104 protein-coding genes and 1 tRNA gene (2 of these 105 running past the window's edge) are annotated in these 109,346 nt (G+C 67.1%); 58 read left to right on the top strand and 47 right to left on the bottom strand.

Going from position 1 to position 109,346, the window contains the following annotated elements; translation table 11 throughout:
• The 11 genes from ACF8ML_RS01000 to ACF8ML_RS00950 all read left to right on the top strand — a co-directional run.
• Nucleotides 1-369 carry the end of an ABC transporter permease gene (locus ACF8ML_RS01000; RefSeq protein ID WP_392405922.1) on the top strand. 1,278 nt of this gene lie to the left of the window's left edge, so the window shows 369 of its 1,647 coding nt (coding positions 1,279-1,647); its start codon lies off the left edge, out of view; its stop codon occupies nucleotides 367-369.
• A gap of 55 nt (nucleotides 370-424) precedes the next feature.
• Nucleotides 425-1,333, top strand: a complete 909-nt coding sequence (locus ACF8ML_RS00995; protein WP_016447921.1) for a LysR family transcriptional regulator — start codon at nucleotides 425-427, stop codon at nucleotides 1,331-1,333.
• 112 nt (nucleotides 1,334-1,445) lie between these two features.
• On the top strand, nucleotides 1,446-2,831 hold the full coding sequence (locus ACF8ML_RS00990; protein ID WP_016447920.1) for an 8-oxoguanine deaminase: 1,386 nt from the start codon (nucleotides 1,446-1,448) through the stop codon (nucleotides 2,829-2,831).
• A gap of 206 nt (nucleotides 2,832-3,037) precedes the next feature.
• A complete protein-coding gene (locus tag ACF8ML_RS00985; protein WP_374006056.1) occupies nucleotides 3,038-4,354 on the top strand; it encodes a nucleobase:cation symporter-2 family protein in 1,317 nt (438 codons plus the stop codon).
• Nucleotides 4,355-4,385: 31 nt separating this feature from the next.
• On the top strand, nucleotides 4,386-4,754 hold the full coding sequence (gene arsC / locus ACF8ML_RS00980; protein WP_392405919.1) for an arsenate reductase (glutaredoxin): 369 nt from the start codon (nucleotides 4,386-4,388) through the stop codon (nucleotides 4,752-4,754).
• A gap of 95 nt (nucleotides 4,755-4,849) precedes the next feature.
• Complete coding sequence (locus ACF8ML_RS00975) at nucleotides 4,850-6,403, top strand: Do family serine endopeptidase (protein ID WP_209671592.1); 1,554 nt, start codon at nucleotides 4,850-4,852, stop codon at nucleotides 6,401-6,403.
• A gap of 310 nt (nucleotides 6,404-6,713) precedes the next feature.
• On the top strand, nucleotides 6,714-8,231 hold the full coding sequence (locus tag ACF8ML_RS00970; protein ID WP_392405917.1) for an ATP-binding cassette domain-containing protein: 1,518 nt from the start codon (nucleotides 6,714-6,716) through the stop codon (nucleotides 8,229-8,231).
• 35 nt (nucleotides 8,232-8,266) lie between these two features.
• A complete protein-coding gene (locus ACF8ML_RS00965; protein WP_012203525.1) occupies nucleotides 8,267-8,671 on the top strand; it encodes a hypothetical protein in 405 nt (134 codons plus the stop codon).
• A 197-nt stretch (nucleotides 8,672-8,868) separates the two neighbouring features.
• The gene (locus ACF8ML_RS00960; protein ID WP_017405435.1) at nucleotides 8,869-9,543 is read left to right on the top strand and encodes a response regulator transcription factor; all 675 of its coding nucleotides are present in this window, start codon (nucleotides 8,869-8,871) and stop codon (nucleotides 9,541-9,543) included.
• Entirely contained in the window at nucleotides 9,540-10,991 is a 1,452-nt protein-coding gene (locus ACF8ML_RS00955; protein ID WP_392405914.1) for an ATP-binding protein, read from the top strand. Before ACF8ML_RS00960 ends, ACF8ML_RS00955 begins: the two co-directional genes overlap by 4 nt.
• A gap of 168 nt (nucleotides 10,992-11,159) precedes the next feature.
• Nucleotides 11,160-12,191, top strand: a complete 1,032-nt coding sequence (locus ACF8ML_RS00950; RefSeq protein ID WP_392405912.1) for a diguanylate cyclase — start codon at nucleotides 11,160-11,162, stop codon at nucleotides 12,189-12,191.
• An 82-nt stretch (nucleotides 12,192-12,273) separates the two neighbouring features.
• On the opposite strand, the gene ACF8ML_RS00945 is transcribed toward ACF8ML_RS00950, so the two are convergent.
• On the bottom strand, nucleotides 12,274-13,881 hold the full coding sequence (locus ACF8ML_RS00945) for a methyl-accepting chemotaxis protein (protein WP_047326075.1): 1,608 nt from the start codon (nucleotides 13,879-13,881) through the stop codon (nucleotides 12,274-12,276).
• Between the two features lie 442 nt (nucleotides 13,882-14,323).
• Between ACF8ML_RS00945 and ACF8ML_RS00940 the strand changes: the two genes are divergently transcribed.
• A complete protein-coding gene (locus ACF8ML_RS00940) occupies nucleotides 14,324-14,857 on the top strand; it encodes a DUF2939 domain-containing protein (RefSeq protein ID WP_074922795.1) in 534 nt (177 codons plus the stop codon).
• Between the two features lie 32 nt (nucleotides 14,858-14,889).
• On the opposite strand, the gene ACF8ML_RS00935 is transcribed toward ACF8ML_RS00940, so the two are convergent.
• Both ACF8ML_RS00935 and yfcF read right to left on the bottom strand, forming a co-directional pair.
• Complete coding sequence (locus tag ACF8ML_RS00935; protein WP_016453212.1) at nucleotides 14,890-15,114, bottom strand: hypothetical protein; 225 nt, start codon at nucleotides 15,112-15,114, stop codon at nucleotides 14,890-14,892.
• A 21-nt stretch (nucleotides 15,115-15,135) separates the two neighbouring features.
• Nucleotides 15,136-15,759 carry a glutathione transferase gene (yfcF, locus tag ACF8ML_RS00930; protein ID WP_392405909.1) on the bottom strand — a complete coding sequence of 208 codons (624 nt, stop codon included), beginning with the start codon at nucleotides 15,757-15,759 and terminating at the stop codon, nucleotides 15,136-15,138.
• Nucleotides 15,760-16,466: 707 nt separating this feature from the next.
• On the opposite strand from yfcF, the gene ACF8ML_RS00925 reads away from it, so the two are divergent.
• Complete coding sequence (locus ACF8ML_RS00925; RefSeq protein ID WP_016453214.1) at nucleotides 16,467-17,105, top strand: hypothetical protein; 639 nt, start codon at nucleotides 16,467-16,469, stop codon at nucleotides 17,103-17,105.
• A 407-nt stretch (nucleotides 17,106-17,512) separates the two neighbouring features.
• On the opposite strand, the gene ACF8ML_RS00920 is transcribed toward ACF8ML_RS00925, so the two are convergent.
• Entirely contained in the window at nucleotides 17,513-18,172 is a 660-nt protein-coding gene (locus ACF8ML_RS00920; RefSeq protein ID WP_392405907.1) for a hypothetical protein, read from the bottom strand.
• A 222-nt stretch (nucleotides 18,173-18,394) separates the two neighbouring features.
• Between ACF8ML_RS00920 and ACF8ML_RS00915 the strand changes: the two genes are divergently transcribed.
• Nucleotides 18,395-18,847 carry a helix-turn-helix domain-containing protein gene (locus tag ACF8ML_RS00915; RefSeq protein WP_223275114.1) on the top strand — a complete coding sequence of 151 codons (453 nt, stop codon included), beginning with the start codon at nucleotides 18,395-18,397 and terminating at the stop codon, nucleotides 18,845-18,847.
• A 19-nt stretch (nucleotides 18,848-18,866) separates the two neighbouring features.
• On the opposite strand, the gene ACF8ML_RS00910 is transcribed toward ACF8ML_RS00915, so the two are convergent.
• From ACF8ML_RS00910 to ACF8ML_RS00870, 9 genes are all read right to left on the bottom strand, one after another.
• Nucleotides 18,867-19,625 (bottom strand): DUF2182 domain-containing protein, encoded by a 759-nt coding sequence (locus ACF8ML_RS00910; RefSeq protein WP_016453216.1) that lies wholly within the window; start codon nucleotides 19,623-19,625, stop codon nucleotides 18,867-18,869.
• Nucleotides 19,626-19,634: 9 nt separating this feature from the next.
• Nucleotides 19,635-21,116 carry a tyrosinase family protein gene (locus tag ACF8ML_RS00905; protein WP_392405904.1) on the bottom strand — a complete coding sequence of 494 codons (1,482 nt, stop codon included), beginning with the start codon at nucleotides 21,114-21,116 and terminating at the stop codon, nucleotides 19,635-19,637.
• A gap of 346 nt (nucleotides 21,117-21,462) precedes the next feature.
• On the bottom strand, nucleotides 21,463-23,532 hold the full coding sequence (locus ACF8ML_RS00900; protein WP_392405902.1) for an IPTL-CTERM sorting domain-containing protein: 2,070 nt from the start codon (nucleotides 23,530-23,532) through the stop codon (nucleotides 21,463-21,465).
• Between the two features lie 599 nt (nucleotides 23,533-24,131).
• Nucleotides 24,132-24,206 (bottom strand) — tRNA-Arg (locus ACF8ML_RS00895).
• A 77-nt stretch (nucleotides 24,207-24,283) separates the two neighbouring features.
• Nucleotides 24,284-28,603, bottom strand: a complete 4,320-nt coding sequence (locus ACF8ML_RS00890; RefSeq protein ID WP_392405900.1) for a translocation/assembly module TamB domain-containing protein — start codon at nucleotides 28,601-28,603, stop codon at nucleotides 24,284-24,286.
• A gap of 2 nt (nucleotides 28,604-28,605) precedes the next feature.
• Entirely contained in the window at nucleotides 28,606-30,456 is a 1,851-nt protein-coding gene (locus ACF8ML_RS00885; protein ID WP_046240825.1) for an autotransporter assembly complex family protein, read from the bottom strand.
• A 76-nt stretch (nucleotides 30,457-30,532) separates the two neighbouring features.
• The gene (locus tag ACF8ML_RS00880) at nucleotides 30,533-31,720 is read right to left on the bottom strand and encodes a VWA domain-containing protein (protein WP_016453729.1); all 1,188 of its coding nucleotides are present in this window, start codon (nucleotides 31,718-31,720) and stop codon (nucleotides 30,533-30,535) included.
• 31 nt (nucleotides 31,721-31,751) lie between these two features.
• Nucleotides 31,752-32,462, bottom strand: a complete 711-nt coding sequence (locus ACF8ML_RS00875) for a GNAT family N-acetyltransferase (protein ID WP_016450127.1) — start codon at nucleotides 32,460-32,462, stop codon at nucleotides 31,752-31,754.
• A gap of 11 nt (nucleotides 32,463-32,473) precedes the next feature.
• Nucleotides 32,474-33,328 (bottom strand): MoxR family ATPase, encoded by an 855-nt coding sequence (locus ACF8ML_RS00870; protein ID WP_016453731.1) that lies wholly within the window; start codon nucleotides 33,326-33,328, stop codon nucleotides 32,474-32,476.
• A gap of 116 nt (nucleotides 33,329-33,444) precedes the next feature.
• On the opposite strand from ACF8ML_RS00870, the gene ACF8ML_RS00865 reads away from it, so the two are divergent.
• A complete protein-coding gene (locus ACF8ML_RS00865) occupies nucleotides 33,445-34,119 on the top strand; it encodes a cytochrome c (RefSeq protein WP_016450129.1) in 675 nt (224 codons plus the stop codon).
• Between the two features lie 75 nt (nucleotides 34,120-34,194).
• On the opposite strand, the gene ACF8ML_RS00860 is transcribed toward ACF8ML_RS00865, so the two are convergent.
• On the bottom strand, nucleotides 34,195-34,653 hold the full coding sequence (locus ACF8ML_RS00860; RefSeq protein ID WP_016453732.1) for a DUF1841 family protein: 459 nt from the start codon (nucleotides 34,651-34,653) through the stop codon (nucleotides 34,195-34,197).
• Between the two features lie 77 nt (nucleotides 34,654-34,730).
• A complete protein-coding gene (locus ACF8ML_RS00855; protein ID WP_017405388.1) occupies nucleotides 34,731-35,330 on the bottom strand; it encodes a short chain dehydrogenase in 600 nt (199 codons plus the stop codon).
• A gap of 106 nt (nucleotides 35,331-35,436) precedes the next feature.
• Between ACF8ML_RS00855 and ACF8ML_RS00850 the strand changes: the two genes are divergently transcribed.
• Nucleotides 35,437-36,327, top strand: a complete 891-nt coding sequence (locus ACF8ML_RS00850) for a LysR family transcriptional regulator (RefSeq protein WP_133074063.1) — start codon at nucleotides 35,437-35,439, stop codon at nucleotides 36,325-36,327.
• A 10-nt stretch (nucleotides 36,328-36,337) separates the two neighbouring features.
• Here the strand turns inward: ACF8ML_RS00850 and kefC are convergent, their stop codons facing one another.
• Complete coding sequence (gene kefC / locus ACF8ML_RS00845; protein ID WP_047217502.1) at nucleotides 36,338-38,221, bottom strand: glutathione-regulated potassium-efflux system protein KefC; 1,884 nt, start codon at nucleotides 38,219-38,221, stop codon at nucleotides 36,338-36,340.
• A gap of 297 nt (nucleotides 38,222-38,518) precedes the next feature.
• On the opposite strand from kefC, the gene ACF8ML_RS00840 reads away from it, so the two are divergent.
• Both ACF8ML_RS00840 and ACF8ML_RS00835 read left to right on the top strand, forming a co-directional pair.
• On the top strand, nucleotides 38,519-39,148 hold the full coding sequence (locus ACF8ML_RS00840; protein WP_012203595.1) for a LysE family transporter: 630 nt from the start codon (nucleotides 38,519-38,521) through the stop codon (nucleotides 39,146-39,148).
• Nucleotides 39,149-39,489: 341 nt separating this feature from the next.
• Nucleotides 39,490-39,954 (top strand): MaoC family dehydratase, encoded by a 465-nt coding sequence (locus tag ACF8ML_RS00835; protein ID WP_034390662.1) that lies wholly within the window; start codon nucleotides 39,490-39,492, stop codon nucleotides 39,952-39,954.
• Nucleotides 39,955-40,108: 154 nt separating this feature from the next.
• On the opposite strand, the gene ACF8ML_RS00830 is transcribed toward ACF8ML_RS00835, so the two are convergent.
• From ACF8ML_RS00830 to ACF8ML_RS00820, 3 genes are all read right to left on the bottom strand, one after another.
• Complete coding sequence (locus tag ACF8ML_RS00830) at nucleotides 40,109-40,414, bottom strand: DUF4148 domain-containing protein (RefSeq protein WP_016453737.1); 306 nt, start codon at nucleotides 40,412-40,414, stop codon at nucleotides 40,109-40,111.
• 183 nt (nucleotides 40,415-40,597) lie between these two features.
• The gene (trmL, locus tag ACF8ML_RS00825) at nucleotides 40,598-41,095 is read right to left on the bottom strand and encodes a tRNA (uridine(34)/cytosine(34)/5-carboxymethylaminomethyluridine(34)-2'-O)-methyltransferase TrmL (protein ID WP_016450136.1); all 498 of its coding nucleotides are present in this window, start codon (nucleotides 41,093-41,095) and stop codon (nucleotides 40,598-40,600) included.
• A gap of 52 nt (nucleotides 41,096-41,147) precedes the next feature.
• Nucleotides 41,148-41,891, bottom strand: coding sequence for a ComF family protein (locus tag ACF8ML_RS00820; protein WP_252653107.1), 744 nt, complete (start codon nucleotides 41,889-41,891; stop codon nucleotides 41,148-41,150).
• A gap of 89 nt (nucleotides 41,892-41,980) precedes the next feature.
• On the opposite strand from ACF8ML_RS00820, the gene ACF8ML_RS00815 reads away from it, so the two are divergent.
• The 7 genes from ACF8ML_RS00815 (at nucleotide 41,981) to ACF8ML_RS00785 (ending at nucleotide 48,464) form a co-directional block, all read left to right on the top strand.
• The gene (locus tag ACF8ML_RS00815) at nucleotides 41,981-42,883 is read left to right on the top strand and encodes a trans-aconitate 2-methyltransferase (protein WP_017406701.1); all 903 of its coding nucleotides are present in this window, start codon (nucleotides 41,981-41,983) and stop codon (nucleotides 42,881-42,883) included.
• Nucleotides 42,884-43,553: 670 nt separating this feature from the next.
• The gene (gene coxB, locus ACF8ML_RS00810) at nucleotides 43,554-44,735 is read left to right on the top strand and encodes a cytochrome c oxidase subunit II (protein WP_016450139.1); all 1,182 of its coding nucleotides are present in this window, start codon (nucleotides 43,554-43,556) and stop codon (nucleotides 44,733-44,735) included.
• Nucleotides 44,736-44,770: 35 nt separating this feature from the next.
• Complete coding sequence (ctaD, locus tag ACF8ML_RS00805) at nucleotides 44,771-46,441, top strand: cytochrome c oxidase subunit I (protein WP_392405892.1); 1,671 nt, start codon at nucleotides 44,771-44,773, stop codon at nucleotides 46,439-46,441.
• 105 nt (nucleotides 46,442-46,546) lie between these two features.
• Complete coding sequence (locus ACF8ML_RS00800) at nucleotides 46,547-46,654, top strand: cytochrome oxidase small assembly protein (RefSeq protein ID WP_016450141.1); 108 nt, start codon at nucleotides 46,547-46,549, stop codon at nucleotides 46,652-46,654.
• A 28-nt stretch (nucleotides 46,655-46,682) separates the two neighbouring features.
• Nucleotides 46,683-47,303 carry a cytochrome c oxidase assembly protein gene (locus tag ACF8ML_RS00795; protein WP_016453742.1) on the top strand — a complete coding sequence of 207 codons (621 nt, stop codon included), beginning with the start codon at nucleotides 46,683-46,685 and terminating at the stop codon, nucleotides 47,301-47,303.
• Nucleotides 47,300-47,512 carry a DUF2970 domain-containing protein gene (locus ACF8ML_RS00790; RefSeq protein ID WP_016450143.1) on the top strand — a complete coding sequence of 71 codons (213 nt, stop codon included), beginning with the start codon at nucleotides 47,300-47,302 and terminating at the stop codon, nucleotides 47,510-47,512. Before ACF8ML_RS00795 ends, ACF8ML_RS00790 begins: the two co-directional genes overlap by 4 nt.
• Nucleotides 47,513-47,582: 70 nt before the next feature.
• The gene (locus ACF8ML_RS00785; protein WP_016450144.1) at nucleotides 47,583-48,464 is read left to right on the top strand and encodes a cytochrome c oxidase subunit 3; all 882 of its coding nucleotides are present in this window, start codon (nucleotides 47,583-47,585) and stop codon (nucleotides 48,462-48,464) included.
• 70 nt (nucleotides 48,465-48,534) lie between these two features.
• On the opposite strand, the gene ACF8ML_RS00780 is transcribed toward ACF8ML_RS00785, so the two are convergent.
• Nucleotides 48,535-48,777: a twin transmembrane helix small protein gene (locus tag ACF8ML_RS00780; protein WP_016450145.1), complete on the bottom strand. Its 243-nt coding sequence runs from the start codon at nucleotides 48,775-48,777 to the stop codon at nucleotides 48,535-48,537.
• 29 nt (nucleotides 48,778-48,806) lie between these two features.
• Here ACF8ML_RS00780 and ACF8ML_RS00775 point away from each other — a divergent pair, with 29 nt between their 5' ends.
• From ACF8ML_RS00775 to ACF8ML_RS00755, 5 genes are all read left to right on the top strand, one after another.
• The gene (locus ACF8ML_RS00775) at nucleotides 48,807-49,580 is read left to right on the top strand and encodes an SURF1 family protein (protein WP_392406031.1); all 774 of its coding nucleotides are present in this window, start codon (nucleotides 48,807-48,809) and stop codon (nucleotides 49,578-49,580) included.
• Complete coding sequence (locus ACF8ML_RS00770) at nucleotides 49,567-50,256, top strand: transmembrane protein (protein WP_047326130.1); 690 nt, start codon at nucleotides 49,567-49,569, stop codon at nucleotides 50,254-50,256. The genes ACF8ML_RS00775 and ACF8ML_RS00770 overlap by 14 nt, the downstream gene beginning before the upstream one ends.
• Nucleotides 50,257-50,464: 208 nt before the next feature.
• Entirely contained in the window at nucleotides 50,465-51,079 is a 615-nt protein-coding gene (locus tag ACF8ML_RS00765; protein WP_203399923.1) for an SCO family protein, read from the top strand.
• A gap of 160 nt (nucleotides 51,080-51,239) precedes the next feature.
• On the top strand, nucleotides 51,240-52,835 hold the full coding sequence (locus ACF8ML_RS00760; RefSeq protein ID WP_043791256.1) for a methyl-accepting chemotaxis protein: 1,596 nt from the start codon (nucleotides 51,240-51,242) through the stop codon (nucleotides 52,833-52,835).
• Nucleotides 52,832-54,703 carry a putative bifunctional diguanylate cyclase/phosphodiesterase gene (locus ACF8ML_RS00755; protein WP_392405890.1) on the top strand — a complete coding sequence of 624 codons (1,872 nt, stop codon included), beginning with the start codon at nucleotides 52,832-52,834 and terminating at the stop codon, nucleotides 54,701-54,703. Before ACF8ML_RS00760 ends, ACF8ML_RS00755 begins: the two co-directional genes overlap by 4 nt.
• A 69-nt stretch (nucleotides 54,704-54,772) precedes the next feature.
• Here ACF8ML_RS00755 and ACF8ML_RS00750 read toward each other — a convergent pair whose 3' ends face one another.
• The 9 genes from ACF8ML_RS00750 to ACF8ML_RS00710 form a co-directional block, all read right to left on the bottom strand.
• A complete protein-coding gene (locus tag ACF8ML_RS00750) occupies nucleotides 54,773-55,438 on the bottom strand; it encodes a Crp/Fnr family transcriptional regulator (protein WP_047326054.1) in 666 nt (221 codons plus the stop codon).
• Between the two features lie 227 nt (nucleotides 55,439-55,665).
• Complete coding sequence (locus ACF8ML_RS00745; protein ID WP_392405888.1) at nucleotides 55,666-56,643, bottom strand: DUF6999 family protein; 978 nt, start codon at nucleotides 56,641-56,643, stop codon at nucleotides 55,666-55,668.
• Nucleotides 56,643-58,604, bottom strand: coding sequence for an iron-containing redox enzyme family protein (locus ACF8ML_RS00740; protein ID WP_392405886.1), 1,962 nt, complete (start codon nucleotides 58,602-58,604; stop codon nucleotides 56,643-56,645). The genes ACF8ML_RS00745 and ACF8ML_RS00740 overlap by 1 nt, the downstream gene beginning before the upstream one ends.
• Nucleotides 58,605-58,619: 15 nt before the next feature.
• Nucleotides 58,620-59,555, bottom strand: a complete 936-nt coding sequence (locus tag ACF8ML_RS00735) for a fatty acid desaturase (protein WP_392405885.1) — start codon at nucleotides 59,553-59,555, stop codon at nucleotides 58,620-58,622.
• Entirely contained in the window at nucleotides 59,552-60,298 is a 747-nt protein-coding gene (locus ACF8ML_RS00730) for a sterol desaturase family protein (protein ID WP_279493206.1), read from the bottom strand. Before ACF8ML_RS00730 ends, ACF8ML_RS00735 begins: the two co-directional genes overlap by 4 nt.
• Nucleotides 60,299-60,331: 33 nt before the next feature.
• Nucleotides 60,332-61,324 carry a tripartite tricarboxylate transporter substrate binding protein gene (locus ACF8ML_RS00725; RefSeq protein ID WP_047219394.1) on the bottom strand — a complete coding sequence of 331 codons (993 nt, stop codon included), beginning with the start codon at nucleotides 61,322-61,324 and terminating at the stop codon, nucleotides 60,332-60,334.
• Nucleotides 61,325-61,420: 96 nt separating this feature from the next.
• Nucleotides 61,421-62,365 (bottom strand): RNA polymerase sigma factor RpoH, encoded by a 945-nt coding sequence (gene rpoH / locus ACF8ML_RS00720; RefSeq protein WP_016450157.1) that lies wholly within the window; start codon nucleotides 62,363-62,365, stop codon nucleotides 61,421-61,423.
• A gap of 264 nt (nucleotides 62,366-62,629) precedes the next feature.
• Nucleotides 62,630-63,697 (bottom strand): 2,3-butanediol dehydrogenase, encoded by a 1,068-nt coding sequence (locus tag ACF8ML_RS00715; protein WP_016450158.1) that lies wholly within the window; start codon nucleotides 63,695-63,697, stop codon nucleotides 62,630-62,632.
• A 69-nt stretch (nucleotides 63,698-63,766) separates the two neighbouring features.
• Nucleotides 63,767-65,569, bottom strand: a complete 1,803-nt coding sequence (locus ACF8ML_RS00710) for an NAD(P)/FAD-dependent oxidoreductase (RefSeq protein ID WP_392405882.1) — start codon at nucleotides 65,567-65,569, stop codon at nucleotides 63,767-63,769.
• Between the two features lie 320 nt (nucleotides 65,570-65,889).
• On the opposite strand from ACF8ML_RS00710, the gene ACF8ML_RS00705 reads away from it, so the two are divergent.
• Nucleotides 65,890-67,848: a sigma-54-dependent Fis family transcriptional regulator gene (locus tag ACF8ML_RS00705; RefSeq protein ID WP_392405881.1), complete on the top strand. Its 1,959-nt coding sequence runs from the start codon at nucleotides 65,890-65,892 to the stop codon at nucleotides 67,846-67,848.
• 95 nt (nucleotides 67,849-67,943) lie between these two features.
• Here ACF8ML_RS00705 and ACF8ML_RS00700 read toward each other — a convergent pair whose 3' ends face one another.
• Nucleotides 67,944-68,741: an SDR family NAD(P)-dependent oxidoreductase gene (locus ACF8ML_RS00700; protein ID WP_016453773.1), complete on the bottom strand. Its 798-nt coding sequence runs from the start codon at nucleotides 68,739-68,741 to the stop codon at nucleotides 67,944-67,946.
• Between the two features lie 118 nt (nucleotides 68,742-68,859).
• On the opposite strand from ACF8ML_RS00700, the gene ACF8ML_RS00695 reads away from it, so the two are divergent.
• A complete protein-coding gene (locus ACF8ML_RS00695) occupies nucleotides 68,860-69,759 on the top strand; it encodes a LysR family transcriptional regulator (RefSeq protein ID WP_016450162.1) in 900 nt (299 codons plus the stop codon).
• Nucleotides 69,760-69,788: 29 nt separating this feature from the next.
• Here the strand turns inward: ACF8ML_RS00695 and ACF8ML_RS00690 are convergent, their stop codons facing one another.
• The 3 genes from ACF8ML_RS00690 to ACF8ML_RS00680 all read right to left on the bottom strand — a co-directional run bounded on the left by ACF8ML_RS00690 (nucleotide 69,789) and on the right by ACF8ML_RS00680 (nucleotide 72,601).
• Entirely contained in the window at nucleotides 69,789-70,781 is a 993-nt protein-coding gene (locus ACF8ML_RS00690; RefSeq protein ID WP_126312501.1) for a tripartite tricarboxylate transporter substrate binding protein, read from the bottom strand.
• Nucleotides 70,782-70,854: 73 nt separating this feature from the next.
• Entirely contained in the window at nucleotides 70,855-71,697 is an 843-nt protein-coding gene (locus ACF8ML_RS00685) for an alpha/beta fold hydrolase (protein ID WP_392405879.1), read from the bottom strand.
• 115 nt (nucleotides 71,698-71,812) lie between these two features.
• Complete coding sequence (locus tag ACF8ML_RS00680) at nucleotides 71,813-72,601, bottom strand: IclR family transcriptional regulator (protein ID WP_016453776.1); 789 nt, start codon at nucleotides 72,599-72,601, stop codon at nucleotides 71,813-71,815.
• Nucleotides 72,602-72,875: 274 nt separating this feature from the next.
• Here ACF8ML_RS00680 and ACF8ML_RS00675 point away from each other — a divergent pair, with 274 nt between their 5' ends.
• The 4 genes from ACF8ML_RS00675 (at nucleotide 72,876) to ACF8ML_RS00660 (ending at nucleotide 78,195) form a co-directional block, all read left to right on the top strand.
• Entirely contained in the window at nucleotides 72,876-73,853 is a 978-nt protein-coding gene (locus tag ACF8ML_RS00675) for a tripartite tricarboxylate transporter substrate binding protein (RefSeq protein ID WP_016453777.1), read from the top strand.
• 33 nt (nucleotides 73,854-73,886) lie between these two features.
• Nucleotides 73,887-74,678, top strand: coding sequence for an enoyl-CoA hydratase/isomerase family protein (locus tag ACF8ML_RS00670; RefSeq protein ID WP_017406507.1), 792 nt, complete (start codon nucleotides 73,887-73,889; stop codon nucleotides 74,676-74,678).
• Nucleotides 74,679-74,682: 4 nt separating this feature from the next.
• Nucleotides 74,683-76,785, top strand: a complete 2,103-nt coding sequence (locus tag ACF8ML_RS00665; protein WP_392405876.1) for an acetate--CoA ligase family protein — start codon at nucleotides 74,683-74,685, stop codon at nucleotides 76,783-76,785.
• A gap of 72 nt (nucleotides 76,786-76,857) precedes the next feature.
• On the top strand, nucleotides 76,858-78,195 hold the full coding sequence (locus ACF8ML_RS00660; RefSeq protein WP_392405874.1) for an MmgE/PrpD family protein: 1,338 nt from the start codon (nucleotides 76,858-76,860) through the stop codon (nucleotides 78,193-78,195).
• 15 nt (nucleotides 78,196-78,210) lie between these two features.
• Here the strand turns inward: ACF8ML_RS00660 and ACF8ML_RS00655 are convergent, their stop codons facing one another.
• Entirely contained in the window at nucleotides 78,211-78,783 is a 573-nt protein-coding gene (locus tag ACF8ML_RS00655; RefSeq protein ID WP_313284142.1) for a MarR family transcriptional regulator, read from the bottom strand.
• A gap of 152 nt (nucleotides 78,784-78,935) precedes the next feature.
• Between ACF8ML_RS00655 and ACF8ML_RS00650 the strand changes: the two genes are divergently transcribed.
• From ACF8ML_RS00650 to ACF8ML_RS00635, 4 genes are all read left to right on the top strand, one after another.
• Nucleotides 78,936-79,394 (top strand): VOC family protein, encoded by a 459-nt coding sequence (locus ACF8ML_RS00650; protein ID WP_017404212.1) that lies wholly within the window; start codon nucleotides 78,936-78,938, stop codon nucleotides 79,392-79,394.
• 39 nt (nucleotides 79,395-79,433) lie between these two features.
• Complete coding sequence (locus ACF8ML_RS00645) at nucleotides 79,434-80,120, top strand: flavin reductase family protein (RefSeq protein ID WP_392405871.1); 687 nt, start codon at nucleotides 79,434-79,436, stop codon at nucleotides 80,118-80,120.
• 10 nt (nucleotides 80,121-80,130) lie between these two features.
• Nucleotides 80,131-80,934 (top strand): 2-oxo-hept-4-ene-1,7-dioate hydratase, encoded by an 804-nt coding sequence (gene hpaH / locus ACF8ML_RS00640; protein WP_026062081.1) that lies wholly within the window; start codon nucleotides 80,131-80,133, stop codon nucleotides 80,932-80,934.
• A gap of 138 nt (nucleotides 80,935-81,072) precedes the next feature.
• On the top strand, nucleotides 81,073-81,843 hold the full coding sequence (locus tag ACF8ML_RS00635; protein ID WP_013803947.1) for an SDR family oxidoreductase: 771 nt from the start codon (nucleotides 81,073-81,075) through the stop codon (nucleotides 81,841-81,843).
• Nucleotides 81,844-81,861: 18 nt separating this feature from the next.
• Here ACF8ML_RS00635 and ACF8ML_RS00630 read toward each other — a convergent pair whose 3' ends face one another.
• On the bottom strand, nucleotides 81,862-82,869 hold the full coding sequence (locus ACF8ML_RS00630) for an AraC family transcriptional regulator (RefSeq protein WP_016449087.1): 1,008 nt from the start codon (nucleotides 82,867-82,869) through the stop codon (nucleotides 81,862-81,864).
• 192 nt (nucleotides 82,870-83,061) lie between these two features.
• Here ACF8ML_RS00630 and ACF8ML_RS00625 point away from each other — a divergent pair, with 192 nt between their 5' ends.
• The 8 genes from ACF8ML_RS00625 to cutA all read left to right on the top strand — a co-directional run bounded on the left by ACF8ML_RS00625 (nucleotide 83,062) and on the right by cutA (nucleotide 90,016).
• A complete protein-coding gene (locus tag ACF8ML_RS00625) occupies nucleotides 83,062-83,853 on the top strand; it encodes an SDR family oxidoreductase (RefSeq protein ID WP_343740708.1) in 792 nt (263 codons plus the stop codon).
• Between the two features lie 36 nt (nucleotides 83,854-83,889).
• Complete coding sequence (locus tag ACF8ML_RS00620; protein ID WP_392405870.1) at nucleotides 83,890-85,185, top strand: styrene monooxygenase/indole monooxygenase family protein; 1,296 nt, start codon at nucleotides 83,890-83,892, stop codon at nucleotides 85,183-85,185.
• Between the two features lie 14 nt (nucleotides 85,186-85,199).
• Nucleotides 85,200-85,727 carry a flavin reductase family protein gene (locus ACF8ML_RS00615; protein WP_074923062.1) on the top strand — a complete coding sequence of 176 codons (528 nt, stop codon included), beginning with the start codon at nucleotides 85,200-85,202 and terminating at the stop codon, nucleotides 85,725-85,727.
• 60 nt (nucleotides 85,728-85,787) lie between these two features.
• Nucleotides 85,788-87,023 (top strand): dienelactone hydrolase family protein, encoded by a 1,236-nt coding sequence (locus ACF8ML_RS00610; protein WP_016449084.1) that lies wholly within the window; start codon nucleotides 85,788-85,790, stop codon nucleotides 87,021-87,023.
• Nucleotides 87,024-87,173: 150 nt separating this feature from the next.
• Complete coding sequence (locus tag ACF8ML_RS00605) at nucleotides 87,174-87,695, top strand: MarR family winged helix-turn-helix transcriptional regulator (RefSeq protein WP_392405868.1); 522 nt, start codon at nucleotides 87,174-87,176, stop codon at nucleotides 87,693-87,695.
• Nucleotides 87,688-88,521: a class II aldolase/adducin family protein gene (locus ACF8ML_RS00600; protein ID WP_262984789.1), complete on the top strand. Its 834-nt coding sequence runs from the start codon at nucleotides 87,688-87,690 to the stop codon at nucleotides 88,519-88,521. The genes ACF8ML_RS00605 and ACF8ML_RS00600 overlap by 8 nt, the downstream gene beginning before the upstream one ends.
• A gap of 18 nt (nucleotides 88,522-88,539) precedes the next feature.
• Nucleotides 88,540-89,565: a 2-dehydropantoate 2-reductase gene (locus ACF8ML_RS00595; protein WP_374006019.1), complete on the top strand. Its 1,026-nt coding sequence runs from the start codon at nucleotides 88,540-88,542 to the stop codon at nucleotides 89,563-89,565.
• Nucleotides 89,566-89,617: 52 nt separating this feature from the next.
• Nucleotides 89,618-90,016 carry a divalent-cation tolerance protein CutA gene (cutA, locus tag ACF8ML_RS00590; protein WP_392405865.1) on the top strand — a complete coding sequence of 133 codons (399 nt, stop codon included), beginning with the start codon at nucleotides 89,618-89,620 and terminating at the stop codon, nucleotides 90,014-90,016.
• Here cutA and ACF8ML_RS00585 read toward each other — a convergent pair.
• Nucleotides 90,003-90,992 carry a Bug family tripartite tricarboxylate transporter substrate binding protein gene (locus ACF8ML_RS00585; RefSeq protein WP_392405863.1) on the bottom strand — a complete coding sequence of 330 codons (990 nt, stop codon included), beginning with the start codon at nucleotides 90,990-90,992 and terminating at the stop codon, nucleotides 90,003-90,005. The genes cutA and ACF8ML_RS00585 overlap by 14 nt on opposite strands.
• A 238-nt stretch (nucleotides 90,993-91,230) precedes the next feature.
• Entirely contained in the window at nucleotides 91,231-92,454 is a 1,224-nt protein-coding gene (ftsY, locus tag ACF8ML_RS00580) for a signal recognition particle-docking protein FtsY (protein WP_209672151.1), read from the bottom strand.
• A 28-nt stretch (nucleotides 92,455-92,482) separates the two neighbouring features.
• Here ftsY and ACF8ML_RS00575 point away from each other — a divergent pair, with 28 nt between their 5' ends.
• The 4 genes from ACF8ML_RS00575 (at nucleotide 92,483) to coaD (ending at nucleotide 96,684) form a co-directional block, all read left to right on the top strand.
• Nucleotides 92,483-93,961 carry a pitrilysin family protein gene (locus ACF8ML_RS00575; RefSeq protein ID WP_016449075.1) on the top strand — a complete coding sequence of 493 codons (1,479 nt, stop codon included), beginning with the start codon at nucleotides 92,483-92,485 and terminating at the stop codon, nucleotides 93,959-93,961.
• A 26-nt stretch (nucleotides 93,962-93,987) separates the two neighbouring features.
• Nucleotides 93,988-95,349 (top strand): pitrilysin family protein, encoded by a 1,362-nt coding sequence (locus ACF8ML_RS00570; RefSeq protein WP_046985885.1) that lies wholly within the window; start codon nucleotides 93,988-93,990, stop codon nucleotides 95,347-95,349.
• A complete protein-coding gene (gene rsmD, locus ACF8ML_RS00565) occupies nucleotides 95,346-96,053 on the top strand; it encodes a 16S rRNA (guanine(966)-N(2))-methyltransferase RsmD (RefSeq protein WP_070080628.1) in 708 nt (235 codons plus the stop codon). Before ACF8ML_RS00570 ends, rsmD begins: the two co-directional genes overlap by 4 nt.
• Nucleotides 96,054-96,183: 130 nt before the next feature.
• Complete coding sequence (coaD, locus tag ACF8ML_RS00560; protein WP_016449072.1) at nucleotides 96,184-96,684, top strand: pantetheine-phosphate adenylyltransferase; 501 nt, start codon at nucleotides 96,184-96,186, stop codon at nucleotides 96,682-96,684.
• Between the two features lie 53 nt (nucleotides 96,685-96,737).
• Here coaD and ACF8ML_RS00555 read toward each other — a convergent pair whose 3' ends face one another.
• From ACF8ML_RS00555 to ACF8ML_RS00535, 5 genes are all read right to left on the bottom strand, one after another.
• Nucleotides 96,738-97,856 (bottom strand): putative zinc-binding metallopeptidase, encoded by a 1,119-nt coding sequence (locus ACF8ML_RS00555; protein WP_016449071.1) that lies wholly within the window; start codon nucleotides 97,854-97,856, stop codon nucleotides 96,738-96,740.
• 166 nt (nucleotides 97,857-98,022) lie between these two features.
• Complete coding sequence (locus ACF8ML_RS00550) at nucleotides 98,023-98,343, bottom strand: BON domain-containing protein (RefSeq protein WP_392405859.1); 321 nt, start codon at nucleotides 98,341-98,343, stop codon at nucleotides 98,023-98,025.
• Nucleotides 98,344-98,414: 71 nt separating this feature from the next.
• Entirely contained in the window at nucleotides 98,415-98,804 is a 390-nt protein-coding gene (locus ACF8ML_RS00545) for a hypothetical protein (RefSeq protein WP_016449070.1), read from the bottom strand.
• A 111-nt stretch (nucleotides 98,805-98,915) separates the two neighbouring features.
• Nucleotides 98,916-99,077 (bottom strand): DUF1328 domain-containing protein, encoded by a 162-nt coding sequence (locus ACF8ML_RS00540; protein WP_013803930.1) that lies wholly within the window; start codon nucleotides 99,075-99,077, stop codon nucleotides 98,916-98,918.
• 244 nt (nucleotides 99,078-99,321) lie between these two features.
• The gene (locus ACF8ML_RS00535) at nucleotides 99,322-100,671 is read right to left on the bottom strand and encodes a CHASE3 domain-containing protein (protein ID WP_016449069.1); all 1,350 of its coding nucleotides are present in this window, start codon (nucleotides 100,669-100,671) and stop codon (nucleotides 99,322-99,324) included.
• A 143-nt stretch (nucleotides 100,672-100,814) separates the two neighbouring features.
• Here ACF8ML_RS00535 and ACF8ML_RS00530 point away from each other — a divergent pair, with 143 nt between their 5' ends.
• Entirely contained in the window at nucleotides 100,815-101,447 is a 633-nt protein-coding gene (locus ACF8ML_RS00530; protein WP_012203736.1) for a response regulator transcription factor, read from the top strand.
• Nucleotides 101,448-101,536: 89 nt separating this feature from the next.
• Here ACF8ML_RS00530 and ACF8ML_RS00525 read toward each other — a convergent pair whose 3' ends face one another.
• The 4 genes from ACF8ML_RS00525 to gpmA all read right to left on the bottom strand — a co-directional run bounded on the left by ACF8ML_RS00525 (nucleotide 101,537) and on the right by gpmA (nucleotide 105,180).
• Nucleotides 101,537-101,935 carry a response regulator gene (locus ACF8ML_RS00525; RefSeq protein WP_013803928.1) on the bottom strand — a complete coding sequence of 133 codons (399 nt, stop codon included), beginning with the start codon at nucleotides 101,933-101,935 and terminating at the stop codon, nucleotides 101,537-101,539.
• A 119-nt stretch (nucleotides 101,936-102,054) separates the two neighbouring features.
• Complete coding sequence (locus ACF8ML_RS00520; protein WP_017404230.1) at nucleotides 102,055-102,807, bottom strand: HesA/MoeB/ThiF family protein; 753 nt, start codon at nucleotides 102,805-102,807, stop codon at nucleotides 102,055-102,057.
• 71 nt (nucleotides 102,808-102,878) lie between these two features.
• Nucleotides 102,879-104,315, bottom strand: a complete 1,437-nt coding sequence (locus ACF8ML_RS00515; protein ID WP_016449067.1) for a S41 family peptidase — start codon at nucleotides 104,313-104,315, stop codon at nucleotides 102,879-102,881.
• 121 nt (nucleotides 104,316-104,436) lie between these two features.
• A complete protein-coding gene (gene gpmA / locus ACF8ML_RS00510) occupies nucleotides 104,437-105,180 on the bottom strand; it encodes a 2,3-diphosphoglycerate-dependent phosphoglycerate mutase (protein WP_034366077.1) in 744 nt (247 codons plus the stop codon).
• A gap of 98 nt (nucleotides 105,181-105,278) precedes the next feature.
• On the opposite strand from gpmA, the gene ACF8ML_RS00505 reads away from it, so the two are divergent.
• From ACF8ML_RS00505 to ACF8ML_RS00490, 4 genes are all read left to right on the top strand, one after another.
• The gene (locus tag ACF8ML_RS00505; RefSeq protein WP_016449065.1) at nucleotides 105,279-105,686 is read left to right on the top strand and encodes a rhodanese-like domain-containing protein; all 408 of its coding nucleotides are present in this window, start codon (nucleotides 105,279-105,281) and stop codon (nucleotides 105,684-105,686) included.
• A gap of 88 nt (nucleotides 105,687-105,774) precedes the next feature.
• Nucleotides 105,775-106,032, top strand: a complete 258-nt coding sequence (gene grxC / locus ACF8ML_RS00500) for a glutaredoxin 3 (protein WP_016449064.1) — start codon at nucleotides 105,775-105,777, stop codon at nucleotides 106,030-106,032.
• 129 nt (nucleotides 106,033-106,161) lie between these two features.
• The gene (gene secB / locus ACF8ML_RS00495; RefSeq protein WP_013803924.1) at nucleotides 106,162-106,617 is read left to right on the top strand and encodes a protein-export chaperone SecB; all 456 of its coding nucleotides are present in this window, start codon (nucleotides 106,162-106,164) and stop codon (nucleotides 106,615-106,617) included.
• 120 nt (nucleotides 106,618-106,737) lie between these two features.
• Entirely contained in the window at nucleotides 106,738-107,748 is a 1,011-nt protein-coding gene (locus ACF8ML_RS00490; protein WP_016454153.1) for an NAD(P)H-dependent glycerol-3-phosphate dehydrogenase, read from the top strand.
• 190 nt (nucleotides 107,749-107,938) lie between these two features.
• On the opposite strand, the gene lysA is transcribed toward ACF8ML_RS00490, so the two are convergent.
• A complete protein-coding gene (gene lysA, locus ACF8ML_RS00485; RefSeq protein ID WP_046239501.1) occupies nucleotides 107,939-109,192 on the bottom strand; it encodes a diaminopimelate decarboxylase in 1,254 nt (417 codons plus the stop codon).
• A gap of 102 nt (nucleotides 109,193-109,294) precedes the next feature.
• On the opposite strand from lysA, the gene ACF8ML_RS00480 reads away from it, so the two are divergent.
• Nucleotides 109,295-109,346, top strand: partial view of a LysR family transcriptional regulator gene (locus tag ACF8ML_RS00480; RefSeq protein WP_392405853.1) — the 5' end (the start) only. It continues 878 nt past the right edge of the window; only the first 52 of its 930 coding nucleotides appear in the window; its start codon is at nucleotides 109,295-109,297; its stop codon lies off the right edge, out of view.

Raw genomic sequence — 109,346 nt, 5'->3', positions numbered from 1 at the left:
TGCGCCGTGGCCCTGCAGTCCATGCAAAGCGGCTATGCGCGCATCGCGCCCAGCCTGGACGACTCGGCCCGCATGCTGGGCACGGGCGCCTGGGGCATGCTGTCGCGCGTGCACTGGCCGCTGCTCAGGCGCTCCACGGCAGCGGCGGCGCTGCTGGTCTTCGTCGATGTGATGAAGGAGCTTCCCGCCACCATGGTGCTGCGCCCCTTCAACAGCGACACCCTGGCCGTCGTGGCCTACCAGCTCGCGCGCGACGAACGCCTGGGCGAGGCCGCCCTGCCGTCGCTGGCCCTGGTGCTGGTGGGCCTGATCCCCGTGATCATGCTCAGCCGCACGCTGCGCGCCGAGCGCCCGGGCACGGCCCGCTGAGCCTGCCGCCGGGCGCTGCAAAGCGCGGCCCGGCAAACCCCGCTACGCTCGCGCCATGCACGCCAGAGTCCTGCGCTATCTCGACGAAGTGGTCCGCCGCGGTTCCATCCGCAAGGCGGCCGAACATCTGCACGTGGCCCCCACGGCCGTCAACCGCCAGATCCTCGACCTGGAGGCCGAGCTGGGCACGCCCCTGTTCGAGCGCATCCACAAGCGCCTGCGCCTCACCCCGACGGGCGAGATGGTGCTGGCCCATGTGCGCGCCACGCTGCGCGAGCATGCGGCGCTGCGCGAGCGCATTGCCGAACTGCAGGGCGCGCGCAGCGGCGAGATCACCGTGGCCGCGACCACGGGGCTGGCCGGCTCGCTGCTGCCCTCGCTGGTGCATGAATTCCGCCAGCGCCACCCGGGCATCGTGGTGCGCATCATCGACCTGCCCCTGAGCGACATCGCGGCCGCCGTGGAAGGCGGCGACGCCGACCTGGGCCTGGCCTACGACCTGTCCGAACGCCCCGCGCTGCGCGCGCTGGCCATCAGCGAATGGCAGATCGGCGCCATCGTGCCGCCCCGGCATGCGCTGGCGCGCCAATCGTCGGTGCTGCTCAGCGAGTGCATAGGCCATCCGCTCATCCTGCCCGCGCCGCCGCTGTCCATCCGCAGCCTGCTGGACGAAGCCTTTGCGCGCAACGCCATCGAGGTCACGCCCGTGGCCGAGTCCACCTCCATGGCGCTGATCCAGCGCCTGGTCATGCTGGGCGAGGGCATTGCCCTGCTCAACCCGCTGGACGTGATGGAGGAGCGCAGCCGCAATGCCCTGGTCTTCGTGCCTTTGCGCGATGCGCATCTGCGGCGGCAGACGCTGGTGCTGACCGGCCGGGCCAGGGGGCAGTTGAGCGCGGCGGGCGAGCTGATGGCCCAGTCCATCGGCCAGGCGCTGGCAAGGCTGTTTGCCGGGGGGCGGTGAGTCTTAGGCACTTGTCCACTTTTTGTGGACACATCGGGCGGAATTCAGCGCTATCGGCAATGGCTTGTCCTTCCTAGACTGGCGGCTTTTCCATTTCGAAGAAGAGAACGCCATGACCTTGATCGCACTGAACGCCGATGTACTCGTCACCATGGATGCGCAGCGCCGCGAGATCCGCGACGGCGCCCTGGTGGCCGACGGCCCGGCCGTGCAATGGGTGGGCGCCACGGCCGATCTGCCGCCGCAGTACCGCCGCATGGTGGACGACGGCACGGCCCAGGTGCTGGACATGCGCGGCCGCGTGGTGATGCCGGGCCTGGTCAACACGCACCACCACATGTACCAGAGCCTCACGCGCGCCGTGCCTGCCGCGCAGGATGCGGAGCTGTTCTCGTGGCTCACCAACCTGTACATGCTGTGGTCGCACCTCACGCCGGAGATGATCCACGTCTCCACCCAGACCGCCATGGCCGAGCTGATGCTGTCGGGCTGCACCACCACCAGCGACCACCTGTACCTGTATCCGAATGGCGCTCGGCTGGACGACTCCATCGCCGCGGCGCAGCAGATGGGCATGCGCTTTCATGCGGCGCGCGGCTCCATGAGCCTGGGCCGCAGCAAGGGCGGCCTGCCGCCCGACGCGGTGGTGGAGGAAGAGGAAGCCATCCTGCGCGACAGCCTGCGCCTGATCCAGCAGTACCACGACAGCGCACGCCACTCCATGCTGCGCGTGGTGCTGGCGCCATGCTCGCCGTTCTCGGTGACGCGCGAGCTGATGCGCGAGTCCGCCGTGCTGGCGCGTGCGCACGGCGTGTCGCTGCACACCCACCTGGCCGAGAACGACAACGACGTCGCCTTCTCTCGCGAGAAATTCGGCCTCACTCCCGCGCAGTACGCAGAAAGCCTGGGCTGGGTCGGCCCCGATGTCTGGCATGCCCACTGCGTCAAGCTCGATGCCGAGGGCATTGCGCTGTTCGCGCGCACGGGCACGGGCGTGGCGCATTGCCCGTGCTCCAACATGCGCCTGGCCTCGGGCATCGCACCCGTGCGCACCATGCGCGATGCGGGCGTGCCCGTGGGCCTGGGCGTGGACGGCAGCGCCTCCAACGACGGCGCCCACATGCTGGGCGAGGCGCGCCAGGCCTTGCTGCTGCAGCGCGTGGGCCACGGCCCTGCCGCCATGGGCGCGCGCGAGGCGCTGGAGATCGCCACGCTGGGCGGCGCGCGCGTGCTGGGGCGCGACGACATCGGCGCGCTGGCGCCGGGCATGTCGGCCGACTTCGTGGCCTTCGACATGTCGGGCGTGGGCTACGCGGGCGCAGGCCATGACCCCGTGGCCGCGCTCGTGTTCTGCACGCCCACCGACGTGTCCACCAGCGTCATCAACGGCCGTGTCGTGGTCCGCGACGGGCTGCTGCTCACCGCCGACCTGCCGCGCGTGCTGACCCGCCACCGCGAGCTGGCCCGCACGCTGTTCGAGCGCGCAGCAGGCCACTGATTTCTCCCTGCAGCGCGGCAGGCCGGCACCCAGGCCATCGCGGGTGCCGACCTGCCGTCCTGCGCCATTTCCCCGAAGCATCTCCAGGAGGCTCGAAGACCCGGACAGCACTTTCAGGACCCCCACCCTTTTCCGGCACCACTGCCCCGACATACATACAAGCGCCTCTGAAGAGGCCGACGGCCAGGACACAAGGAGACAAGACAATGGAACAACTGCTTTACAAGGTGGAAGACCGTCCGCCAATGCTCATCACCACGGTGCTTCTGTCGCTGCAGCACCTGCTGGCGGCGCTGGGCGGCATCATCGCCGTGCCCCTGGTCTTCGGCGGGGCGCTCAAGCTGCCGGCCGACCAGATCGTGGCGCTGGTGAATGCAGCGCTGCTGGGCTCGGGCGTGGTCACCATCGTCCAGTGCAGGGGGGTGGGGCCCTTGGGCATACGGCTGCCCTGCGTCATGGGCACCAGCTTCGCCTTCGTGGGCGCGGGCATCAGCGTGGGGCTGGAGCATGGCGTGGCCGGCATCCTGGGCTCCTCGCTGGTAGGGTCGCTGGTGATGATCGTGGGCAGCTACTTCATGCCCGTGATCCGCCGCTTCTTCCCGCACACCGTGACCAGCGTGGTCGTGACCATGATCGGCCTGTCGCTGACCCCCGTCGCCGTGGACTGGGCTGCGGGCGGCATGGGCCGCAGCGACTACGGCGCGATCGGCCACCTGGCCATCGCCGGCTTCGTGCTGGTGCTGGTGATCGGCTTCGTGCAGTGGGGCAGGGGCATCGTCTCTGCCTCGGCCGTGGTGCTGGGCATCGCCTGCGGCTATGTGCTGTGCCTGGCGCTGGGCCTGATCGACTTCACCCAGGTGAGCGAGGCCGCGGTCTTCGCCATCCCGCAGCCGCTGACCTTCGGCATGACGTTCCCGGTGGCCGGCATCGTCGCCATGTCCATCGCCTTTCTGGTGACCATCGTCGAGACCACGGGCACCTTCATGGCCCTGGGCGCGGCCACGCAGACGCGCATCGACGGCAAGCGCCTGTCCAGCGGCATGCTGTGCGACGGCGTGGGCTCGGCCTTTGCCGCCGTGATGTCCAGCCCTCCGCTGTCCACCTTCGCCCAGAACGTGGGCGTGGTCTCGCTGACCGGCGTGGCCAGCCGCCACGTGGTCATGCTGACGGGCGTCATGCTGCTGCTGGCAGGCCTCTTCCCTGTGCTGGGCGCACTGGTGGTGACGATTCCGCAGCCCGTGCTCGGCGGCGCGGGGCTGATGATGTTTGCCATGATCATTTCTGCCGGCATCCGCATGCTCAGCGGCGCCGAGCACTCGCGGCGCGCCAGCCTGATCATCGCGGTCTCGCTGGGCTGCGGCCTGGCGGTCACGGTGCGCCCGGACCTGCTGGCCCGCATGCCTGCCTTCGTGCGCGAAGTCTTCGGCTCGGGCATTACCGTCGGCGCCCTGGTCGCGGTGGGGCTGAACCTGCTGCTGCCCGGCCGCGAGGTCGATGCCCATCCCGAAGAAGCCGTGGCCTGAGGCGCATTTTCATGGGCCTACACTGCGGCCCATGAACACCACCGCCCCCCGCACCGACATCACCATCTACCACAACAACCGCTGCAGCAACTCGCGCGGCGCGCTGGCCCTGCTGCGCGACAACGGCATAGAGCCGACCATCGTCGACTACATCGCCCAGCCCCTGGACGCTGAGCAACTGCAGGCCCTGGTCCGGCAGCTGGGCATGCCCGTGCGCGAGCTGCTGCGCAGCAAGGAAGCCGTCTTCGCCGAGCTGGGCCTGGGCGATGCATTGGCCAGCGATGCGCAGTTGCTCGCCGCCATGGCCGAGCACCCGGTGCTGCTCAACCGCCCCATCGTCGTCACGCCCAAGGGCGCGGCGCTGTGCCGCCCGCCGGAGAAGGTGCTGGCGCTGATCTGAGATGCACGGCGAGGCTTCTAAGCCTCGCCTAAGTCTGCCCCTTCAGACTTCTCACCAACGCAGCAAGGAACGCTGCTTTTGAGGAAAGGTCTGCCATGAACAAGATTCTGTCGACTCCCCGCCGTCTGGTGCTGGCCCTGGTGGCCGCAGGTGCCATCGGCGCCCTGGGCGCCACAGGCGCCGGTCTGGTTGGTGTGGTGCATGGCGATGCGCGTGCCGCCACGTCGCTGTTTGCGCCTGCGGCACAGCCTGCTTCTGCCGCTTCTCCTGCTTCTCCCGCCGGCGCCGTGGCGGCGCCCAACTTTGCCGACATCACGGCGCGCAATGGCGCGGCCGTGGTCAACATCAGCGTGGTCGGCAGCTCGCGTGCCATGGGCGAGGACGGCGACGAGGCCGCAGCGCGCCAGGGGCAGCAGGGCGTGCCGGGCATGGACCCCAACGATCCGTTCTTTGAATTCTTCCGCCGCTTCGGCGTGCCCGGCATGCCGGGCATGGGCCAGGGCCAGCCCCAGCGCGACGTGCCCACGCGCGGCGAAGGCTCGGGCTTCATCGTCTCCAGCGACGGCCTGATCCTGACCAACGCCCACGTGGTGCGCGGCGCCAAGGAAGTGACCGTCAAGCTGACCGACCGGCGCGAGTTCAGCGCCAAGGTGCTGGGCGCCGATCCCAAGACCGACGTGGCCGTGCTGCGCATCGAGGCGAAGAACCTGCCCACGGTGTCGCTGGGCAAGACGGCCGATCTGCGCGTGGGCGACTGGGTGCTGGCCATCGGCTCGCCCTTCGGCTTCGAGAGCAGCGTGACGGCCGGCGTGGTCAGCGCCAAGGGCCGCACCCTGCCGGACGACAGCTTCGTGCCTTTCCTGCAGACCGACGTGGCCATCAACCCCGGCAACTCGGGCGGCCCGCTGTTCAATGCGCGCGGCGAGGTGGTGGGCATCAACAGCCAGATCTACTCGCGTTCGGGCGGCTACCAGGGCGTGTCCTTCGCCATTCCCATCGAGGTGGCCACGCGCGTGCAGCAGCAGATCGTGGCCACGGGCAAGGTGCAGCATGCGCGGCTGGGCGTGGCCGTGCAGGAGGTGAACCAGGCCTTTGCCGATTCCTTCAAGCTCGACCGTCCCGAAGGCGCCCTGGTGTCCAGCGTGGACAAGAACGGCCCTGCCGCCAAGGCGGGACTGGAGCCCGGCGACGTGGTGCGCAAGATCGATGGCCAGCCCATCGTGGGCTCGGGTGATCTGCCGGCCTTTGTGGGCCAGGCGCTGCCGGGCCAGAAGGTCATGCTGGAGATATGGCGCAACGGCGAGGCCCGCACGCTCAGCGCCGTGCTGGGCGATGCCAGCGACAAGGCTGCCAAGGTGGCCAAGGACAAGCCCGACGCCGGCAAGGGCAAGCTGGGCCTGGCCCTGCGCCCGCTGCAGCCCGAGGAAAAGCAGCAGATCGGCGTGAAGGACGGCCTGGTCGTTGCCGACGCCGCAGGCCCGGCGGCCGAGGCCGGCATTACGCAGGGCGATGTGCTGCTGTCCATCAATGGCTCGCCTGCCGGTGATATCGAGGCCGTGCGCGCCGCCATGGCCAAGGCCGGCAAGACCGTGGCCGTGCTGATTTGGCGCGATGGCAACAGGATATTTGTTCCCGTACGTCTCGGGTAAGCGAAAGGAGGTAAGGGACTGAAAGCACCTGCACACTGAATTGATCGCACAGCCCCGGCACGAATGTGCCGGGGCTTATTGCATGGGGAGTTCAACCGGCCAGTGGCTGGCGATTCCTGCATTCGTGCGGCAATGTGATGGTTGTATTCTGTGAATTCGCGTCCTTTTGCGTTAGCGGTGTTTCAAATTGTGACGATTTGAGATAGAGCGAATACGCTTAGACTGCCGGCCCATCCAGGCGGGCGTGCACCGTTCTGGTTTCAGGAAGAAGCGCCCGCAAGGGCCCATGGCAAAACAGGAAGGGCATGCTTTGAAGCAGGACTACAGCTTGCAGGCGGCGGGTTTGGGCGCATCGTTCGGCGCGCGCGTCATCCTGGCTGAGGTGGACTTCACGCTGCCCACCCACGGCATCACGGCCCTGCTGGGCCCCAGCGGCTCGGGCAAGTCCACGCTGCTGCGCACGCTGGCCGATCTCAATGCCGCCAATCCGCGCTTTCGTCGCTGGGGCAGCGTGCGCTACGCGGGCCAGGAATGGACCGGCGCCATGCAGGCGCCGCGCCTGGTGCAGCAGCAGGCCCGGCTGATGATGGCCAGCACCTTCGACGCCATCGTCGAGCTGGCCCGGCCCCGCCTCAAGCTCGTGCCGCATGCGCTGCGCGACTGGTGCCGCGTGCAGGTGCAGGCCTTCGGCTTTCCCGAGCTTGCGCTGATGTTCGACCAGCCGGCGCTGCAGCTGTCCCCCGTGCAGCAGCGTGCCGTGGCCATCCTGCGCGAAGCGCTGGCCGAGCCGGCCCTGCTGATGGTGGACGAGCCCACGGCAGAGCTTGAGGGCTACGAGGCCTTCGTGCTGCTGGAGCTGCTGCGCCAGGTGGCCCAGCGCACGGCCGTGCTGATGAGCACGCACCACCAGCAGCACGCACAGGCCGTGGCGCAGGACATGCTGCTGCTGGCCGGCGGCCGCATTGCCGAGGCGCAATCCATGGAAGCCTTCCAGCGTGCGCCGCTGTCGCTGGCGGGCCAGCAGTTCCTGCGCACCGGCAGCTGTGCCGTGGCCTCTCCCGATGCGCGGGCCGAAGACCTGGAGGAGGGCGTGCCCCTGCCTCCTCCGCTGCCTGCAGCGGCCGTGGCCGCGATCTCCGAATTCCTGTCGGACGCAGTGGCCGCCGAGCCTGCATCCGAACCCATGCCTGTACCTGCATCTGCGCCCGCGCCTGCACCTGAGCCCGTACCCGTGCCTGCGCCGGTACCCGCACCCGCACCGACACCCGCTGCCGCAGCCCGGCCGCGCGCCGTCAATCCCTCCGTGCTGGTGGACTGGCAGCCGCTGGTGGCCGACCCGCAGGCCGTGCCGGCCAGCCGTGGCCCCAGCGGCTTTGCCTGGCTGGTGCCGGGCCGGCTGGCGGGCGCGCCGCAACCGGGCGTGGTGCAGTCCATGGACTTCGACCTGAAGGCCCTGCGCGGCTGCGGCGTCACCGTGCTGATCACGCTGACCGAAAACGACCTGCCGCAGGAGCCGCTGCAGCGCCATGGCCTGCGCAACCTGCACCTGCCGGTGCGGGACCACGAATCACCGTCGGTGGCCCAGATCCAGATGCTGCTGGCGCGCATGTCGGCCATGCTGCGCGCGGGCGAGGTGCTGGCCGTGCACTGCCTGGCCGGCCTGGGCCGCACGGGCACGGTGCTGGCCGCATGGCTGGTGCGCGAGGGCCTCACCGCCGACGAGGCGCTGCGCCGCGTGCGCCTCATCGATGCCCAGTACGTGCAGTCCCAGGCCCAGGAGGACCTGCTGTATGCGTACGAAGTGGCACTGCTGCTGAAGATGGGCTGACCGATCACATCCATTCACAAAAAAGGAAAGCTGCAATGAGCCTGGATAACGTTTTGAGCGAGGTGGCCGGTTCGGTGCCCGAATGTCTGGCCATCGGCTATGTGGATGCCGCCTCCGGCATGCTGCTGGCCATCCGCACGGTGGACTCGCATCCGCGCGAAGTCATCGATCTCGTGGCCGCTGCCACGGCCGACCTGTTCAACGGCCCCAACGTCTCGATGATCGAGAGCCTGTTCAAGAAGTCGCGCGGCCTCAAGGACGACGGCCACCACTACTTCCAGGAACTCATCGTCAACAGCGACAACCTCATCCACGTCTTCCTGCGCGGCAAGCTCATGCCCGACTACGTGGCCGTCTTCGTCTGCCGGCGCACGGCCAACCTGGGCATGGCGCTGACCAAGGCCCGCATGGCCATGCCGAAGATTGAAGCGGCGGTGTGACCGCCGCTCACCCCCTGAGTCGCTGCGCGCCTTCCCCCTCTCTAATCGCTTCGCGAAGGAGGGGGACGACAGCCTCGCGGCGGGGCGGCGCGGCCGGCTTAGGCCCTTGCTCGCTGTCCCTGACGTTTGAGCGCGCCAGTTTCGGGCGGCATGTGCCTCAGAACTGAGCCAGCCGTCCAGGGAGCTATTCTTCTGCCATGCGCTTACTGCTTGTCGAAGATGACGCCATGATCGGCGAGGCCGTGCAGACCCTGCTGCGCGGCGAGGGCCATGCGGTGGACTGGGTCCGTGACGGCCTGCAGGCCGATGCGGCCCTGTGCCCCGGCCCGGGTGGCGGCCATGGCTATGACATGGTGCTGCTGGATCTGGGCCTGCCGGGGCAGGACGGTTTGCAGGTGCTGCGCCGCCTGCGCGGGCGCCGCGACCGCACGCCGGTGCTGGTGGCCACGGCGCGCGATGCCGTGCGCGACCGCATTGCCGGGCTGGATGCGGGGGCCGACGACTACGTGGTCAAACCCTATGACCTGGACGAGCTGCTCGCGCGGCTGCGTGCGCTGGCGCGCCGGGCGTCGGGCGCAATGGATCCGCTGTACGAGCGCGAAGGCGTGCGGCTCAATCCCGCCACGCGCGAGGCCAGTGTCGAGGGGCGCGACGTGGTGCTCTCCGGCCGCGAATGGGCGGTGCTGGAGACGCTGCTGGCGCGCCCGGGCAGCACGCTGTCGCGCCAGCAGATCGAGGACAAGCTCTACGGCTGGGGCGACGAGGTCAGCAGCAACGCCATCGAGGTCTACATCCACGGCCTGCGCAAGAAACTGGGCGCGGGGCTGATCCTCAATGTGCGCGGCGTGGGCTACATGGTGCCCAAGCCATGACGGCGCCTGCTTCCTCTGTCATCGCCCGGCTGCGCGGCCGCCTGCCCGGCGCACTGGGCACGCGGCTGCTCATGTTCCTGGGCGCGGCCATCGTGCTCACGGCGCTGCTGCAGGGCCTGCTGGCCTACCGCAACGCGCTGCTGCAGACCGACACCCTGTTCGACTACCAGATGCAGCAGACCGCCTTTGCGCTGCGCGCCGGCCTGCCGGTGGATGCGCGCGGCAGGCCCCAGGGCACGCCGCCCGAGGATGAGAACCACGAATTCATCGTCCAGGTCTGGACCAACGAGGGCCTGCGCATTTTCGAGTCCGCGCTGGGTGCGGCATTGCCGCAGATGGCCGTGCTGGGCTTTGCCGATGTGCCCGCGCGCGGCACCGTCTACCGCGTGTTCTCGCTGCAGACGCGCTCGCAGGTGATCCAGGTGGCGCAGGACATGCGCGTGCGCCGCACGCTGGCGCGCGATGCCGCCTGGCAAAGCCTGCTGCCCATCGCCTTGCTGGCGCCCGTGCTGGCGCTGGCCGTGTGGTGGGTGGTGCGCAGTTCGCTGGCGCCCGTGCAGCGCGTGCGCCGCGAGCTGGCCGCGCGCCGCCCGCAGGACCTGGCCCCCGTGCCTGCCGAGGGCCTGCCCGACGAGGTGCGGCCCCTGGTGGCCGAGCTCAACGCGCTGCTGCAGCGCGTGGGCCAGGCCTTCGAGGCGCAGCAGCACTTCGTGGCCGACGCCGCGCACGAGCTGCGCTCTCCGCTGGCCGCGCTCAAGCTGCAACTGGTGGCCTTGCAGCGCGCGCCCGATGCGGCCGCGCATGACGAGGCCGTGCAGCGTCTTTCGGCCGGCATAGACCGGGCCACACGGCTCGTCGAACAATTGTTGACATTGGCGCGGCAGGAAACCCAAGGCACGGTACAAGGCACGGCCCCAGGCCCGCAAGGCATGCAGGGGCAGCACGGCGCTGCCACGGCCGCACCTGCCGACGTGGACCTGCGCGAGGTGGTGGAGCAGGCCCTGGCGGACCAGGCCGTGGCGGCCCAGCAGCACGGCCTGGACATGGGCCTGAGCGAGTCCCCGCATCTGCGGCAGTCCTTTGCCGTGGCGGGCGACGCACAGGCTTTGCAGATGCTGGTGCGCAACCTGCTGGACAACGCCATCAAGTACGTTCCGCAAGGCGGCCGCGTCGATGTGGGCTGGCGCAGCGATGCCCAGAGCCGCGCGCTGGTGGTCGAGGACTCGGGCCCCGGCATTGCCGAAAGCGAGCGCGAACTGGTGCTGCGGCGCTTTGTGCGCGGGCCTTCAGCGGCTTCTGCGGGCCAGCAGGCGCAGGGCAGCGGACTGGGCCTGGCCATCGTGCAGACCATTGCCCAGCGGCATGGAGCACGCCTGCTGCTCGACCGCTCGCCCACGCTGGGCGGCCTGCGCGTGCAGGTGATATGGCCGCCTGTGTCGGCCTGCTGACAGCGGCGCGTGGCGCGCAGGCTTGTCGGCCTGCAGCGCGGCCGGGATGCTTCCCGCCTGCGTCTGGCCGGGTCACAATCCCCAAATTGGTGCCGGCCCGCCTGCCTTCCCATTCCCTCATCAGGCGCGCGGGCAGCCTGCTTCCGTCGTCATTTCGAGAGGTATTTCATGGAGTCCCTTGTCCAGCGCCTGTCCCAGTCCGTGACCCAGGCGCATTCTCTGGAAGAGTTGACGCGGCCCCTGCTGCAAATGCTCGAAGAGAGTACGCATCTGGAGTCCACCTATCTCACCACCATCAACGAAGAACAGGGCCAGCAGCGCGTGCTGTACGCGCGCAACGCGAGCGAGATGCAGATTCCCGAAGGCCTGGTCGTCCCCTGGGGCGACACGCTGTGCAAGCGCGCCCTGGACGAAGGCCGCATGTACACGCCCGATGTCGGTGCCTGCTGGGGCGACTCCGAGGCCGCGCGTGAACTGGGCATTCGCACCTACGCCAGCGCCCCGGTACGCTTTTCCGACGGCCAGCTCTACGGCACGCTGTGCGCGGCCAGCAAGACCTCCCAGGCGTTGAGCACCGAGGCCCAGGGCCTGCTGCGCCTGTTCGCCAACCTCATCGCCGAGCGCGTGGAGCGCGAGCAGCTCATCACCAGCCTGAGCAAGGCCAACCAGGAGCTGGCGGCACTGGTCTTGCTGGACCCGCTGACCGGCCTGCCCAACCGGCGCTGCCTCACCGACGAGCTGGGCCGGCTGATTGCGCGCTGCGCACGCAGCCAGGAATGCGTGGTGGTGGGCTTCATCGACCTGGACCGCTTCAAGAACGTGAACGACGAGCACGGCCACGAGGCCGGCGACGCACTGCTGCGCGCCATGGGAGAGCGCCTGTCCTCCCATCTGCGCAGCGCCGACATGCTGGCGCGCTTCGGCGGTGACGAGTTCGTGTTCATCGGCGTGGGCCCGCTGTTCGGCAGCGAGGCCGACGCCGTATCGCGCGACCTGCAGCAGCGCCTGTCGGAGGCCTCGGTCATGAAGGTCGAGTTGCCCGATGGCAAGACGCTGGACTACGGCGGCGCCAGCGTGGGCGTGGTCTGCCTGCGGCCGGACTCCATTGACGCCGACGACGCGCTGCAAAAGGCCGACGCGGCCATGTACCGCGTCAAGATGGCACGCAGCCGCGGCGCCAGGGGCACCGCGCTGCATTGAGCTGGCCCGGCGGCCAGGGCCTGTTGCCGCCTTGCTTGGCCTGTCTGGCTGCTTCTCGCGCGCGCTGTTTATTCTTTCCGTCTCAGCCTGCTGCCAGCATGGGCTGCCTGCGCTGCAGCTCCACGGCGGCATGCTGATGGCCGCTTGCCGCCTCCAGCTTGAAGGCGCCCACCGTGCGCACCAGGTCGCCGGCCTGGCCGCGCAGGCTGGAGGCCGCGGCGGCCATCTCCTCCACCAGCGCCGAGTTCTGCTGGGTGGCCTGGTCCATCTGCGTGACCGCCTGGCCGATCTGGGCCACGCCCGAGCTTTGCTCGGAACTGGCGGCGCTGATCTCGCCCATCAGATCCGTCACGCGGCGTATGGCGTCCACCACCTCGGCCATGGTCGTGCCGGCCTGGTCGGCCAGCGCGCTGCCGTTGTGCACGCGGCTGGTGCTGTCGGTGATGAGCTGCTTGATCTGCTTGGCGGCCTCGGCGCTGCGGCTGGCCAGGCCGCGCACCTCGGTGGCCACCACGGCAAAGCCCCGGCCCTGTTCGCCGGCGCGTGCCGCTTCCACGGCCGCGTTCAGCGCCAGGATGTTGGTCTGGAAGGCAATGCCATCGATCACGTTGATGATGTCGGCGATCTGCCGGCTCGATTCGCTGATGCCGCGCATGGTATCGACCACCTGCCGCACGACTTCGCCGCCCTGCTCGGCCACGGTGGAGGCGCCCAGGGCCAGCTGGTTGGCCATCTGCGCGTTGTCGGCGTTCTGGCGCACGGTGGAGCTGAGCTGCTCCATGGAGGCTGCCGTCTGCTGCAGCGCGCTGGCCTGGCTTTCGGTGCGCGAGGACAGGTCCTGGTTAGCCTGCGCGATCTGCCCGCTGGCCGCCGCCACGCTGACCGATCCCTGGTGCACCTGGCGCACCACGCCGCGCAGCCCCTCCTGCATGGTCTGCAGCGCGCGCAGCAGCATGGACACCTCGTCCTTGCCGCGCACATCGATGTGCCGCGTCAAATCGCCTGCCGCCACGGCATCGGCCGTATGGATGGCCTGTCGCAGCGACCGCGCCATGTTGCGGATGATGGACCAGCCCAGCAGCACTCCCAGCAGCACGCCCCCGATGATGGAGCCCACGGCCACCGCAAAAATCACCTGGTACAGCGATTGCGCGGCCTCGTATTCCTCCTTGGCGACGCGGGTCTGCAGCGCGGTCAGCTGCACGATCACATCACGCAGCGGCGCGTACAGCGCCTCGTCCTTGTCGATCAGCAGCTGCCGGGCCAGCTCCAGGTCACCGGACAGCAGCGCCTGCTGGGCCGGCTTCAGAAAGCCCTGCAGGAACAGCGCGCGCACGGCCTCGAAGCGGTCGGCCAGCTGCGCCTCTTCCTCTGTCATCCGGGTCTGGCGGAACGAGGCCCAGGCCTTGTTCACGTCGTTGATGTTGGTCTGTATCTCCTGCTGCTTTTGCTGCGTGTATTCGGGCAGGTGCACGGCAATGGCGCTCGAGACCGCATTGCGGTTGCGCAGCAGCAGGCGCTGCACTTCCAGCAGATCGCCCAGTGCGACCAGGCGCTCTTCATAGACCACCCTGAATCGGCGGTTGGACTCGCTGATTCCATAAAGCCCGAAAGCGCCGATCACGATCATGAGCAGTGAGAGAAAACCAATCAAGGCGGTCAGGCGAGTCGATAACTTGAAATTATTCATACTGCGTCCTTTGCATGCATTGCGGATGGTTGGTGGGTACTCGCGTTGTCAGGCCGCCCCGTGATGGCTCACATCTCTCGCAAAAAGAACTCGGTCGTGAAAATGAGATTTCATTCACGGTAAATGCCCGGTCTGCACAAAGGCTCACAGGCATCCGGAAACGGCGATGCTGGCTTGCCGATGGCCTGCGTGGCCAATGGCGATCCATGTTGTATTGGTTTGTAAACTATTTGTTACAAACTATAATATGAATCGGATGGAGCAGGCAATACCAGCTTTTCAGGTATTCGCCCTGGCCTGATAGGGGTTCTCTGCCCATTGCTGCGGCAGGAAGAGGCGGCCTGTGCCCGGGGCCGTCCCTGGCCGGCGCCGCGCGCCGGACGGGCCCGCCTAGAATCCGCGTTTGCGCGTGGCCGCTGGCACGCTTTCACGAAAGAGATCCATGAAACCCAAAACACTGGCCGGTGCGCTGGCCGCCCTCTGCGTGGCTGCGGCCGGCCTGCTCTATGCATCGCCCTATATCGCCCTGCACCAGATCGGCAAGGCCGTGGAGCGTCGCGACGCCCAGGCCCTGTCCGGCTACGTGGACTTCCCTGCGCTGCGCGAAAGCATCAAGGGCCAGATGATGGCCAGGCTGCAATCCCAGATGGGCGGCTCGGGCGACAGAGCCTCCAACCCCCTGGCCGGCTTTGGCCAGCAACTGGCCCAGGGCCTGGTCAGCCAGTTCACCGAGGCGCTGGTCTCGCCCGACGGCGTCATGCTCATGCTGGAAAAAGGCAAGCCCGGCAAACCCACGGACGTGGCCGCCGCAGGCGTGGGCGTGGACACCCAGGGCGGGCCGCCGCGCAAGGACTACTCCGTGGAGTACCAGGGCTGGTCCAAGGTCTTCGTGCACCCGCGCGGCGAGCCGGGCGGCTTCATTTTCAGGCGGGAAGGCCTGATGGGATGGAAGCTGGTGGCCGTGAAGATGGATTGAGGGGCGCGGGCAGGCGCCAGCACCCTGGCGCCTCAGCCTTGATGCAGCACCTTCATCACATGGCGCTTGCCCAGTCGCAGCGCGCGGGCATCGGCCTCTGGCTGCGTGTCGCAGGGCTGGTCATCTGTGATGGCCTCCAGGGCCTTGCCGCTGGCCACCTCCAGCAAGGTGGCGCGCGGCAGCCAGGCGCCTGGCGAGGCATCGCTGGGAAGTGACGCGGGCGTGATCCGCACGCCCATGTAGAGAAGGCTGTCCATGGCCTGCCGTATCCGTTCGGATCAGCCTGCCAGGGGCGGGCGGGGCAGGGCCAGCCACTGCTGGACGGCGGGGTGCTGCCACTGCCGGCGCGCATAGGCGGCCAGCGGCGCGGGCACGGCATCGCCGTTGAGCACCAGGCGATTGAGCATCAGCGCCAGATCCACATCGGCAATCGACCATGGGCCGGCGATGTGGTCATCTTCCGCGCGGATGAAGGCACCGGCCACCGAAAACAGCTTGCGCGCCGCCGCCTGACCCGCATCCGACAGCGGCGTGGGCGTGGGGCGGTAGAACACCACCTCGGTGCTGCGCTCCGAGCGCAAGGCCATCAGATCGCTGCGTAGCCAGGCCTGGACCTGGCGCACACGGGCGCGCGCCTGCGCATCCTCGGGATAGAGCCGGGCGCCGCCAAAGCGCTCTTGCAGATACTCGGAAATCGCCGACGACTCCGACAGGCTGAAATCGCCATCCACCAGCGTAGGCACCCGTGCCGTCAGTGACGCGGCCACATAGTCCGCCCCGGTGTTCTGTCCCGCCGAAAGGTCCAGCGTGCGCAGCTCGAAGTCAATCCCCTTGACCTTCAGCGACACGAACACGGACAGGGCATAGGGAGAGGTGAATTGCGAATCGGCGTACAGCAGCATGAGGGCCTTTCAGGGGGACTGCATCGGTGATTGGGGCACTGATGGTAGCTGAGCACTCGGGGCCTATGGCCCGAGTAGGCAGTCTGCCTCACCTTGTGACTCCGATTGTCCAAGTCAGCCTCGCCGACTGGCCCACGCCATGAACTTTGCCAACCGGTGGGCACTGTACATGGATCGGCAGCATCGGTCAGAAGGTTAAGGGTCCTCTGCACAGATCAAAAACGATCTGCTACGCACCATTCATCACAACACTGTCCAGACAGCCAGTCGCCTGTAAGTCGTTGCGATTGCAACGATAGATAGTTCATGCCTGAAGTTGGCTGTCACAGAAAAAGTCGATTTTTGCAGAGGATTCCTAAGAAAATTCTTAAACTATCGATAGCCTGTTTGCACGCATTTATTGCATCTATAGAATTTCCCTATAACATTGGGCCAGCCCCTAAAAATCAGTAGCCGTACGCTGACTCCAGCTGCGCCGGTCCGCTCTTGGCGGATGGTCACGCCAGAACAATGCCGCCCACCTTTGGAGTTGGGTTTTTGGTGCTTTTGATTATCCAGTTCTCAGCTTTTCCCAAGCTGGAGTTTTAGAATTCAATTGATTGGACCATGTTCCCTCTCGAAGGCTGCTTGGCGCAAGTTGAGCAACTCGCCTGTATTAAATCAATAGGCGATATTTCTATGGCTCTTAATCTTTCTGGGGGAGAATTATGAAAAGTTTACTTGTTTTTTTCTTTGTAATATTGAGTGCGATTTTTCCTGATACCGTCCTGGCGAATGAAGAGGTCGTGCAGGTAAAAATATCCACTCATTTCAAGGGTGAGGTGGTTAAAAGGAGTGCCGTCGTGGGTTTGGGTGATTCAATAAAGCTCACATCCAGTCAAGAAGGAATGATTGTTGCTATAGAATATGTGATAAAAAATATTCAAGTGAATAATTTGAAGAAATATAGCTTATCTGCGACTTTATACTCTGGTGTAGAGGGTGGTGAAACTTGGTTGTCCAAGCGCGATATTTTTGCAGTTGTGGAAAAATCAGTTCCTGCCTTTTTCAGACTTGACGAAGCATCTGACGAGATGCAGGTGGAGGTAACCATAGCTGACATCCAGGACGAAGAGGGATACTTGAAAAATATGCCTAGAAAAACCTGCGATTTGAGCTTGGAAAGTCCTATTGTCCTGAAATCTCAGAGTGCATCAGGAACGTATGGCTGCTGCGATATTCGTTGCCAATCTCTTAATGGAACCTGTTGTGGCGCAATTATGTGCTGTCTCAGGGATCCCGATAGCTATCCAGTTTGGCAAAATGATATTGCGCATGATTGCTGCTGTTATCCACCTCAATATTAAGCAAAGATAGCATAAGGAACTCATTTACCGTCCAGCACGAGCGCCCCGAACCAACCCTCGCCGCCCGCCTGTACCAAGAGTTCCAGCGCTTGAACTTCACCGAATGGCCCACAAAGCCGGCCAGGACCAACGGACCCTGAAGCAGTCCGAGTCCGGCGACCTTGTCCCTGACGCCACGGCGTTGCAGCAACTGCACCTTGCTGGAGTCGATATTGGCTAGGTGCTGTTGTCTCTGCGCTCCGCCACGCCCGACGCCGATGTGCAGACGCGGCTTGCGCGTGGCGAGGCCTTTGTGGGTCGGTGTGGCGTGGCAGGCCTCGCAGGCGCAGGACACGCGGCTGGGCGAAGTGCGCGAGGCCGTGCTGCGGCTGGAGAACGTGGTCGTTCAGGGCTGATCCGCACCCGGTTCACCCCGGGCGGCCCATGCCGCCTTCAAAGACATCGCGCACGTCACGAAAGGTCTGTGAACCCCATTCATCACGGTGCTCGCCATGCAGGGCGGCCGCCACGTAAACGATCTCCGACAACTGCGAGATGCGTGCCGCCATGCCGTGCGCCACGATATGGCTCTCCGTGTTCTGGTAGTCGCCCATTTGCATCAGCACCTGCGCCAACTGCTGGACCTCGTAGTTGGCCTCGCGGGCCAGTTCGCGCCACTGCGATGGCGTTGCACCGGTGTCCAGCCTCGCTTGCAATTCGTACAGCGTGGTGCGCGGAAACACGATCCCGTCCACCGGCGTCTCTGATATCTGAGCCAGCGCCTGGGCCGCTACTGCCAGCAGGCGGGTGCGTGGGCCTGACTCCGCATCGCCGGGCACCAGCCGCGCCGAATTGATGCAGGCGGCCACGTCAAACGCCGTGTTCTGCAGATCGCACGTCGAGCCGGGCTGCGCCGCGTGGCGTGCCACATCGCTGGCGATGCGCAGCAGGCGGTCGGACTCCCCGCTGTGCCGGTGCTTCTCGTCGGTCATCGCGGCCTGCGTGAGTGCTTCAGCGGCCTGCAGGAACAGCGCGCGGTCCGCCTTGGCGAGTTTCTTGCGCGATGGTTTTGCGGCGGCATGCTTCATGGACCTCCTTCGAGCAACGTACAGGCGCAGCAAAGGAGCCGCCTGAGGGGTCAGGTAGTATTTGGCGCTTGTAGTGACAACGCTCCATAGGCTATCAAACGAAAATTTGATCGTCAATAGTTTATATAAAAAATGTTTGATTTCTCTGCGCGCCTGACGGAGGAAAGAAATAGGCTGGGCCTGAGCCAAGAGGCGTTTGGCGCTATCGCGGGAGTGTCAAAGATGTCCCAACTCAACTATGAGAAGGGCGTCAGAAAGCCTGATGCGGGTTACCTCATGGCTGTCGCCGAGCAGGGAGTGGACGTCGCCTACCTGCTGACAGGTCAACGTTTGTTTGACCCGAACGCCATCCAGCATGAGCGCCCCGAACCCACCCTCGCGGCCCGCCTGCAGCAGGAGCGCCAGCGCCTGAACCTCAGCGAAGCCGAACTCGCCCGCAAGGCCGGCCAAGCCAAACAGGTCCTGCAGCAATTCGAGTCCGGCGCCCTCGTTCCCGACGCCACGGCGCTGCAGCAATTGCACCTTGCCGGCGTCGATATCGGCTACGTGCTGCTGTCCCTGCGCTCCCATGCGCCCGACGCCGATGTACAGGCACTGCTGGCGCATTACGGCAAGGCGACGGACGCCGGGCGTGCGCTGGTGCGAGGGGTGGCGGAGCTGGCCGGGCGGGGGTGAGGCTCACCCTCCACAAGGTTCAGTGTCTTGTCGCCCGGCCCAGCGACGTGCGCGGCTTGCCGTGCAGAAGGCGCCGCAGGACATAGGGCAGGCGCCAGGCGGGCCGCAGCGATGGGCCTGTGCGCTCCACAAAGAGCAAAACGGCAGCAACAGCCATGGCCGGCAGGTGCCAGGCCGCGGGAAAGGCGAAGGGCGCCAGCATCCACGGCCAGCATGCCGTGGCGCATGCCACGCCGGTTCGCAGTCCGTGCTGCAGGCTGTCCCGGTTGGCCGTGGGGCCGCTGGCGGCCACGGGGTACAGCCTGTGGCAGGCATTGTGGGCGCGTGTTCCTGCGGGCGATGAACTCCACAGGACCGCCACGGCAATGCAGGCAAGAATGAGCGCGGGATGCGCTGCTGCGTGCAAGAGGGCGGCAAGCGGCACCATGACCAGCCCGGCTGCCATCCACACCAGCGCATAGCCCGCAAGCAGCAGGCCCGCCGCCGGCAGGCGCCGGCGGGCCACGCTCGATCGCATGGCGTGGCGCACCTGCCGCAGTGCCAGCAGCGGCATCATGGCCAGGACCATGGCCAGCCATGCCACACCGAGGATGCCGAGCGTGTGCCCGTCCAGCACCAGCGGCGACAGGTCGGCCAGCGTGACCGAGGACAGCGAGCCGCACAGCGACAGGCCGGGCGTGGCAGGCGGGCTGATGGCCAGGCTGATGAAGCCTGCCCCCGACACGGCCATCAGTGCTGGCGCGGGAGCGGTCCGCAGGTCTCTCAGCAGCGCGTCCATACACGAGCCTTAGCGGGTGGCGTCCTGTGCGACCACGCTCACGCGGTCCACGGTGATTTCGCGCCCGGGATCGGCTTCGGGCTGTTCGATGGCCACGTTCAACTGGTCCAGACTGCCGCCTGCGTCCAGGATGGCCTGCGTGGCATCGGTGATGTCGATGGTGGCACCCAGTCCGTTGCCTCCATGCGGTCCGTCGCTGGCCGAGGCCTTGGCCAATCCGAACAGGGCGACGGTGTCGGCATGCCGTGCCGCCGCTCCGGGCGAGCCGATGGAGACCGTCAGCACGCCGCTGGGCGCATTGCCGCGAATGCCTTCCAGGTGAAGAAAGTAGCGCTGTGGCCGCGGCAGCGCGGCGCCTGCCTGCAGCAACTCGACCTTTGCGGCACCGGGGTCCGCGATCGATACGGTGGTCAGCCGCGGCGTGCGGCCCACGATGACCCGCTCCGCATTGGAGCCCAGTACACGCGGCGCGGGCGGCGGGACCGTCGAGAATTCTGCGGGCATGTCGATCTCCTGCGGTGTGAGGCCTGCCGTGCTGGCCGTGAGCGTGGTGGCGCCCGTGCCGCTGGTCAGATTGTCATAGTCAGGGGCCAGCGCACCGCCCGGCAGGGTTTCACCCGGATCATAGGAGGCCAGCTTTCCTTCGGTGTCCGGCATGACGAAGCCGCGGCCGGCAGGGCCGTTGCTCCAGGCGGCGCTGTTGTCCTGGATGTTGCCGGGCTGGGTCAGCCAGGCTGCCCAAAGCCGGTCCACATTGCAATGGTGCACCCAGAAAATCGGGTCCAGGGCGGCATAGTCGGGGTCTGACATGAATCCATAGGGCTCCTGCAGTCCGCCGACCATGATGTGAACCAGATTGTGCGGATTGGATTCAATGGCGCCAGTGTCGCTGCCGTCATGGGAAAAGGCGGTGATGCCACCGCCGTATTCCAAGGTGCCGGGAGCGCTGGTGAAGCGGTGGTAGTCCTGGCAACCCAGCGTGATATCACGGGGAATGTCAGGCGTTGGTCCCAGGCGCTTTGACCCATTGCGCCTGGCCTTGGCCAGGAAATTGGGAGAAGCATCCGGCAATTTCTCTTCCAGGAAAGCCTGGGGTATGTTGCGTGCGGCCTGATTGCTGGAATTCAGGTAGTTCCAATAGGGAAGCGCCCAGTCGGCAGGGCCACCAAGCTCCTTGACGGTCTTCGCCACAATGGCTTCGAATGCGGCGAGATAGCCGCGATGCCAGGGAAGAAAGTACCAGGTGCCATGCTGGCATTGGTCCCACATCTCCTCGGTTTCGGAGGTGGGTGGCAAAGGGTCCTTGGCCGAAAGCACGCCGGCACTGATCCAGCCGCTCTTGTTGATGCCATGAATGGCGGCAAGATATCTCCAGCTGGTCCTGTCCGTAATGGGAAGGGAGTAAAGGTGCCCCACGGCTTTGGAATACCAGATCAGCGTTTCATTCCAGACAGTTCCACCTTGATTGACATCACGACGAATTCCAGTCATTGCGTTCTCCTCCATGAAAGTTGGAGACTGGAGTGTATGAAGGCGTATTTTATTTTGCAAGGAATTGTTTTGTTTTATTGTGTCGGGTAGGGCATTTCAATTGATATTGAGATCGCATTCACACTGCGATCATCTCAATGGGATTGAATTGAGGATTTCCAGTATTGACCCATGGTAGGCATTGAGTCAGCTGACGGTGACGATTTTTTGTGTTGGAGCCGGGTTCTGGGTTCTTGCCATGGAGCTATCAAGGAAATGCATTGAGGGACGGCAGAGAGCGGTAAGCCCGGTTGTTTGCTTCGCGGCCGGTGAAATGAAAAAAGCCACCCGAAGGTGGCTTTTGTTTTCAGCCCTGGCGGCGGCGCATTCTTGCGATGCCGAACATGGCCAGGAGGGACGACAGCGCGATGATGCCCCATTCAGACAGGGTGGGAATCGCCGCAGTGCTGGCGGGTGCTGCCAGCACTGCAAAGCCTCCCGGATCCTGGATGGATTGGTTGGCTATGCCGTCGTTGTCGCCGAGCCCGCCGTCGGTCAACGTCAACGTGGCGCTCAGCCGGTCCGATGCCAGCACAGCGCGGTTGGCAGGCAGTTGGTACCAGTGTGGTTGAGCACATGCTGCGCCTTGGCAGTTGAAACCATCAGGGCTGGGGCCGTACTTCATGTATACCGCGCCTGCAGGCACCGGTGTGCTGAAGTTCAGGGTGACGGTTGCATCGCTGCCCAGGTTGCCGCTGCTGAGATTCAGCGAGAGCAGTCCAGAGGGGAAAGTCACGCCTTGCGGAGCGGTCGCGGGTGGCGTGGTGCTGAAGCTGGCGTTGCTCACCTGCCAACCGTTGGCTGTCTGCAGTGCGACCATTGCCTTGCTGCCTCCAGCGGTGGACCAGGGGGCTTCGCAGCTGTTGGCGCTGCCGCCGTTCAAGCCCTGGCACTGCCAGGTGTATTTGCCACTGGCGCTGGAGATCGCCGTAGCCGTGCCCGCGCTGCACAGGCCCGCTGCAGGGGCCAGTGCCGTGGCTTGGCCCGCCGCCGTGCCACAAGCGCCAGCGACTGGCACCTGTACATCAACGTTGTGCACGGTTCCTGTCGCGAAGCCCCCTGCAATGGGCTTGGCTGCTGCGGTGCTCTCGATGCCGGTGCCGCTGCTGTTGAGGTCCAGGCGCAGGCTGCCCGTGCCGCTGATGGCAGTGACGGGTACAGTCCATGTGATGCCGTTGTCGGCACTGGATGGCGTGCCCATCGTGCCGGTGGCGGTGCCTGTAGTGGTCAGCGCGAAATCGGTGCCATCCACTCCGTTGACCGCTTCGCTGAAGGTCACTGCGAAATTGATGCTTGTGGCGCTGGCTGATGGTGTGCCCTGCGGGGCAATCGATGCCACCGAGGGTCCACCCGGCGTGGCACTGGCGACGACGTTGCCGAGGAAGTCACCCCAGATCCAGGAAGAAGAGGCGCCGGCTGCGGCAGATATCGTCTTGGTTTCCGTATCGGTGGCGACATCAATGACATGGACTGTGCCATTCGATGTAATGGCATACAACGCCGCATCGTTTGCCGAGATACCAAGCCCTGTAATGGTAGATGCTGGACCGTTCAGTGTGATCGAGGTTTGCGTTGAGGTGTTAGCAGTGTCAACAATGTGGAGTACATTATTTCCTCCTCCGACATACAGCTTGCTGCCATTTTTGCGTACTGCGACTTTACTAGCGGCTCCTTGAAGTCCAGTTATTGGTATCTGAGTAACCGAATTATCCGATAAGTTAAGCAGATAAACAATTGGGGCTGAATTGTTGGAAGCGTAAAGCTTTCCGCTGCCTGTGGGGTCATAAGCTAACCCATAACCATTAGTGGTGGTATTTGGGAACGTGGACAACGTGTTAGTTGCTGTGTCCAGTTTTTGGATTACCCCAGAATCGCACCGTACGTAAAGCGATGCGCCATCAGCGCTTAGTGCAGAGGCGATGGTCCGGCATCCGGTACTTAGGCTGTTCGTTATCTGTTTTGTGGTGGCGTCAATGACATGCAGCTTTTGACCGGAGTGGTCACTGACATAAGCTATTGCGCCATTTAAAGAAAAAGTTATGGCTACAGAGCCTCCAGTACCATTGATTACTGTCTTCAGTGTGTTGTTTGTCGTGTCAATGACGCCTAGTTTGTTGTTTGATAGATATTGCCCGAACCATGACTCATTGCTGGCGCCTGGTCGCAATGCAAGAGTGTAGATGTAATCATTTAACGTTGCGTCCATGCTTGCTGGACTTAATGTGGTGGAAAGTTCGCCAGTCGCGGTATTGATGACCGAAATTGTTCTGCTGTTTGAATTGGGAATATAGGCGTAATCGGCGGCGCTTACGGCACAGGCAATGAGTGAGAGCGAAGCGGCGGCGAGGACGTGCTGCAAAGAACGGCGCTGAATCATGTGTGGACACCTTTGAGGAAAACCCCTGAAAGCTTGCAATGCACGCCTTGAGGATTGGGGAGGCTGGAAAGAAGACTTGCTTAGACCGGAGGTTTGGGCCTTGGTCTCATAGTGAGACTTTTGCTACAAATTAGAACAAAAAGAAACATTCTGAATCTGAGCAAGTCTGAGCAGATCGCGTTACCAGGCGCGTCATCAGAGGGTGCTGGGGTAGGAGAGAGTCCCCCCAGTTGTTGTGTTTTTGCTGCAGGTGCAGGGTCCTGCGGCCATTGAGTCTCCATGCTGCGGCAGTCGGGCAAAGGCTCCATCCAATTCATGCCAAACCGCAAGCGACTCAGTCCGCGTGCTTGATGGGTGCGCCGAGGCTGCAGCAGCTCGTCAGCCTGTGCTATCGGTTCCGTACATAGGACTGGCTCTGGACGATCGCCCCGAACGGGAGCGGGGCGAATCGCGATCTATGACGGTGTGCGATGCAAAAAAGCCCCTCAACACCCTATCCGGTGTCGAGGGGCTCTTGTCGTTTCTGCACTGTTCATGTCCCCGGTATGTCACCAGACCATTTACAGTGCGCGCAAATGATTAATGCAAAAACCATCTGATGGTCCCTCCGACAGGAATCGAACCTGTATCTGGCGCTTAGGAGGCGCCCGTTCTATCCATTGAACTACGGAGAGGAGCAAACGGCGATTGTAAACCCATGGCAGGCCCGCCCCGCGCAGCGCCGGCAGGGCGGCTGCGCGGGGGTGAGGCGTCAGTCCTTGCGCACGGTGTAGATCAGGTCCAGCGCGCTGGTTTCCCCGGTCTGGCCGCGCAGGGTGAGGCGGCGCGAGAGGTCGTAGAAGATGTACAGCGTGCCCATGGCGCCCGAGAGGCTTTGCTCGTAGGTGACATAGAGGTCGCTGGACAGGCGCTTGCCTAGGGTGAGGGCCGCGCCGGTGGAGCCCTCGCCGCCCGGTCCCTTGAAGCCGATTTCGTCCAGGCCCAGGTTGCTGGCGATCTTGCCGCTGTTGTTGCGCCCGCCGCTGAGCAGGGACAGCGCGGCTTGCTGGAGCAGGGCGCTTTCGGCGCCGCCCGTGGCGGGGTCGCGGCCCATGACCACCCAGGAGAGCTTTTCGGCATCGGGCATTTCGGGGTCGGAGTACAGGCGCACGCGCGGGGCGTTGGCCGTGCCCTGCACCTGCACGCCTGCGCGCACGGCGATGTTCGGGCGCAGCGCCAGGATGTCCAGCGAGGGGTTGGCGTAGGGGCCGTTGAAGCGGATGAGGCCGGTTTCCACGTCCAGCGACTGGCCCCAGGCGCGGTAGCGGCCCTGCACGGTGCGGATCTCGCCGGTAATGCGCGGCGGGCCGCCCGCCACGGTGGGGCCCTGCACTTCCAGCGCGCCTTCCAGGCGTGTGGTGATGCCGTAGCCCTGCAGCGCGAAGTCGCGGCCCAGGTCAAGCTTGACGAGGATGTCGGGCAGCTTGATGGTTTCGGCGCGGGCCTGGGCCTTGCGGTCGGCCTGCTGCTGCTTGCGCGCCGCTTCCTGCTCGGCCTTGCGCGAGGCGGCCGAGTGCACGACCACGTCGGAGTCCAGCGATGGGGCGGATTCCTCGGGCAGGATGATGGTGGCGCGGTCGGTGGTGAGGTCGCCGCGCAGCGTGAACTGGCCTTGCTCCAGCCTGGCCTGCAGGCCGCCCGAGACGCTGACCTGGCGGTCCGCGCGCACCAGCACCTGCAGCCTGGTGGCCTGGGCGCGCAGGTCCATGCTCAGGCCGGAGTTGCTGCCATCGGCGTTGGGCGGGTCCCAGCGCACGAAGCCCGAGCCCGTGAGTTCGCCGCCTTCGCGCGGTGCCGTGGTGAGGTTGCCGCTGTAGCCCAGGATGCGCGCATTGCTGCCGCGCCCGCCCTGCATGCGCAGCTCGGTCAGGTCCAGGCGGTTGCCTTGCAGGCGCGCGCGCAGCACGCCGTTTTGCAGGTCGATGCCGTCCAGCGCGGACAGGATGCTCAGGCCGTCGGCCGAGAGATTGCCCTGCCACTGCGGGTTCTGGCGGTCGCCGCTGATCTCGGCCTTGGCCTGCAGCGAGCCGGTGACGCGCCAGCCGGGCGGGGCGAACAGCGCCCAGATGCCGATGTCGGGCATGCGGGCGTCTATCTGGCCGGACAGAGGGGCCTTCTCGGGCCAGCTCCAGGTGCCGTCCTGCTGGGCCAGGCGCGTGCCCAGCTGCGCGGTCAGGGTGCCGGCGCGTTCGCTGTCCCAGTCGAGCTTGGCTTGCACGTCGTCTCCCTGGGCGCGCACGCTCAGGCGGGCCTGCTTGATGTGGGCGCGCATGCCGGCGCCGCGCACGGTACGGGTGCGCACTTCGCCGGGCTTGCTGGAGCGCGGCCCCGTGGTGTGGATGACGGTGGTGCCCGAGCCGTCTTCCACGGCCAGGCGCAGGTCGCCGGCTGCACGCTCGACCAGCAGTTCGGCCTTGAGCGCGGGGCCCGTCGTGTCGATGTCCCAGCGGGCGTTGAAGCTCAGGTCGCCGCTCAGGCCCATGGCGGCCAGCGGGGGCTCCTCGGCCATGGACAGGGCATCGACCCAGGCCAGCGGCAATGCCTGGGCGCGGCCGGTGCTGCGCAGGGCCCAGCGGCCGTCGCCGCCCTGGCTGGCGCGGGTGTCATCCCAGGCCAGCAGCACGGGCTGGGGCGCTTGGGCATTGGTGCGGCGCTGGGGCAGGGTGGGCGGCGTGACCTGCAGGCTGCCGGCCGATGCCGTGAAGGCGGTGGACAGCACGGTGCGGCCCGTGGTGCGCTGGGCGATCCGTACGGGCTGGTTGCCTGCCAGTTGCAGCTGCCATGGGCCGGGCAGGTCCTGGCCCGGACTCAGCCGGGCCTGCAGCTTGTCGATGCTGGCCTGCCAGTCCAGGGGCGCGGCACCGCGCGCCGTGGCAAGGCCTGCCTGCAGGGCCGTGTCGATCTGCGCGGTCTGCGTGCCGCGCTTCGCCTGGCCGGCCAGGGTGAGGCTGGCCTGCTCGGGCGAGCCCTTGAGGGCCAGGCGCAGCTCGGGCAGCTCCAGCGCCTGCTCGGGCGGCGTGTTGGCGGGCAGGTAGCGCAGCTTGGCGGCCTGCAGGTCGGCCTGCAGCTGCAGGCCGCTGGCGGGCAGGGGGTCGCCCACGGCGGCCTTCATGCGCTTTTGCAGTGCGCCCCATCCGCCGCGCCAGCTGGCGTCCAGCTGGGCCTGGCCTTCGATCAGGGCGCCGGCCAGCGGGTCCTTCATGCCGGGCAGCTTGCGCAGCCACTGCGTGAGGGCGGTGAGTGACGACAGCTTGAGCTGGCTGCTGCCCTGGCCTGCGGCAGGGCTGATGTGGCCGTCCAGCGAGAGTTCGGCGCCGGGCAGCTGGGCCTTCAGCACGGTCTGCAGCTTTTGCTGTTCGGTGTCGAACTGCAGGCTGCGGCTGCGCACCGAGGCCTGCAGCGCATCAAGCTGCAGGTTCTCCAGCGACAGCACGGGCTGGGCCCAGCGGCCTTTGGTGGCGAGTTTTTCTATGCGCAGGGGCTGGCGCTTGGCGCCTGCGGGCGCTGCTGCGGCCTGGATGTCCACGCTGAAGTCCACCTGCTGCTCTGCCGTGGTGCTGGCGCGCAGCTCGCCCTGCAGCGGTGCGGCTTCCAGGAGGCTGTAGAGCGCGGCGGGGTCCAGGCGCTGGACCTTGGCCTGGCCTTCGAAGACCTTGGTGGCGGGCTCGAAGCGGCCCTGGGCGTCGATGCTGCCCGAGCCTATGGCGATCTGCGCCTGCTCCAGCAGCCACTGCTGGCCGTCATAGCGCACTGCGGCCTCGATCTGGTCCAGCGGCAGGCGCTGGCGGTCCCAGGGGCCGGGCATGGCGTTGTTCAGGCGTGTCGTCAGCTGCCAGGCGGTGGTGGCTATGGCCGAGCCTGGTGCCTGGTCCGGTGCCTGTTCCGTGGCGGGTGCCTGGGCTGTATCAGCTGCCTTGCCATCCGGCCCGGCCTGCAATTCGCCGCTGATGCGGGTGCGCGGTCCCTGGGGCCAGAAGGCGGCGATGTCGATCTGGCTGAGCTGGGCGCGCGCGGTCTGCAGCGGCTGGGGCTGCCAGGGCCGGATGCTGGCCTCGATGTCCGCGTGCATGGGTTCGGACACGGGGGCGGCTTCCTTGCGCTCCCTGGCCTTGCCGTTCTTGCCATCGGCCTTGGCGGATTTCTGTACGGCGGGAGGGGCAGGCGTTTCCTCGGACACCGTCCCGGGCTTGGCATCAACCTGGAGCTTGATGCCCAGTTGCGCAGCGGCGGTGGCCAGGGTGCCGTCGATCTGTGCCTTGGCCTGCACGGCCAGCGGTGCAGGTTTGGGGGCCTTGGCTGCGGAGGCCTCGTCGTCCGAAGCCAGGGCAGGCGCCTGCAGGTCGCCCTGCAGCTCGGCCTGGATGGCCATGGGCGCGCGGGCCTGCAGGCGCAGCCTGGCCTGGTAGCTGCCATCGGCCCATTGCAGGTCGCGCACGTCCAGCTGGTGCTCGCTGCCGTCGTAGGCGTAGTGGCCTTGCAGGCCCAGTACCTCGGCCTGGGGCGGGCCTTGCCAGACGATGCGCTCCACATGGAAGGGCACGTCGATCTTCACGGGCAGCACGAGCTGCTGCAGCGGCTCGACGGGTTTCTTGTCCTCGGGGTCGGGCGTGCTGGCAATGTTCAGCTCGGCGATGCGGACTTCGCCCAGGCGCACGGTGCGCGACAGCAGGGGACGCAATTGCCAGCCGATGGTGGCGTCGCGCAGCTCCACCTTCATGGTGGGGCTTTGCCATTGCAGCCAGCCGATGCGCCCGCCCTGGCGCACGGTGCCGGTGACTTCCTTGGCCTGCAGGCTCTGGCCTGCGGGCAGCCAGCCGGCCACGCGCTGCAGGGTGTAGGCCAGCGAATCGGCACGGCCGCTCCACCACCAGGCGGAACCCAGCAGGGCGGCCAGCAGCAGGACCAGGACCAGGAAGAACCAGAGCAGGTAGCGCAGCCAGCGGCGGCGGGGCGCAGGCGACGGAGGGGACGCCTGGGGGCTTTGGTCTGGCGCGGCGGAGGAGGCAGGGGTATTCAAGCGGGAATCCACCATGGTCAGAAGTTGAAGCCCAGGCGCAGGTGCAGGCGCAGCTGCTTTTCCTGGGCGCCCCAGGCGATGTCGGCCTGCACGGGGCCCACGGGGCTGCGCCAGCGCAGGCCGGTGCCCACGCCCACGCGCATGTACATGGAGTCGGGCGCATCGCCCACGGTGCCGGCGTCCAGGAAGACGGCGTGCTCCCAGTCCTGCGTGTTGCCCTTGATGACGATGGGCCGCTGCCACTCGATGCTGCCCACGGCCATGTAGCGCCCGCCGATGACCTTGCCGCTGTCGGTGCGCGCACCGATGCTCTGGTACCCGTAGCCGCGCACGGTGTTGTCGCCGCCGGTGATGAACAGCTGGGTGACGGGCAGGTCGGCATCCTTGCGGGCCAGCAAGGCACCGCCGGAGGCGCGCAGCGCCAGGCGGCTGCGGCGCTTGGTCTCGGGATCGACCTCGCCGATGGGAATCAGGCTGAGCCAGCGGCCCGAGACGCGGCCGAACGGCGTGCGCTGGGGCGTGAGCGTGGTGCCCGCGCCGACTTCCCAGGCAAAGCCGAAGCCCGAGGAGGGCGCCAGCGTGCTGTCGAAGTAGCGGCCCGTCCAGCCGTAGTTGGCCGTGACCGACGAGCTGGACGGGGGCGCGCCCTCGCCCTGGGTCTTGGCGTAGTCGTACTGCAGGTAGTAGTTGCGGTCGATGTGGTCTTCGGACTTGGTGCGGCCGGCGCGCAGCTGCAGGCTGTTGACATCGAAGTCGCCCGAGGGCGCGCGCTCGGCCTTGGCCGTGGTGAACCAGCGCCACAGGGTTTCATCGGGCAGGGCGGTCCACTGCGTGGAGATCAGCGGGTTCTTGCGGTCGAAGCGCATGCGCGTGACGGCACGCCAGCCCAGCCAGGGCAGGCGGTTGTGGATGTGGTCCACGCTCAGGCGCGGGCCGGTGTCGGTGCTCATGCCCACGCCGAAGACCCACTTCTGCATCTGGGCCTCGCGCACCTGGGCGATGACGGGCGTGGTGACCTGGGCGCCCTTGCGCTTGATGGCTTCCTCGTCCTCGGCGGCGCTGTCTCCCTGCTGGGGCACGTTGGCCAGCGTGAGGAAGACGGAGTCGTAGTAGCCGCTGCTGGCCAGGCGCAGCTGGGCGTCGACCAGTGCGGTCTGGTCGTATTCCTCGCCCTCGGGCAGGCGTGCGATGCGGGCCGTCCCCACGGGGTCGTAGCGCTGGGCGCCTTCGATGCGCAGCGGGCCGAAGGTGTAGGCCGGGCCGGGTGCATAGGCCACGCTGACGTCGGCCTCGTGCGTGTCGGCGTCGATGTCGGCCAGGCTGGAGTCGATGCGCGCCAGCGGGTAGCGGCGCGACTGCAGCGTGCGCAGGCCCTGGCTCTTGGCCTGGCTCCAGCTGGACTGGCTGAAGCGCTGGCCGGGCTGCAGCGGCCAGTCCTCTTCGATGGTGGCGCGCTGGGAGGCGCCATCGGGATCGTCGGCATTGACGCCCGCAAAACGCACCTGGCTGCGCGCAATGGTGGCGGGCTCGCCAGGGTCCACCTTGACGGTGACCTCCAGCGGGGCCTCGTCGGATTCGGGCGTTTCCTTGATCTCCACCGTGACCGTGGGGCTGAAGTAGCCCAGCGTGCCGATCAGGTCGCGCACGTTGGCGTCGGTGGCGCCCAGCAGCCGCGTCAACTCGCGCCGCTGCAGGTCGCTCTGGTAGCGGTAGCGGCGCAGTTCGAGGTGCTTTTCCAGCAGCTCGCGCACTTCCTTGGGCGCATCGACGACAAGGGAGAAGGCCGGGTCGCCGGTCGCTGCAATCAGCGACGGGTCCGTGTCCTTGTCATCATTCTTGGACGGCAGGAGGCTGCAGCCGCCGAGCATCAGGGCTGCACTCAACAGAAACAAAAACGCCGGCCCTCGGGCCGGCGCTGTCGCGGGGGGGAGCTTGGGCATCGGCCTATTTTGACAGCAGGCGCATGGCGTCTTCCAGACCTTTGAGTGTCAAAGGGTACATGCGGTTGCCCGTGAGCTGCTGGATGATGCTGATGCTCTGGCGGTACTGCCAGACGCCGGGCGGCTCGGGGTTGATCCAGGCAAAGCGCGGGAAGGCATGAGTCAGGCGCTGCAGCCATTCGGCGCCGGGCTCCTCGTTCATGTACTCCACGCTGCCGCCGGGCTGCAGGATCTCGTAGGGGCTCATGGTGGCGTCGCCCACGAAGATCAGCTTGTAGTCCTTGTTGTACTTGCGGATGATGTCCCAGGTCGGAAACTTCTCGGCGAAGCGGCGGCGGTTGTTCTTCCACATGAAGTCGTAGACGCAGTTGTGGAAGTAGTAGAACTCCAGGTGCTTGAACTCGCTCTTGACGGCGGAGAACAGCTCCTCCACGCGCTGCACGTGCTCGTCCATGGTGCCGCCCACGTCCATGAGCAGCAGCACCTTCACGTTGTTGTGGCGCTCCGGGATCATCTTGATGTCCAGGTAGCCCGCGTTGGCGGCCGTGCTGCGGATGGTGTCGGGCAGGTCCAGCTCCAGGTCGCTGCCTTCGCGTGCGAACTTGCGCAGCCGGCGCAGCGCCACCTTGATGTTGCGCGTGCCCAGCTCCTGCGTGTCGTCGTAGTCGCGGTAGGCGCGCTGCTCCCAGACCTTGACGGCGCTCTTGTTGCGGCCCGGCCCGCCGATGCGCACGCCGGCCGGGTTGTAGCCGCCGTGGCCGAAGGGGCTGGTGCCGCCCGTGCCTATCCACTTGTTGCCGCCTTCGTGGCGCTCCTTTTGCTCCTCCAGGCGCTTCTTGAGCGTGTCCATCAGCTCGTCCCAGCCCATGGCTTCGATGGCGGCCTTCTGCTCGGGCGAGAGTTCGCGCTCCAGCAGCTTCTTCAGCCAGTCCTGGGGAATCTCGCGCGTGAGGTCGGCCACCATCTCCACGCCCTTGAAGTAGGCAGCGAAGGCGCGGTCGTACTTGTCGTAGTGCTTCTCGTCCTTGACCAGCACGGTGCGGCCCAGGTGGTAGAAGTCGTCCAGGCTCCAGGCGTCCTCGCTCCTGGGGCCGACCACGCCGGCCTGCAGCGCCTCCAGCAGGGTCAGGAACTCCTTGACCGAGACGGGCAGCTTGGCCGCGCGCATGGTGTAGAAGAAGTCGATCAGCATGGCATCTCCCGGGGGCCTGGCGTACGCGCCCTCATGTGCGCGCCACGGCGGTGCTGCCGTCCGAATGGCGCTGCAACTGGTCCAGCAACTGGGCGCGCGACTCGGGCCATTCGCCGCTGCGCAGGCTGTACATCACGGTGTCGCGGATGGTGCCGTCGCGGCGCAGCGCGTGGCCGCGGATCACGCCGTCCTTCCTGGCACCCAGGCGCTCGATGGCGCGCTGGCTGGCGAAGTTGAAGCAGTCCGTGCGCCAGCCCACCACATGGCAGGCCAGCGTGTCGAAGGCATGGCCCATGAGCATGAGCTTGGCCGAGGTGTTGACATGGGTGCGCTGCACGCTGCGCGCGTACCAGGTGTAGCCGATCTCCACGCGGCGCACCTCGGGCAGGATGTCGTGGTAGCTGCTGGTGCCCAGCACGCGGCCGCTGTCGTCGTCGAGCACGGCAAACGCGAAGCGCTTGCCCTGGCTGCGCTGCTCCAGCGCGGCCTCGATATAGGCGCGCACGTCGTCGGGCTCGGGCGCGGAGGTCACGCGGATGCGCCACAGCTGGCCGTCCTGCACGGCCTCGCGCAGCCCGGCTTCATGGGCGAGGGCCAGGGGCTCCAACCGCACGCCGTTGAAGCGCATGACCACGGGTCGCACAAAGCCCTGGTGCGCCACCGCGCCGGCCACGGGAATGGTCGTCACCTGGCCGGTGAGGGCCGGCACGCCCGTGTCGTTGGTGTGTTCGGGATGGGGCATGGGCGCAGGCCTCAGCGGTTGCGCTGGTTCATGAAGACCAGCTTCTCGAACAGGCTCACATCCTGCTCGTTCTTGAGCAGGGCGCCCACCAGCGGCGGCACGGCGACCTTGCCCTCGGCGGTCTGCAGCGATTCCACGGGAATGTCCTCGGCCACCAGCAGCTTGAGCCAGTCGATCAGCTCGCTGGTGGAGGGCTTCTTCTTGAGGCCGGGCAGGTTGCGCACGTCGTAGAACACCTTCATCGCGGCGGCCAGCAGCTCGCCCTGCAGCTTGGGGAAGTGCACGGCCACAATCTGGCGCATGGTGTCGGCGTCGGGGAACTTGATGTAGTGGAAGAAGCAGCGGCGCAGGAAGGCGTCGGGCAGCTCCTTTTCGTTGTTGGAGGTGATGAACACCAGCGGCCGGTGCTTGGCGCGGATCATCTCGCGCGTCTCGTAGCAGTAGAACTCCATGCGGTCGATCTCGCGCAGCAGGTCGTTCGGGAATTCGATGTCGGCCTTGTCGATCTCGTCGATCAGCAGGGCCACGGGCCGGTCTGCCGTGAAGGCCTGCCACAGCACGCCCTTGACGATGTAGTTGTGGATGTCCTTGACGCGCTCGCCGCCGTCGATGTCGGACAGTTGCGAGTCGCGCAGGCGGCTGACGGCGTCGTATTCATACAGGCCCTGCTGGGCCTTGGTGGTGGACTTGATGTGCCACTGCAGCAGCGGCATGTCCAGCGCGGCGGCCACTTCCTCGGCCAGCATGGTCTTGCCCGTGCCGGGCTCTCCCTTGACCAGCAGCGGGCGCTGCAAGGTGGCTGCGGCATTCACCGCGAGCATCAAATCCTGGGTGGCGACGTAGTTCTCGGAACCTTGAAATTTCATGGGCGGTATCAGCGTAAGTATTGATGGGGACGCTTGACGGTGACTGCCATAATCGTTCGCGCTACCCGCTCAGCAGTAGGCATCCGTCAGAACTCTTGAAGGATTGTGCGCGCAAAATGATAAAAACTTTGACCACGGTATTGGCGCTGGCTGTCGCATCTGTGACCTCTGTAGCACAGGCCCAGCAAAGCAAAGGTGACGCAAAGGCAGGGGAGGGGAAGATCGCCATGTGCATTGGCTGCCATGGCATCCAGGGCTACCAGGCCAGCTTCCCCGAGGTGTACAAGGTCCCCAAGATTTCCGGCCAGGGCGCACCCTACATCGTGGCCGCGCTGCAGGCCTACCAGAAGGGCGAACGCAAGCATCCCACCATGCGCGGCATTGCCGATCCGCTGACCGAGCAGGACATGGCCGACGTGGCCGCCTACTACGCCGAGCATGGCGTGGCCAAGGCCGCCGACGCCAAGGTCCGCGAGCCCAGCACCCAGGTCGCCGCGCTGCTGCAAAAGGGCGCCTGCGTATCCTGCCACGGCCAGGGCTTTTCCAAACCCATCGATCCCAGCTACCCCAAGGTGGCCGGCCAGTATGCGGACTATCTGTACTCCGCCCTCAAGTCCTACAAGACCGAAGGCAACCCCCATATCGGCCGCAGCAACGGCGTGATGGCCGGCATTGCCAAGCAGTTCACCAACAGCGAACTCAAGGCGCTGGCCAACTACATCGGCAGCCTCGATGGCGAGCTGCAGACCCTGCCGCAGCCCCATTTCCGCCTGGGCCACAAATCGCAGTGAATCGCGCGCAGCCCCATACCCCATAGCAAAAGCCCGCAATCGCGGGCTTTGTCTTGAGGGTGATGCACAGAGGCGCTATGCGCCGCCCGTGGCCTTGGCACCGTCGCTGGTGGCGCGGCGCTGCACGGCGGCAATGTAGGCCTCGCCATCGGGCGGGCGGCCCGAACGCTGGCTTTCCCAGAGCATCTGCCCCAGGCATTCCATGGTGGCGTGGTGGGCGTCGTGCAGCGAGTCCAGGCGGCGGCTGAGCAGCTCCACGGCCTGGCGTATGCCGCGCGGCTGGTCGATGCTGCACTGCTCGCTGATGGACAGATGCATGGACAGATGCAAAAACGGATTGGTCACGCCGGGCGTGGCGTCGTAGTCGCGCAGCAGGGCGGCGTCCACGTCGGCGAGGTCATCGAAATACTCGGGATGCTCGGCAATCCAGAGGCTGGCCAGCGTCTCTATGGCCTCCATCGGCGCGCCGCTCAGCATCTTGGTGCGCACGCCGCAGAAAAAGCGCCGCACATCGGCTTGGGTGGGGTTGAACATGGTGGCGCGCAGCGTAGCACGCGGCCCTTTTGGGCGGGCACGCAAGGACTTTGCCGAGGGCCCGCCGCAAGAAGAGGTCAGAGCACCTCGAAGACCCTGCCGGTCTGGGCGCCTTCCACGCTGCGCTGGTAGGCCAGGGCCACGCGGGCGGCGGGCACGGTCTCGAAGCCGGGGAAGACCGAGCCATAGGCATCGGCCGATTCGGTCAGCAGGGTGGGGCTCACGGCGTTGATGCGCAGGCCGCGCTGCAGTTCGACCGCGGCGCCGGTGACGAAGCCGTGGAGGGCGGCATTCACCGTCGATGCATTGGCGCCGTGGCGGATGGGCTCGGTGGCGGCGACGCCGCTGGTCAGCGTGATGGAGCCGCCGTCGCGCAGCCAGCGCTGGCCCAGCAGGGCGAGCCGCACCTGGCCCAGCAGCTTGTCCTGCAGGCCGGAGTTGAACTGCTCGGCCGTCATCTCGGACAGCGGGCCGAAGTGCAGCTTGCCGGCCGTGCTGACGATGGCGTCCACCTGACCGGCGGCTTCGAACATTTTCTGCAGCGTTTCGGGCTGCGTGAAGTCGGCGCGCAGGTCACCGCTGTTGCGGCCCACGGTGACGATCTCATGGCGCGGGGCCAGCAGGGCGTGGACGGCGCGGCCAATGGTGCCGGTGGCACCGATGAGCAGGATCTTCATTCGGTTTTCTTTCGGAAGGAGTGAACAGGCCTCCAGTGTTTTGCAAATTGCCTATGCCATAAAGTAGCGAAATCTTTTTGTACTACTAAGCATTGGTTAGCAATCCATGGACAAGCTGCGCAATATGGAGGTCTTCATGGCCGTGGTCGAGGACGGCAGCTTTGCCCAGGCCGCGCGGCGCCTGGACATCTCGGCCGTGATGGTGGGCAAGCATGTGCAGCAACTGGAAGCCCACCTGGGCGCGCGCCTGCTGCAGCGCACCACGCGGCGCCACAGCCTGACCGAGGTGGGCCGCAGCTTTTACGAGGACAGCCGCCAGGTCTTCGAGCAGTTGAACTGGGCCGAGTCTGCCGTGGAGCGCAGCCGCAGTGCCCCGCAGGGCCTGCTGCGCATCAGCGCGCCGACCACGCTGGGCAACCATGTGATCGCGCCGCTGGTGGCCGACTACCAGCTGGCCAATCCGCTGGTGCGCGTGGACCTGCAACTGAGCGACAGCATGGCCGACCTGGTGGGCGAGAACATCGACGTGGCCGTGCGCATCGGCCCCGTGGGCGGCGAAGGCCTGGTGGCGCGGCCTCTGCAGCCCTATCGCATGGTGATTGCGGCGGCGCCCTCGTACCTGCGGCGGCGCGGGCATCCGCGTGGCGTGGACGATCTGGCGCGCCATGACTGCCTGAGCTACGCGGTCTGGCAGCGCCGCTCGGAATGGATTCTGCGCGGCGACGGCTCGGCGCCGGTGCAGTGGCCCGACGATGCCCGCCTGCGCTGCAACAGCGGCGACGGGCTGCGCCATGCGGCGCTGCGCGGCCTGGGCCTGATCCTGCAGCCCGAGGTGCTGCTGGCCGCCGACATGGCCGCGGGCCGGCTGGTGCCCGTGCTGCAGGACTGCGTGCCACTGCCGCGCCCGGTGCACCTGGTCTATCTGCCGGACCGCCGCCAACTGCCCAAGCTGGCGCAGTTCGTGGACCACATGGTGCAGGCGCTGGGCGCGTCCTGAGGCCCGGTTTTCAGGGGGCGGGCGGGGGCGGGGTTTCCTGCGGCGCCTGGTCCTTCTCCTGCTGCGCCTGGGCCTCCTGCCGCTCCTTGGCCATCTGCTCGACCAGCTGCTGGCGGCCCTGCTTGGCCACGGCAATGAGCTGGGCCTGGTCCTTGTGGTGGGGGTACATGCGCTCGATCAGCTGCAGGTTGTGCTCCCGAAAGCGCGCGGTGGTGCGCCGGGCCTCGGCAGGGCTGTGGCCAGCGAGCTCCAGCACGGTGCGCGCCGAGACGAGGCTGGACTCGAAGACTTCGCGCTCGACATGGTGCACGCCCAGGTCGCGCAACTGGTACCAGTGGGCCATGTCGCGCGCGCGGGCCACGATCTCCAGGTGCGGAAAGCGCTTGCGCACGCGGGCGGCGATCTTCAGCGATTGCTCGGAAGAGTCCACGGCAATGACCAGCACCCGCGCCTTGTCCGCGCCGGCAATGCGCAGCAGGTCCATGCGGGTGGCATCGCCGAAGAACACGCGGTAGCCGAAGGTGTGTGCCACTTCCAGCATCTCCACGCTGTGGTCGAGGATGGTGGCCGGCACGCCCTGGGTCAGCAGCACGCGCGCCACGATCTGGCCGTAGCGGCCAAAGCCCGCAATGATGATCTGCGCGTCCTGCGGCTCCGAGATTTCATGGGCCCTGGCAGCCTGGCCCGCGCCGTCGACCTGGCAATCCTTCATGTCGGCAAAGCGCTTGAGCAGCAGCTTGTCCATCAGCACCAGGACCAGCGGGCCGATCAGCATGGACAGGGCCACGGCGGCCACCAGCATGGACGAGATGCTGTGGTGGAACACCTTGTACTGCGCCGCCGTCTGGAACACCACGAAGGCGAACTCGCCGCCCTGGGCCAGCAGCAGGGTGAACACCGGGCGCTCGCGCCAGGGCAGCTTCAGCACGCGGGCCAGGGTGTAGAGCACGGCGCCCTTGAGCGCCAGAAAGCCCAGCACCATGGCCGCCATGGCCCAGGGCGCGCGCAGCAGCACGCCGAAATCGATGCTCATGCCTACGGCCATGAAGAACAGGCCCAGCAGCAGGCCCTTGAAGGGCTCGATGTTGGTCTCCAGCTCGCTGCGGTACTCGCTGTCGGCCAGCAGCACGCCGGCCAGGAAGGCTCCCAGCGCCATGGACAGGCCCACCTGCACCATCAGCATGGCAATGCCCACCACCAGCAGCAGCGAGGTGGCCGTGAAGATCTCGGGCGTGCGGCTGCGGGCGATCCAGCGCAGCAGGGGGCGCAGCAGCAGGCGGCCGCCCACCACCACGGCGGCGATGGTGCCCACGGTCTTGAGCACCTGCAGCCACAGGTGGCTGTCTGTGTGCGTGGCATTGGCGGCCTTGACCGCGCCCAGGATGGGGATCAGCGCCAGGATGGGAATGGCGGCCACGTCCTGGAACAGCAGGATGGAAAAGCCGGCCTGGCCGCTGGGCGTGCGCATGAGGTTGCGCTCGGCCATGACCTGCAGGCAGATGGCCGTGGACGACAGGGCCAGGCCCATGCCCGCGATCAGGCTCACGCGCCAGGAAAAGCCGAAGGCCCAGGCCGCCAGGAACAGCACGCCCGTGCAGGCCAGCATCTGCGCGAGCCCCCATCCCAGGATGGGCCGGCGCAGCTCCCACAGGCGGCTGGGCTGCAGCTCCAGCCCGATCACGAAGAGCATCAGCACCACGCCGAACTCGGCAAAGTGAAGAATGTCATCCACATTGCTGACAAGCGACAGTCCCCAGGGGCCCATGGCAATGCCGGCACCCAGGTAGCCAATGATGGCGCCCAGGCCCAGGGCACGCGCTATGGGCACGGCCAGCACGGCGGCGGTGAGATAGAGAAAGCCGTAGGTCAGCCAGATGGGGGCGCTGTGTTCCATGGAAGCTCGGGATCTTGGAGTTGGTGTTTACCCTGGGGTGATTGATTGTGTCACTCTCACAGCTGGGTCAGCTTTTTGACAGGGTTGAAAATGCCCCCCACGCTCCCTTTGCTGCGCTAGGTCCGCTGCCCCTGGCCGGGCGCCCCCCGAGGGGGCCGTTTTCATCTTGGGGCGGCCCGGCGATGAAAAATGCCACCGAATGCTTCACCGCCCCATCCGGCTTTGCCGCGGCAGTGCGCCAGATCGGCTGCACGGTTTTAAGATGCCGGCCTGCTCCGTATTTTTAAGGTGTTTGGCATGGATTGGCACACTTGGATCGCCTACTTTGTGGCCTGCTGGATCATTGCGGTCTCCCCGGGCTCGGGCGCCGTGCTGTCCATGAGCCATGGCCTGTCGTATGGCGTGCGCAAGAGCAGCGCCACCATCTTCGGGCTGCAGCTGGGGCTGCTGACCATCTTGCTGATCGCCGGCGCGGGCGTGGGCTCGCTGCTGCTGGCCTCCGAATGGGCGTTCAACGCCGTGAAGATCGTCGGCGCCTGCTATCTGATCTACCTGGGCATCAGCCAATGGCGCTCGGGTGCCGCACCCCTGGCCACCCAGGAATCCATGCCCGAGCTCAGCGTGCGCCGCCGCGTGCTCACGGGCTTCCTGACCAACGCCACCAACCCCAAGGGCATCATCTTCATGGTGGCCGTGCTGCCCCAGTTCATGACCACCAGCCGCCCGCTGTGGCTGCAGTTGCTGATCCTGGCCGCCACCATGCTGGCCGTGGACACCATGGTCATGCACGGCTATGCGGCCAGCGCCAGCGCGCTGCGCGGCTTCATGCGCAGCGCGCGTGCCGTGCGCAGCCAGAACCGGGTCTTCGGCGCGCTGCTGATGGCCGTGGGCACGGGGCTGTTCTTCGTGCAGCGCGCCTCGCGCTGAGCCCCTCCCTGGGCTAACCCAAGGGTCTGTTGACGTCAATTTGCGGTCGCGAAGCAGCCTGCCAGCGTGCCAATCAAGGCGCGCGACGCCGTGCGTGTGCCTACACGCACAAGGAGTGCAACGCCGAGTGGCGCGCTGGCAGGCTGCTTCCCTTCGGGTTGCGCGGTTGCGGGGCCGTCTGCCGCGTTGCTCACACTCGCAAGGCATGGGCCTTGCTGCGCATGAGCGCCTTGCATACAACCCCGCAACCGCGCAACGCGATCCACAAATTAACGTCAACAGACCCTAGCTGTCGCGCGCCCGACATGGAGCGCGCGGCACCGGCCCCTACCATTTGGGGCATGAAAACCTTCCATTCCTATTCCGAAGTGCGTGCCTGCGTGGGGCAGGAAGTCGCCGTCAGCGACTGGATCACCATCACCCAGCAGCAGGTGCAGCTGTTCGCCGATGCCACGGGCGACCAGCAATGGATCCATGTGGACCCCGAGCGCGCGTCCAAGGGCCCCTTCGGCGCGCCGATTGCGCATGGCTTTCTGACGCTGTCGCTGATTCCCCAGTTTTTCCAGAACTGCTTTCACATCGAAGGCGCGCAAATGGGCGTGAACTACGGCCTCAACCGCGTGCGCTTCACCTCGCCCGTGCCCGTGGGCAGCCGCCTGCGCGCGCGCCTGACGCTGCAGGCCGCCGAGCCCATCGAGCCCGGCGGCCTGCAGATGACCTGGCTGGTGACCGTGGAGCGCGAAGGCGCGGACAAGCCCGCCTGCGTGGCCGAGTCCGTGGCCCGCAACTACGGTGCCAAGGCCTGAATCAAAACTGACCCCCACGCTACCCTTGCTGCGCAAGGCCCGCTGCCCCCCCAAGGGGGCGCTTTTCATCTTGGGGCGGCCCGGCGATGAAAAAAGCCCGCAGGCGGCACCTGCGGGCTGGCTGCGTGGTGGCAGCGGTTGCGGGGTCTGGGGCTCAGGCGCCGAAGTTCAGCTGGCCCGAACGCTCGGCAGCGGCGGCCTCGCGGCGCACTTCCTCGCGGCTCACGCCAGCGGTGGCGGTGTTCTGGATGGGCAGGTAGCCTTCGGCGACGGAGGGCATGGTGCCATTGGCCTGGGCGGCCTTCAGGTCGGCCATGACCTGGGCACGTGTCAGCGTGCTCTGGGTCTTCACTTCGGGCGGGTAGCTGCTGTTGTCGGCGTAGTCGAAGCCGGCGGCCTGGGCGGCGAAGGCGGAAACGGTGAGGGCGGCCAGGACGGCAAAACGGCGGGTGTTCTTCATGATTCAAGTCCTTTGTTTTGTTTCTGGGACAGGGCGTTCCTTGCGGAAATCGCTTGGTAACGTAGAGCCCATGACTCAAATGTAGGACGGTGTGGAATCGGGATAAACCCTTGGAATGGCAATGCGCTTTTTCAGCGGTTGAAACAATCGGCGGGGAACTTTCCGCCGACCCGGGCCGGTCGCTCAGGCCGCGCCGGGCGCGCCCTCGGCCAGTGCGGCGCCGGCAAACTGCTGCTGGCGCCAGGCTTCAAACACCGTCACGGCCACGGCGTTGGACAGGTTCAGGCTGCGCTGCTGCGGCAGCATGGGCAGGCGCAGGCGCTGCTGCGGCGGGAACTGCTCGCGCACCTCGGCGGGCAGGCCCTTGCTTTCGGAGCCGAACACCAGCCAGTCGCCGGGCTGGAAGCCGATGGCGTGGGCGGGGCTGCTGCTGTGCGTGGTCATGGCGAACATGCGCTGGCGGTCCGGCCGGCAGTCCTGCAGGAAGGCCTGCCAGTCGGCGTGGCGGCGCACGGGCGCGTACTCGTGGTAGTCGAGGCCGGCGCGGCGCATCAGGCGGTCTTCCATGGAAAAGCCCAGCGGCTCGATCAGGTGCAGGCTGCAGCCGGTGTTGGCGGCCAGACGGATCACATTGCCGGTATTGGGCGGGATCTCCGGCGCGACGAGAACGATATGGAACATGGCCCGTATTGTCTCGCGGCGGCAGATGCCCCCGGCCCCCGGTCCCCTGCGGTCAGGGCGTGCGCGCCAGCACCAGGGCGCTGACCTCGGCCGCGCCTGCGCGGCGCAGGCAGGTGGCCAGCGCATGCAGGCTGGCGCCCGTGGTCATCACATCGTCGATCAACAGGATCTTGCGGCCGCGCACGTGGGCCAGCTGCGCAGGTGGCACGGCAAAGACCGTGCGCAGCTGGCGCAGGCGCAGGGCGCGCGGCAGGTCATGCTGGGCCTGTGCCGTGTGGGCGCGCTGCACGGCCTGGTGCCGCAGCTTGCCCCGGGTGGATGCGCTGCAGAGCGCGCGGGCCAGCACCAGGGTCTGGTGAAAGCCGCGCTCTCGCAGGCGCTGCGGCGACAGCGGCATGGGCAACAGCAGGTCGCATTGCTGCAGTTGCTCGCGCGCCTGAGGCAACTCCAGCAGCAGATCGGCCAGGCTGCGTGCCAGGCCGGTATCTCCCCGGAACTTGAAGTCGCCGATCACCGTGTGCCACGGGTAGGCATAGTCCAGCGCGGCCAGGCAGTGCGTCAGCGGCGGCGGCTTGACCAGGCAGGCGCCGCAGGTGCGGGGACCATCGGCGCCGGTGCGGGCCGGCAGTGGCATGGCGCAGCGCCCGCATCGCGCCATGGGTCCGGCCCAGCGTGCGCGGCAGTCCTGGCACAGGCGCCGCGCAGGCCAGCGGTGGCAGACGGCGCACTGGCTGGGCAGCAGGCCGGGCAGGCCGGCATGCCAGCGCGAAAGCCATGACGCAGGCAGGTTGGGCATGGAGTCAATATACTCGCGCCGCGTCCGCCACCCCTTTGCTCCGGGGCCGGGCGCCTGTCTTTTGAGGAGCACCGATTCCCCGCCCAGCCATGTCCCACGAATTGCCTCCCACCATCGATCCGGCCGCCGCATTGCGCTGGCAGCAGGGCGCGCCTGCGGCCTCGCCGTGGCTGCATGAGGAGGTGGCGCGCCGCATGCAGGAGCGGCTGGACTGGATCGTCAAGCCGCCCCAGCGCTGGTGCCACTGGCAGCCCGTGCGCGGCGGCCTGCAGGCCCATGCGCTGCTGCGCCAGCGCTATGCGCAGTCCGAATGCCTGGTCTATGAAGCCTCGCCGCTGCATGAGGCCGCCGCCCGCGAGCAGCTGGGCGCGCGCTGGTGGCAGCCCGCGCGCTGGACCGGGGGCGCCACGCGCTTCGGCGAGCCCGAGCCCGCCGGCGTGGACATGCTGTGGGCCAACATGGCCCTGCATCAGCAGGCCGACCCGCAGGCGCTGATCGCGCGCTGGCACCAGGCGCTGTCCGTGGACGGCTATGTGATGTTCTCCTGCCTGGGGCCCGATACGCTGCGCGAACTGCATGCCCTCTACGCCCAGCTCGGCTGGCCGCCCGCCGGGCAGGCCTTCACCGACATGCACGACTGGGGCGACATGCTGGTGCACGCAGGCTTCAGCGAGCCGGTGATGGACATGGAGCACATCACGCTGACCTTTGCCACGCCCGAGCGGCTGCTGCAGGAGCTGCGCGAGCTGGGCCGCAACTTCCATCCGCAACGCTTTGCCGCGCTGCGCGGCCGCCGCTGGCAGCAGCGCCTGCACGACGCCTTGCGCGAACGGCTGGCCGGCCCCGACGGGCAGCTGGCGCTGACCTTCGAGATCGTCTACGGCCATGCCTACAAGCCGCAGCCGCGCGTGCGCCTGGAGTCCAGCAGCGCCGTGTCGCTGGAGGACATGCGCAGCATGCTGCGCCAGCCGCGCAACACGGGTTTGCGATAGCCTGAATGTCGCTTTCCGGTCATTGATCGAAAACAAAAACGTCTACACTTTTCCCGAGCTGACAGAGACAACAGCTTTTCCCTGGGCTCGCTCTCCCGGGCCGGGAAAAGACCAGCGGTCCGCAGGCCGAAAGGGGAGACGATTTGGTGTTTCGCTTTGCCACGGGAACGAGAACGGGCCGGCGCATTCAAGAGTGGCCCGCCCGCAAGTTTGATCATCACCGGCTGCAGCAGTGCCTGCTCCTCTGGGAGCGGGCACTGGTCTTTCTGTCCCTGTGTTCCCTGCTGCCCGCACTGCTGGGCCGCATGCGCTGCCTTCTTCCATCCGCTCCCGGCCCGCACGGCACACACGGCACACATGCCCTGAAGGGCCGGCGCGCGCGCATCCTCCCATCCACTTTGCTGCTGTCCCCCGAGTTCATGCGCCTGCAGGCGCAGGCGGGGATGGCGGCCCGCCCCCATCCTGGTCCCACGTCCGAGCTGCCGTTGATGCCGGCTGGCACGCTATTGGTGATTGCGCGCAGGCACATCTGCGGCGCTTTCATGCATGCTCGGACAGTTGAGGCCGGGAGTTGCCCTTTGGGCAGGCGTTGAACGGTCTGGCTGCGCGGCCCCCACGCCGGCGCAGCGGAGCGAGTGGATAACCCGAGGCTTAGATGTAAGTGAAAACTATGAAAAGCATTTCCACCAGGCTGGTTCTCTGGGGCTTGATGAGTGTGGCAGGGGCAGGCTCCCTTGCACATGCGGCGACAGATCTGCCAGGCGGCCCGGCCGTCAATCAGCTCAACCTTCATCCGGCGGTCACGCGCATCGCGCATGAGCAGCATTACCTGCACTGGATGATGCTGATCATCTGCACGGTGATCTTCATCGGCGTGTTCGCCGTGATGTTCTATTCGATCTGGAAGCACCGCAAATCGCGCGGCGCCAAGGCCGCGAACTTCCACGAATCGGCCACGGTCGAGGTGGTCTGGACCGTCGTGCCCTTCATCATCGTCGTGCTCATGGCGCTGCCGGCCACCAAGGTGCTGGTGGCGCAGAAGGACACCACCAACGCCGATGTCACGATCAAGGCCACGGGCTACCAGTGGAAATGGGGCTACGACTACATCAACGGCGAAGGCGAGGGCCTGAGCTTCATCTCCACGCTGGACAGCAGCCACCGCGTGCTGTCCGACAGCGGCGATGTGTCCAAGGCACCCAACGACTACCTGCTCAAGGTGGACAACCCGCTGGTCGTGCCCGTGGACCGCAAGGTGCGCATCATCACCACGGCCAACGACGTGATCCACTCCTTCATGGTGCCGTCCTTCGGCATCAAGCAGGATGCGATTCCGGGCTTCGTGCGCGACACCTGGTTCCGCGCCGAGAAGACCGGCGACTACTACGGCCAGTGCGCCGAGCTGTGCGGCAAGGAGCATGCCTACATGCCCATCCACGTGAAGGTGCTGTCCAATGACGGCTACAAGGCGTGGGTGGACGAGCAAAAGAAGATCGCCGCCGCCAAGAAGGACGACCCCAGCAAGGTCTGGTCCCTGCAAGACCTGATCGCACGCGGCGAGAAGGTCTATGCGGCCAACTGCGCGGCCTGCCACCAGGCCAACGGCAAGGGCGCCGGACCCATCAAGGCGTTGGACGGCAGCCCCGTGGTCCTGGGTCCCACGGCCGAGATGATGCATGTGGTGCTGGAAGGCCGTGCCAACGGCGCCATGCCCGCCTGGAAGCAGCTGAGCGATACCGAGCTGGCCGCCGTGGTCACCTTTGCCAAGAACCACTGGTCCAACAAGACCGGCCAGCTGGTGCAGCCGGCCGAGTTCGTGGCCGCCCGCACCGGCAAGTTCCCTGCGCAGTGAGCACGCAAGACAGATGAGCGATTGGAGATAACAGCATGAGCGCCGTACTTCCCCCCATCCACAGCCCTGCGGGCGAGGGCCACGAACATGCGCATGAGCACGAGCATGGACACGGGCATGACGACCATCACCACCACGCCACGCCCACGGGCTGGCGGCGCTGGATGTTCGCCACCAACCACAAGGACATCGGCACGCTGTACCTGCTGTTCTCGTTCACCATGCTGATGGTGGGCGGGGTGCTGGCGCTGCTGATCCGCGCCGAGCTGTTCCAGCCCGGGCTGCAGATCGTCAACCCCGAGCTGTTCAACCAGCTGACCACCATGCACGGCCTGATCATGGTGTTCGGCGCCATCATGCCGGCCTTCGTGGGCTTTGCGAACTGGATGCTGCCGCTGCAGATCGGCGCCTCCGACATGGCCTTCGCGCGCATGAACAACTTCAGCTTCTGGCTGCTGATCCCGGCCGGCCTGATGCTGGTGGGCTCGTTCTTCATGCCCGGCGGCGCCCCCGCCGCAGGCTGGACGCTGTATGCGCCGCTGACGCTGCAGATGGGCCCGTCCATGGACAACTCCATCCTGGCCATGCACATCATGGGCGCCAGCTCCATCATGGGCGCCATCAACATCATCGTCACCGTGCTCAACATGCGCGCGCCCGGCATGACGCTGATGAAGATGCCCATGTTCGCCTGGACCTGGCTGATCACCGCCTACCTGCTGATCGCCGTCATGCCCGTGCTGGCCGGCGCCATCACCATGACGCTGACGGACCGCCATTTCGGCACCAGCTTCTTCAATCCCGCAGGCGGCGGCGATCCGGTGATGTACCAGCACATCTTCTGGTTCTTCGGCCACCCCGAGGTCTACATCATGATCCTGCCGGCCTTCGGCATCATCAGCCAGATCGTGCCGGCCTTCAGCCGCAAGAAGCTGTTCGGCTATGCGTCCATGGTGTATGCGACCTCGTCCATCGCCATCCTGTCCTTCATCGTGTGGGCGCACCACATGTTCACGACCGGCATGCCCGTCACGGGCCAGCTGTTCTTCATGTACGCCACCATGCTGATCTCGGTGCCCACGGCCGTGAAGATCTTCAACTGGGTGGCCACCATGTGGCGTGGCTCCATGACCTTCGAGACGCCCATGCTGTTCTCGGTGGGCTTCATCTTCGTGTTCACCATGGGCGGCTTCACGGGCCTGATCCTGTCGATGGCGCCCATCGACATCCAGCTGCAGGACACCTACTACGTGGTGGCCCACTTCCACTACGTGCTGGTGGCCGGATCGCTGTTCTCCATGTTCGCGGCCTACTACTACTGGGCGCCCAAGTGGACGGGCGTGATGTATTCGGAGACGCGCGGCCAGATCCACTTCTGGGGCTCGCTGATCTTCTTCAACATCACCTTCTTCCCTATGCACTTCCTGGGCCTGGCGGGCATGCCGCGCCGCTATGCCGACTACCCCATGCAGTTCGCCGACTTCAACATGGTGGCCTCGCTGGGCGCGCTGGGCTTCGGCCTGATGCAGGTGTATTTCTTCCTCTTCGTCGTCGTGCCCGCCATGCGCGGCAAGGGCGAGAAGGCGCCGCAAAAGCCCTGGGAGGCTGCCGAAGGCCTGGAGTGGGAAGTGCCCTCGCCGGCGCCGTTCCATACCTTCGAGACGCCGCCCAAGCTGGATGCGACGGCGACCCGCGTCATAGGCTGAAATGAACCACCCCCTGGGTCGCTTCGCGCCTTCCCCCTTCCTCGGTGCCCCTGGGGTGGGGCGCGACAGTCTCAGAGATTGCCAGTAGTCATGGAGATCAGAAAAATGGATGCACAGCAACGAAAAGCCAACGTGCGGCTGGCGCTGATCCTGGTATCGGTGGCGCTGGTCTTTCTGGCCGGCTTCGTGATCAAGATCACCGTGCTCCATTGAGCGCTTGAAGGCAACAGGAGGGCAATCCGTGAGCGTGCGCAGTGAAAACGCGAAGATGGTGGGCAAGCTGGCCGTGGTGGCGCTGGGCATGTTTGCCTTCGGCTACGTGCTGATCCCCATCTACAAGCACATCTGCGAGCTCACGGGCATCAACATCCTGTCGCTGTCCGAGCGGCAGGTGCCGGGCAACGGCACGGCCGGGCGCGATGTGAAGCTGCCGGCCAACTCGCAGGTGGACAAGAGCCGCACCATCACCGTGGAGTTCGACGCCAATGCGCGCGGGCCCTGGGACTTCAAGCCGGCGCAGCGCTCCATGCAGGTCCATCCGGGCGAGCTGGCCACGGTCATGTACGAATTCCAGAATGTGCAGAACCGCCGCATGGCGGCCCAGGCGATACCGAGCTATGCGCCACGCCAGGCGGCTGCGCATTTCAACAAGCTCGAGTGCTTCTGCTTTTCGCAGTACACGCTGGAGCCAGGGGAAAAGCGCGAGTGGCCGGTGGCCTTCGTGATCGATCCGCGCATCTCCAAGGACGTGACCACGATCACGCTGTCCTATACCTTCTTCGAGGTGGGCGGCAGGACGCCGGCCGCGCCCACGGGCGATGCGCCGGTGGCCGCAGGGCCGAAGCAGGAGCCGGCCTCATGAATGCGCCGCAACCCGGGGACAAGCGCCGCCCGCCCAGCGTGTGGCGCACGGTGCGCGCCGTGGCCTGGTCCCTGTTCGGCGTGCGCAGGGCAAGCGAGTACCAGCAGGACGGGGAGCGCATCACGCCGCTGCATGTGATTGCAGTGGGGCTGGCGGCCATCTTCCTGCTGGTGCTGGGATTGATCGCGCTGGTCAAGCTCGTGGTCTGAGCGGCGCGGCCATCGGGGACAGAGAGTGATCGACGGGAAACACAGAACCAAGAATGTCAGGAGCTGAGCAATGAGTGCAACCACCCACGGCAAAACGCCTTACTACTACGTGCCGGCAGAGTCCAGCCATCCCGTCATGGCGGCGGCGGGGCTGTTCTTCGTGATCCTGGGCGCGGGCAACTGGATCAACGGCCATGAATGGGGCATGTACAGCCTGGGCCTGGGCCTGGTCTGGTGGCTGGCCGTGCTCTTTTTCTGGTTCCGGGAGGCCGCGCATGAAAGCGAGTCCGGCAAGTACGGTCGCAAGATCGACCTGTCCTTCCGCTGGAGCATGAGCTGGTTCATCTTCTCCGAGGTGATGTTCTTCGGCGCCTTCTTCACCGCCCTGTGGTGGGCGCGCTCGCACTCGGTGCCCGCGCTGGGCAGCCTGGACAACGCCTTGCTGTGGCCCGACTTCAAGGCCGTCTGGCCCAGCATGGCAGCGGGTGCCACGGCCTCGCCGGCCAACAGCGTCGAGCCCTTCCAGACCGTGGGCCCGTTCTGGCTGCCCACCATCAACACGGCACTGCTGCTGACTTCGGGCGTGACGCTGACCATTGCCCACCATGCGCTGCAGGCCGGCCACCGCGCCCGCACCATCGCCTTCATGTGGATGACGGTGATCCTGGGCTTCGTCTTCCTGTGCGTGCAGGGCTACGAGTACTACCACCTGTACACGGATCTGAACCTCAAGCTGTCCTCGGGCGTGTTCGGCTCGACCTTCTTCCTGCTCACGGGATTCCACGGCTTCCACGTCTTCGTGGGCATGCTGATGCTGTTCTTCATCACCATGCGCCTGCATGCCGGGCACTTCACGGCCGAGCGGCATTTCGGCTTCGAGGGCGCGGCATGGTACTGGCACTTCGTGGACGTGGTGTGGCTGTTCCTCTACGTGCTGGTCTACTGGATGTAGTCTGTATCCGGCCCCATGCAAAAAGAAGCGCCAGGGCGCTTCTTTTTGTTTGTGGGGGCAGGGGGCTTGTCTATTGCCCGGCGGTCCAGCCGGTGGGATGGATGTAGCCCAGCTTGGCCGCCAGCAGCACGCACAGGAACAGCGCGATGGACAGGCCCACGCGCAGCGCCAGTGCACGGAACATGGCGCGGCTGCGGCGCCTGTCGTCGCCCGCTCCCTGCTGGTCTTCGGGATTGCGGCGCATCATGAAGAACAGGGCGCTGCCCAGACTGGCGACAATGGCCAGCAGGGCGAGAACGATCACGAATTTCATGGGTGGATTATCCGGTGCGTGTTTCCAGAATGCCAGAGCGCTGGCGGTTTGTACTGATCACCTTGGCCGCGCTGATCGGCGTGGCCGTCACGCTGTCCCTGGGCCGCTGGCAGCTGCAGCGCGCGGCCTACAAGCAGGAACTGTTCGACGCCGTGCAGCGCCAGCAGGGCCTGCCGCCGTGGAGCAACGCCCAGCTGGCAGCCGTGCAGCCCGATGCGGTGCCGAACCCCGAGGCCGCGCCCTGGCTGCACCGTCCCGTGCAATTGCAGGGCCACTGGATTGCGGGGCAGACGCTGTACCTGGACAACCGCCAGATGCAGGGCCAGCCGGGCTTCTTCGTGCTCACGCCGCTGCGGCTGGCTGCGCCGCATGAGGACGTGGTGATCGCCGTGCAGCGCGGCTGGGTGCCGCGCAACTTCCTGGACCGCACGGCCCTGCCCGAGGTGCAGACGCCCGAAGGGCTGGTGACCGTCCAGGGGCGCATGGAGGCCACGCCGTCCCGGCTCTACGAATTCGGCCGTGCAGGGGCAGACCCTGATGGGCAAAAGTCGCGCATCCGACAGAATGTGGACATTGCCGAATGGGCCGTGGCCTCCGGGCTGCCGCTGCGCGAATGGAGCCTGCTGCAGACCGGCGAAGCCAGCGAAGGCCTGCGGCGCGACTGGCCCGTTGTGACGGCCGGTGTCGAGAAACACCATGGCTATGCGTTCCAATGGTTTGGACTTGCGGCCCTGATCACGCTTTTGTATGTCTGGTTCCAAATCGTCCGACGCTTTGTCCGCCCGCGCCATGCCCGCTCCTGAGACTCCCCTGGAGATGACTGTCCATGGCCTGCCACCCTTGCAGCCGGGCCTTGCCGGCGCGCAACGCACGCGCAGCGGCCGCTGGAAGATGCTGGCCGTGTTCGCGGTCTGCGCCGCGCCCGTGGTGGCCTCCTATTTCACCTACTACGTGCTGCGGCCTGGTCAGCAGCGCAGCTTTGGCGAGCTGATCGCGGACCAGCCAGCCTTGCCACCGGCCACGGCCACCACGCTGGACGGCGCCCCTGTACCGCTGCAGTCGCTCAAGGGCCAATGGCTGCTGCTGAGCGTGGCGGGCGGGGCTTGCGGCAGCGCCTGCGAAAGCCATCTCTATCTGCAGCGCCAGCTGCGCGAAACCCTGGGCCGCGAAAAGGACCGGCTGGACCGGGTCTGGCTCATCTCCGACGACGCTCCCGTGCCCGCCCACCTGCGCCCCGCGCTGGCCCAGGCCACGGTGCTGCGCGTGCCCGAGGCCGTGCTGCGCGGCTGGCTGCAGCCCGCGCCCGGCCATGCGCTGCAGGACCACCTGTACGTGGTGGACCCGCAGGGTCACTGGATGATGCGCATGCCCGCCGGGCTGGGCATGGCCGACGCCGGCAAGGCCAAGCGCGACCTGGACCGGCTGCTGCGAGCATCGGCCTCGTGGGACACGGCGGGACGCCCCGGCGACGGCGACTGAGGCCTGCGCCAAGGAACCGAGCCGGCAGCCAGGCCGTCTCATGGAGGCAGGCAGGCCCCGCAGCGCCGGGGTCTTGCGGTTATGGGTTATGGTTTGCGGCTGTGCGAAAGCGCCTTCAGCAGACGCTTTCGCCTTTTCCCTTTCCAGCCCGGGCGGCGCGCAGGCTTTGCGGCCACGCAGCCTGCGGCAACTACCTTGTTGAGGAAGCATGAACAAACGGACAGCGCTGCGCTTTCTGGGCGTGACCGCCATGGCATGGGGCGCCCTGGCGCTGAGCGGATGCTCGCGCGAGGCCAAGACCAGTTTCCAGGGCGTCGATGTCACGGGCGCCGAATACGCCAAGGACATTCCCCTGCGCGATGTGGACGGCAAGCGGCGCAGCATCAAGGACTTTGCGGGCAAGGTCGTCGTGGTCTTCTTCGGCTACACGCAATGCCCCGACGTCTGCCCCACCACGCTGCAGGAGCTGGTCGAGGTCAAGCAGCAGCTGGGCGCCGATGGCGACAGGCTGCAGGGCGTCTTCGTCACCCTGGACCCCGAGCGCGACACGCCCGAGGTGCTCAAGGCCTACCTGGGCAACTTCGACCCCGGCTTCGTCGGCCTGCACGGCACGCCCGAGGAGACGGCGGCCGTGGCCAAGGATTTCAAGCTCTTCTACAAGAAGGTGCCCGGCAAGACCGAAGGCACCTACACGCTGGACCATTCGGCCGGCAGCTATGTCTACGACACGGCCGGCCGCCTGCGCGTGTACGAGCGCTACGGCGGCGGCCCGCAGGTGCTGGGCGCCGACGTCAAGGCCCTGCTGCAGGAAAAGCGTTCCTGATCCTGCGCGCGCCGCAGCCAGTGTGACCGCCGTCACATTGGCTGCGTTTAGGCGCGATGCGGCACACCATCCCTGATGTGCATCGCCGCAGGACTGCTTAGAGTGGGCCCCGCCTGGAGCGTCATGCCGACGCCCCGCCCATCTCCAAGAGACCTGATCCATGCGGCGAAACGTGTACGTCACCCAGCGTGAGTACCCTTTGAACGAAGGAGAGACGCTTCTTTCCGTCACCGACCTGAAGGGGCGCATCGTCTATGCCAACGATGCCTTCATCCGCGTCAGCGGCTTCGAGGCCGCCGAGCTCTACGGCAAGGCCCACAGCATCGTGCGCCATCCGGACATGCCGGCCGCCGCCTTTGCCGACATGTGGACCACCATCCAGCGAGGGCTGCCCTGGAGCGCGCTGGTCAAGAACCGGCGCAAGAACGGCGACCACTACTGGGTGCGCGCCAACGCCAGTCCCATACGCCATGCGGGCACCGTGGTCGGCTACCTGTCCGTGCGCACCCGGCCGCAGCCGTGCGAGGTGCAGCAGCATGCGGCGCTCTATGAACAGATCAATGCCGGCGTGCGCTCGCTGGGCCTGCACCGGGGCTTTCCGGTGGGGCGCGGCGCCGCGGGCGCGCTGCAGCGCTGGTGGCGCTTCAGGCCGCTGGCTTGGCGGGCGCAGGCCATGGTGGCGGGACTGTGGCTGCTGGGATCGGCCGGGCTGTGGTTGCCGTCGCTGCAGGCCTGGGCCTCGGCTTTGCCCCTGTCCCTGACGCTGGCCGAGATCTGGCCCGCCTGGCTGATCTGGAGCCTGGCTTGCGTGGCGGCCGGGCAGTGGCTGCGCACCAGGCTGCTCATGCCCCTGGCTGCCCTGCGCGGACAGGCCCAGGCCGTGGCCAGCGGGCAGCAGACGGGGGAACTGTTCACGCAGCGCACGGACGAGATCGGCGCCATCGGCGGCGCCGTGCGGCAGACCGGACTCAACCTGGTCTCCCTGGTGGACGACATCCAGGGCAAGAGCGACCAGGTGCGCCGCTGCGCGCTGGCCGTGCAGCAGGGCAGCACCGAACTGAGCGACCGCACCGAGGCTGCCGCCGCCAGCCTGGAGCAATCGGCCCAGGCCATGCAGGCCCTGGCCTGCGCCATAGAGCGCAGCAGCGCCCAGGCCGGCGAGGCCGCCCGCCGCGCACGGCATGGCGTGGACATGGCCGGGCAGAGCAGCCGCATGGTCGCGCAACTGGACCAGGGCATGCGCGGCGTGGCCCGGACCAGCGACCAGGTCGGGGAGATCAGCTCGCTCATCGACGGCATTGCCTTTCAGACCAATCTGCTGGCGCTCAACGCCGCCGTGGAGGCCGCGCGCGCCGGCGAGCACGGCAAGGGCTTTGCCGTGGTGGCCGACGAGGTGCGCGGCCTGTCCCAGCGCAGCGCCCACGCTGCGCGCCAGATCAAGGCATTGATCGAGGCATCGCAGCAGCAGGTGGCGCAAAGCTGCGCCATGGCGCGCGAAATGGGCGAGGCCATGCTCGCCGTGCAGGCCGACATGCGCGAGCAGCTGCTGCTGGCCGAAGGCATGCAGGCCGCCAGCCAGGCCCAGGCCGGTGGCGTGCAACAGGTACAGGCCGCCGTGCAGCAGCTCGAACAGATGACCCAGCACAACGCCACGCTGGCGCGCGACACCATCGCGCACGCGCAGCAGCTGGCCGGGCAGGCTCAGGCGCTGGAGGCTGCGGCATCGGTCTTCCACGGCAAGGGGCCGTCCGCATGATGGCGTCGGCCTGGAGCGCGCAAGCCGGCCATCTGATCGGGCCGTGCGAGGCGCTGGATGAGGAGCTCAAGCGCGTGGCCATGGAGGCCGCGCCCGACGGCATCGTGCTCGTGGATCGCAAGGGCCGCATCCTGCTGGCCAATCCCGCCATGCAGGCCATGAGCGGCTATGGCGCCTCCGAGCTGCTGGGCCGTCCGCTGCAGATGCTGCTGCCGCCCGAGGCGCAGGCGGCCCACGGGCCGCAACTGCAGTCCTACTTCGCCCAGCCCGCGCGCCGGCCCATGGGCCAGGGGCGGGACCTGTGGCTGCTGCGCAAGGACGGCAAGCGCCTGTCGGTGGACATCGCCCTGGGCCACTCGCCGCACGGCAGCGGCGTGGCCGTGGCCTTTGTGCGCGACCTGTCCCAGCTGCGCCAGATGGAAGCCTGCATGCACTACCACGCCACCCACGACACGCTGACCGGCCTGCTCAACCGCTGGCAGTTCGGGTTGCAGCTGGAGCAGGCGATCTCGCAGGCGCAGGCGCAAGTGGGTTCGGGCTCGGGTTCGGGCTCGGGCACCGGGCCCGCGTCCTTTGCGCTGCTGCTGCTCGACCTCGACAACTTCAAGGCCATCAACGACGGCTATGGCCACGACGTGGGCGACCAGGTGCTCAAGGAAGTGGCTCGCCGCCTGCAGGCCGCGCTGGGCACTTCGGCCACGCTGGCGCGCATGGGCGGTGACGAGTTCACCGCCGTGCTGCATCCCTGCAACGGGCCGGACCTGCGCCGGCGCGTCGACGCGCTGCTGGGCGAGCTGTGCCGGCCCTGCGCCATCGGCCACTACGCGCTGAACTTCGGCGCCAGCGTGGGCGTGGCCTTCTACCCGCAGGACGCGGGCGATGCGGCCACCCTCATGCGCTATGCCGACATGGCCATGTACGACGCCAAGCAGCGCGGCCGTGCCTCCTACGCCTGCTATGCCAGCGCCATGGGCGAGGCCATGGCCGAGAAAGTGCTGCTGCACGAACGCCTCAAGCGCGCCCTGGACCGGGGTCTGCTGAGCCTGCATTTCCAGCCCCAGGTGCAGGTGCTGGGCGGCCAGGTCCAGGGCGTGGAGGCCCTGCTGCGCTGGAACGACGAGCAGATGGGCTGGGTCTCGCCGGAGCGCTTCGTGCCCGTGGCCGAGTCCACGGGCCTGATCCTCGCGCTGGGCGAATGGGTGATCGATGCGGCCTGCCGCCAGGCCGGCGACTGGCTGCGCGCAGGCATGCCGCTGCGCGTGGCGGTCAACCTCTCGGCCCAGCAACTGCGCCAGGCCGACCTGCAGCAGCGCCTCATGGGCAGCCTGGCCCGGCATGGCGTGCCGCCGCACCTGCTGGAGCTGGAGGTCACCGAGTCCGCCGCCATGACCGACCCGCAGCAGGCGCGCGAACTGCTGGGCAGCCTGCTTGCCGCAGGTGTCTGCGTGGTGCTGGACGATTTCGGCACCGGCTACTCCTCGCTGGCCCATCTGCGCGATCTGCCCGTCTCGCGCGTGAAGATAGACCGCACCTTCATCGGCCCCATGCTCGACAGCCCGGCCGACGCCAAGATCGTCAAGGCCGTGATCGCGCTGGCCCGCACCCTGGGCCTGCAGGTGGTTGCCGAAGGCGTGGAAACCGCCGAGCAGCTGCGCCTGCTGCGCATCCTGGACTGCGACGCCTACCAGGGCTGGCTCTTCGCCCGCGCCATGCCGGCGGAGCAGATTCCCGCGCTGATTCACAAGCCCGTGGCGACCTTGCTGGCGCAGCAGGAGGAAGAGGCGCTTGAGCATCAAACTGCGGACTGTTGCGATGGGAAGGGAGCGATGGTGAGCAGGGACGGCGGTTCTGCCAAACCTGGCGCTTGATGTTGCAACAGGTCGGCAAGCCTACCGGTCCGCCCGATCAACCGCCACGCCTCTCGCACCCCGCCTCCTTCACCCCACCTCCTTCACCCCACCCCCACTGATCCTCGACAACACCGCAGGCTGCAGCACGCAATGCCATCGATCCGGCCGCTCCAGCGCGCCCAGTTGCACCAGGCGCACAAGGCTGCGTGCGATGGTTTCGCGCGTGGTGGCCAGCAGGGCGGCCAGTGCACCCTGGCTGGGCAGGCGCACGAGCAGGCTTGACTGCAGCGCGGCCAGTTGCATCAGGGTGGCGGCCAGCTGGCGCAGCACGCCGGGGATGCGGACGATGTGGGCCCATTCCGCCAGCAGGGCGTTGTTGCAGGTGTAGCTGGTGGCCAGCGCGCGCACGAAGGCGGCATCGACCAAGCCGCGGCGCGTGATGGTGGCGATGTCCACGCAGCAGATGCGCCCCGGACCCAGGGCCTCGAAGTGCATGGCCGAGGGCTGCTGCAGCCAGCCCGGGCTGCCCAGCGCGTGGCCGTTGCCGAACAGTGCCACGGGCCGCTGCACGCCGTCGCCGCCACGGCGGATAGCCAGGACGAAACCGAGCTTGATCACCTGGAATTCATGGGCAACGCAGCCTTGCGCCTGGAGCTTCTGGCCCTTGGCCAGGCCGCGTTCGCGGATGTGCGGCAGCCATTGCAGGAAGGCGGGTTCGGGCAGTTGCCCCAGCAGGCAGTGCGACGAACGCATGCATTCGCTGCAGCGTACGGCTGAAGGCGCAAAGGACGACGATGGCATGGCACGGACGGTTCGAAGGCGCCGCAAGCCAGGGCAGGAGGCGCCCTGGCGCTGGCAGGGACCCGGGCGTGCGGCCAGGGCGAAGCCGTGCAGGCTAGCGGGCCCTGCGGCTGAATGCAACGTGATGTAACCGTTTTCGCGCCAGATGGCGTCAATCCACCGCTGTTCCTTGACCTGGGTCAGACGGCTGCCGTGCTGCTGGCGCTGCTGGCATGGTCGGCACCGCTGGCCGTTTCGCTGCCGTGGGCGCGGGCGGCTTCGCGCATGCGTGCCAGCTCGCGTGCGGGCAGGGGGATGTCGCCGCTGGCGACCTTCATCAGCAGGCAGTGCAGCATTTCGGTGGACAGTCCGTGCAGCACCAGGCGGTGGCCGGCGCGCAGGGTGGACAGGGGCACCAGCGGGTGCTTGTTGTTGAGCATGACCAGGTGCTCGGGCGAGGCGAGGATCTTGGCCGCATAGATGGCCACGGTCTCGTCCAGCTGCAGCGAGTTGCTGGCGCGCCAGAAGTCGTTGTCGGTCAGCAGCAGCTGGTAGACGGGCGTGTAGACCTCGATGGCGCTTTGCAGGTCCAGCAGGTTCAGGCGCCCGCGCGGCATGTCCTCCAGGCGCAGGGGCGGGTTGCGCAGCATGGAGAAGTCGGGCTCGACCACGGGCTGCAGTTCCTGGCCTGCGGCGCGCAGCGCGTTGTTCAGGCGGATGACGAAGTTGAACAGGTTCAGGTCGTGCCTGAGGAACAGGTCGTCCCTGATGTCGTCGATGCTGCCTGGCTCCAGCGGTGTGGTGGACACGGGCGTGGGCGCGTTGGCCGCGACAAAGGCCAGGATCTGCGAGCCCAGGTGGAAGTGGCGCAGGATGAGCCAGTTGGCCTCGGGTGAGACGAAGCGGTTCATGCTGAAGGCCAGCAGCCGGTGCAGCAGCCTGGAGTGGGCCCAGTTGCGCGGCAGCAGCACCTTGAGGATCTGGATGAGGACGATGCTGGTGCGCGCCAGCGGCCGCAGGAAGGGCAGCAGGTACTGGCGCGAGCCGCTGCTGCAGTCGCGCAGCCAGGCGGCCTTGACGTCGTCGGGCAGCGGCGTGCTCTGGTCCAGGTACAGGGCACGCCAGGGGCTGGGGTCGCGCTCGTCGTGGGGCTGGTCGATGAAGTCTGGCGGTGGCATCAGTTCTCCTCGGTCAGGACATGCTCGAACTGCATCAGGTACAGCGCCGCCGTGTGGCGCGCGGTGCGCACGATGGCCTGCGCCGCCGTGCCCCCGCTGCCGTCTGTGTCGTCTGTGCCGTCCAGCGCCATCACCATCTGCACGGCCATGAGCCAGCGCTCCAGGTGGTGTTCGTCGTTGGCGCCGTGGTATTCCAGGAAGCGGAAGGCATCGGGCGGCAGCGGCAGGCTGGCGCGCAGCAGCGGCAGCAGGCTGGGCACGATGCGCTGGCCCGTGCCTTCGATGATGTAGATGGCGCCCAGCAGGCCCACGGGATTGGGCGTGGCGGCCAGGCCTTGCAGGTAGGCGTTGAGCGCCTCGCCGCCGGGGTTGCGGCGCAGGCGGGTGAGGTCGGTCTCGGTGCCGCCGGCCTTCAGGTAGTCCTCGTGCAGGATGCGGAAGTCGTTCTGCTCCTCGCCCGCATGCACGTCGATCAGCGCAGCCAGCGCCGCATGTTCGCCGGTCAGCGAGGCCGCGCCCTCGCGCATCCACAGGCTGCCCTCGCGCACCTGGGGAACCCAGTGGCTCATCCAGCGCACGTAGTCCGCCGTCTGCAGCCTGCCTGTGCGTATGCGCTGCAGCAGCGGCGTGCGCCACACGCGCGAGCGGTAGTCCTGCCAGAGGCTGGCCAGTTCGGTCAGCAGCGGCGCGAGCGTGGCCGGGGCCTGGTTCGGGTCGTGGGGCGGGGCGATGGTGGAGACATCGGGCAGCAGGTCCGGGGCAGCGGGAGCTTCGGCGGTGGCACTGCGCGCTGTGGCCTTGGCCGGGGTGGCGGCGGGAGCCTGGGCCGCATCCTCCACTTCCAGCAGCATGTAGCCGGCCGTGAAGCGGCCCGATTCGGGAATGAAGCACAGCACGGTGTCGCCGTGCTTCAGGCGTGCCGATTCCGTGCGCAGGAACTCGGACAGCATCACGAAGATGGAGGCCGCGCCCGTGTTGCCGCGCCAGGCCAGGTTGCTCCACCAGCGTTCGCGCGGGATGCCGAGCTGGGCCTTTCCCAGCAACTCGTCCACCACGGGGATGAAGCGCTCCGACGAGTAGTGGCACAGGAAGTGGTCTATGCCGCGCCCGGGCACCCAGCCCGTGTGCGCCAGGTGGGCGTATTCGTGGATGCAGACATCGAACAGGTGCGGCAGCAGGCGGATGTCCTGGCGCAGCGACAGCGCGCCTGCGGCCTCGGCCTCGCCCCAGGCGGCAAAGTCCAGGTGGCTGGTGGCGCGGTCGGGCGTCAGGCCCAGCTGCATGCAGACCGGGTAGTCGCCCGCAAAGCTGCGCAGGTGCGTCCAGCGCAGCTTCAGGCGCAGGCCGGGCGCGTCGGGCAGGGCCTGCGGGCCGCCCAGCAGCACGGCGCCTGCGCCATCGGACAGCATCCAGCGCAGGAAGTGGGCGTCGAAATCCGTGTTGTATCCCTGTGCCGCGAAGCGCGAGCGCTTGAACAGGCGCGAGGGCATTTCGCTGGCCACGGCCAGGGCCAGCGAGTCGGGCGCGCGGTCCACGGCCTGGGCCGCCGCCTGCAGCGCGCCCACGCTGGCGGCGCAGACGCCGTGCACGGACAGGGTCTCCATGGGCGGCGCGGCCATCTCTCCCTGGATCATGCTGGCAAAGCCGGGCATGAGCGCATCGCCGCCCGAGGAACCGCTGGCCAGGAAGCCCACATCGCCCAGCGCGCGCCCGGCCTGCGCCAGGCAGTCCTGGATGGCCTGGGCGGCCATGGCCGTGTTGCTGTGCACGGTGCGGCCTTCGGCGTCGATGGCGTAGTGGCGCTGGACAATGCCGTTCTCGGCCAGGATGCGGCGCTTGAGGCGCTCGGACAGGCGGTTGAGCGGCGCCACGTAGGCATCCATGCCTGCGTTGTCCACGGGTTCACCGGGCAGGAACATGCCTGCGGCATGCAGATAGACGTTGGAATAGGCGACGGGCATGGGTTCAGGGTCGTATCAGTCGTATGTTCCGGGAGGCATTTGCGCACGCGTGCGCGCCGGCGGCCAGATCGTGCCCAGCACGAAGACGCGGGCCATGTAGGGTAGCAGTCCGCCCTCGTTGAGCGCGGGGGCCACGCGCTGGCGGTAGTGCTCGCTGTGCAGGCGCGTGAGCTCGGACCAGTGGGCCTGGGGCCGCTCGTGGTGGGCCGTGTGCAGGCCGATGTTGAACAGCAGCGGATTGACCCAGCCCTCGAAATTGCGCGCGTAGTTCAGTGGCGTGGCGCTGTCCAGCCGCTGGCCGCGCGTCAGCGGCCGGCCATCGGCATGGGCGTGCTGCAGGTAGTTGGTGGCCAGCAGCCAGTGCAGGCCATGCAGCTGGGGAACGATCACCAGCAGCAAGGCCTTTTGCCAATCCAGCGACAGCAGCAGCGCCCAGCTGCCCAGCCACAACAGGTACTGGCCCATGCAGTAGCGAAAGGCGCCGGGCCAATGCCGCCGCAGCTGGCCCAGCCAGCGCAGGAACAGCGGGTACAGCACCCAGCCGGCCTGCAGCGGGTGGAGCAGGTAGCCCAGCAGATGGTTGTGGTCGCCGCCGAAGCGGTAGGTGCGTGCCATGTCGTGCGGGCCGTGGCGGAAGCGGTGGTGGTTGGCCACATGGGCGGGCCAGAACACAAAGGTCGGGTGGCCTTGCAGCAGGGTCAGCCAGTAGTCGGTGAAGCGGTTGGCCCAGCGCCCGCGCCACATGCGCAAATGCGTGTGGTTGTGGTGGATGACGCCCACGCCCAGCGTGAGGAACAGCTCGATCCCGTAGAGCCACAGGTTCCAGCCGTGCTGCCACTGCCACCACACGATCAACGGCAGCGCCACCAGATAGGCCAGCGACTGCAGGTCGCGCCCGTGGCGCAGCCGGGGCAGCCGTGGCTGGACGTGGCGAGCAGGCGGTCGGCTCATTCCGTCCTGGGCCGGGCCGTGGCGGGCAGGGCCACGCGCGTGCGCATCAGCCGGTCCATGAAGGCCAGCGCAAAGCCATAGTTGCCGTTGGGCCGGGCATGGTGCAGGTGGTGGCGCCGGCTGGCGGCCAGCGCATGCGTGTCGGACACCCCGGGAAAGAAGTCGTAGTTGGAGTGGCCTATGACGTTCAGCAGCAGGCTGAGCACGGGCACCGAGGCCAGCGACCAGAAACTGAAGTCGTGCACCACCATGGGCAGCAGGATGACGTTGCCCAGCATCAGCGCCTCGATGGGATGGAAGCTGTAGGTGGACCACGGCGTGGTGACGATGGAGCGGTGGTGGTCGCCATGAAAGCGCCCCAGCAGCCGCGTGTGCAGCAGGCGGTGGTTGATCCAGAAATGCACATCGTTCCAGATCAGCAGCACCACGACTTCGATGGCAATGCGCCAGGGGCCTGCATCGGGCTCCAGCCGCGCCCATCCCAATTGCAGAAGGCCCCAGGGCACGATCATGCCGATGCCGAAGATCAGCACCGAATGCAGCGACTGGCGCCATTCGCGCTGCAACTGGTCGGGCTTGAGCGGGCGCGTGTCCAGCACGCGGCCCACGCCGCGCCGCTGCAGCCAGCGCGTGAGCGCCGTCATGCCCCAGCCACCGGCCAGGTAGAGCACGCCAAAGAAGGCCAGGCCCCAGGCCATGACCTGCCAGGCGTTGAGTTCGGTAAAGGCTTGGGCTGCGGTCATGGGGGTGTCAAAGAGGGCGCGTCACTGGGCGCATCATTGTGCGCGTATGCCCTGTTCGCGGATGATGCGGCCCAGCGTCGCCACGTCCTGGCGCATGCGCAGGGCCAGGCCTTCGGGCGAGCTGCCCACGGCCTGCCAGCCCTGGGCGGCCAGGCGCGCGCGCATCTCGGGCGAGCGCACGATCTCGCTCACGGCCTCGGCCAGCTTGTGCACATGGGCGGCGGGCATGGCCTTGGGCGCGGCCACGGCGTTCCAGATCTCCAGGTCGAAATCGCCCACGCCCAGCTCCTTGAGGCTGGGCAGGCCCGGCGCCAGCGGGCTGCGCGCGGCCGAGGTCACGGCCACGCCGCGCAGCTTGCCGGCCTGGACCTGGGCCATGGCCAGCGCGGGCGGCAGCATGGACAGCTGCAGGTCGCCGCCCTGGATGGCGTTGAACACCTGCGGGTAGCCGGGATAGGGAATGTGCTCGGGCCTGAGCGCGGAGCGGCTCTTGAGCAGCTCCATGCCCAGGTGGCCCACGGTGCCCACGCCGGGCGAGCCGTAGCTCCAGCGGCTGCCGGCCTGGGCAGCGGCCTCCAGGAAGGCCCGACCCTCGGGCGCGCCGGCCGGCGCCACCAGCACCAGGGGCGCCACGCCGATCAGGCTGACGGGCTGCAGGTCCTTGACGGGGTCGTAGCGCACGGCGGGGTTGAGCAGGCGGGCAATCGTCAGGTTGCCGTTGATCATCACGCTGAAGGTATGGCCATCGCGCGCACGGGCCACCTGCTCGCCTGCAATGTTGCCGCCTGCTCCCACCTTGTTCTCGACGATGACGGGCTGGCCCAGACGCTTTTCCAGCGGCTCGGCCAGGGCGCGCGCCGTGAGGTCGGGGGAGGAGCCCGCGGGAAAGCCCACGATCAGATGCAGGGGCCTGCTGGGCCACTGGTCGCCCGCCACGGCGGCGCAAGGCAGCAGGGCCGAAGCCAGGGCGGTGGCCAAGGCATTGGCGAAGAGGCGGCGTAGTGGCGAGATGGCGCTGGCGGGCATGGGTGCGTGGGGGCCGCAAAGGCTGCGGGCAATAAAAAACCCGGAGATTATCCGGGTTTGTCTTGAAGCGGCCTGTCAGCCCAGGCCGTCAGGCCATCAGGCGAACTCTGCCAGGGCCTTCTTCATCTTCTTCATGGCAGCCACCTCGATCTGGCGAATGCGCTCGGCGCTCACGCCATACACGGCGGCCAGTTCATGCAGCGTCATGCCGCCCGAGCCGTCATCGTTGACCTTGAGCCAGCGCTCCTCGACGATGCGGCGGCTGCGGTCGTCCAGCGAATCCAGCGCCATGGCAATGCCGTCGGTGGCCAGATGGTCACGCTGGCGCGACTCGATCATGGCCGTGGGCTCATGTGCGCCGTCGGCAAGATAGGCGATGGGGCCGAAGGCCTGCTCGCCATCATCGCTGGGCGAGGGGTCCAGCAGCACGTCGCCACCGGCCAGGCGCGTTTCCATCTCCATGACTTCTTCGCGCTTGACGTTGAGCTTCTCGGCCATGGCGTCGATCTCGCCGGAGGTCAGCGTGTCGCGCAGCATGGCGCCGTCCTCGGCCATGGCGGCGTCGGACTTCAGGCCCTGCTTCATGGAGCGCAGGTTGAAGAACAGCTTGCGCTGGGCCTTGGTCGTGGCGACCTTGACCATGCGCCAGTTCTTGAGGATGTACTCGTGGATCTCGGCCTTGATCCAGTGCATGGCGTAGCTCACCAGGCGCACGTTCTGATCGGGATCGAAGCGCTTGACGGCCTTCATCAGGCCGACATTGCCTTCCTGGATCAGGTCGCCGTGGGGCAGGCCGTAACCCAGGTACTGGCGCGAGATGGACACCACCAGGCGCAGGTGGGACATCACCAGACGCCCTGCGGCGTCCAGGTCACTGTGTTCTTTGAGCTTGCGGGCGTAGTCCTGCTCTTCCTCGAGGGTGAGCATGGGCAGGCGGTTGACCGCGGAAATGTAGGCATCCAGATTGCCCAGAGGCGGCACCAGGGCCCAGGGGTTAGCGGGCGCCAAGGTGGTCGCAATGGAGCCGGAGGCGTTTGTCATTGCAGAGTTCCTTTCTTCCATTCCTTCATATTAGCACTCGTTAGGATTGAGTGCTAAAGCCGAAGTTCCGCGGGTTTTTCAGTCGGTTGCAGAAATCTTCGGCACTGCAAAAGTCGCTTCTGGCTAGTCTGAGCGATTTTTGGAAACCCTGCTTGCCGGCGGGAGGCATGTGTCGGCCCCCGCCGGGTTTTGACCCCTTTGCGCCTGGCTCCGCCGGCGACCGGCACGAAAGATGCAGGTTCGTGCAGTCGCGGTGCCCAGCGGCTATTTGAACCGTGGCTGCACGATGATCTTCACCGCCGACTCGTTGTTGTGGATCAGCGTGTCAAAGCCCTGGGCCACCAGGTCATCGAGCTGGATGCGCTGGGTGATGAAGGGCTCGAGGTTGATCTTGCCCTCCTCGACCAGCTTGATGGTTTCCTGGTGGTCGTTGCAGTAGGCGATGGTGCCGCGCACGTCCAGCTCCTTCATGACCACGCTGTGCACGTTGATGGTGGCCGGATGGCTCCAGATGGACACGATCACCACCACGCCCGTGGCCTTCGTCGCGGCCACCAGCGTGTCCAGCACCTTGTTCACGCTGGTGCATTCGAACGACACATCCACGCCCTTGCCGCCGGTGAGCTTCATCACCTCGGCCACCACGTCCACCTCGGAGGGGTCCAGGATGTGATCGGCCACGCCCGATTCACGCGCCTTTTGCTTGCGCTTGGCACTGAGCTCGGTGATGACGACGGTCAGGCCCTTGGCCTTGAGGATGGCCGACAGCAGCAGGCCGATGGGGCCGGCGCCGCCCACCAGTGCCACATCGCCGGCCTTCGCTCCGCTGCGGGTGTAGGCATGGTGGCCCACGGACAGCGGCTCGATCAGCGCGGCCTGGTCCAGTGGAATGGCATCGGAGATGGGATGCACCCAGCGGCGCTTGACGGCAATCCGCTCGGACAGCCCGCCACCGCGCCCGCCCAGGCCGATGAAGTTCATGTCCTTGGACAGGTGGTAGTTGTCGCCCGGCCCCGTGGGCACATCGTCGGCCACGATGTAGGGCTCCACCACCACATGCTGGCCGACCTGGATATCGTCCACCCCTGCGCCCACGGCGTACACCACGCCCGAGAACTCATGCCCCATGGTGATGGGTGCGGACTCGCCCGAGATGGGATGCGGGTGGCCGCAGGGCGGGATGAAGATCGGCCCTTCCATGAACTCATGCAGATCCGTGCCGCAGATGCCGCACCAGGCCACTTCGATGCCCACGGTGCCGGGCTCCACCACGGGTTCGGGGATGTCCTCGATGCGGATGTCGCCCCGGTCGTGGAAACGTGCTGCTTTCATGATTGAACTTTCTGTTTTGCAAGGCTGGGTTGGCGGGCGGCACAGCCGCCCCATGGCGATTATTCGGCCTTACCGCAGGTGATGAACTTGCTGCAGGTCATAGACACGCACCGGCAGGCCTTCCTGCCGCGCCTTGAGCTGCAGCGCCAGGTACAGCGAGTAGTGGCGCGACTGGTGCAGGTTGCCGCCGTGGAACCACAGCGCCTCTTGCTGCGTGGGCTTCCACATGTTGCGCTGCTCGCCCTCCCACGGTCCCGGGTCCTTGGTGGTGTCCGAGCCCAGGCCCCAGACCTTGCCCACCTTGTCCGCCACCTCCTGGCTGATCAGGTCGGCCACCCAGCCGTTCATGGAGCCATAGCCGGTCGCGTAGACCACCAGGTCCGCCGGCAGCTCGGTGCCATCGGCCAGCACCACCGCGTTTTCCGACAGGTGGCTGATCTGCTTGCCCGCCTGCAGCTTGATGCTGCCGTCGATCACCAGATCGCAGGCCCCCACGTCGATGTAGTAGCCCGAGGCGCGGCGCAGGTACTTCATGAAAAGGCCCGAGTCGTCATCCCCGAAGTCCAGCATGAAGCCGGTCGCCTCCAGCTGGCGGTAGAACTGAGCGTCGCGCTCGCGGATGCGGTTGTACACCGGCACCTGGAAGTCGGCCATGATGCGGTAGGGCAGCGAGGCAAAGATCAGGTCCGCCTTCCTGGTCGTCACGCCGCTGGCCACGGCGCGCTCCGAGTACAGGTCGCCCAGGCCGATGTCCATCAGCGAATCGGAGCGCACGATATGCGTGGACGAGCGCTGCACCATGGTCACATCGGCGCCGTGCTCCCACAGGGCCGCGCAGATGTCGTGGGCGGAATTGTTGGCGCCGATCACCACCACCTTCTTGCCCGCGTAGGCGTCCGGGCCATGGTGCTGGGACGAGTGCTGCTGCTCGCCCTTGAAGATGTCCTGGCCCTTGATCTTGGGCACATTCGCCTTGCCCGACATGCCGGTGGCGAACACCACATGCCTGGGGCGCAGCACCTGCGTCTCGCCATTGCGCTCCACGGTGACTTCCCATTCCTGCCGGCCCTCATCGAAGCGGGCGTTCAGGCAGTTGGTGGACGGCCAGTAGTTGACCTCCATCACCTTGGTGTACATCTCCAGCCAGTCGCCGATCTTGTCCTTGGGCGCGAACACGGGCCAGTTGTCCGGGAAAGGCATGTACGGCAGGTGGTCGTACCAGACCGGGTCGTGCAGGCACAGCGATTTATAGCGGTTGCGCCACTGGTCGCCGGGGCGCGCCTGGCGGTCGATGACGATGTGCGATACCCCCAGCTGGCGCAGCCGCGCGCCCAGCGCAATGCCGCCCTGGCCGCCGCCGATGACGAGCACGAAAGGCTGCCTGTCGCGGCCCAGCTCCTGCGCCTCCTGCTGGCGGCGCTCCAGCCAGGTCTGGCGGCCACGCCGGATGCCGTGCTCGGCCCCCATCGGGCGGCGCGTGCCCATGGGTTCCTCATGGCCCTTGAGCTCCTGGGCGGCCGTCAGCAGCGTCCAGATGCGCCCGTCCCTGATGCGGACATGGCCGCCGCCGCGCGCATGGCGCGTGTCGATCACGATCCAGGCGGACACCACGCCATCGGCCTCCTCCACCGTCTCGCGCTCGTCCAGCGAAAAGCGCACGGGCGCAGCGGCGTCCAGCTGCGCAGCCAGCATGTCGGCGATCTGGCTGCGCCCTTCTATGGTCTTGATGTTCCAGGTCAGCAGCACCAGGTCGCGCCAGTAGCATTCGTCGGCGAACAGGCGGCTGGCGGCCGCGAAGTCGCGGTCTCCCAGGGCATGGTTGAGTTGGTCAAGCATCGCCTTGGCGCGGGCGTTGGGCGTCGTATCGGTCATGGTTGTCTCCTTGATGCGGTCATGCCCGCTGGTTTTTCTTCGGGCAGGCGCTCTTACGCAATCACCATGCCAGGCAGGCCCGGCGGCAGGATGCGCCAGGCAAATCAAGGGGTTGCCTGCGCGCCTCCGGTACAAACCCTGCGCCTTGCACCCCGCTGCCCGGCGTTGCCGCCCGCGACAGGTGGGGCAGCCCTGCGACACCTGTCGCACCAGGCGTGCTGCAGCGCAGCAGGGGCAGTGGGTAAGTCTTGATTGGCGCCGCGCCGCACAGGGCACAGAATCGTCTGCGGCACGTTCAAAGCCCGCATCGACTCCACGCCATGCCCCTGCAGTCCTACGCCTCGCACATCCAGGAAATCGAAGCCTTCGGCCTGGGCTACTCCCACCGCGGGCAGGAGCGCGACCGCGCCGTGCTGCGCAGCTGGCGCCGCTGCATCGACTCCCACCGGCTCGACCCGGCGCATACCAGCGAAGCCCACATCGTCACCGAAGGCCAGCTGCGCGCGCACCGCGAGGAGTCCGAGCCGCTGATCCACATCGCCCGCCATGCGCTGGAGCGGCTGTACCAGCAGCTCAAGGGACTGGACTACGTGCTGCTGCTGGCGGACCGGCATGGCGTGGCCGTGGACTTTCTGGGGCATGAGGCCGACAAGGGCGACCTGCGCCGCGCGGGCCTGTATCTGGGCGCGCAATGGCGCGAGGACCACTCGGGCACCTCGGCCGTGGGTGCCTGCCTTGAGACGGGCGAGGCGCTGACGGTGCACCAGAGCGACCATTTCGACTTCACCCACACCGGCCTGTCCTGCACGGCCGCGCCCATCTACGACATGCGCGGCGAACTCGCGGCGGTGCTGGACCTGTCGCTGCTGCGCTCACCTGCCGAGCGGGCCAGCCAGAACCTGGCGCTCAACCTCGTCATGGCCGCGGCGCGGCGCGTGGAGCAGGCCAACCTGATGGCGCAGTCCGGCCAGGACTGGGTGGTGCGCCTGGCCCAGTCGCCCGATTTCCTCGACGTCGATCCCGACGCCTCCATCAGCGTCGATGCACGTGGCCGCATCCGCGCCATGACCCACGCGGGCGCGCGGCTGTTGGCAGCGGCCGCGCAACTGGACTGGCGCCAGCGCAAGAGCCTCATCGGCCAGCCGCTGGAGCGCTTCTTCGACGTGGACCTGCGCCACCTGTCCGAGCTGCGCCGCAATCGCCCGGCGCAGGAGCGCATCATCCGCGCCCGCGACGGCAGCATCCTCTTCGCCCATGCCATGGAGCCGCAGCGCCGGACACGCCGCCTGCAAGCGCAGGCAAGGCCGGCGCAGCCCCCGCTGCCTGCTGCGCTGCAGGCGCTGGACACGGGTGATGCCGCACTGCAGACGCTGCTGCGCAAGGCCGCGCGGCTCGCACCGCAAGAGCTGCCCGTGCTGGTGCAGGGAGAGACCGGCGCGGGCAAGGAATACCTGGCCCGCGGGCTGCATGCATCCAGCGGCCGCAGCGGCGCCTTCATTGCCATCAACTGCGCAGCCATTCCCGAGGCACTGTTGGAGAGCGAGCTGTTCGGCTACCTGCCCGGCACCTGGACCGGCGGCGCCAGCAAGGGCCGCGAAGGGCTGATTGCTGCGGCACACGAGGGCACGCTGTTCCTTGACGAGATCGGCGATATGCCCCTGGCCCTGCAGGCCAAGCTGCTGCGGGTGCTGTCCGAATCCGAAATCACTCCCTTGGGGGCGCGCGCGCCACGGGCGGTGGCGGTGCGCTTCATCTCGGCCTCGCACCAACCGCTGGCCGAGCTGGTGCGGCGTGGCAGCTTCCGGGAAGACCTGCTGTACCGCCTCAACGCGGCCGAGCTTCGCCTGCCTGCGCTGCGCCAGCGCAGCGACCTGCAGACCATTGCCGACCAGATGCTGGCCACCCTGGGCAGCCACCTGCACCTGGGCGACGCAGCCCGCGCCGTGCTGGCCGCGCACGCCTGGCCCGGCAACCTGCGCGAGCTGCACAACGCGCTGCGCTACGCCGCAGCCCTGTGCGGCCACGATGGCGACGGCACCATCGAGCCCGACCACCTGCCTGACCACCTGCACGATGTGCTGCACCGCGCACCAGCGCGCACCGCCTTGGCTGGCAATGCCGGCGAGCCCGCCGCACAGGCGCTGGAACAGCTGCTTGCGCAATGCCAGGGCAATGTCTCCGAGGCGGCGCGCCAGCTCGGCGTCAGCCGCTCCACCATCCACCGGCGAATCCAGCAGCTGCAGCTGGGCGTGCGGCATGCCCATTGGCGCGGGACATAGCACGGCCTTCGCCCCAGGGCCCATGCGATGTCCATGGCGGCTGGCCGCGGCGATCGGCCCGTCGGTCGCAGCGCCATGTCAGTCGCAGTGCAATTTCAGTCGCAGCGGGCGGTCATGCCGCCGTCCACGACAAGCTCGGTTCCCGTCACGAAGCGGGCCTCGTCGCTGGCCAGGTACAGGGCGGCACTGGCGGTATCGCGGCCATCGCCCATGAAGCCCAGCGGGATGCGCCTGACCCGCGAGGCCAGCAGCGTCTCCACATCGCCGCCTGTGCGCTGCCTGGCCAGCCGCGCTTCCACCATGGGGGTGTGCAGCTGGCCCGGCACCACCGTGTTCACGCGAATGCCGTCAGGCGCATGCTGCACGGCCACCACGCGGGACAGGTGGATCACGCCGGCCTTGCTGGCCGCATAGGCGACCTGCGCGCTGCCGGTCCAGCGCAGGCCCGAGGTGGACGCCACGTTGACGATGGCGCCGCTGCCGCGTTCGACCATGTGCGGGAGCACATGCTTGCAGGTCAGAAAGACGCTCTTGAGGTTGATGTCGATCTGGCTGTCCCAGTCCTGCTCGCTCAGCTGAATGGGGCCGCCGGCTGCGGAGCCGCCCACGTTGTTGATCAGGATGTCCGGGACGCCCCAGGCCTGCAGGCAGGCCTGGACCATGGCCTTGACGCTGGACGAGTCGGTGACATCGCAGATGCAGGTCGTGATGGACGCTGCCGCCTCGCCGGCCAGGGACAGCGTTTCGTCAAGCCGCGCCTGGTCACGGTCCACCGCCAGCACCTTCGCGCCTTCCTCCGCCAGGCGCACGGCCATGGCCCTGCCGTTGCCCCAGCCTGCTGCCACGCATCCGGCCCCCGTAACGATGGCTATCTTGGACTTGAACCTGCTCATTGGCTTTCCTCATGTGACACGGTGGAGCCGCTGTGGCAAGCGGCGATGCAGGCCAGTTTGCGATCGATGCCGGCAAAGTTAAACTGGATGGCGCCTATACCAGCTATGTTGAATACCTATGGATCTGCGCCAACTGGAGTACTTCGTCGCCGTGGTGGAGCACGGCAGCATCAGCCGCGCGGCCGTGGCGCTGAATTTGGCGCAGCCGAGCGTGAGCCGCCAGATCGCACTGCTGGAAGAGGAGCTGGGGCAGCGGCTGCTGGACAGGACAGGGCGCGGCGTGGCAGCAACCGCGGCCGGGGAGACACTGCTGTCGCATGCACGCACGATGCTCAACTCGGCCAGCCAGGCGCTGTCCGATCTCAAGGAAATGCATGCCGAGCCCGTCGGCAGCGTGGTCGTGGGCCTGCCCCACCGGGTGGCGGCAAGCCTGGCCGTGCCGCTGATACGGGAGTTCCGGCGCCGGCTGCCGCATGCACTGCTTTCGGTGGTGGAGGGGCTGAGCCTGTCCTTGCGTGAGGGAATGATTGCGGGCCGCATCGACCTGGGTCTGATGTTCGACCCTGCTCCGACGCCCCTGCTGTCCTACGAACCCCTGATGCGCGAGTCCATGCTGCTGGTGGCTCCCAAGGGCTACCGGTTGCCGTCGCGCATCGGCCTTTCGGCCCTGGCGGACTTTCCGCTGGTGCTGCCGGGCACCCATAACCCGATACGCAGCCTCGTGGACGCCGTCCTGCTGCCGCGCAAGATCCGGCTGAACGTGGTGGCCGAGGTGGGGGCCGTGCACACGGCGCTGTCCGTGGTGGAGGAGGGACTGGCTTGCTCCATTCTTCCGGACAGTGCGTTGAATCTGGCCGGTGCCCGCACTGGCATACAGTCTGCGCCCATCGGCCCGCCGGCCATACGCAACCAGCTCGTGCTGGCCATGCCCAGGGCGCGTCCCGCGAACCGGCTGATCGCGGAAACCGCCAAGTTGCTGCGCGAGCTTGACTTTCGCAAGGGCGCCCGCGCCGTGTAGGGCATGCCTCCCGGATCGGAAGCGGCAGGTCAGTCGATGCGGATGCCCGCTTCCCTGACGGCCTTGCCGATCTTGTTCAGGTCGTCAGCGATCAATTTCCGGAACTGCGCAGGACTGGACTTCGCGGGGACAAAGGACAGTTCGGCGAACCTGGATTTCAGCGACGGCGCCTCCACGGCCTTTGAAATTTCGGTGTTCAACCTGTGGGTGATGTCTGCGGGCAGGCCGGCCGGGCCCCAGATTCCGTACCAGGACAGGAGCTCGAACCCGGCAATGGTGCCCTCCGCCAGCGTCGGCACATCGGGCAGCGACGGGACGCGGGTCTTGCTGGTGACAGCAAGGGGCCGCAGACGGCCGGCCTGCACGAAGGGCATGACACCCGGCATGGGCGAGATGGCCGCGGAGACATGGCCGCCGATCACGTCCGTCAATTGGGGAACGGCACCCTTGTAGGCGACGATGTCCATCTGCAGGCCAAGGGCCCGGTTCAGCATCTCTTCGCTCAGGTGGCTGGTGGTACCCAGGCCGGAAGTTGCCCAGGTGTACTTGCCTGGATGGGCCCTGGCCAGTTGCACGAACTCTGCCACGGTCCTGACGGGCAACTCGTTGGTGACCGCCACGATCAGCGGCACGTACCCGATTTGCCCCACGGGCGTGAAGTCACGTTCGGCGTCATAGGTTTTCTTGGAACTGACCAGCGGCAGGTAGGCGTGGCTGGAGGCATTGAAGATGAGCGTGTATCCGTCAGGCTTGGCCTTCTTGACCTGCAGGGTTCCCAACAGGCCGGAAGCCCCCGGAACGTTCTCGATCACGATGGCCTGGCCCAGCTGCCTTTGCAGTTGGTCGGCCACCAGGCGGCCCACGGTGTCGATCGAGCCACCCGGCGTGTACGGAATCACCATGCGGATCGGCTTGCCCGGATAGTCTTGCGCGCACACCAGGGTGCAGGTGGCCCAGGCCGCACAGGTCATGGCGAACTTCCAGGCTTTCCTGATGGCGGCTGCGGGCGTGTGGATGGTCATCGTTGTCTCCTGAGCACTGTTTCTGTCCGGCGCATCCCCGAAGGGGCCGGGTGTCTTGCGGGCAAGGGCTGGCCTAGGCGGCGTACACGCGGCGCGTGAATGCCGCAATGGCGTCTGCCATGGCAAGGGGCTGCTCGGGCGCCAGGGCGTGGCCCGCGTCGGCAATCACCTGTTCCGTCACCCGCTCGCCCAGGCAGGACTTCATCACATGGGGGATCACGACCGCGTCATGCTCGGCCCGAAGGTCCAGTATGGGAACGGTCGTTCCTGCGCTGAAGTAGTCATCGATGGGCGTGACGCGCCGTGCATGGCCTTGCGCTTCATGGGTCTGGGCGTTCCACCCGTCCAGCCAGGCGCTGGGGTCATGTCCCGGGGCAAAGAAGGCGCGGCGCAGGCAGTCCAGGCGCTGCTCCCTGGACAGCCGTGCATCGCCGGCGCCGTCGATTGCGTCCCGCAGGCGGCCATACGGCATTTCGTCCGATCCCGGCGGCAGCTTGCCTGCCGAGGCGGCGGCCATGACGACGCCGCGCACCAGGTCCGGCCTGTCGGCCGCCAGCATGCGCGCCGGCTGGCTGCCCCAGGCATGACCCACGACCACGACAGGGCCGGTGGCTTCGTGGTCGATGACGGCCGCGACGTCGGCTGCGAAGTCATGCAGCGTCAGCCCCTGCATGGGGCCACGGCTTTGGCCTATGCCCCGAGGCTCGGGGCGCAGTACCCGCAGCCCTTGCGCCTGCAGATGGCGGGCAACGACGTCGTAGTCCCGGCCGGAACGGGCCAGCGATGGCAGCATGCAGACGACCGGCCCTGCGCCCTGGTCCGCATACTCGATTTGAATCTCGTCCTTCGCAGCCTGCGGGCGGTAGCGCACGAGCCGGCGAGTGACGCCGGTTGTCTCCAGATGGGTGTTTGTCATGCCGCCAGTCTGGGTTTCGGGCGCCATTGCGATAAGGCAATGCAGCCTATATCAGCTATGTTTTTTCCCTATGCAAAGCGGGCCGCCCGCAGGTGCGCGGAACGGCGGCCAAACCTCACCGTTTCTCCAGCAGGCTCTGAATCTGGCGGCCCAGCTGCAGCAACGCCGGGTGCAGCTCCTGCACGATGGCTGGCACAGGCTCCGTCGTGGACACGCTGCAGTTCAGGACATAGATGGCATCGGGTGTCACCAGCGGCGTGGCCAGTGCAACCACTTCCGGCTGCCACGATGCAGCGCAGAAGCCTTGGCTTTTCACGGACCTGATGGCCGCCTGGATCTGTTTTTCCAGGTCGCGCCATTGGGCGCCTCTCTTGAGCCTGAAGCTGTCGAACAGTGCCTTGCGCCTGGCAGGCGGCGCCACGGCAAGGTAGGCACGGCCCAGCGACGTCAGCTCCATGGGCACACGCTGACCCGACACCACATGCCTGAGCACAATCCGGCGGTTGTAGCGGATCGATTCCAGATAGACCATCTCGTCCCTGTCGGGACAGGCCAGGCCCACGTTGATCCTGCGTGTCTCTGCGAGGGTGCGCATCAGGGGGGCCGCCATCGACAGCACCGTCGATCCGGTACGCATGGCGTGCGCCAGGCTCAGGACAGCGGGAGCCAGGCGAAAGGCGCGGCTTTGGTGATCGGCCTGCAGCATGCCGCAGCCCACCAGGGTCTGCGTCAGCCGGCTCACGGTGGCCTTGGACAGTCCGGTGCGTTCCACCAGGTCGCCGTTGCCCAGCAGTTCCGACCCGGGCCTGAACGCACGGAGTATTTCGATGCCTCTTTCCAGGGAGCGGTTGCTCGGGGACTGACCGGGCTTGTCATGGAGTATGGGGGATCGCCTGTGGGTCATGTTGCTGCCGCCTGCGGGAGGACCGGTTCATCCTCGGTTGAAAGCCTGGTTCTTGCTGCACAGGCGCAGGCGCCTGATGGCGTGGAGTATTCCACCGAAAGGATGGCAGATGAAAACGCAAGTCCTGGCGCGCTCGCTGTGCGGTTTCACTGGTTGGAACATGGGGGATCACAACTGCGGTGCGTTTCCCTAAGCTTTCACCAATCCGTCGCCAGCGTCATCGCAACGCTTGCGCATGGAACGGACCTCTGCCCATAGAACCAGGAGACACACCATGCTTCGTTTCGCCGCCCGCCGTTGCGCCAGGGCCATTGCGCTCATTGCCGTGCTCGCGACTGCCTGCAACGCAGTCTTTGCAGCCTTCCCCGAGAAGCCCGTGCGCCTCGTCGTGCCCTTCGCGCCCGGTGGCGGAACCGACCTGATCGCACGCACGCTGGGGGCCGAGATGGCCAAGGACCTGGGCCAGCCCGTCATCGTGGACAACAAGCCCGGTGCCGGCACGATCATCGGCACCGACAACGTTGCCAAGAGCGCGCCGGACGGCTACTCCGTGGTCGTGGCTTCCTTCGCGCACGCCGTCAATCCGGCGCTGCAGGCCAAGCTGCCGTACGGGAGCAACAAGGCCTTCGCGCCGGTGATCCTGATCGGCCGCGGCCCCAACGTGCTGGTGGTGCCCGCCGCCAGCCCGTACAAGACGGTGGCGGACGTGATGGCCGCCGCCAAGGCCAGTCCCGACAAGCTGACCTATGCCTCGCAGGGCGCAGGAACGTCGGCGCATCTGGCGGGTGAGCTGTTTGCCAACCTGGCCAAGGTCAGGATCACCCATGTGCCCTACCGTGGCGCAGGCCCGGCACTCACCGATCTGATGGGTGGCCAGGTGGACATGATGTTTGCCACCGCGGCGGCGGTATCCACCTTCATCGACAACGGCAAGCTGCGCGTGCTGGGTGTGACCACGGCCGAGCCGTCTGCGGCCTTCAAGGATGCGCCGCCCATCGCCGTCACCGTCCCGGGCTACCGCGTCGAGAGCTGGTACGGCCTGTACGTGCCGGCCGCCACGCCCGCTGCCGTGATCGAGCGCCTGAACACTGCGGCCCGCAAGGCGGCCCGTTCGCCGGACTTTGTTCGCAAGCTGGAACACGAAGGCCTGGTGGTCAATGCCGGGCCGGCGGCGGAACTGGACACCTATGTGCAGGCCGAGGAAAAGCGCTGGGCCCAGATCGTCAGGCAAAACAACATCCATCCCGATTGATCGCATTGCCCGCGATCGCCTTGAGAGCACGCCATGAACTACGAACTGATCCAACTGAATGTCGCCGATGCGGTGGCGACCGTGACCCTGAACCGCCCCGACAAGCGCAACGCCATGAGCGATGACATGCGCACCGAGTTCATCGATGCCCTGGAGCGCGTGGCGGCGGACAAGGCCATCAAGGCCCTGGTGCTGACAGGCGCGGGCAAGGGCTTTTGCGCCGGCGGGGACATTGCCGGAATGCAAAGGCGCATGAACGCGCCTGCGGGCGAGGTGGGCTTCAACGGCTGGCAGCGCCAGCAGCGCGTGCACCACGTCCAGGCCCTGTTGCACACCATGCCCAAGCCCGTGATCGCCGCCGTCAACGGCGCAGCGTCGGGCCTGGGCGCGGACACGGCGCTGGCCTGTGATTTCGTCATTGCCAGCGAGTGGGCCAGCTTCGCCTGGAGCTATGTGCTGCGCGGCATCATCCCCGACGGCGGCGGCATGTACTTCCTGCCGCGCCGCGTGGGCCTGGCCAAGGCCAAGGAGCTGATCTTCACCGGCCGCCAGGTCAAGCTGCCGGAAGCCCTGGCCCTGGGCATCGTGGACCGCCAGGCCAGCGCCGAGACCTTGGTGGCAGACGCCCAGGCCTGGGCGCGCGAGCTGTCCTCGGCTTCTTCCACCGCGCTGGCATTGACCAAGACCATCCTGAACCAGAGCTTCGAGCTGTCTTCGCACGATGTCTTCGCCCAGGGCAGCCAGGCCCAGGGCATCTGCTACACCAGCAGTGAACACCGCGCATCGGTGGAGGCCTTCCTGGCCAAGACGGCCGCCAAGGAGTGATGCCATGAGCCAAGCCATTGCCAAGCTGCTGTCGCCGCGCAGTGTCGCCGTCATAGGCGCCTCTGCCGACCTGAAAAAGACCACGGGCCGCCCGGTGGCCTACCTGCAAAAGCACGGGTTTGCCGGCCGCATTCTTCCCGTCAATCCGCGCGTGGAGCGCATCGGCGATCTGGCCTGCTATCCCGATGTGGCCTCGTTGCCTGAAGTGCCCGATGTGGCCGTCGTGCTGCTGGGCGCCGAGCGTGCGCACCAGGCCGTCAGGGAACTGTCGGCGCTGGGCTGCGCGGCAGCCATCGTGCTGGCCAGCGGCTATACGGAAACGGGCGAGGACGGGGCGCACCGCCAGCGGCAGCTGATCGAGGCGGCCGGCAGCATGCGCCTGCTGGGGCCCAACACCATCGGCCTGGTCAACCTGACCGACCGGATCGTGCTGTCGCCCTCGGGCGCGCTGGAGATGGACGAGTTCCCCGTCGGAGGCATCGGCGTCGTCTCGCAAAGCGGCGGCATCCTGGGCTCGCTGCTGTCGCGCGCGGCCGCGCGTGGCATCGGGCTGTCCAAGCTCATTTCCACCAGCAATGAAGTGGATCTGGAACTGGCCGACTTCATCGATCACCTGGCCGATGACCCGGCCACCAAGGTGATCGCGCTGTATGTGGAAACGGTGCGCCATCCCGCCAGGTTCCGTGCCGCCTGCCTGAAGGCCGCGCGTGCCGGCAAGCCCGTGGTGGCCTTCAAGATCGGCCGCTCCGAGGCCGGCGCCAAGGCCGCCGTATCGCACACGGGCGCCATGGCCGGAGCCGATCGCATGTACGACGCGCTGTTCCGCCAGGTCGGCGTGATCCGTGCGCACAGCTTTGCCGACCTGCTGGACGTGCCCGCTGCGCTGGCCACGGGCCGCAGGCTGCGCGGCAGGCGTATCGCCATCCTGACTTCCACCGGCGGTGCGGGCACCCTGGTGTCGGACGATCTGGGCGTAGCCGGATTCGACACGCCTGCGCCGGACGAGGCGACGGCCGATGCACTGCGCGCGCTGCAGACCGGCAGCGAGGCCGTGCTGGACCGCAACCCCATCGACGTGACCCTGGCGGGCCTGCGTCCCGACCTGCTGCGCGGCGCCATCAATGCCCTGCTGGCAAGCCCCAGCTACGACGCGCTGGTCATCATCGTCGGCTCCTCCAGCCTGGCCATGCCCGAGCTGCTGGCCGGTGCCATCCAGGACTGCCTGCCCCACTCCGACAAGCCGGTGCTGGCCTATGTCAGCCCGCATGCGCCGGAAATCGGCGCGCTGCTCACGCAACGCGGCGTGCCGGCCTTCGCTGCGGCGGAAAGCTGCACGGCCGCGCTGGCGGGCATGCTGCGAGTCAACGGCTTCCAGGGTGCGCCTTCCGAGCTGGTCGTCGGCAAGCACACCCTGCAGGAACTGGACCTGCCCGTCGGCTGCCTCGATGAAGCGCAGGCCAAGTCCGTTTTCCGCCGCTTCGGCGTGCCGTGCGCGGCCGAGCGCGTGGTGCATACCGCCGAAGAGGCCGAAGCCGCCGCGCGCGAACTGGGCGGCCGGGTGGTGCTCAAGATCCTTTCGTCCCGGATCACGCACAAGAGCGATGTCGGCGGTGTCGCCGTCGGCCTGACGGCGCAGACCATCGGTGCGCGGCTGGCAGCGATGGTGGCCGACGTGCAGGCCAGGGCGGGTGTGCGCCCGGACCGGTTCCTGGTGCAGCAGATGGTGACCGGCGGCACCGAGCTGATCCTGGGCCTGCACAAGGATGCGCTGGGCACCGCCGTGATGCTGGGCATGGGGGGCGTTGCGGCCGAATTGTTCCAGGACACCACGCTGCGCCTGCTGCCAGACGATGGGACACAGTTGGGTGTGCTGAGCCGCTCAGAAGCGCTGGACATGGCCAGGGAGCTCAAGACCTGGCCGCTGCTGGACGGCTTTCGCGGCCGCCCCCAGGCGGATGTCGATGCCCTGGCCGATGCCATCGTCGCGTTCTCTGCGATGGCCGCCCAACTGGGCGACCGCGTGATCGAGGCGGAGATCAACCCGGTCTTCGTGCTGCTGCAGGGCCAGGGCGTGTGCGCTGCGGATGGTGTGCTGGTTCTGGCCTGAGGGGCCGGCCACTGCACATTTGTGCCAAAAAAGTGAGACTGCCCCGGCCAGTGTTCATCCAGGAGACCACGCATGCATGCGACCGAAGTGTTCGGACAATTTGCCTCTCGATACCAACGCACCGAGCTTCCCGACACCGTCATCCACCACGCCAAGCGGGCCGTGGTCGACTGGTATGCCTCCCTGTTCCCGGGCCTGGGCTGCGCGCCTCTTGCACAGTTGGAACAGGTGCTTGCCGAGGATCTGGACCGCGGGTCCTGCCGGCTTGGAAACGGCCGCATGGCCACGGCGCGGGCGGCGGCACTTTTCAACGGCTCGGCGGCCCATGCCGCCGAGGTGGACGACAGCTTCCGCGATGCCATGTACCACCCCGGTGCCGCAACCATTGCAGCGGCGTTGGCGGCAAGCCAGCAGGCAGGGGCCAGTGGCCTGGAATTCCTGCGTGCCGTGGTGCTGGGCTATGAGGTCTCCACCCGCATCGGCGTGACCCTGGGCCGGGCCCACTACCGCTTCTGGCACAACACCGGCACCGTGGGCGTCTTCGGGGCTGCGGCGGCCGCAGGGTATGCGCTGCGGCTGGATGCAGGGCCATTCGCCCATGCACTGGCCACGGCGGCCACCTTCTCTGCGGGTCTGCAGCAGGCATTCCGCATGGATTCGATGTCCAAGCCCCTGCATGCCGGGCGCGCAGCGGAGGCCGGCCTGCTGGCTGCGCAACTCGCGCACAGGGGGGTGACGGGATCGCTGGATGTGCTGGAGGGGGAGTCGGGTCTGGGCCGCGCTGTCAGCGACGGACCGGACTGGTCAGGCATCGGGGACACGCTGGGCAGGGACTTCCATATCACCCGGCTCACCTTCAAGAACCATGTCGGCTGCGGCCATACCTTTGCGGCCATCGACGCCGCGCTGGCTCTGCGCAGCCAGCATGCCCTGCGGGCGGACGACATCTGCAGCGTGGCCGTGGCCACCTATGGCCCGGCCCTGGATATCGCCTGCTACACCGATCCCGTGACCGAAAACGAAGCGCGCTTCAGTCTCCGGTTCGTTGTGGCGACGGCCTTGGTCCATGGCAGCGTGCGAATGTCCGCGTACACCCCCGAGCGCCTGGCCGATCCCGCCGTGCGCGCGATGCTCGAGCGCGTCCAGGTCTCGGTGGACCCGCAAATCGATAGGGCCTTCCCGGGAAAGAGATCGGCGCGCCTGGAAATCGTTGCCAGGGATGGACGCCGCCATGTCTGGTTGCAGCCCGATCGCAAGGGCGATCCCGAACTGCCGTTGTCGGATGGGGAGCTGGAGGACAAGTTCATGGAGCTTGCCGCTCCCGTCGCCGGCGCGGGACGTGCCCGGCAGCTGCTGTCAAACATCTGGGGCCTTGAGCGGGCGAGCTGCCTGCGGGGTCTTGCGGTCTGACAAGGCGGCAGGCGTTCAGGCGCTGTGCTGGGCCTTCATCCTCGTCCAGGCCTTGAAGAGGATGGACTGCAGGCTGGCACGCTCGCCCTCGTCCAGGTAGTCGACCAGCGACTCGCACATGCGCCAGAAGGCCGGCAGCGCGCGGGCCAGCACCTCGCGGCCCTGGTCGGTGAGCGCCAGGTCGAAGCTGCGGCGGTCTTCCTGGCTGAGGCTGCGCGCCAGCAGCGAGCGCTTTTCCAGCCAGTCCAGCAGGCCCGTCACCGACGAGCGCGTCACGCCGACGTAGCTGGCGATATAGGAGGGCGTGACCACCGTGTCGCCCAGCAGCCCGCGCTCGGCCAGGCCGAAGATCATCAGCACGTCGAGCTTGCTCTCGGACAGGCCGAACGCCTGCAGCGATGCGTTGGCGCGCTGCTCCACATCGTCGGCCAGCCACAGCAGCAGCAGGCCCAGGCCGGCGGCCGGCGTGTCGGTGCCGGGCTGCGCGGTCTCGGCCATCAGGGCCAGGTGCGGGCGCAGCGCTTCGGGGGCGTTGGCGAGGGGGGTGGAATCGGGGGCCGGTGCGGCAGCGGTCTTGCGCGGACTCATGGGAGTGGATGGAAGCGGGTGAAACCGGGTTGAAGCCGGGTTGAAGGCGGAAGAAGAAAGGGCGGTTGATTTTACGGCTTTCATATATTACGCTTTGTGTATAGTACGTTAAGCGTATTATTTGGCGGCACACAAATCTGCAAGGACATCCCATGCCCATCAAAGTTCTGGAACTCCACCATGTCGGATTCGGCGTCAACCACGCCCAGGCCGACGCCATGCTCGACTTCTACCGCGAAGTGCTGAACCTGCCCCAGGACGCCGCGCGCTGGAAGATCCCCGGCATCTACGGCTCCTGGATCAACCTGCCCAACGGCAGCCAGTTGCACATCCTCGGCAGCGAGGGGCCGTCGCGCTATGCGCAGGGCCCGGGCAAGGACCCCGTGTCCAACCACATCGCGCTGGCCGTGGACGACATCCTCGGCGCCGAGCAGGAGCTGCTGGCGCGCGGCGTCGATTACTTCACGCTGGACAACGTGGCATCGCCCAGCCTCAAGCAGCTGTTCCTGCGCGACCCGGCCGGCAACCTGGTGGAACTGCACCAGTCCAATGCGCGCGCCCCAGGCATCGCCCAGGCCGAGCAGGACGCGGCGCGCGCCGGCAACGAGTGACGCGACGCCCTCCCTTTTTCCCTTCCCCTCCGGATTCCCATGTACTTTGAAATGCAATCGCTCAACAGCGAGCAGCGCAGCAACATCCTGCATTCCCTGGTTCTGCCCCGTCCTATCGCCTGGATCAGCTCGGTGGACGGGGACGGCACGGTCAACGTCGCGCCGTTTTCCTTCTTCAACGCCATGTCGGGCGATCCGCCGCTGCTGTGCGTGTGCATCGGCTCGCGCCAGGGCGTGCTCAAGGACACGGCGCGCAACATCGCGGCCACGGGCGAGTTCGTGGTGAACCTGGTGTCCGAGCCGCTGGCGCGCCGCATGGCGGTGACGGCCATAGAGTTCGGCGCGCAGGTGGACGAGTCGGCCCAGGCCGGCCTGGTCCTGGGCGATGCACGGCGGGTGAAGGCGCAGCGCATCGTGGACAGCCCTGCGTCCTTCGAGTGCCGCGTGCGCCAGATCATCGATATCGACGGCGTGCGCAGCCTGGTGCTGGCCGACGTGCTGGCCGCCCATGTCATGGACGCGGCCGTGGTCGATGGCGAGCTCATGTACTTCGACCCCGCGCCCATGGAGCTGATCGCGCGGCTGCAGAACCCCGGCTGGTATGGCCGCGTGGGCGATGCCTTCCAGATGCCCACGCCTTCGGTGGCGCATTGGGATGCCATGCAGCGCCAGGGCGTGTCCGACGGCTACCTGGCCTGGGCCGACGATGGCGCCGCCGCGCGCTGAAGGGCCGTCCATGCTTGCGCAACACACCATAGACAGCCTGGCGGCCGAGCTGCACGCCAGCGAAAAAAGCCGCGTGCAGGTCCGGCACTTTTCCCGCCGCCATCCGGACATGACGGTGCAGGACGGCTACGCCATCTCGCGCGCCTGGATGCGGCTCAAGCGCGCCGAGGGCCGCACGGTCAGGGGCCACAAGATCGGCCTGACCTCGCGTGCCATGCAGCAGGCCGTGCAGATCACCGAGCCCGACTACGGCACCCTGCTGGACGACATGTTCTTCGAGCCCGGCGGCGACATTCCCTTTGCGCGCTTCATCGCTCCGCGCGTGGAGGTGGAGCTGGCCTTCGTGCTGGGCCGCACGCTCAAGGGGCCGGGCGTCACCCTGTGCGATGTGCTGGCCGCCACCGACTGGGTGGTGCCCGCCGTGGAAATCATCGACGCCCGCATCGAGCAAAAGGACCGCGATACCCAGGCCATGCGCACGGTGCGCGACACCATCGCCGACAACGCGGCCAATGCCGGCATCGTCATGGGCGGGCGGCCCGTGCGCCCCGACGCGGTGGACCTGCGCTGGGTGTCGGCGCTGCTGCAGCGCAACGGCGTGATCGAGGAGTCCGGCGTGGCGGCCGCCGTGCTCAACCATCCGGCCACGGGCGTGGCCTGGCTGGCCAACCGGCTCGCGCAATGGGATGAGCAGCTGGACGCAGGCCAGGTGGTGCTGGCCGGCTCGTTCACGCGGCCCGTCACGGCCCAGGCCGGTGACAGCTTCCATGTGGACTACGGGCCGCTGGGCTCCATTGCCTGGCGCTTTGCCTGAGCTTCGTCCGCAGTGCGGCGATGGTGTCGCCTGCGGCACAGTCCGCAGGCCCGGCGCGTCGCCGACAATGCAGCGGCGCCGCCCGCCACCGGTGCGCGGGCGGCGCCTGCAATACATGCACTACAGGATGGACAAGCAATGGAGATGAAGAACGCAAAGACGGCCGTGGTCACGGGCGGAGGAACCGGCGTGGGCAAGGCCGTGGCGCTGGCCCTGGCGGGCGCCGGCTACCAGGTGGTGGTGGCAGGCCGCCGCCAGGCGCCGCTGGATGAGACCTGCGCCGAGGCCCAGGCAAAGTACGGCGCGGGCGAGCGCATGCTGGGCATTGCCACCGATGTCAGCGACCCGGCTGCCGTGGAGCAGCTGTTCGCGCGCACGGTGCAGCGCTTCGGGCGCGTGGACCTGCTGTTCAACAACGCGGGCCGGGGCAATCCGCCCGGCTCCTTCCTGGACTGGACGCCCGAGCAGTGGCGCGAGGTGGTCGATGTCAACCTCAACGGCATGTTCTATTGCCTGCAGCAGGCCTTCCGCACCATGCGCGACCAGTCGCCGCGCGGCGGCCGCATCATCAACAACGGCTCCATCTCCGCGCATGCGCCGCGCCCCAATTCCAGCGCCTACACGGCCACCAAGCATGCCGTCATGGGCCTGACCAAGACCGCTGCGCTCGACGGCCGTGCCTACGACATCGCCGTGGGCCAGATCGACATCGGCAATGCCATGACCGAGCTGGCATCGCGCATGGCCAAGGGCGTGCCCCAGGCCAATGGCGAGATCGCGGTGGAGCCGCTGATCGACGCGGATGTGGTGGGCCAGTCCGTGCTCTACATGGCCAGCCTGCCGCTGGAGGCCAACGTGCTGTTCCACACGGTGATGGCGACCAAGATGCCCTTCGTGGGCCGGGGCTGAACCGGCAAAGTCAGGCCTTCAGGCCTGCACGCGGCGGCTCGCCGTCTCGGACGGGAGCTCGCCGAAGCGGCTGCGGTACTGGGCCGCGAAGTGGCCCAGGTGCAGGAAGCCGTATTTCTGCGCCACGTCGCGCACGCCGGAGCCGGCTGCGGCGCCCGGGCCCTTGGCTGCCTGGAGTTCGGCGCGCACCCGGTCCAGCCGCAGCTGGCGCAGGAAATCCATGGGCCCCATGCCCGCGTGCTGGCGGAAGGCGGCCTGCAGCGTGCGCGCGCTGCAGCCGGCCTCGCGGCAGACATCGGCCAGCGACAGGGGCTGGTCGGCATGGGCCTGCATGTACTCCTGGGCCTTGCGCACGCCGCGCGGCAGCAGGCTGCGCCGGCTGTCCCCAGCCAGTGCGCGGCTATGGCTGTGCGTGGCCGACATCAGCAGGCTGGTCAGCAGGTATTCCTCCGCATGCCGGGCCAGCGCCTGCGTGGCCTGCAGGGCGTTGCCCGCATCCAGCGTGTGCCGCAGGCAGTCGATGAAATGCACCAGCGGTGCCAGCGCCGGCTGGTCCAGCGGCACGCCCAGATCGAACACCAGCGGCCGGCCTGCGGGCGCCTGCAGCAGCGCCTCCAGCCGCGCCACCAGGGCGGGGCGGGCCATGCGCACGATCAGGTGCGGGCTGTCGTCGGCCCAGCGCATGGACAGCGGCTCGGTCGGCGAGGGCAGGGAGGCCAGGCGCGGCGTGGCATCCACCTGCTGCGCGCCGCAGCGGATCTCGGCACTGCCGCGCAGGGGAATCTGCAGCAGGAAGAAGTCCCGCAGGTAGCCGGGCTCGATGTGCACGCCGGGACCGTACTGCACATAGTTCAGGCTGACGTTGCGGGAAAGCGGCGCGCTGTGGTGGCAGGCGTCCAGCTCGGCGCGCGGGCGCAGCATGCCCAGGCCATGCGGACAGAAGACGCGCGCCACGCTTTCGCGGGCCTCGTCCATGTCGTGGCTCTCGAAAAGCCGGTAGCGCTGCAGCGGCAGCGGTGTGTGCATGGCGTGTTCCATAGGCTGGGCAGAACGTAGCAAAAACCACCCGCTCCCACAATTCGGACCATTCCCCGGGAGCCGATTTCTGCGCGGCAGGGACAGTGCCTGCGCTTGCCGGATGCCTGCGCGGCCCGGCCCCCCGTAACGTGTGCTGCACAGGCCAGCCCGGCCTGGCATCCACACGGGAGAACAAGCGTCATGTTCAAGGGACTCGAAGGCAAAAGCGCCATCGTCACCGGCGGCTCCACCCTGATAGGCGCCGGCGTGGTGCGTGCGCTGCACGCGGCCGGCGTGAAGGTGGTCATTGCCGACATCGATGCCGACAACGGCCAGGTGCTGGCCGATGCGCTGGGCGAGGGCGCGCTTTTCGTGCGCACCGACATCACCGACGACGCCCAGGTCGCCGCCTGCGTGCAGCAGGCATGCAGCCGGCACGGCGGCGTGCACATCCTGGTCAACCTGGCCTGCTCGTATGTAGACGAAGGCCTGCAGTCGCCGCGCGCGGACTGGCTGGCCTCGTTCAACGTGAACGTGGCCAGCGCCGTGGCCATGCTGCAGGCCGTGCACCCGCACATGGTGGCCGCCGGTGGCGGGGCCGTGGTGAATTTCACCAGCATCTCTTCGGAAGCGGCGCAGACGGGTCGCTGGCTCTACCCGGCCAGCAAGGCGGCCATGAAGCAGCTCACGCGCAGCATGGCCATGGACCTGGCGGCCGATGGCATCCGCGTCAACAGCGTCTGCCCGGGCTGGACCTGGTCGGCGGTGATGGACCGGCTCAGTGGCGGCGACCGCGCCAAGACCGACCGCGTGGCCGCGCCCTTTCACCTGCTGGGCCGCGTGGGCGATCCGTACGAGGTGGCGCAGGTGGTGCTGTTCCTGTGCTCGGACCATGCCAGCTTCGTGACCGGCGCCGACTACGCGGTGGACGGCGGCTACGGCGCCATGGGGCCCGAGCGGGCCGTGGCCGCCATTCCCCAATTGATGGACTAGTACGCAGTACGGACACGGAGCCGCAAGGAGACAGCCATGAAGAAAATCGCCATCGTCGGAGCCGGCCAGTCGGGCCTGCAACTGGGCCTGGGCCTGCTGGCCGCGGGCCATCAGGTCACGATACTGAGCAACCGCACGGCGCAGGACATCGCCCAGGGCCGGGTCATGTCCAGCCAGTGCATGTTCGACAGCGCGCTGCAGATAGAGCGCGGCCTGAGCCTGGACCACTGGTCGCGCGAATGCCCGGTGGTCGAGGGCATCGGCCTGTGCGTGCCGCATCCGGCGCAGCACGGCGGGAAATCGGTCGACAAGGCCATCGACTGGGCCGCGCGGTTGAACGCGGGCGCGCAGTCCGTGGACCAGCGCCTGAAGATCCCCGCATGGATGGACGACTTCCGCCGCCAGGGCGGCGAGCTGGTGCTCAAGGACGCGGGCATCGCCGAACTGGAGGAATGCACGCGCAGCCATGACCTGACCCTGGTTGCCAGCGGCAAGGGCGAGATATCGAGGCTGTTCGAGCGCGATGCCCACCGCTCGCGCTTCGACCAGCCCCAGCGCGCGCTGGCGCTGACCTATGTGACGGGCATGAAGCCGCGCGAGCCGTTCTCCGCCGTGTCCTTCAACCTTGTGCCGGGCGTGGGCGAGTATTTCGTGTTCCCGGCGCTGACGACCACGGGCCCCTGCGAGATCATGGTGTTCGAAGGCGTGCCCGGCGGCCCCATGGACTGCTGGGGCGATGTGAAGACACCGGAGCAGCACCTGGAGCGCAGCCGCTGGATCCTCGACACCTTCGTGCCCTGGGAGGCCGAGCGCTGCCGCGACATTGCGCTGACCGATGACAACGGCATCCTCGCGGGCCGCTTCGCCCCCACGGTGCGCAAGCCCGTGGCCACGCTGCCGTCGGGGCGCAAGGTGCTGGGCATGGGCGACGTGGTGGTGCTCAACGACCCCATCACGGGCCAGGGCTCCAACAACGCGGCCAAGTGCGCCGACACCTATCTGCGCAGCATCCTGGCGCGCGGCAATGGCGACGGAAATCGTGACGGAAATGGCGCCTTCGACGCCGCCTGGATGCAGCAGACCTTCGACCGCTACTGGTTCGGCTATGCGCAATGGGTCACGCAGTGGACCAACATGATGCTGGCGCCACCGCCACCCCATGTGCTCAAGCTGCTGGCCAGCGCGGGCACGCTGGCACCGCTGGCCAGCGCCTTTGCCAACGGCTTCGACGACCCGCGCACCTTCTTCCCCTGGTTCGCGGACGCGGGCGAGGCAGACTACTACATCGACAGCTGCGCGGCCATCGCCGCCATGGCAGCCGTCCCCGCCTAGCCGCAGAGGCCGCCATGAGCACATGCGAAACCCCGGCCCCCGCCACGGCCTGCTCCTTCGATCCGCGCGAGCTGCGCAAGGCCTTCGGCCAGTTCACCACGGGCGTGACCGTCATCACCACGCGCGCGCCGGACGGGCGGCGCGTGGGCATGACGGCCAACTCGTTCTCCTCGGTCTCGCTGGACCCGCCGCTGGTGCTGTGGAGCCTGGCGCGCCAGGCGCCCAGCGTCTGCGATTTCCAGGGCGCCAGCCACTTCGCCATCCACGTGCTGGCTGCGGGCCAGCACCTTCTGTCGCGGCGCTTTTCCACGCCGCAGCAAGACAAGTTCGTCGGCCTGGACTGCGCGGAAGGCCCGGCCGGCGTGCCCCTGATCGATGGCGTGCTGGCCCGCTTCGTCTGCCGCAACGTCCGGCAATACGATGGCGGCGACCACCTCATCTTCATCGGCCAGGTCGAGCGCTGCGAACGCTTCGACGGCGAGCCCCTGGCCTTTCACGCGGGCTACTATCAGGTGACGGTGCGGCACCCCGAATGCGTATGACGGGCCATGGAAAAAAGCGGCACCGCAGCTTTCCCCACCCTTTGAAACGGAGACAACCCCATGCAGCAGAAAGAACCCCCGGCAAGCCGCCATGTGCGCATCAACGCGCTGGACGGCAGCGGCAGCTTCAACGCCTACCTGGCCGTGCCGGCCTCGGGCAGCGGCCCCGGCCTGGTGCTGGCGCAGGAGATCTTCGGCGTCAACGCCACCATGCGCGAGGTGGCCGACTACTACGCCGAAGAAGGCTACGTGGTGCTGGTGCCCGACCTGTTCTGGCGCCAGCAGCCCGATGTGGAGCTGGGCTACACGCCGGCGGACTGGGAGCGCGCCTTCGGCTTCTACAAGGGATTCGACGAGGCCCTGGGCGTGCAGGACATCCAGGCCTGCCTGAACGCCTTGCGCCAGCGCCCCGAGGTCACGGACGGCAAGGCCGGCGTTCTGGGCTTTTGCCTGGGCGGCAAGCTGGCCTACCTGGCCGCCTGCCGCACCGATGCCGATGCGGTGGTCGGCTACTACGGCGTGGGCATCGAGGCGGCGCTGGACGAGGCCGAGCGCATCCGCTGCCCGCTCACCCTGCATGTGGCCGAGCTCGACGCCTTCTGCCCGCCCGAGGCGCGCCAGCGCATCGTCCAGGCGTTGGGCGGGCGTCCCGGCGTGGCCGTGCATGTCTATCCCGGCGTGGACCATGCCTTTGCGCGCAAGGGCGGCGACCATTTCCACCGCGCCTCGGCCCTGATGGCGCATGAACGCAGCATTGCGACGCTCAAGTCCGCCATCGGCCCGCATTTCGACCTGGCCGCGCTGTGGGACAAGCACTGCGAGTACGAGTTCGCCACGCGCAACGTGGACGACACCATGGCCACCATGGTGGCCGAGCCCTATGTGAACCACATCCCCACCATGACCGGCGGCGTGGGCTTCAGCAACCTGCACGCCTTCTATACGAACCACTTCGTCAACAGCAATCCGCCCGACACGTCGCTGACCCCGATTTCACGCACGGTGGGGGCCTCGCAGGTGGTGGACGAGATGCTGTTCTGCTTCACGCACACCACCGAGATTCCGTGGATGCTGCCCGGCGTGCGTCCCACGGGGCGGCGCGTGGAGATCCCGCTGCTGGCCGTGGTCAAGTTCCGGGGCGACAAGCTCTACCACGAGCACATCTACTGGGACCAGGCCAGCGTGCTGGTGCAGGTGGGCCTGCTGGACCCGGCGCTGCTGCCCGTGGCGGGCGTGGAGACGGCCCGCAAGCTGCTGGACGAGACCCTGCCTTCCAACGAACTGCTCAAGCGTTGAGCGCGGCGCGGGCGCATGGGTTTCACCCTGCGCCCGCTGGCGGCCTGCAGGCCGCCAGGGCTCTCAGGGTTGCCACCAATGTTGATATGTCAACATTGGTGGATCATGCGGCCATCGCAATCGCCATCGCCGCCCGGTTTCCTCCGCCCAATGCCCCGCCCACGCACATCCCCGATCCCTGCCGCCGATGCCGCCACCGGCCCTGCACCGGACACGCAGGTCTGCAGCCAGACGCTGGCGCTGGAGGACTTCATCACCTTCCGCCTGGGCGCGCTGTCCAATGCGCTGCAGACCCAGGTGACGCGCCACTACATCGCGCCGGCATCGCCCGTGGGGCTGACCGAGTGGCGGCTCATGGGCCAGATCCAGCGCCATGGCGAGCTGCATGCCAGCGCGCTGTCGCGCCTGAGCCTGATGGACAAGGCCCAGATCAGCCGCGCGCTGCAGCCGCTGATCGACCGGGGCTGGGTGCTTCGCCGCGCCGATCCGCAGCACGCGCGGCGCCACCTGCTGCAGCTGAGCGAAGCAGGGCAGGCGCTCTTCGACGAGGTGCTGTCCCGCGCACGCCCCTACCAGGCGGCCCTGCTCAATGCCCTGACGGCCGATGAGCGCGCCATGCTGGACCGCATCCTGGACAAGCTGGGCCGTGCCTCCCAAGGGCTGGATGCCTGATTTCCCCACAAGCCACTGCACAACCCACCTCAAGACCCACCTCAGAACCCACCCCACGAGCCACACCATGAATTGCTCCATGCACCCTGATGAACGCGCCGCCCGCATCGAACTGGCCGCCTGCTACCGCGTCTTTGCCATGCTGGGCTGGGACGAACTGATCTACAACCACATCACGGTGCGCCTGCCCGACAGCGTGACGGGCGGTGAAAAGCAGTTCCTGATCAACCCCTTCGGCCTGCACTACGAAGAGGTCACGGCCAGCAACCTGGTACGCATCAATGTGCGCGGCGAGGTGCTGGACGGCTCGCGGCATCCGGTGAACCCGGCCGGCTTCGTCGTGCATGCGGCCATCCACGACGGGCTGCCGGGCGCGCACTGCGTGATGCACACGCACACCACCTCGGGCATGGGCGTGGCCTGCCTGGAGCAGGGCCTGTCGCAAAGCAACTTCTACAGTGCCCAACTGCACGGCATGGTGGCCTACCATGACTTCGAGGGCATCACCATCCATGCCGACGAAGGGCCGCGCCTGCTGGCCAGCATCGGCCACCGCAAGGCCGTGATCCTGCGCAACCATGGCCTGCTCAGCTGGGGCAGCGACCTGCCCCAGGCCTTCGTGGTGCTGTGGACGCTGCAGCGCGCCTGCGACGTGCAGATGGCCACCCTGTCCATGGGCGCGCCGCGCATGGTCTCCGACGCCATGGCCCAGCGCTGCAACGAGGACTCGCTGACCTTCAACGACAGCCACGGCGGTGCCCGCGATGTGTTCGACCACCTGGTGCGCCGCGTGAACCGGCGCGACAGCAGCTATCTCGATCTTTGAACCCGGAGCTTCCCGCGCATGACCATGGAACAGACAAGCATTTCATTCGACAAGGCCTGCATCTTCGGCGCCGGTGCCATCGGCGGCTGGATGGGCGCGGCCCTGGCCCGCGCCGGCTGCCAGCTCAGCGCCGTGGCGCGCGGCGCTGCACTGCAGGCCCTGCGCACCCAGGGCCTGACCCTGGTGCACGGCGAGCAGCGCGAGCACTTCGCGCTGCGTGCCGAACAGGACCCGGCCGCCCTGGGCGTGCAGGACCTGGTCATCATCTCCGTCAAGGCGCCGGGCATGCCCGATGTGGCCGAGCGCATCGCCCCGCTGATCGGCCCGCAGACCGTGGTGCTCACGGCCATGAACGGCGTGCCCTGGTGGTTCCTGCACGGCGGTGTCGATGCCAGCGTGCGCGGCAAGCAGCTGAAAGCCGTGGACCCTGAAGGCCGCATTGCGCAAGCCATCCCGCGGGGCCAGGTGCTGGGCTCCGTGGTCCATGCCAGCTGCTCCAACGATGCGCCCGGCGTGGTGCGCCGGCACTTCGGCAACAGCCTGATCCTGGGCGAGCCTCTGGCCACAGGGCCCGGCCAGCCGCCCACGCCGCGCCTGGCGGCACTGGCCCAACTGCTGCAGCGTGGCGGCATCGAGGCCAAGGTCTCCGACAACATCCAGCGCGACGCCTGGTACAAGCTCTGGGGCAACATGACCGTCAACCCCGTCAGCGCGCTGACGGGTGCCACCTCGGACCGCATCCTGGGCGACGACCTGGTGCGCGGCCTGATCACGCGCGTGATGCTGGAGGCCAAGGAGATCGGCGCGCGCATCGGCCTGCCCATCAACGAATCGCCCGAAGACCGCCATGCGGTCACGCTCAAGCTGGGCGCCTTCAAGACCTCCATGCTGCAGGACGTGGAAGCCGGCAAGCCCGTGGAGCTCGACGCCCTGGTGGGCGCGGTGCGCGAAATGGGCCAGCTGTGCGGCGTGGACACCCCGTTCACCGATGCGCTGCTGGGCCTGGCGCGGCTGCAGGCGCGGCAAAAGGGGCTGATGGCCTGACGCCGCAAGGGCCAGTACCGGCCTGCAGCACGCAACCGTAGACTACGCCTCCATGACTTCCGCCAAGAACCCCGCCTCGCCCTGGTCCACGCTGTGCGTGGTGGCCACCACCGTCCCCAGTGCCGAGGAGGCCGCCCATCTGGCGCGCAGCCTGGTGCAGCAGCAGGCCGCGGCCTGCGTGCAGGTGGAGGCCATCACCTCGCACTACGTGTGGGACGGCGAGCTGCACGCCACGCCCGAGTGGCGGCTGGTCTGCAAGACCCTGCCCGACGTGCTGGAGCGCCTGGCCCGGCTGCTGCGCGCCGGGCACAGCTACAGCGTGCCGCAGATCACCATGCGCACCGAGCGCTGCATGGCCGACTATGCGCAGTGGCTGCGCTCCCAGGTCTCGACCCGGGACGTGGCGGACACTGCAGAAAGGGCCGCCGCGCCCCGCATCACTGCGGCGTGACGTTGGCGGCCTTGATCACGGGCACCCAGGTCGCTGTCTCCTTGCGGATCAGCTCGCCGAAGGCGCTGCCCGTGACCACCCAGGGCTCGATCCCCTGCAGGTCCAGCTGCCTGACCACGGCCGGCGTGTTGAAGATCTCCTGAATATCCTTTTCCAGCTGCTTGAGCACGGCCGGCGGCGTCTTCCTGGGCGCCATCACGCCGTACCAGGACGAGATGGCAATGCCCGGCACGCCCGCCTGGGCCAGCGTGGGCACATCAGGCAGGTACTTGCTGCGCGCCGGGTCGGTCACGGCCAGCGCGCGCAGCTTGCCCGACTGCACATGCGGCAGCAGCGCGGGCACATTGCCCACGATCATCGGCACCGTGCCGCCCAGCACATCGTTGAGGCCGGGCGCCGTGCCCTTGTAGGCCACGTGCAGGATGTCGGCACCGGTCTGCTGCTTGAACAGCTCGCCGGCCAGATGCAGGCTGGAACCTACGCCGGGCGAGGCATAGCTGATGGTGGCCGGCTTGGCCTTGGACAGGGCCACCAGCTCCTGCACCGTTTTGGCGGGCACGCCGGGGTGCACGGCGATCACATTGGCCGCCTTGGCCAGCGAAGCCACGGGCGCGAAGTCCACCTCCACGCTGTAGCCGGGCCTGGCCAGCAGCGTGGGATTGATGGTCAGGTTGCCCTGGGGCACGACCAGCAGCGTATGGCCGTCCGCCGCGGCACGCTTGACCATGTCGATGCCGATATTGCCGTTGGCCCCGGGCTTGTTCTCCACCACCGAGGTCTGCTTGTAGCGCTCGGCCAATCCCGTGGACAGCAGGCGGGCCAGCGCATCGACCGGGCCACCGGGCGGGAAGGGCGCGACGATGGTGAAAGGCTTGGCGGCCAGCTGCTGCTGCGCGGCGGCATCCTGGGCCAGGGCGCTCTGGCATGCGGCTGCTGCCAGCAGGGCGGCAGCGCCGAGCAAGGTGGGGGCTTTCATGGGGAACTCCGGGGAACAAGGCAAGGCAGGTACAAGCAAAAGAAATGCCTGAGGGCTATCGATTGTTTCTTGTATAAAACAACGTTCTTCTTATAAATCAATGCAAAGCATAAAACCTGCGGCTTGATTCGAATCAAGGGAAAACCCTTGCCTGCATGCCTGGGCCTTCGCTGCGCTCGCATGCCCATGAAAAAAGGAGCGCAGCGCGCTCCTTTGGGTGGTGGTGTGCCGGGTGGCCTCAGGACAGCAGCGCCTGCGCGAATTCCCTGGCGTTGAAGGTCTCCAGGTCCTCGACCTTTTCGCCCACGCCGATGAAGTACACGGGGATCGGCCGTTCCTGGGCAATGGCGGCCAGCACGCCGCCCTTGGCCGTGCCGTCGAGCTTGGTGACGATCAGGCCCGTGAGCTGCAGTGCATCGTCGAAGGCGCGCACCTGGGCCAGCGCGTTCTGGCCGGTGTTGCCGTCGATGACCAGCAGCACCTCGTGCGGTGCCGTGGCATCGGCCTTGGTGACCACGCGGCGGATCTTGCGCAGCTCTTCCATCAGGTGCAGCTGGGTGGGCAGGCGGCCCGCCGTGTCCACCAGCACCACATCCTTCTTGCGGGCGCGGCCGGCGGTGACGGCATCAAAGCTCACGGCTGCAGGATCACCGCCTTCCTGGCTGACGATCTCCACCGTGTTGCGGTTGGCCCAGACGCCGAGCTGCTCGCGCGCGGCGGCGCGGAAGGTGTCGGCGGCAGCCAGCAGTACGCTCTGGCCTTCGTCGGCCAGATGCTTGGTCAGCTTGCCGATGGAGGTGGTCTTGCCTGCGCCGTTGACGCCAGCGACCATGACCACGGTAGGCTGGTGCTCGCCGATGATCAGCGGCTTTTCCAGCGGGCGCAGCAGGTCGGCCAGTGCATCGGCCAGCAGGGCCTTGACGGCTGCAGGGTCGGTGGCCTTGGCTTCCTTGACGCGGCGGCGCAGGTCGGTGAGCAGGTGCTCGGTGGCCTTGACGCCGGTGTCGGCCATCAGCAGGGCGTCTTCCAGCTCTTCGTACAGCGCATCGTTGATCTGCGTCCCGGTGAAGACCGTGGCGATGCTGCTGCCGGTCTTGCGCAGTCCGGCCTTGAGGCGCTGCATCCAGTTCTGGCGACTGGCGCCTTCGGCTTCGGGCTTGGCCGTGGGCTCGGGTGCGGCAATGAAGTCGGCAGGCGCGAGCGTGGAAGCAGCAGCAGTGGGTGCAGCGGGTGCGGCAGGCGGGGCGGCATCGCCCTTGCCGCCGCCGCCGAAGGGCTTGCGCCACCAGGCGCTGCCGGTGTCGGCTGCGGCCGGTGGGGCAGGCGTGCCAGGGGGCAGGTCTGGGGCGCGGTCCTGCGGCGGGGTTGCGGGAATGCCGGCCTCTTCAGGCGCGGCGCTGCTGTCCGCCGGGGAAATCTCGGCGGAGGAGGGGGTGGGCTTTTTCTTGAAAAAACTGAACATCGGCAGGTTCTTAGAATCACAGCATTCTATGAAACATGCACTCACCCTCCTGGGCTTAATGGCCTGCATGGGCACCGGGGCTGCTTTGGCAGCCCCGGATGCATCCTCTTCCTCCCCTTCGTCACTGCTGCAGACGGTGGCCAGCCAGGCCGCAGGCGGCCAGCGGTCCGCCACAGCAGCGCAGCAATTCACCCTGAAGAACGGCATGCAGCTCATCGTGCAGCCCGACCGGCGCGCGCCCACGGCCGTGCACATGGTCTGGGTGCGCGTGGGCGCCATCGACGAGGTCGACGGCACCTCGGGCGTGGCCCATGCGCTCGAGCACATGATGTTCAAGGGCTCGCGCAAGGTGGCGCCCGGCGAGTTCTCGCGCCGGGTGGCGGCCCTGGGCGGCCAGGAGAACGCTTTCACCAGCCGCGACTACACGGGCTACTACCAGCAGATCCCGTCCAGCCGGCTGGAGGAAGTGATGAAGCTCGAATCCGACCGCTTCGCCAACAACCACTGGCCCGACAGCGAGTTCAAGAAGGAGATCGAGGTCATCAAGGAAGAGCGCCGCATGCGCACCGAGGACCAGCCGCGCGCCGTGCTCATGGAGCAACTGATGGCGGCGACCTTCATGGCCTCGCCCTACCACCGGCCCGTGATCGGCTGGATGAGCGATCTGGACGCCCTGACGCCCGGCGACGTGCGCGATTTCCACAGCCGCTGGTATGTGCCCGGCAATGCCACCGTCGTCATTGCCGGTGATGTGGACGTTGCCAAGGTCCGCGCCTGGGCCGAGAAGTACTACGGCAGCATTCCCGCACGCGCCGTGCCGGTGCGCAAGCCGCGCACCGAGCCTGCGCAGATCGGCATCCGCCGCATCGAGGTCAAGCAGCCGGCCGAGCAGGCCCTGGTGGCCCTGGCCTTCCGTGCGCCCTCGCTGACGCGCGTCAGCGATCTGCAGGCCGATGACCGCGATGCGCTGGCGCTGCTGGTGCTCTCGGCCGTGCTCGACGGCTATGACGGCGCCCGCCTGGAGCGGGCCCTGGTCCAGGGCGAAGGCCGCGTGGCCGACGGCGCGGGCAGCTCCATGTCGCTCATGAGCCGCGGCCCCGGCCTGTTCATGCTGACGGGCGTGCCCGCCACCGGCAAGACTGCGGCCGAGGTCGAGGCCGCGCTGCGCGCCGAAGTGGCCAAGGTCGCCAGGGACGGCGTCGAGCCTGCCGAACTGGAGCGCGTGAAGACGCAATGGATGGCCTCCAATGTCTATGAGCGCGACTCGGTCATGGGCCAGGCCCAGAGCCTGGGCAATTACTGGATACAGGGCATGCCGCTGGATGCGGAAGACCAGTTGCTGGCCCAGCTTCGCACCATCACGCCCGATGACGTCAAGCGCGTGGCGGCCAAGTACTTTGGCGATGACCAGCTCACGGTGGGCACCCTGGTGCCGCAGCCCCTGCCTGAAGGCGGCAAGCCCCGCCGCACCGACGCGGGTGCCGGCATTGGCGGACCCCTGCATTGATGCCCCCGAAGCACGCTGGAGTGAAGATGAAGAACATGAAAAAGATGGTGGCCAGCTCCGTGCTGGCAAGCGTGGGCCTGGGCTTTGGCGCCACGTCCGCATGGGCCTTGCTGCCCATCCAGCACTGGACCCAGCCCAGCGGGGCGCAGGTCTGGCTGGTGGACAGCCCGGGCATTCCCATGGTCGATGTGCAGATGGATTTCGACGCCGGCAGCCGGCGCGATCCCGCCAACCAGGTCGGCCTGGCCAGCGCCGTGGCGCTGATGGCGTCCAAGGGCGTCACGGCCCAGGGCAGCGCGCCTGCTCTCGATGAAAACGGCCTGGGCCAGGCCTGGGCCGATCTGGGTGCCAGCTTTGGCGCCCAGGCGGGCCGCGACAGCTTCAGCTATGGGCTGCGCTCCCTGACCGAGCCTGCGCTGCTGCAGCGCGCCGTGGCCCTGGCCGCGCGCCAGATCGCCAGCCCCAGCTGGCCGCAGGATGTGTGGCTGCGCGAGCGCGAGCGCTGGACTGCGGCCATCAAGGAATCGGACACGCGCCCCGGAACGGTGGCCGGCAAGGCCCTGAGCCAGGGCGTGTTCGGCACCCACCCCTACGGTGCGCGTGCCACGGCCGAGAGCCTGTCGCGCATCGACCTGTCGGACATGCAGTCCTTCCACCGCCGGCTGATCGCCGCCTGCCGTGCCAAGGTCAGCATCGTCGGCGCCGTCAGCCGCGAGCAGGCCGACCAGCTGGTGCAGCAATTGCTGGCTCCGCTGCAGGCGGCCCAGGGCCAGGACGCCAGTGCCTGCGCTCCGCTGCCCGACGTGCCCAAGGTGCAGGCGCTCAAGGCGCCGGTCAACGAGAACATCCCCTTCGCCTCGGCCCAGGCGCAGGTGCTGATCGCCCAGCCCGGCATTGCACGCAACAGCCCGGACTTCATGGCCGTGCTCGTGGGCAACCACATCCTGGGCGGCGGCGGCTTCACCTCGCGGCTGACCGAGGAAGTGCGCGAAAAGCGCGGCCTGAGCTACAGCGTCTACAGCGACTTCTCGCCAGGCCTGGACGCGGGTGCTTTCACGATCGCCCTGCAGACACGCCCCGACCAGGCGGCCGAGGCCTTGAAGGTGTCGCAGGACACGCTGCGCCGCTTTGTCGCCGACGGCCCGACCGAGAAGGAGCTCAAGGCCGCCAAGGACAATCTGATCGGCGGCTTTGCGCTGCGCATAGACAGCAACCGCAAGCTGCTGGGCAATGTGGCCAACATCGCCTGGAACGGCCTGCCGCTGGACTATCTGGAGCACTGGACCGAGCGCGTGCAGGCGCTGACCGTGCGTGATGTGCGCGAGGCCATGCAGCGCATGCTGCAGCCCGATCGCATGGTGACCGTCGTCGTGGGAGGCAAGCAATGAGCCGCAACAGCATCAAACTGCATACCCCTGCCGGCAAGCGCTGGCTGGAAAAGGCCACGGCCGAGGCCGCGGCGCCCAAGGCGCCTGCCGCAGCGCCGGCCGCAAAGGCAAAGGCGGGCAAGCCGGCACCCTCGGGTGCGGGCGAGGTCCGCATCATCGGCGGCCAGTGGCGCCGCACGCGTCTGCCCGTGGCGCAGCGCCCGGGCCTGCGCCCCACGCCGGACCGCGTGCGCGAGACCCTGTTCAACTGGCTGGGCCAGGACCTGACGGGCTGGCACTGCCTGGACGCCTTCGCGGGCACGGGTGCGCTGGGCTTCGAGGCCGCATCGCGCGGCGCGACCAGCGTGCTGATGAACGAGCAGGACGCCGCCCTGGTGCTGCAGCTGCAGCGCCTGCGCGAGCGCCTGGACGCCCAGTCCGTGCGCGTGCTGCGCGGCGATGGCCTGGGCTGCCTGCGCCAGGTGGCGCCGGGCACGCTGGACCTGGTGCTGATCGATCCGCCGTTCGACCATGCCGAGCTGTTCGAGCCTGCGCTGAAGGCCGCTGCGCTGGCCGTCTCCGCCCAGGGCTATGTCTATCTGGAGGCGCCCCAGGCCTGGACCGAGGAGCAACTGGCCGAGGCTGGCGGCCTGCAGCTGTTCCGCCATCTCAAGGCGGGTGCCGTCCACGCCCATCTGCTGCGCAAGGCCGCGCAGGACGAGTAGGCTGGCGCCGCAGCCGTGTTCCAGCGCAGGAATGCGGCTGTCGCGCAGCCGACGGGCCATGCTGCAGTGCAATGCATAATGCGCCATCCGTGCCGGACCAGGGCACGCGCAGCCAAGGAAAGTGAACGCCATGAGCCACGACGTGATTGCCGTCTACCCCGGAACCTTCGATCCGATCACGCTGGGCCACGAAGACGTGGTGCGCCGTGCGACCCAGCTGTTCAGCCACGTCATCGTGGCCGTGGCGGCCGGCCACCACAAGAAGACCATGTTCAATCTCGAGGAACGCATGGAGATGGTGCGCGAGGCCGTGTCCATCTATCCCCATGTCCAGGTCGAGAGCTTTCATGGCCTGCTGCGCGACTTCGTGGTCGAGCGCGGCGGCAAGGCCATGGTGCGCGGCCTGCGCGCGGTCACCGACTTCGACTACGAGTTTCAGCTTGCCGGCATGAACCGCACGCTGATGCCCGAGGTGGAGACCGTCTTCCTCACGCCCAGCGACCGCTACCAGTTCATCAGCAGCACCTTCGTGCGCGAGATCGCCACGCTGGATGGCGAGATCGACAAGTTCGTCTCGCCCAACGTGCGCACGCGACTGCTTGAGAAGGTGCAGGCCAATCGCGCTCCTTGAGAGAGGGAGGCTGGCCAGGCGCCTTGGCCTGCCCCCATGACGAGTTCACGATATCAGGCGCTCTGCGTGGCGGCACTTGCATTCACGGCCGCATGCACGAATTCCAGCTTGCGCCGCGCGCCCATTGAAAGAGCGAACGGATAGGCATCCCCGTGGCCCAGGCTGCGGTTGAGGCTGTTGGTCAGCAGCGTCAGCGGCACCCACTGGTCCAGCATGGTGCCGAAGTCCGGCCGGGCAGGGACCGCGAACGGGTCCTGCACGCACAGCGCGGCCGGCGTTCCCATGCCCGCCGCCGTGCCTGCGCCTCCTGGCAAGGTGATGCAGGTGCCATAGCTGGCCGCAGTCTCCAGCAGATCCACCATGTGCAGGTAGTGGGCCCAGCTTTCGGCCCAGTCTTCCCACGGGTGGGAGGTGGCATAGGCGCTGACGAAGTTGTCGCGCCACTGCCCATCCAGCGGGCTGCGTGCGTAGTAGTTCTGCAGGGCCTGGGCATAGTCCTGGCGCTCGTCGCCGAACAGGCGGCGGAATTCCTCGATACGGCCCGCGCCCACCACCAGCCTGTCCCAGAAGAAGTGGCCGGACTCATGGCGCAGATGGCCCACCAGCGTCCGGTAGGGCTCATGCAGCGCCTGGCGGCGCCGGGCACGCTCGGCATCGTCGGCCTCCACCACGTTCAGCGTGATGGTGCCGTTGGCATGGCCGGTCATCACCGGCGCCTGCCCGGGCAGGTCGGCCAGCAGCTCGAAGCGCGGCCCGTCCTCTCCAGGCCTGGGGCCCAGGCCCAGGCGGGCCAGCGTATAGAACAGCTGGCGCTTGGCCGCCTCGATCTTGGTCCAGCGCAAGGCATTGGCCGGGTCTGACAGATCGGGCAGCCAGCGTGTCTGGCGGCAGGATTCGCACAGCGCGTGGGGGTCGTCGGCGGGCAGGGCGAAGTTGCACTGGCCCACAGGTCCCCGGTGGCTGCACATCTTGTAGAGGCGGCCTGGCGGCTTGCCTGCGCCCAGGGAGGACAGGCTCTCCCACAGCGCGCTGTCCCGCGCGCCGGAAACCGGTCGCAGGCAGGCCACATGCAGTCGCTCGGGCAGGAAGGCCAGGGTGGCGCCGCAGTGCACGCATTGAACGCTGTCGAAGAAGACCGGGTGGCCACAGGCATCGCAGTTGAAGACTCGCATGTCGGTCACTTTACGCCGTATGTCCGGCGCACGGTGGAAAGGGGTCGTACCTGCCGTCGGCTGCAATGGTCGGCAATCCTTGCGGCGGCGGCAGTTGGAGCCCTGGATGAAAAAAGGCCGGAAGTCTCCGGCCTTGTACTTGGATCAGCCCCCGCAGGGGCCTGCATCAGGGGCGAACCACGATGCTGTTGCGCACTTCGCGCACGTTCTTGGTGGTGCGTGCGATCGCGGCAGCGCGGGCCTTTTCCGACTCCGACTTGGCAAAGCCCGACAGTTGCACCGTGCCGTTCAGGGTCTCGACGCTGATGGAGGTGGCCGAGACGCTCTTGTCCTCTGCCATCTTGGCCTTCACGGCAGTGGTGATGCCGGCGTCATCCACATACGAACCCACGGTCTGCTGGTCGCGGGCCACGGAGCAGGCGGTGGTGCCGAGCACGGTGGCGCCGGCGACGAGAGCGAAAGCGATGGCACGGGTGTACTTTTGCATGGTCAGTTCTTTCTTGGACAAGAAATTGAGGGAAACGGTAGTCGAGGGAACTCGGGGGGCTGGGCTGCAGCTCACTTGCGCGAGCGGGAACTCATGAAGAACGCGGTGGCCAGGGCTGCGCCCGTGGCTGCTGCCAGCAGCATGGAGCGGCCAGGCTGCTCGATGACGTAGCGCGTGGTGGCTTCCGTGGCAGATTGCAGCTGGCGGCGGGCGCGGTCGGAGCTGTCGGCGCAGAAGTTGATTCCGCGCGTGGCCAGTTCCTGGGCACGTGCCGCGAGGTCGTCGATGACGGGATTCAGTTCACGCTCGATGGACTTCACGCCTTCCTCGGCCTTGTCCAGAGCATTTGCTGCAGTGCGGCGCGTGGTGTTGACGGCTTCCTTGGCAGTGTCTGCTACGTCCTGGGCAACGTCCTTGGCGGTATCGGCGGCTTTGTTCACGGCTTTCTCGGCTTGGCTCATTGGTTCTATCTCCTCAAAACTTGCATGAATGGGAAAGGCGGTCGGGCTGCCGGGCTGGCTGCCCGCCGGAGGCGGGCTTGGGCTGGCAGGTGGCTGAAGGCGGCGCCGCCGCTACTTCTTGATCAGGCTCATCACAAAGGTGACTACAGCCATGATCACGAAAATATAGAACAGGATCTTGGCGATGCCTACAGCACCTGCCGCAATTCCGCCAAAGCCGAAGATGGCGGCGACGAGAGCGATCACGAAAAACACGATGGCGTAGTGCAGCATGTAGAACTCCTTGGTTGTTCGTTGCCAAGAAACGGCATCTGGCTGTCAGGAGCCGAGTGCTGTTCCCATGCGATTGACTGTACCGAGCCGCCCGAGGCCGGATTGACGGTGTCCGGCGTGGCATGGCGTCAGGGTTAGGCAGGGGGTGGGTGTAGGAAAAGCGCCGGCCCGCAGTGCCCATCAAGAAAAACCCCTGCCAGGGCGGTGCCGGGCAGGGGTTGTGCGTGCAGGCGATGCGTCGTGGTCAGGCGGATGCCGGGCTCAGCGGAATGACGGCGGAGATGGCCGTGCCCTTGCCCAGTTCGGAGGAGACGGTCAGCCGCCCGCCTGCCGCCTCCACGCGATGGCGCATGCCGGCCAGCCCGTGGGAGTTGGGGCGCATGGCCGAGGTCTCGAAGCCCTCGCCATCGTCCTGGATCTGCACCGTCACATAGGTCGGGTAGTTGTGCACGGAGACCAGTACGTGGCTGGCCTTGGCGTATTTGCCGATATTGGTCAGCGACTCCTGCACGATGCGGTAGACCGTGAGCTGGGTCGATTCCGGCAGCTCCACCTGCTCCAGGTTCGCTGTGACCTCGATGCCGCTGCGTTCGCCGAATTCGCGTGCCAGGATTTCCAGCGCCGTGGTCAGGCCCAGGTTGGACAGTGACGAAGGACGCAGGTCCTCGATGATGCGGCGCTTGAGGGCAATGCCGCTGTTGAGCGTCTCCACCAGATGGCTGACGCGCTCTCCCACGTCGGGGGCGCTGAGGTCGATCTTGGATTTGAGCCGGGCCACATCGAGCTTGGCCGCCGTCAGCAGCGAGCCCAGTTCATCGTGCAGCTCGCGCGCCAGGTGGCCGCGCTCATCCTCGCGCACCTGCTGCAAGTGGTTGGCCAGCTCCGTCAGCGTGGCCGTGCGTTCGCGCACCAGGGCTTCAAGGCGGTTGCGCTCGTCACGCTGGATTTCCTGCTCGCGCTGATGGGCCTGCTGCAGCGCGTGGGCCTGGCGCAGGTACATGAAAAAGCCCAGCACGCCCAGCGCGGTCACCGTGGCAATGCCTATGCGCGACAGCGACAGCGTGTGCTCGATATCCTGCAGGTTCTTGGCCGAGCGCTCGTCTATGCCTGACAGCAGCTTGCCGGTGTAGTCCCGGATGGCGTCCATGTTCTCCATGCCCACGTCCGTGAACATGACGAAGCGCCAGGCTTCCTCGTTGCCCTGGCGGTACAGGCGCAGGCTCAACTCCATCTCGCTCATCTTGCGCTCGACCTGGCGGGCCAGCGGCGTGAAGATGGCCAGTTCCTGGGGGTCGTAGATGAAGATCTGGCGCAACTCGTCCATGTTGTAGTTGATGGCCGTGATCGCCTTGCTGTAGGGCTCCAGGTAGCGCTCCTCCCCCGTGAGCAGGTAGCCGCGCAGGCCGGTCTCGGCATCGAGCATCAACCGCAGCAGTTGGCTGATTTCCGAGCGGGTCGCCTGGGTCTGGGTCATGGCCTCCAGCGCCTTGGTCGAGCGCTTGTAGCTGGCCTCGTTAATGCTGACAAGCAGCACGGCCGCAACGATGGCAAATGCCAGGCTGATCGCAATTCTTCGGAAATTTATCCAACGCATAAGCATCCTCTCACCTACAAGATCTTCGCCGATATTCTGCATAATTCGTGTTATCGGCAGCCGGAGCAGTTCCTGCCCCGGCCGTTACCATATATTGTTTGCACGACCGGCGTTCCTGCTGGTCCCCCGAAAAAGAGGTATTCATGATCAGAATCGGCATTGTGGACGACCATGCAATTGTGCGCTCGGGTCTGCGTCAGTTTCTCTCGGAACATGTGGACCTGCGTGTAGTCGGTGAGGCCGCCAATGGCCGTGAGGCCATCGACCTGGTCCGAGCCCACGAGATCGACGTGCTGCTGATGGACCTGTCCATGCCCGGGCAAAGCGGCATCGATGCGCTGGCCATGCTGCGGGCCAAGGCCCCGGACATGGGCATCCTGATCCTGAGCGGATATCCCGAGGAGCACTACGCGATCAACCTGATCCGCCAGGGCGCCAGCGGCTACCTGAACAAGGAATGCGATCCCCAGGAGATTGCCGAGGCCATCCGCACCGTGGCCCTGGGCCGCCGCTATCTGACGCCGGCCGTGGCCGACCTGCTGGCCCAGCAGCTCAACCGCAAGGATGACGCACCAGCGCATGAACAGCTGTCCGAGCGTGAGTTCCAGGTCTTCCTCAAACTCGCGCGCGGCGAAACGGCAGGTGATATTGCGAAATCGCTCTCGCTGAGCGTGAAGACGGTCAGTACCTATCGCACGCGGCTTATGGAGAAAATGGGATTGTCATCCAACAGCGATCTCACGTATTACGCGCTGAAAAACCGGCTGATCGACTGATTCCCAGTCAATAGAAAATACGGGCTGCACGATTATCAAGTCGTGCAGCCTTTTTCTTTGATGGAGAGTAAAAATGCCGTGTTTTGGGTTCAGGCTGTTTTGAGTTGATTGAGCGATGCGGCGTCGATATTCATGCAATAGTCCATGAGTGCATCGATCTCATTGGACTTGTCGAAGACCGCATCCACGCCGAGCTGGGCGCAGCGGCTGCGGATGTCAGGGGTGGCGTAGTTGCTGAGCACCACGATTTTCTGGTGCGGCTGGCGCTCGCGGCAGGCGGTGAGCACACCCAGGCCGCTGCCCTGGCGCAGGAACAGATCGACGATGGCCAGATCCCATGCGTCGGGGTTCTGCTGAAGCCAGTCCGTCCCCGCGCTTTCCGTCTCGGCGATGCCCACGGCCTCGACATCGGCGAGTTCCTCGAGCGTGGCGATCAGGTTCTCGCGGATCGTTGGGTTGTCTTCAACAAGATAGGTGCGCAATTTCACGGCTGTATCCAATAGGGACGCGGATGGCAATCGGAGTCCGGCGGAACCCGGCCTTCATTGTCCTGCGCGACAGCGGGCGATTGTGCCAGTGGGGGATCGGCCTGGAAGTCAGCCGATTCCTACGCCTTGTTGCCGCAAACGGGACAGTCCGGCACACGGGTGGTTTGCATGCTACTCCAATCGAGGCTGCGGCTGTCGAACATGGTCAGGCGGTTTGTTGCAGGCGTGCCAAAACCCGCGATCAGCTTGAGGGCTTCGGCCGCCTGCAGCGTGCCCATGACGCCGACCACGGGGGCGAAGACGCCCATGGTCGAGCACTGCACTTCCTCGAACTGCGCCTCCGGCGGGAACACGCAGGCATAGCAGGCGCAGTTCTCGTCGCGTGGGTCCATCACCATGAGCTGGCCATCCAGGCGGATGGCCGCCCCCGCCACCAGGGGCACCTTGTGCCGCACGCAGGCCGCGTTGATCATGTGGCGCGTGCGGTAGTTGTCCGTGCAGTCCAGCACCACCGTGGCTTGGGGCACGAGCTCGTCCAGCAGGGCATCGTCTGCGCGCTGCTGGCGGCAATCAATGCGGATGCCGGGGTTGATGGCATGCACGGCCGTGCGTATGGATTGCACCTTGGGCTGGCCCACGCGATCGGTGGTGTGGGCAATCTGGCGCTGCAGGTTGGTCATGTCCACGGCATCGTCGTCCACCAGGGTGATGCGGCCGATGCCGGCCGAGCCCAGGTACAGCGAGGCAGGCGCGCCCAGGCCGCCTGCGCCGATGATGAGCACATGCGCTGCCAGGATGCGCTCCTGGCCTTCGATGCCGATCTCGTCCAGCAGGATGTGGCGCGAGTAGCGCAGCAGTTGATCGTCGTTCATTCGCGTCTCCAGACGTGAAAAAGCCGGGCGCGGGCCCGGCTTGGTGGGAGCGCGGACCCGGTCCGCGCTCTTCAGTTTTCCTTCTTTTCGGGCTCGCGCTCGGTCAGGGTCTTGCTGACCATGACGGGCTGGCCCTTGAGGCGGTTGAGCGCCTGCTGCAGCTGGAAGTCCTTTTCGGTGCCGAACTCGGGCAGGCGGCGCTCGGCCAGGGGTTTCTTGGCCTCTTCCTCCAGGCGCTTGCGGGCTTCCTCGCGAGCCTTCTCGCGCACTTCGTCCTTGACTTCGGCGCCCTGTCCGCTGGACAGGTGCTTTTCCAGGTCGGCCTCGCGCATGCGCAGGGCAGCGAACAGATCGCCTTCAGGGGTCTCGTCCACCATCACGTCAGGAACGATGCCCTTGGCCTGGATGGATTTGCCGCTGGGCGTGTAGTAGCGGGCCGTGGTCAGCTTCAGGCCCGTGTCGGGACCCAGCGGGCGAACGGTCTGCACCGAGCCCTTGCCGAAGGTCTGGCTGCCCATGATGACCGCACGCTTGTGGTCCTGCAGGGCGCCGGCCACGATTTCGCTGGCCGAGGCCGAGCCTTCGTTGACCAGAACCACCAGCGGCAGCTTCTTGAGCGAGGCGGGCAGGCGCTGCAGCGGGTCTCCCATGCCGCGGCGGGCATAGAAGCTGGGCGAGGCCTTGTAGGTTTCCTTGCTCTCGGCCAGCTGGCCGTTGGTGGACACCACGGTCACATCGGGCGGCAGGAAGGCTGCCGAGATGGCGACGGCCGCGTCCAGCAGGCCTCCCGGGTCGTTGCGCAGGTCCAGAACCAGGCCCTTCATGTTGGGTTCCTGCTTGTACAGCTCTTCGACCTTGCGCACGAAGTCGTCCACCGTGCGTTCCTGGAACTGGCTCAGACGGATCCAGCCGTAGCCGGGCTCGATGACCTTGCCCTTGACGGATTGCGTCTTGATTTCCTCGCGCGTGATGGTCACGGGGAAGCTGCGGCTTTCATCCTTGCGCAGGATGGTCAGCTGCACCTTGGTGTTGGGCTCGCCGCGCATGCGCTTGACGGCGTCGTTGAGCGACAGGCCCTTGACGGCCGTGTCGTCGATCTTGGTGATCAGGTCGCCGGTCTTCAGGCCCGCGCGGAAGGCGGGGGAGCCTTCGATGGGCGAGACGACCTTGATCAGGCCGTCTTCCTGCGTGATCTCGATGCCCACGCCGACGAAGCGGCCCGAGGTGCCCTCGCGGAATTCCTTGTAGGACTTCTTGTCGAAGTACTGCGAATGCGGATCGAGGCTGGACACCATGCCGGAGATGGCATCGGTGATCAGCTTCTTGTCATCGACCGACTCGACATAGTCGGTCTTGATCAGGCCGAAGACGGCGGACAGCTGCTGGATTTCCTCCAGCGGCAGCGGGGTCATGGCACCGCGGGCCACGGTCTGCAAGGAAACCGTGGTCAGTGCTCCGGCGATTACGCCTACGGAAACCCAGCCGGCAATTTTGATTTTCTGGCCCATATCACCCCTTTAACCGCGTCAATATACACCCGCTTGGAAAGGCAAGCGCCCGCGTGGTTCCCTAAAAACGGCGCAGCAAGCGCAATTTCCGTAGCAGGCGCTCACCTCAGGCGGGTCAGGCTCAAGCCTTGCCCTGTGCGGCCACGGCGGCTGCCGCCTTGGCGGCAGCCTCGGCATCGCCCAGGTAGTAGTGGCGAATGGGCTTGAGATTGGCATCCAGCTCGTAGACCAGCGGAATGCCGTTGGGCACGTTGACGCCGACGATGGCGTCATCCGAGATGCCGTCCAGGTACTTGATCAGCGCGCGGATGGAGTTGCCATGCGCGGCAACCACGACGCGCTTGCCGGACAGGATGGCGGGCGCGATGGACTCGTTCCAGAACGGCAGCACGCGCGCGACCGTGTCCTTCAGGCATTCGGTCAGCGGCACCTGGCTGGGGTCCAGCTGGGCGTAGCGCACGTCGCTGCGCTCGCTGCGCGGGTCCTGGGGCTCCAGGGCCGGCGGGGGCGTGTCGTAGCTGCGGCGCCAGACCAGCACCTGGGCGTCGCCGTACTGCTTGGCCATGTCGGCCTTGTTCAGTCCCTGCAGGCCGCCGTAGTGGCGCTCGTTCAGGCGCCAGCTGTGCTGCACGGGCAGCCAGGTGCGGTCCATTTCGTCCAGCGTGTGCCACAGCGTGCGCGTGGCGCGCTTGAGCACGCTGGTGAAGGCCAGGTCGAAGTCATAGCCTTCGGCCTTGAGCAGGCGGCCGGCGTTCTTGGCCTGTTCGACGCCGGTGGCGGTCAGGTCCACATCGGTCCAGCCGGTGAAGCGGTTTTCGAGGTTCCAGGTGGATTCACCGTGGCGGATCAGCACGAGCTTGTACATGGCGGCTTTCTAAGTCTCTCGATGCGACAAAGCTGGGCTGTCGCGGGGGCAAAAGCCAGCATTCTAGAATTGACAGGTTTGCCAACCCAAGGAATGACGTGAAATTCATCATCGATAACTGGTATTTGATCCTGATCGCGCTGGCTTCCGGCGTGATGCTGCTGCTGCCCCTGGTGCGCGGCGCAGGCGGCGGCTCGCTGACGGCGGCGCAGGCCGTGCAACTGATCAACCGCCAAAAGGCCGTGGTCATCGATGTCTCCGAGCCCGAGGAGTACGCGGCCGCCCATGCCAATGGCGCCAAGAATGTGCCGCTGGGCCAGTTCGAGGAAAAGCTGCCTGCCACCGTGAAGAACAAGGCCCTGCCGCTGGTGCTGATCTGCACCAAGGGCAACCGCGCCTCGCGTGCCGAAGGCATTGCGAAGAAGCTGGGCTACGAAAAGGCCCAGGCCCTGGCCGGTGGCCTGAAGGCCTGGCGCGATGCCGGCATGCCGGTTGAAAAGGCCTGAAGCGCCTCCAGTTGATCACGATGGAAGCCGCTGCGCCGCGTCCCCGGCGCCTGCAGCCGGCAAGCCGCCCACTCGAAGAAAGTCGCATATGCAAGCCGTGAAGATGTACACCACCGCTGTCTGCCCCTATTGCATCCGGGCCAAGCAGATCCTCAAGTCCAAGGGCGTGGAGCAGATCGAAGAGATCCGCATCGATACCGACCCTGCCGCGCGTGACGTGATGATGCAGAGCACGGGCCGCCGTACGGTGCCCCAGATCTTCATCGGCGACCACCATGTGGGCGGCTGCGACGACCTGATGGCGCTGGACGCCGACGGTGGCCTGGTGCCCATGCTGCAAAGCTGAAACACGGGCACTGCATAATGCAGGCCCAGGTGCCCGCTGCGCAACCTATTGGCAGCGGGCATTTTGTTGGTGATTTTTTTGATGCCCTGGCCGCCGTGCCAGGGTTTTTTGCCCAGAAAGACTGATTCCATGGCCGAACAGGACACTCCCGTCTTCCAGATCCAGCGCGTCTACCTCAAGGACCTGTCGCTGGAGCAGCCCAATTCGCCCGCCATCCTGCTGGAGCAGGAGCAGCCCAGCGTGGACATCCAGCTCGGCGTCGAGGCGACTCCCGTGGCCGAAGGCATCTACGAAGTGGCCGTGACGGCCACCGTGCAGACCAAGATCCAGGACAAGACCGTGTTCCTGGTCGAGGCCAAGCAGGCCGGCATCTTCGAGATCCGCAACGTGCCCGAAGACCAGATGGGTGGCGTGATCGGCATTGCCTGCCCCCAGATCATCTATCCCTACCTGCGCGGCAACGTGGCCGACGTGGTCACACGCGCCGGCTTCCCGCCCGTGCACCTGGCCGAAATCAACTTCCAGGCCATGTACGAGCAGCAGCAGGCAGCCGCCCAGGCGGACGGCAACTCGCTGCCGCAGTAAGCCGGTCCCATCCCGGCCGATGAGACTTGCGCCCAGGCGCGTCGCATCGCTGTGGTACAAGAAAAGAGGCCCGAGGGCCTCTTTTTTTCATCAACGTCGCTTCTTCAACGTCGGGCAGATATGAACATTGTGGTGATTGGTGCAGGCGCCTGGGGCACGGCGCTGGCAATGAGCGCGGCCTCGCGCGATGACGGACGTGTCGTGACGCTGTGGGCGCGAGACGCTGCCCAGGCGCAGGCCATGCGGGACAGCGGCGAGAACGCGCGCTACCTGCCGGGCGTGGCGCTGCCTGCCGCGCTGCAGGTGGTGCATGGCGAGATCGACGGCCATCTGGCTGCGGCAGACCTGATCGTGATCGGCACGCCCATGGCGGCCTTGCGCGAATGGCTGGGCCGCCTGCGCAATGTGCGGGCGCCCGTGGTGTGGCTGTGCAAGGGCTTCGAGGCCGTGCCCGCAGGCGCGTCGGCCGCCGCCCATGGACTGATGGCGCACGAGGTCTGCGCCGAGGTGGCGCCCGATCTGCTGTGCGGCGTGCTCAGCGGCCCCAGCTTTGCGGCCGAGGTGGCGCGCCACCAGCCCACGGCCCTGGTGGCGGCCAGCCGGCATGCCGAGGTCAATGACGCCCTGGTCGCGGCCTTCCATGGCGATGCCATGCGCGTCTACGCCAACGCCGACATCGTGGGCGTGGAAGTGGGCGGCGCCGTGAAGAACGTGCTGGCCATTGCCACCGGCCTGTGCGACGGCCTGCAGCTGGGCCTGAACGCCCGCGCCGCGCTGATCACGCGCGGCCTGGCCGAGATGACGCGACTGGGCCTGGCCCTGGGCGCGCGGGTGGAGACCTTCATGGGCCTGTCCGGCCTGGGCGATCTGGTGCTGACGGCCACGGGCGACCTGTCGCGCAATCGCAAGGTGGGCCTGCTGCTGGCCCAGGGCCGCACGCTGGAGCAGGCCGTGGCCTCGCTGGGCCATGTGGCCGAGGGCGTGTACAGCGCACGCACCGTGCTGGCGCGCGCGCGGCTGTTGAATGTGGAGATGCCGATCACCGAAACCGTGGTCGAGCTGCTGGACGGCCGGCTGCAGGCGGCCGAGGCCGTGCAGCACCTGATGGCGCGCGATCCACGCGGCGAGTGATTCTTCGGTGTCCATGAAAAATGGCCCACACGCTCCCCTTGCTGCGCAAGGTCCACTGCCCCCCGAGGGGGCCGCTTTTCATCTTGGGGCGGCCCGGCGATGAAAAAGCCCCGGAGCTGGAAGGCCCCGGGGCTTTTTTGCGTCAGAAATCCTGGCGCCTGGCGCGCTACATGCCCAGTTACAGGCCCAGTTACAGGCCCAGCTCCAGGCCCAGCAGTTCCTCCACCGTCTGGCGGCGGCGGATGAGGCGCGCGCTGTCGCCGTCGACCAGCACCTCGGCGGCCAGCGGGCGCGTGTTGTAGTTGCTGGACATGGAGCTGCCATAGGCGCCCGTGTCATGGATGACCAGCAGGTCGCCGACCGCTGCGCCTGCCAGCGCGCGCGGCAGCACCACGCCGCCGTCGCCCTGGGTGAAAACGTCGCCCGATTCGCACAGCGGGCCGGCGACCACGGCATCGCGCAGGGGCATGGCCTGGCCGTCGCGGCGCAGCACTTCCATGCCGTGCCAGCTGCCGTACATGGAGGGGCGCATCAGTTCGTTGAAGCCCGTATCGACCAGCACGAAATGGTTGCTGCCCGCGTTCTTGGTGGCGCGCACCTGGCCCAGCAGCACGCCCGATTCGGCCACCAGGAAGCGGCCCGGCTCGATCTCCAGGCCCAGCGCGTGGCCCACGATGGCCTCGGCGTCCTTGCGTGCCGCATCCCACAGGCCGTGGTAGTGGGCGGTGTCGATGGTGGCGTCGCCATCGCGGTAGGGAATGGACAGGCCGCCGCCGGCCGAGATGGCCTGCAGGTCATGGCCTGCCTGGCGGGTGGCGCGCACCAGCTCGACCATGGCGCCGCAGACCTGCTGCAGGTGGCCGTAGTCCACGCCCGAGCCGATGTGCATGTGCAGGCCGGCCAGCTTCAGGCCGCCGTCGCGGATGGCCTGCAGCGCCGCCAGCAGGTCGCTGTGCCAGATGCCGTGCTTGCTGTGCTCGCCGCCCGTGTTGGTCTTGTTGCTGTGGCCGTGGCCGAAGCCGGGGTTGATGCGCAGCCACACGGGATGGCCGGGCGAGGCCTGGGCCAGCTGGTGCAGCATGTCGATGGAGCCGGCGTTCACGGGCACCTTGTGCTCGGCCACGCAGGCCAGCGTGGCCTCGTCCATCACGTCGGCGGTGAACACGATGTCGCTGTGCAGGTCGTCGCCATGGCCGGCCGCGTAGCCGGCGGCCAGCGCGCGCAGGATTTCGCCGCGCGAGACGGCGTCCACCTTCACGCCCTGCTCGCGCATCAGCCGCAGGATGTGGATGTTGGAGCAGGCCTTCTGCGCAAAGCGGATGGTGTCGAAGGCCTTGAGCTGGGCGATGCGCGCGCGGATGGTGGCGGCGTCATAGACCCACAGCGGCGTGCCGTGCTGGTCGGCCAGGGCCCAGAGCTGGGCGGGCGAGAAGGGATTGGACATGGTGTCTCTTTCAGGGGAACTGCCGCGCATCATGGCGGATGGGAGTCATTCAGTCCAATGCTTGTTCTTATGGTGTCTATTTGATTTGGATATGCTCTGCCCATGCAAGACCCCGCGCTGCCGCACACGTCCCCCGAGCCCCGCATCTCCCATC

Source organism: Delftia sp. WSY_10 (assembly GCF_043104705.1).
In the GTDB taxonomy this organism is placed as follows: Bacteria; Pseudomonadota; Gammaproteobacteria; order Burkholderiales; family Burkholderiaceae_C; genus Comamonas; species Comamonas tsuruhatensis.
The sequence above is the reverse complement of the archived record's forward strand: the minus strand, read 5'-3'. Positions and strand labels throughout refer to the sequence as shown.

What these genes read in the sequence shown, in the direction of transcription:
- ACF8ML_RS00995 (WP_016447921.1), top strand. Translation starts at nt 425, where the DNA reads ATGCACGCCAGAGTCCTGCGCTATCTCGACGAAGTGGTCCGCCGCGGT.
- ACF8ML_RS00990 (WP_016447920.1), top strand. Translation starts at nt 1,446, where the DNA reads ATGACCTTGATCGCACTGAACGCCGATGTACTCGTCACCATGGATGCG.
- ACF8ML_RS00985 (WP_374006056.1), top strand. Translation starts at nt 3,038, where the DNA reads ATGGAACAACTGCTTTACAAGGTGGAAGACCGTCCGCCAATGCTCATC.
- arsC (WP_392405919.1), top strand. Translation starts at nt 4,386, where the DNA reads ATGAACACCACCGCCCCCCGCACCGACATCACCATCTACCACAACAAC.
- ACF8ML_RS00975 (WP_209671592.1), top strand. Translation starts at nt 4,850, where the DNA reads ATGAACAAGATTCTGTCGACTCCCCGCCGTCTGGTGCTGGCCCTGGTG.
- ACF8ML_RS00965 (WP_012203525.1), top strand. Translation starts at nt 8,267, where the DNA reads ATGAGCCTGGATAACGTTTTGAGCGAGGTGGCCGGTTCGGTGCCCGAA.
- ACF8ML_RS00960 (WP_017405435.1), top strand. Translation starts at nt 8,869, where the DNA reads ATGCGCTTACTGCTTGTCGAAGATGACGCCATGATCGGCGAGGCCGTG.
- ACF8ML_RS00955 (WP_392405914.1), top strand. Translation starts at nt 9,540, where the DNA reads ATGACGGCGCCTGCTTCCTCTGTCATCGCCCGGCTGCGCGGCCGCCTG.
- ACF8ML_RS00950 (WP_392405912.1), top strand. Translation starts at nt 11,160, where the DNA reads ATGGAGTCCCTTGTCCAGCGCCTGTCCCAGTCCGTGACCCAGGCGCAT.
- ACF8ML_RS00945 (WP_047326075.1), bottom strand. Translation starts at nt 13,881, where the DNA reads ATGAATAATTTCAAGTTATCGACTCGCCTGACCGCCTTGATTGGTTTT.
- ACF8ML_RS00940 (WP_074922795.1), top strand. Translation starts at nt 14,324, where the DNA reads ATGAAACCCAAAACACTGGCCGGTGCGCTGGCCGCCCTCTGCGTGGCT.
- ACF8ML_RS00935 (WP_016453212.1), bottom strand. Translation starts at nt 15,114, where the DNA reads ATGGACAGCCTTCTCTACATGGGCGTGCGGATCACGCCCGCGTCACTT.
- yfcF (WP_392405909.1), bottom strand. Translation starts at nt 15,759, where the DNA reads ATGCTGCTGTACGCCGATTCGCAATTCACCTCTCCCTATGCCCTGTCC.
- ACF8ML_RS00925 (WP_016453214.1), top strand. Translation starts at nt 16,467, where the DNA reads ATGAAAAGTTTACTTGTTTTTTTCTTTGTAATATTGAGTGCGATTTTT.
- ACF8ML_RS00920 (WP_392405907.1), bottom strand. Translation starts at nt 18,172, where the DNA reads ATGAAGCATGCCGCCGCAAAACCATCGCGCAAGAAACTCGCCAAGGCG.
- ACF8ML_RS00915 (WP_223275114.1), top strand. Translation starts at nt 18,395, where the DNA reads ATGTCCCAACTCAACTATGAGAAGGGCGTCAGAAAGCCTGATGCGGGT.
- ACF8ML_RS00910 (WP_016453216.1), bottom strand. Translation starts at nt 19,625, where the DNA reads ATGGACGCGCTGCTGAGAGACCTGCGGACCGCTCCCGCGCCAGCACTG.
- ACF8ML_RS00905 (WP_392405904.1), bottom strand. Translation starts at nt 21,116, where the DNA reads ATGACTGGAATTCGTCGTGATGTCAATCAAGGTGGAACTGTCTGGAAT.
- ACF8ML_RS00900 (WP_392405902.1), bottom strand. Translation starts at nt 23,532, where the DNA reads ATGATTCAGCGCCGTTCTTTGCAGCACGTCCTCGCCGCCGCTTCGCTC.
- ACF8ML_RS00890 (WP_392405900.1), bottom strand. Translation starts at nt 28,603, where the DNA reads ATGGTGGATTCCCGCTTGAATACCCCTGCCTCCTCCGCCGCGCCAGAC.
- ACF8ML_RS00885 (WP_046240825.1), bottom strand. Translation starts at nt 30,456, where the DNA reads ATGCTCGGCGGCTGCAGCCTCCTGCCGTCCAAGAATGATGACAAGGAC.
- ACF8ML_RS00880 (WP_016453729.1), bottom strand. Translation starts at nt 31,720, where the DNA reads ATGCTGATCGACTTCTTCTACACCATGCGCGCGGCCAAGCTGCCCGTC.
- ACF8ML_RS00875 (WP_016450127.1), bottom strand. Translation starts at nt 32,462, where the DNA reads ATGCCCCATCCCGAACACACCAACGACACGGGCGTGCCGGCCCTCACC.
- ACF8ML_RS00870 (WP_016453731.1), bottom strand. Translation starts at nt 33,328, where the DNA reads ATGAAATTTCAAGGTTCCGAGAACTACGTCGCCACCCAGGATTTGATG.
- ACF8ML_RS00865 (WP_016450129.1), top strand. Translation starts at nt 33,445, where the DNA reads ATGATAAAAACTTTGACCACGGTATTGGCGCTGGCTGTCGCATCTGTG.
- ACF8ML_RS00860 (WP_016453732.1), bottom strand. Translation starts at nt 34,653, where the DNA reads ATGTTCAACCCCACCCAAGCCGATGTGCGGCGCTTTTTCTGCGGCGTG.
- ACF8ML_RS00855 (WP_017405388.1), bottom strand. Translation starts at nt 35,330, where the DNA reads ATGAAGATCCTGCTCATCGGTGCCACCGGCACCATTGGCCGCGCCGTC.
- ACF8ML_RS00850 (WP_133074063.1), top strand. Translation starts at nt 35,437, where the DNA reads ATGGACAAGCTGCGCAATATGGAGGTCTTCATGGCCGTGGTCGAGGAC.
- kefC (WP_047217502.1), bottom strand. Translation starts at nt 38,221, where the DNA reads ATGGAACACAGCGCCCCCATCTGGCTGACCTACGGCTTTCTCTATCTC.
- ACF8ML_RS00840 (WP_012203595.1), top strand. Translation starts at nt 38,519, where the DNA reads ATGGATTGGCACACTTGGATCGCCTACTTTGTGGCCTGCTGGATCATT.
- ACF8ML_RS00835 (WP_034390662.1), top strand. Translation starts at nt 39,490, where the DNA reads ATGAAAACCTTCCATTCCTATTCCGAAGTGCGTGCCTGCGTGGGGCAG.
- ACF8ML_RS00830 (WP_016453737.1), bottom strand. Translation starts at nt 40,414, where the DNA reads ATGAAGAACACCCGCCGTTTTGCCGTCCTGGCCGCCCTCACCGTTTCC.
- trmL (WP_016450136.1), bottom strand. Translation starts at nt 41,095, where the DNA reads ATGTTCCATATCGTTCTCGTCGCGCCGGAGATCCCGCCCAATACCGGC.
- ACF8ML_RS00820 (WP_252653107.1), bottom strand. Translation starts at nt 41,891, where the DNA reads ATGCCCAACCTGCCTGCGTCATGGCTTTCGCGCTGGCATGCCGGCCTG.
- ACF8ML_RS00815 (WP_017406701.1), top strand. Translation starts at nt 41,981, where the DNA reads ATGTCCCACGAATTGCCTCCCACCATCGATCCGGCCGCCGCATTGCGC.
- coxB (WP_016450139.1), top strand. Translation starts at nt 43,554, where the DNA reads ATGAAAAGCATTTCCACCAGGCTGGTTCTCTGGGGCTTGATGAGTGTG.
- ctaD (WP_392405892.1), top strand. Translation starts at nt 44,771, where the DNA reads ATGAGCGCCGTACTTCCCCCCATCCACAGCCCTGCGGGCGAGGGCCAC.
- ACF8ML_RS00800 (WP_016450141.1), top strand. Translation starts at nt 46,547, where the DNA reads ATGGATGCACAGCAACGAAAAGCCAACGTGCGGCTGGCGCTGATCCTG.
- ACF8ML_RS00790 (WP_016450143.1), top strand. Translation starts at nt 47,300, where the DNA reads ATGAATGCGCCGCAACCCGGGGACAAGCGCCGCCCGCCCAGCGTGTGG.
- ACF8ML_RS00785 (WP_016450144.1), top strand. Translation starts at nt 47,583, where the DNA reads ATGAGTGCAACCACCCACGGCAAAACGCCTTACTACTACGTGCCGGCA.
- ACF8ML_RS00780 (WP_016450145.1), bottom strand. Translation starts at nt 48,777, where the DNA reads ATGAAATTCGTGATCGTTCTCGCCCTGCTGGCCATTGTCGCCAGTCTG.
- ACF8ML_RS00775 (WP_392406031.1), top strand. Translation starts at nt 48,807, where the DNA reads ATGCCAGAGCGCTGGCGGTTTGTACTGATCACCTTGGCCGCGCTGATC.
- ACF8ML_RS00770 (WP_047326130.1), top strand. Translation starts at nt 49,567, where the DNA reads ATGCCCGCTCCTGAGACTCCCCTGGAGATGACTGTCCATGGCCTGCCA.
- ACF8ML_RS00765 (WP_203399923.1), top strand. Translation starts at nt 50,465, where the DNA reads ATGAACAAACGGACAGCGCTGCGCTTTCTGGGCGTGACCGCCATGGCA.
- ACF8ML_RS00760 (WP_043791256.1), top strand. Translation starts at nt 51,240, where the DNA reads ATGCGGCGAAACGTGTACGTCACCCAGCGTGAGTACCCTTTGAACGAA.
- ACF8ML_RS00755 (WP_392405890.1), top strand. Translation starts at nt 52,832, where the DNA reads ATGATGGCGTCGGCCTGGAGCGCGCAAGCCGGCCATCTGATCGGGCCG.
- ACF8ML_RS00750 (WP_047326054.1), bottom strand. Translation starts at nt 55,438, where the DNA reads ATGCGTTCGTCGCACTGCCTGCTGGGGCAACTGCCCGAACCCGCCTTC.
- ACF8ML_RS00745 (WP_392405888.1), bottom strand. Translation starts at nt 56,643, where the DNA reads ATGCCACCGCCAGACTTCATCGACCAGCCCCACGACGAGCGCGACCCC.
- ACF8ML_RS00740 (WP_392405886.1), bottom strand. Translation starts at nt 58,604, where the DNA reads ATGCCCGTCGCCTATTCCAACGTCTATCTGCATGCCGCAGGCATGTTC.
- ACF8ML_RS00735 (WP_392405885.1), bottom strand. Translation starts at nt 59,555, where the DNA reads ATGAGCCGACCGCCTGCTCGCCACGTCCAGCCACGGCTGCCCCGGCTG.
- ACF8ML_RS00730 (WP_279493206.1), bottom strand. Translation starts at nt 60,298, where the DNA reads ATGACCGCAGCCCAAGCCTTTACCGAACTCAACGCCTGGCAGGTCATG.
- ACF8ML_RS00725 (WP_047219394.1), bottom strand. Translation starts at nt 61,324, where the DNA reads ATGCCCGCCAGCGCCATCTCGCCACTACGCCGCCTCTTCGCCAATGCC.
- rpoH (WP_016450157.1), bottom strand. Translation starts at nt 62,365, where the DNA reads ATGACAAACGCCTCCGGCTCCATTGCGACCACCTTGGCGCCCGCTAAC.
- ACF8ML_RS00715 (WP_016450158.1), bottom strand. Translation starts at nt 63,697, where the DNA reads ATGAAAGCAGCACGTTTCCACGACCGGGGCGACATCCGCATCGAGGAC.
- ACF8ML_RS00710 (WP_392405882.1), bottom strand. Translation starts at nt 65,569, where the DNA reads ATGACCGATACGACGCCCAACGCCCGCGCCAAGGCGATGCTTGACCAA.
- ACF8ML_RS00705 (WP_392405881.1), top strand. Translation starts at nt 65,890, where the DNA reads ATGCCCCTGCAGTCCTACGCCTCGCACATCCAGGAAATCGAAGCCTTC.
- ACF8ML_RS00700 (WP_016453773.1), bottom strand. Translation starts at nt 68,741, where the DNA reads ATGAGCAGGTTCAAGTCCAAGATAGCCATCGTTACGGGGGCCGGATGC.
- ACF8ML_RS00695 (WP_016450162.1), top strand. Translation starts at nt 68,860, where the DNA reads ATGGATCTGCGCCAACTGGAGTACTTCGTCGCCGTGGTGGAGCACGGC.
- ACF8ML_RS00690 (WP_126312501.1), bottom strand. Translation starts at nt 70,781, where the DNA reads ATGACCATCCACACGCCCGCAGCCGCCATCAGGAAAGCCTGGAAGTTC.
- ACF8ML_RS00685 (WP_392405879.1), bottom strand. Translation starts at nt 71,697, where the DNA reads ATGACAAACACCCATCTGGAGACAACCGGCGTCACTCGCCGGCTCGTG.
- ACF8ML_RS00680 (WP_016453776.1), bottom strand. Translation starts at nt 72,601, where the DNA reads ATGACCCACAGGCGATCCCCCATACTCCATGACAAGCCCGGTCAGTCC.
- ACF8ML_RS00675 (WP_016453777.1), top strand. Translation starts at nt 72,876, where the DNA reads ATGCTTCGTTTCGCCGCCCGCCGTTGCGCCAGGGCCATTGCGCTCATT.
- ACF8ML_RS00670 (WP_017406507.1), top strand. Translation starts at nt 73,887, where the DNA reads ATGAACTACGAACTGATCCAACTGAATGTCGCCGATGCGGTGGCGACC.
- ACF8ML_RS00665 (WP_392405876.1), top strand. Translation starts at nt 74,683, where the DNA reads ATGAGCCAAGCCATTGCCAAGCTGCTGTCGCCGCGCAGTGTCGCCGTC.
- ACF8ML_RS00660 (WP_392405874.1), top strand. Translation starts at nt 76,858, where the DNA reads ATGCATGCGACCGAAGTGTTCGGACAATTTGCCTCTCGATACCAACGC.
- ACF8ML_RS00655 (WP_313284142.1), bottom strand. Translation starts at nt 78,783, where the DNA reads ATGAGTCCGCGCAAGACCGCTGCCGCACCGGCCCCCGATTCCACCCCC.
- ACF8ML_RS00650 (WP_017404212.1), top strand. Translation starts at nt 78,936, where the DNA reads ATGCCCATCAAAGTTCTGGAACTCCACCATGTCGGATTCGGCGTCAAC.
- ACF8ML_RS00645 (WP_392405871.1), top strand. Translation starts at nt 79,434, where the DNA reads ATGTACTTTGAAATGCAATCGCTCAACAGCGAGCAGCGCAGCAACATC.
- hpaH (WP_026062081.1), top strand. Translation starts at nt 80,131, where the DNA reads ATGCTTGCGCAACACACCATAGACAGCCTGGCGGCCGAGCTGCACGCC.
- ACF8ML_RS00635 (WP_013803947.1), top strand. Translation starts at nt 81,073, where the DNA reads ATGGAGATGAAGAACGCAAAGACGGCCGTGGTCACGGGCGGAGGAACC.
- ACF8ML_RS00630 (WP_016449087.1), bottom strand. Translation starts at nt 82,869, where the DNA reads ATGCACACACCGCTGCCGCTGCAGCGCTACCGGCTTTTCGAGAGCCAC.
- ACF8ML_RS00625 (WP_343740708.1), top strand. Translation starts at nt 83,062, where the DNA reads ATGTTCAAGGGACTCGAAGGCAAAAGCGCCATCGTCACCGGCGGCTCC.
- ACF8ML_RS00620 (WP_392405870.1), top strand. Translation starts at nt 83,890, where the DNA reads ATGAAGAAAATCGCCATCGTCGGAGCCGGCCAGTCGGGCCTGCAACTG.
- ACF8ML_RS00615 (WP_074923062.1), top strand. Translation starts at nt 85,200, where the DNA reads ATGAGCACATGCGAAACCCCGGCCCCCGCCACGGCCTGCTCCTTCGAT.
- ACF8ML_RS00610 (WP_016449084.1), top strand. Translation starts at nt 85,788, where the DNA reads ATGCAGCAGAAAGAACCCCCGGCAAGCCGCCATGTGCGCATCAACGCG.
- ACF8ML_RS00605 (WP_392405868.1), top strand. Translation starts at nt 87,174, where the DNA reads ATGCCCCGCCCACGCACATCCCCGATCCCTGCCGCCGATGCCGCCACC.
- ACF8ML_RS00600 (WP_262984789.1), top strand. Translation starts at nt 87,688, where the DNA reads ATGCCTGATTTCCCCACAAGCCACTGCACAACCCACCTCAAGACCCAC.
- ACF8ML_RS00595 (WP_374006019.1), top strand. Translation starts at nt 88,540, where the DNA reads ATGACCATGGAACAGACAAGCATTTCATTCGACAAGGCCTGCATCTTC.
- cutA (WP_392405865.1), top strand. Translation starts at nt 89,618, where the DNA reads ATGACTTCCGCCAAGAACCCCGCCTCGCCCTGGTCCACGCTGTGCGTG.
- ACF8ML_RS00585 (WP_392405863.1), bottom strand. Translation starts at nt 90,992, where the DNA reads ATGAAAGCCCCCACCTTGCTCGGCGCTGCCGCCCTGCTGGCAGCAGCC.
- ftsY (WP_209672151.1), bottom strand. Translation starts at nt 92,454, where the DNA reads ATGTTCAGTTTTTTCAAGAAAAAGCCCACCCCCTCCTCCGCCGAGATT.
- ACF8ML_RS00575 (WP_016449075.1), top strand. Translation starts at nt 92,483, where the DNA reads ATGAAACATGCACTCACCCTCCTGGGCTTAATGGCCTGCATGGGCACC.
- ACF8ML_RS00570 (WP_046985885.1), top strand. Translation starts at nt 93,988, where the DNA reads ATGAAGAACATGAAAAAGATGGTGGCCAGCTCCGTGCTGGCAAGCGTG.
- rsmD (WP_070080628.1), top strand. Translation starts at nt 95,346, where the DNA reads ATGAGCCGCAACAGCATCAAACTGCATACCCCTGCCGGCAAGCGCTGG.
- coaD (WP_016449072.1), top strand. Translation starts at nt 96,184, where the DNA reads ATGAGCCACGACGTGATTGCCGTCTACCCCGGAACCTTCGATCCGATC.
- ACF8ML_RS00555 (WP_016449071.1), bottom strand. Translation starts at nt 97,856, where the DNA reads ATGCGAGTCTTCAACTGCGATGCCTGTGGCCACCCGGTCTTCTTCGAC.
- ACF8ML_RS00550 (WP_392405859.1), bottom strand. Translation starts at nt 98,343, where the DNA reads ATGCAAAAGTACACCCGTGCCATCGCTTTCGCTCTCGTCGCCGGCGCC.
- ACF8ML_RS00545 (WP_016449070.1), bottom strand. Translation starts at nt 98,804, where the DNA reads ATGAGCCAAGCCGAGAAAGCCGTGAACAAAGCCGCCGATACCGCCAAG.
- ACF8ML_RS00540 (WP_013803930.1), bottom strand. Translation starts at nt 99,077, where the DNA reads ATGCTGCACTACGCCATCGTGTTTTTCGTGATCGCTCTCGTCGCCGCC.
- ACF8ML_RS00535 (WP_016449069.1), bottom strand. Translation starts at nt 100,671, where the DNA reads ATGCGTTGGATAAATTTCCGAAGAATTGCGATCAGCCTGGCATTTGCC.
- ACF8ML_RS00530 (WP_012203736.1), top strand. Translation starts at nt 100,815, where the DNA reads ATGATCAGAATCGGCATTGTGGACGACCATGCAATTGTGCGCTCGGGT.
- ACF8ML_RS00520 (WP_017404230.1), bottom strand. Translation starts at nt 102,807, where the DNA reads ATGAACGACGATCAACTGCTGCGCTACTCGCGCCACATCCTGCTGGAC.
- ACF8ML_RS00515 (WP_016449067.1), bottom strand. Translation starts at nt 104,315, where the DNA reads ATGGGCCAGAAAATCAAAATTGCCGGCTGGGTTTCCGTAGGCGTAATC.
- gpmA (WP_034366077.1), bottom strand. Translation starts at nt 105,180, where the DNA reads ATGTACAAGCTCGTGCTGATCCGCCACGGTGAATCCACCTGGAACCTC.
- grxC (WP_016449064.1), top strand. Translation starts at nt 105,775, where the DNA reads ATGCAAGCCGTGAAGATGTACACCACCGCTGTCTGCCCCTATTGCATC.
- secB (WP_013803924.1), top strand. Translation starts at nt 106,162, where the DNA reads ATGGCCGAACAGGACACTCCCGTCTTCCAGATCCAGCGCGTCTACCTC.
- ACF8ML_RS00490 (WP_016454153.1), top strand. Translation starts at nt 106,738, where the DNA reads ATGAACATTGTGGTGATTGGTGCAGGCGCCTGGGGCACGGCGCTGGCA.
- lysA (WP_046239501.1), bottom strand. Translation starts at nt 109,192, where the DNA reads ATGTCCAATCCCTTCTCGCCCGCCCAGCTCTGGGCCCTGGCCGACCAG.